Source organism: Pseudomonas sp. L-22-4S-12 (genome assembly GCF_009799935.1).
Classification (GTDB): domain Bacteria; phylum Pseudomonadota; class Gammaproteobacteria; order Pseudomonadales; family Pseudomonadaceae; genus Aquipseudomonas.
Window position 1 is genome coordinate 167,862 of record NZ_WELL01000006.1, and the last position, 110,063, is coordinate 277,924.

122 protein-coding genes and 3 pseudogenes (2 of these 125 cut by a window edge) are annotated in these 110,063 nt (G+C 64.3%); 73 read left to right on the plus strand and 52 right to left on the minus strand.

Going from position 1 to position 110,063, the window contains the following annotated elements; translation table 11 throughout:
* The 5 genes from nirB to F3I16_RS15635 form a co-directional block, all read right to left on the minus strand.
* Positions 1-417, minus strand: partial view of a nitrite reductase large subunit NirB gene (gene nirB, locus F3I16_RS15615; RefSeq protein ID WP_160494477.1) — the 5' end (the start) only. The gene continues 2,040 nt to the left of window position 1, outside the view; the window shows 417 of its 2,457 coding nt (coding positions 1-417); its start codon is at positions 415-417; its stop codon lies off the left edge, out of view.
* Positions 418-698: 281 nt separating this feature from the next.
* On the minus strand, positions 699-2,366 hold the full coding sequence (locus tag F3I16_RS15620; protein WP_160494478.1) for a bifunctional protein-serine/threonine kinase/phosphatase: 1,668 nt from the start codon (positions 2,364-2,366) through the stop codon (positions 699-701).
* 250 nt (positions 2,367-2,616) lie between these two features.
* Positions 2,617-3,828, minus strand: a complete 1,212-nt coding sequence (locus F3I16_RS15625; RefSeq protein WP_160494479.1) for a nitrate/nitrite transporter — start codon at positions 3,826-3,828, stop codon at positions 2,617-2,619.
* Between the two features lie 506 nt (positions 3,829-4,334).
* Entirely contained in the window at positions 4,335-4,811 is a 477-nt protein-coding gene (locus tag F3I16_RS15630; RefSeq protein WP_178116678.1) for a cytochrome C, read from the minus strand.
* 78 nt (positions 4,812-4,889) lie between these two features.
* Positions 4,890-5,333 (minus strand): thioesterase family protein, encoded by a 444-nt coding sequence (locus F3I16_RS15635; protein ID WP_160494480.1) that lies wholly within the window; start codon positions 5,331-5,333, stop codon positions 4,890-4,892.
* A 113-nt stretch (positions 5,334-5,446) separates the two neighbouring features.
* Between F3I16_RS15635 and F3I16_RS15640 the strand changes: the two genes are divergently transcribed.
* Complete coding sequence (locus tag F3I16_RS15640) at positions 5,447-6,181, plus strand: hypothetical protein (protein ID WP_160494481.1); 735 nt, start codon at positions 5,447-5,449, stop codon at positions 6,179-6,181.
* Positions 6,182-6,227: 46 nt separating this feature from the next.
* A complete protein-coding gene (pyrF, locus tag F3I16_RS15645; RefSeq protein WP_160494482.1) occupies positions 6,228-6,929 on the plus strand; it encodes an orotidine-5'-phosphate decarboxylase in 702 nt (233 codons plus the stop codon).
* Here pyrF and F3I16_RS15650 read toward each other — a convergent pair whose 3' ends face one another.
* The gene (locus tag F3I16_RS15650) at positions 6,930-7,361 is read right to left on the minus strand and encodes a GNAT family N-acetyltransferase (RefSeq protein ID WP_160494483.1); all 432 of its coding nucleotides are present in this window, start codon (positions 7,359-7,361) and stop codon (positions 6,930-6,932) included.
* A gap of 140 nt (positions 7,362-7,501) precedes the next feature.
* Here F3I16_RS15650 and F3I16_RS15655 point away from each other — a divergent pair, with 140 nt between their 5' ends.
* On the plus strand, positions 7,502-8,263 hold the full coding sequence (locus F3I16_RS15655; RefSeq protein WP_160494484.1) for an SDR family oxidoreductase: 762 nt from the start codon (positions 7,502-7,504) through the stop codon (positions 8,261-8,263).
* 390 nt (positions 8,264-8,653) lie between these two features.
* Complete coding sequence (locus tag F3I16_RS15660; protein WP_160494485.1) at positions 8,654-9,550, plus strand: bile acid:sodium symporter family protein; 897 nt, start codon at positions 8,654-8,656, stop codon at positions 9,548-9,550.
* 62 nt (positions 9,551-9,612) lie between these two features.
* Here F3I16_RS15660 and F3I16_RS15665 read toward each other — a convergent pair whose 3' ends face one another.
* A complete protein-coding gene (locus F3I16_RS15665; protein ID WP_178116684.1) occupies positions 9,613-10,800 on the minus strand; it encodes a benzoate/H(+) symporter BenE family transporter in 1,188 nt (395 codons plus the stop codon).
* 14 nt (positions 10,801-10,814) lie between these two features.
* Positions 10,815-11,429: a LysE family translocator gene (locus F3I16_RS15670; RefSeq protein ID WP_160494487.1), complete on the minus strand. Its 615-nt coding sequence runs from the start codon at positions 11,427-11,429 to the stop codon at positions 10,815-10,817.
* A gap of 136 nt (positions 11,430-11,565) precedes the next feature.
* Here F3I16_RS15670 and F3I16_RS15675 point away from each other — a divergent pair, with 136 nt between their 5' ends.
* A complete protein-coding gene (locus F3I16_RS15675) occupies positions 11,566-12,204 on the plus strand; it encodes a hypothetical protein (RefSeq protein WP_160494488.1) in 639 nt (212 codons plus the stop codon).
* A 180-nt stretch (positions 12,205-12,384) separates the two neighbouring features.
* Here F3I16_RS15675 and F3I16_RS15680 read toward each other — a convergent pair whose 3' ends face one another.
* Positions 12,385-12,837, minus strand: a complete 453-nt coding sequence (locus tag F3I16_RS15680) for a MarR family winged helix-turn-helix transcriptional regulator (protein ID WP_160494489.1) — start codon at positions 12,835-12,837, stop codon at positions 12,385-12,387.
* An 83-nt stretch (positions 12,838-12,920) separates the two neighbouring features.
* Here F3I16_RS15680 and F3I16_RS15685 point away from each other — a divergent pair, with 83 nt between their 5' ends.
* Both F3I16_RS15685 and F3I16_RS15690 read left to right on the plus strand, forming a co-directional pair.
* Positions 12,921-14,081, plus strand: a complete 1,161-nt coding sequence (locus F3I16_RS15685; RefSeq protein WP_160494490.1) for a PLP-dependent aminotransferase family protein — start codon at positions 12,921-12,923, stop codon at positions 14,079-14,081.
* A gap of 2 nt (positions 14,082-14,083) precedes the next feature.
* Positions 14,084-14,686 (plus strand): glutathione S-transferase family protein, encoded by a 603-nt coding sequence (locus F3I16_RS15690; protein WP_160494491.1) that lies wholly within the window; start codon positions 14,084-14,086, stop codon positions 14,684-14,686.
* A gap of 40 nt (positions 14,687-14,726) precedes the next feature.
* Here the strand turns inward: F3I16_RS15690 and F3I16_RS15695 are convergent, their stop codons facing one another.
* From F3I16_RS15695 to F3I16_RS15730, 9 genes and pseudogenes are all read right to left on the minus strand, one after another.
* The gene (locus tag F3I16_RS15695) at positions 14,727-15,098 is read right to left on the minus strand and encodes a glutathione S-transferase N-terminal domain-containing protein (protein ID WP_160494492.1); all 372 of its coding nucleotides are present in this window, start codon (positions 15,096-15,098) and stop codon (positions 14,727-14,729) included.
* A 143-nt stretch (positions 15,099-15,241) separates the two neighbouring features.
* Complete coding sequence (gene folE / locus F3I16_RS15700; protein WP_160494493.1) at positions 15,242-15,802, minus strand: GTP cyclohydrolase I FolE; 561 nt, start codon at positions 15,800-15,802, stop codon at positions 15,242-15,244.
* Between the two features lie 282 nt (positions 15,803-16,084).
* Positions 16,085-18,346 (minus strand): TonB-dependent receptor, encoded by a 2,262-nt coding sequence (locus F3I16_RS15705; RefSeq protein WP_160494494.1) that lies wholly within the window; start codon positions 18,344-18,346, stop codon positions 16,085-16,087.
* A gap of 147 nt (positions 18,347-18,493) precedes the next feature.
* Positions 18,494-19,195 carry a FecR family protein gene (locus F3I16_RS15710; RefSeq protein WP_372239640.1) on the minus strand — a complete coding sequence of 234 codons (702 nt, stop codon included), beginning with the start codon at positions 19,193-19,195 and terminating at the stop codon, positions 18,494-18,496.
* 126 nt (positions 19,196-19,321) lie between these two features.
* Positions 19,322-19,480: pseudogene (locus F3I16_RS21435) on the minus strand (FecR/PupR family sigma factor regulator); the annotation flags it as partial.
* Positions 19,477-20,013 carry a sigma-70 family RNA polymerase sigma factor gene (locus tag F3I16_RS15715; protein ID WP_160494496.1) on the minus strand — a complete coding sequence of 179 codons (537 nt, stop codon included), beginning with the start codon at positions 20,011-20,013 and terminating at the stop codon, positions 19,477-19,479. The gene F3I16_RS15715 and the pseudogene F3I16_RS21435, both read right to left, overlap by 4 nt.
* Before the next feature lie 149 nt (positions 20,014-20,162).
* Positions 20,163-20,720 carry a Smr/MutS family protein gene (locus F3I16_RS15720; RefSeq protein WP_160494497.1) on the minus strand — a complete coding sequence of 186 codons (558 nt, stop codon included), beginning with the start codon at positions 20,718-20,720 and terminating at the stop codon, positions 20,163-20,165.
* A gap of 214 nt (positions 20,721-20,934) precedes the next feature.
* The gene (locus tag F3I16_RS15725; RefSeq protein WP_160494498.1) at positions 20,935-21,261 is read right to left on the minus strand and encodes a hypothetical protein; all 327 of its coding nucleotides are present in this window, start codon (positions 21,259-21,261) and stop codon (positions 20,935-20,937) included.
* A gap of 74 nt (positions 21,262-21,335) precedes the next feature.
* A complete protein-coding gene (locus F3I16_RS15730) occupies positions 21,336-21,929 on the minus strand; it encodes a cysteine hydrolase family protein (protein ID WP_160494499.1) in 594 nt (197 codons plus the stop codon).
* A gap of 156 nt (positions 21,930-22,085) precedes the next feature.
* Here F3I16_RS15730 and prmB point away from each other — a divergent pair, with 156 nt between their 5' ends.
* Positions 22,086-23,000, plus strand: coding sequence for a 50S ribosomal protein L3 N(5)-glutamine methyltransferase (gene prmB / locus F3I16_RS15735; protein ID WP_160494500.1), 915 nt, complete (start codon positions 22,086-22,088; stop codon positions 22,998-23,000).
* Positions 23,001-23,143: 143 nt separating this feature from the next.
* Here prmB and F3I16_RS15740 read toward each other — a convergent pair whose 3' ends face one another.
* Positions 23,144-23,926 (minus strand): hypothetical protein, encoded by a 783-nt coding sequence (locus tag F3I16_RS15740; RefSeq protein ID WP_160494501.1) that lies wholly within the window; start codon positions 23,924-23,926, stop codon positions 23,144-23,146.
* A 167-nt stretch (positions 23,927-24,093) separates the two neighbouring features.
* Between F3I16_RS15740 and aroC the strand changes: the two genes are divergently transcribed.
* The 6 genes from aroC to F3I16_RS15770 all read left to right on the plus strand — a co-directional run bounded on the left by aroC (position 24,094) and on the right by F3I16_RS15770 (position 28,703).
* Positions 24,094-25,185: a chorismate synthase gene (aroC, locus tag F3I16_RS15745; protein ID WP_160494502.1), complete on the plus strand. Its 1,092-nt coding sequence runs from the start codon at positions 24,094-24,096 to the stop codon at positions 25,183-25,185.
* Positions 25,182-26,336 (plus strand): MFS transporter, encoded by a 1,155-nt coding sequence (locus F3I16_RS15750; RefSeq protein WP_160494503.1) that lies wholly within the window; start codon positions 25,182-25,184, stop codon positions 26,334-26,336. Before aroC ends, F3I16_RS15750 begins: the two co-directional genes overlap by 4 nt.
* The gene (locus F3I16_RS15755; RefSeq protein WP_160494504.1) at positions 26,333-26,944 is read left to right on the plus strand and encodes a methylthioribulose 1-phosphate dehydratase; all 612 of its coding nucleotides are present in this window, start codon (positions 26,333-26,335) and stop codon (positions 26,942-26,944) included. The genes F3I16_RS15750 and F3I16_RS15755 overlap by 4 nt, the downstream gene beginning before the upstream one ends.
* A 47-nt stretch (positions 26,945-26,991) precedes the next feature.
* Positions 26,992-27,537, plus strand: coding sequence for an acireductone dioxygenase (locus F3I16_RS15760; RefSeq protein ID WP_160494505.1), 546 nt, complete (start codon positions 26,992-26,994; stop codon positions 27,535-27,537).
* A gap of 4 nt (positions 27,538-27,541) precedes the next feature.
* A complete protein-coding gene (gene mtnC / locus F3I16_RS15765; RefSeq protein WP_160494506.1) occupies positions 27,542-28,225 on the plus strand; it encodes an acireductone synthase in 684 nt (227 codons plus the stop codon).
* A gap of 67 nt (positions 28,226-28,292) precedes the next feature.
* Entirely contained in the window at positions 28,293-28,703 is a 411-nt protein-coding gene (locus F3I16_RS15770) for a hypothetical protein (RefSeq protein WP_160494507.1), read from the plus strand.
* A 56-nt stretch (positions 28,704-28,759) separates the two neighbouring features.
* Here the strand turns inward: F3I16_RS15770 and F3I16_RS15775 are convergent, their stop codons facing one another.
* On the minus strand, positions 28,760-29,905 hold the full coding sequence (locus F3I16_RS15775) for a catalase family protein (protein WP_160494508.1): 1,146 nt from the start codon (positions 29,903-29,905) through the stop codon (positions 28,760-28,762).
* A 13-nt stretch (positions 29,906-29,918) separates the two neighbouring features.
* Positions 29,919-31,793: a di-heme-cytochrome C peroxidase gene (locus F3I16_RS15780; RefSeq protein ID WP_160494509.1), complete on the minus strand. Its 1,875-nt coding sequence runs from the start codon at positions 31,791-31,793 to the stop codon at positions 29,919-29,921.
* Positions 31,794-32,036: 243 nt separating this feature from the next.
* On the opposite strand from F3I16_RS15780, the gene F3I16_RS15785 reads away from it, so the two are divergent.
* Positions 32,037-32,504 (plus strand): DUF3429 domain-containing protein, encoded by a 468-nt coding sequence (locus tag F3I16_RS15785; protein ID WP_160494510.1) that lies wholly within the window; start codon positions 32,037-32,039, stop codon positions 32,502-32,504.
* 10 nt (positions 32,505-32,514) lie between these two features.
* Here F3I16_RS15785 and F3I16_RS15790 read toward each other — a convergent pair whose 3' ends face one another.
* On the minus strand, positions 32,515-33,129 hold the full coding sequence (locus F3I16_RS15790; protein ID WP_160494511.1) for a hypothetical protein: 615 nt from the start codon (positions 33,127-33,129) through the stop codon (positions 32,515-32,517).
* 7 nt (positions 33,130-33,136) lie between these two features.
* Complete coding sequence (locus F3I16_RS15795; protein ID WP_160494512.1) at positions 33,137-34,771, minus strand: methyl-accepting chemotaxis protein; 1,635 nt, start codon at positions 34,769-34,771, stop codon at positions 33,137-33,139.
* 198 nt (positions 34,772-34,969) lie between these two features.
* Here F3I16_RS15795 and F3I16_RS15800 point away from each other — a divergent pair, with 198 nt between their 5' ends.
* The 8 genes from F3I16_RS15800 to F3I16_RS15835 all read left to right on the plus strand — a co-directional run bounded on the left by F3I16_RS15800 (position 34,970) and on the right by F3I16_RS15835 (position 42,427).
* Positions 34,970-35,803 carry an undecaprenyl-diphosphate phosphatase gene (locus tag F3I16_RS15800; protein ID WP_160494513.1) on the plus strand — a complete coding sequence of 278 codons (834 nt, stop codon included), beginning with the start codon at positions 34,970-34,972 and terminating at the stop codon, positions 35,801-35,803.
* A gap of 4 nt (positions 35,804-35,807) precedes the next feature.
* Positions 35,808-36,512: a DUF1294 domain-containing protein gene (locus tag F3I16_RS15805; protein ID WP_160494514.1), complete on the plus strand. Its 705-nt coding sequence runs from the start codon at positions 35,808-35,810 to the stop codon at positions 36,510-36,512.
* A 78-nt stretch (positions 36,513-36,590) separates the two neighbouring features.
* A complete protein-coding gene (locus tag F3I16_RS15810) occupies positions 36,591-37,097 on the plus strand; it encodes a DUF1993 family protein (protein ID WP_160494515.1) in 507 nt (168 codons plus the stop codon).
* Between the two features lie 323 nt (positions 37,098-37,420).
* Positions 37,421-38,542 carry a branched-chain amino acid ABC transporter substrate-binding protein gene (locus tag F3I16_RS15815; RefSeq protein WP_160494516.1) on the plus strand — a complete coding sequence of 374 codons (1,122 nt, stop codon included), beginning with the start codon at positions 37,421-37,423 and terminating at the stop codon, positions 38,540-38,542.
* Between the two features lie 102 nt (positions 38,543-38,644).
* A complete protein-coding gene (locus F3I16_RS15820; RefSeq protein ID WP_160494517.1) occupies positions 38,645-39,559 on the plus strand; it encodes a branched-chain amino acid ABC transporter permease LivH in 915 nt (304 codons plus the stop codon).
* Between the two features lie 2 nt (positions 39,560-39,561).
* Positions 39,562-40,842, plus strand: coding sequence for a high-affinity branched-chain amino acid ABC transporter permease LivM (gene livM / locus F3I16_RS15825; RefSeq protein ID WP_160494518.1), 1,281 nt, complete (start codon positions 39,562-39,564; stop codon positions 40,840-40,842).
* Positions 40,839-41,714, plus strand: coding sequence for an ABC transporter ATP-binding protein (locus F3I16_RS15830; RefSeq protein WP_160494519.1), 876 nt, complete (start codon positions 40,839-40,841; stop codon positions 41,712-41,714). Before livM ends, F3I16_RS15830 begins: the two co-directional genes overlap by 4 nt.
* A complete protein-coding gene (locus tag F3I16_RS15835; RefSeq protein WP_160494520.1) occupies positions 41,711-42,427 on the plus strand; it encodes an ABC transporter ATP-binding protein in 717 nt (238 codons plus the stop codon). Before F3I16_RS15830 ends, F3I16_RS15835 begins: the two co-directional genes overlap by 4 nt.
* 149 nt (positions 42,428-42,576) lie before the next feature.
* Here F3I16_RS15835 and F3I16_RS15840 read toward each other — a convergent pair whose 3' ends face one another.
* The 4 genes from F3I16_RS15840 to F3I16_RS15855 all read right to left on the minus strand — a co-directional run bounded on the left by F3I16_RS15840 (position 42,577) and on the right by F3I16_RS15855 (position 46,174).
* Entirely contained in the window at positions 42,577-44,163 is a 1,587-nt protein-coding gene (locus tag F3I16_RS15840) for an ABC-F family ATPase (protein WP_160494521.1), read from the minus strand.
* A 34-nt stretch (positions 44,164-44,197) separates the two neighbouring features.
* Entirely contained in the window at positions 44,198-45,379 is a 1,182-nt protein-coding gene (locus tag F3I16_RS15845) for a tyrosine-type recombinase/integrase (RefSeq protein ID WP_160494522.1), read from the minus strand.
* Between the two features lie 347 nt (positions 45,380-45,726).
* Complete coding sequence (locus F3I16_RS15850) at positions 45,727-45,897, minus strand: hypothetical protein (RefSeq protein ID WP_160494523.1); 171 nt, start codon at positions 45,895-45,897, stop codon at positions 45,727-45,729.
* A 4-nt stretch (positions 45,898-45,901) separates the two neighbouring features.
* Entirely contained in the window at positions 45,902-46,174 is a 273-nt protein-coding gene (locus F3I16_RS15855) for a hypothetical protein (RefSeq protein ID WP_160494524.1), read from the minus strand.
* A 67-nt stretch (positions 46,175-46,241) separates the two neighbouring features.
* On the opposite strand from F3I16_RS15855, the gene F3I16_RS15860 reads away from it, so the two are divergent.
* Positions 46,242-47,006: a hypothetical protein gene (locus F3I16_RS15860; RefSeq protein ID WP_160494525.1), complete on the plus strand. Its 765-nt coding sequence runs from the start codon at positions 46,242-46,244 to the stop codon at positions 47,004-47,006.
* A gap of 79 nt (positions 47,007-47,085) precedes the next feature.
* Here F3I16_RS15860 and F3I16_RS15865 read toward each other — a convergent pair whose 3' ends face one another.
* Positions 47,086-47,874 carry a hypothetical protein gene (locus tag F3I16_RS15865; RefSeq protein ID WP_256670196.1) on the minus strand — a complete coding sequence of 263 codons (789 nt, stop codon included), beginning with the start codon at positions 47,872-47,874 and terminating at the stop codon, positions 47,086-47,088.
* Between the two features lie 100 nt (positions 47,875-47,974).
* On the opposite strand from F3I16_RS15865, the gene F3I16_RS15870 reads away from it, so the two are divergent.
* On the plus strand, positions 47,975-48,475 hold the full coding sequence (locus F3I16_RS15870) for a hypothetical protein (RefSeq protein WP_160494526.1): 501 nt from the start codon (positions 47,975-47,977) through the stop codon (positions 48,473-48,475).
* A 185-nt stretch (positions 48,476-48,660) separates the two neighbouring features.
* On the opposite strand, the gene F3I16_RS15875 is transcribed toward F3I16_RS15870, so the two are convergent.
* The 19 genes from F3I16_RS15875 to F3I16_RS15960 form a co-directional block, all read right to left on the minus strand.
* Positions 48,661-50,343: a DNA cytosine methyltransferase gene (locus F3I16_RS15875; protein ID WP_160494527.1), complete on the minus strand. Its 1,683-nt coding sequence runs from the start codon at positions 50,341-50,343 to the stop codon at positions 48,661-48,663.
* Entirely contained in the window at positions 50,340-51,182 is an 843-nt protein-coding gene (locus tag F3I16_RS15880; protein ID WP_178116679.1) for a hypothetical protein, read from the minus strand. Before F3I16_RS15880 ends, F3I16_RS15875 begins: the two co-directional genes overlap by 4 nt.
* A 7-nt stretch (positions 51,183-51,189) precedes the next feature.
* Positions 51,190-52,017 (minus strand): N-6 DNA methylase, encoded by an 828-nt coding sequence (locus F3I16_RS15885; RefSeq protein WP_160494528.1) that lies wholly within the window; start codon positions 52,015-52,017, stop codon positions 51,190-51,192.
* Positions 52,018-52,064: 47 nt separating this feature from the next.
* Positions 52,065-52,277: a LexA family transcriptional regulator gene (locus F3I16_RS15890; RefSeq protein ID WP_160494529.1), complete on the minus strand. Its 213-nt coding sequence runs from the start codon at positions 52,275-52,277 to the stop codon at positions 52,065-52,067.
* Between the two features lie 3 nt (positions 52,278-52,280).
* Positions 52,281-52,637 carry a hypothetical protein gene (locus F3I16_RS15895; RefSeq protein WP_160494530.1) on the minus strand — a complete coding sequence of 119 codons (357 nt, stop codon included), beginning with the start codon at positions 52,635-52,637 and terminating at the stop codon, positions 52,281-52,283.
* Position 52,638: 1 nt separating this feature from the next.
* Positions 52,639-53,646: a nucleoid-associated protein YejK gene (gene yejK / locus F3I16_RS15900; RefSeq protein ID WP_160494531.1), complete on the minus strand. Its 1,008-nt coding sequence runs from the start codon at positions 53,644-53,646 to the stop codon at positions 52,639-52,641.
* Between the two features lie 26 nt (positions 53,647-53,672).
* The gene (gene rdgC / locus F3I16_RS15905) at positions 53,673-54,593 is read right to left on the minus strand and encodes a recombination-associated protein RdgC (RefSeq protein WP_160494532.1); all 921 of its coding nucleotides are present in this window, start codon (positions 54,591-54,593) and stop codon (positions 53,673-53,675) included.
* A gap of 12 nt (positions 54,594-54,605) precedes the next feature.
* Complete coding sequence (locus F3I16_RS15910) at positions 54,606-54,935, minus strand: hypothetical protein (protein WP_160494533.1); 330 nt, start codon at positions 54,933-54,935, stop codon at positions 54,606-54,608.
* 9 nt (positions 54,936-54,944) lie between these two features.
* Entirely contained in the window at positions 54,945-55,406 is a 462-nt protein-coding gene (gene ssb / locus F3I16_RS15915) for a single-stranded DNA-binding protein (protein ID WP_160494534.1), read from the minus strand.
* Positions 55,407-55,409: 3 nt separating this feature from the next.
* On the minus strand, positions 55,410-56,012 hold the full coding sequence (locus F3I16_RS15920; RefSeq protein ID WP_160494535.1) for a 3'-5' exonuclease: 603 nt from the start codon (positions 56,010-56,012) through the stop codon (positions 55,410-55,412).
* A 71-nt stretch (positions 56,013-56,083) separates the two neighbouring features.
* Positions 56,084-57,082 carry a hypothetical protein gene (locus tag F3I16_RS15925; protein ID WP_160494536.1) on the minus strand — a complete coding sequence of 333 codons (999 nt, stop codon included), beginning with the start codon at positions 57,080-57,082 and terminating at the stop codon, positions 56,084-56,086.
* A 4-nt stretch (positions 57,083-57,086) separates the two neighbouring features.
* Positions 57,087-57,839, minus strand: a complete 753-nt coding sequence (locus F3I16_RS15930) for a hypothetical protein (RefSeq protein ID WP_160494537.1) — start codon at positions 57,837-57,839, stop codon at positions 57,087-57,089.
* A 10-nt stretch (positions 57,840-57,849) separates the two neighbouring features.
* A complete protein-coding gene (locus tag F3I16_RS15935; protein ID WP_160494538.1) occupies positions 57,850-57,996 on the minus strand; it encodes a hypothetical protein in 147 nt (48 codons plus the stop codon).
* Positions 57,993-58,115 carry a hypothetical protein gene (locus F3I16_RS21235; protein ID WP_256670199.1) on the minus strand — a complete coding sequence of 41 codons (123 nt, stop codon included), beginning with the start codon at positions 58,113-58,115 and terminating at the stop codon, positions 57,993-57,995. Before F3I16_RS21235 ends, F3I16_RS15935 begins: the two co-directional genes overlap by 4 nt.
* A 106-nt stretch (positions 58,116-58,221) precedes the next feature.
* On the minus strand, positions 58,222-58,530 hold the full coding sequence (locus F3I16_RS15940) for a hypothetical protein (protein ID WP_160494539.1): 309 nt from the start codon (positions 58,528-58,530) through the stop codon (positions 58,222-58,224).
* 370 nt (positions 58,531-58,900) lie between these two features.
* Complete coding sequence (gene csrA, locus F3I16_RS15945) at positions 58,901-59,086, minus strand: carbon storage regulator CsrA (RefSeq protein WP_160494540.1); 186 nt, start codon at positions 59,084-59,086, stop codon at positions 58,901-58,903.
* 453 nt (positions 59,087-59,539) lie between these two features.
* A complete protein-coding gene (locus F3I16_RS15950; RefSeq protein WP_160494541.1) occupies positions 59,540-59,788 on the minus strand; it encodes a DUF1654 domain-containing protein in 249 nt (82 codons plus the stop codon).
* Between the two features lie 71 nt (positions 59,789-59,859).
* The gene (locus tag F3I16_RS15955) at positions 59,860-60,384 is read right to left on the minus strand and encodes a thermonuclease family protein (protein WP_160494542.1); all 525 of its coding nucleotides are present in this window, start codon (positions 60,382-60,384) and stop codon (positions 59,860-59,862) included.
* 271 nt (positions 60,385-60,655) lie between these two features.
* A complete protein-coding gene (locus F3I16_RS15960) occupies positions 60,656-61,354 on the minus strand; it encodes a S24 family peptidase (RefSeq protein WP_160494543.1) in 699 nt (232 codons plus the stop codon).
* Between the two features lie 103 nt (positions 61,355-61,457).
* On the opposite strand from F3I16_RS15960, the gene F3I16_RS15965 reads away from it, so the two are divergent.
* The 40 genes from F3I16_RS15965 to F3I16_RS16160 all read left to right on the plus strand — a co-directional run bounded on the left by F3I16_RS15965 (position 61,458) and on the right by F3I16_RS16160 (position 98,248).
* Positions 61,458-61,715 (plus strand): hypothetical protein, encoded by a 258-nt coding sequence (locus tag F3I16_RS15965; RefSeq protein ID WP_160494544.1) that lies wholly within the window; start codon positions 61,458-61,460, stop codon positions 61,713-61,715.
* 53 nt (positions 61,716-61,768) lie between these two features.
* Complete coding sequence (locus tag F3I16_RS15970; RefSeq protein WP_160494545.1) at positions 61,769-62,122, plus strand: hypothetical protein; 354 nt, start codon at positions 61,769-61,771, stop codon at positions 62,120-62,122.
* A gap of 26 nt (positions 62,123-62,148) precedes the next feature.
* The gene (locus tag F3I16_RS15975) at positions 62,149-62,346 is read left to right on the plus strand and encodes a hypothetical protein (RefSeq protein ID WP_160494546.1); all 198 of its coding nucleotides are present in this window, start codon (positions 62,149-62,151) and stop codon (positions 62,344-62,346) included.
* Between the two features lie 178 nt (positions 62,347-62,524).
* Positions 62,525-63,436, plus strand: coding sequence for a hypothetical protein (locus tag F3I16_RS15980; protein WP_160494547.1), 912 nt, complete (start codon positions 62,525-62,527; stop codon positions 63,434-63,436).
* Positions 63,423-64,208, plus strand: coding sequence for an ATP-binding protein (locus tag F3I16_RS15985; protein ID WP_256670211.1), 786 nt, complete (start codon positions 63,423-63,425; stop codon positions 64,206-64,208). The genes F3I16_RS15980 and F3I16_RS15985 overlap by 14 nt, the downstream gene beginning before the upstream one ends.
* A 50-nt stretch (positions 64,209-64,258) precedes the next feature.
* On the plus strand, positions 64,259-64,816 hold the full coding sequence (locus tag F3I16_RS15990) for a hypothetical protein (RefSeq protein ID WP_160494549.1): 558 nt from the start codon (positions 64,259-64,261) through the stop codon (positions 64,814-64,816).
* Positions 64,816-65,136 carry a nuclease domain-containing protein gene (locus F3I16_RS15995; protein ID WP_160494550.1) on the plus strand — a complete coding sequence of 107 codons (321 nt, stop codon included), beginning with the start codon at positions 64,816-64,818 and terminating at the stop codon, positions 65,134-65,136. The genes F3I16_RS15990 and F3I16_RS15995 overlap by 1 nt, the downstream gene beginning before the upstream one ends.
* Positions 65,137-65,198: 62 nt before the next feature.
* On the plus strand, positions 65,199-65,606 hold the full coding sequence (locus F3I16_RS16000; RefSeq protein WP_256670200.1) for a hypothetical protein: 408 nt from the start codon (positions 65,199-65,201) through the stop codon (positions 65,604-65,606).
* Positions 65,603-65,851, plus strand: coding sequence for a hypothetical protein (locus tag F3I16_RS16005; protein ID WP_160494551.1), 249 nt, complete (start codon positions 65,603-65,605; stop codon positions 65,849-65,851). Before F3I16_RS16000 ends, F3I16_RS16005 begins: the two co-directional genes overlap by 4 nt.
* Before the next feature lie 129 nt (positions 65,852-65,980).
* The gene (locus F3I16_RS16010; protein ID WP_160494552.1) at positions 65,981-66,583 is read left to right on the plus strand and encodes a hypothetical protein; all 603 of its coding nucleotides are present in this window, start codon (positions 65,981-65,983) and stop codon (positions 66,581-66,583) included.
* A 57-nt stretch (positions 66,584-66,640) separates the two neighbouring features.
* The gene (locus F3I16_RS16015) at positions 66,641-67,225 is read left to right on the plus strand and encodes a hypothetical protein (protein ID WP_160494553.1); all 585 of its coding nucleotides are present in this window, start codon (positions 66,641-66,643) and stop codon (positions 67,223-67,225) included.
* A gap of 519 nt (positions 67,226-67,744) precedes the next feature.
* Positions 67,745-68,119, plus strand: coding sequence for a hypothetical protein (locus F3I16_RS16020; protein WP_160494554.1), 375 nt, complete (start codon positions 67,745-67,747; stop codon positions 68,117-68,119).
* Entirely contained in the window at positions 68,116-68,538 is a 423-nt protein-coding gene (locus F3I16_RS16025) for a M15 family metallopeptidase (RefSeq protein WP_160494555.1), read from the plus strand. Before F3I16_RS16020 ends, F3I16_RS16025 begins: the two co-directional genes overlap by 4 nt.
* Complete coding sequence (locus F3I16_RS16030) at positions 68,535-68,729, plus strand: hypothetical protein (protein ID WP_160494556.1); 195 nt, start codon at positions 68,535-68,537, stop codon at positions 68,727-68,729. The genes F3I16_RS16025 and F3I16_RS16030 overlap by 4 nt, the downstream gene beginning before the upstream one ends.
* Entirely contained in the window at positions 68,729-69,094 is a 366-nt protein-coding gene (locus F3I16_RS16035; protein ID WP_160494557.1) for a hypothetical protein, read from the plus strand. The genes F3I16_RS16030 and F3I16_RS16035 overlap by 1 nt, the downstream gene beginning before the upstream one ends.
* Complete coding sequence (locus F3I16_RS16040; RefSeq protein WP_160494558.1) at positions 69,094-69,471, plus strand: hypothetical protein; 378 nt, start codon at positions 69,094-69,096, stop codon at positions 69,469-69,471. The genes F3I16_RS16035 and F3I16_RS16040 overlap by 1 nt, the downstream gene beginning before the upstream one ends.
* 116 nt (positions 69,472-69,587) lie before the next feature.
* Positions 69,588-69,842 (plus strand): hypothetical protein, encoded by a 255-nt coding sequence (locus F3I16_RS16045; RefSeq protein WP_160494559.1) that lies wholly within the window; start codon positions 69,588-69,590, stop codon positions 69,840-69,842.
* Positions 69,843-70,077: 235 nt separating this feature from the next.
* Complete coding sequence (locus F3I16_RS16050) at positions 70,078-70,644, plus strand: hypothetical protein (RefSeq protein WP_160494560.1); 567 nt, start codon at positions 70,078-70,080, stop codon at positions 70,642-70,644.
* Positions 70,645-70,697: 53 nt separating this feature from the next.
* A complete protein-coding gene (locus tag F3I16_RS16055; protein ID WP_160494622.1) occupies positions 70,698-72,311 on the plus strand; it encodes a terminase in 1,614 nt (537 codons plus the stop codon).
* Positions 72,308-72,661 (plus strand): hypothetical protein, encoded by a 354-nt coding sequence (locus tag F3I16_RS16060; protein ID WP_160494561.1) that lies wholly within the window; start codon positions 72,308-72,310, stop codon positions 72,659-72,661. Before F3I16_RS16055 ends, F3I16_RS16060 begins: the two co-directional genes overlap by 4 nt.
* Position 72,662: 1 nt before the next feature.
* Positions 72,663-74,831 (plus strand): hypothetical protein, encoded by a 2,169-nt coding sequence (locus F3I16_RS16065; protein WP_160494562.1) that lies wholly within the window; start codon positions 72,663-72,665, stop codon positions 74,829-74,831.
* A 219-nt stretch (positions 74,832-75,050) separates the two neighbouring features.
* Positions 75,051-76,058 carry a hypothetical protein gene (locus F3I16_RS16070; RefSeq protein ID WP_218573273.1) on the plus strand — a complete coding sequence of 336 codons (1,008 nt, stop codon included), beginning with the start codon at positions 75,051-75,053 and terminating at the stop codon, positions 76,056-76,058.
* A gap of 44 nt (positions 76,059-76,102) precedes the next feature.
* A complete protein-coding gene (locus F3I16_RS16075) occupies positions 76,103-77,047 on the plus strand; it encodes a hypothetical protein (RefSeq protein ID WP_160494564.1) in 945 nt (314 codons plus the stop codon).
* 52 nt (positions 77,048-77,099) lie between these two features.
* Positions 77,100-77,630: a hypothetical protein gene (locus tag F3I16_RS16080; RefSeq protein WP_160494565.1), complete on the plus strand. Its 531-nt coding sequence runs from the start codon at positions 77,100-77,102 to the stop codon at positions 77,628-77,630.
* A 3-nt stretch (positions 77,631-77,633) separates the two neighbouring features.
* Positions 77,634-78,302: a DUF6682 family protein gene (locus F3I16_RS16085; protein ID WP_160494566.1), complete on the plus strand. Its 669-nt coding sequence runs from the start codon at positions 77,634-77,636 to the stop codon at positions 78,300-78,302.
* Complete coding sequence (locus tag F3I16_RS16090) at positions 78,302-78,862, plus strand: hypothetical protein (RefSeq protein ID WP_160494567.1); 561 nt, start codon at positions 78,302-78,304, stop codon at positions 78,860-78,862. The genes F3I16_RS16085 and F3I16_RS16090 overlap by 1 nt, the downstream gene beginning before the upstream one ends.
* A 42-nt stretch (positions 78,863-78,904) precedes the next feature.
* Positions 78,905-79,333 (plus strand): hypothetical protein, encoded by a 429-nt coding sequence (locus tag F3I16_RS16095; protein ID WP_160494568.1) that lies wholly within the window; start codon positions 78,905-78,907, stop codon positions 79,331-79,333.
* Between the two features lie 10 nt (positions 79,334-79,343).
* The gene (locus tag F3I16_RS16100; RefSeq protein ID WP_160494569.1) at positions 79,344-80,489 is read left to right on the plus strand and encodes a hypothetical protein; all 1,146 of its coding nucleotides are present in this window, start codon (positions 79,344-79,346) and stop codon (positions 80,487-80,489) included.
* Entirely contained in the window at positions 80,490-80,771 is a 282-nt protein-coding gene (locus F3I16_RS16105; protein ID WP_160494570.1) for a hypothetical protein, read from the plus strand.
* Positions 80,768-82,675: a hypothetical protein gene (locus F3I16_RS16110; protein ID WP_160494571.1), complete on the plus strand. Its 1,908-nt coding sequence runs from the start codon at positions 80,768-80,770 to the stop codon at positions 82,673-82,675. The genes F3I16_RS16105 and F3I16_RS16110 overlap by 4 nt, the downstream gene beginning before the upstream one ends.
* A gap of 67 nt (positions 82,676-82,742) precedes the next feature.
* Positions 82,743-84,365 carry a hypothetical protein gene (locus F3I16_RS16115; RefSeq protein WP_178116680.1) on the plus strand — a complete coding sequence of 541 codons (1,623 nt, stop codon included), beginning with the start codon at positions 82,743-82,745 and terminating at the stop codon, positions 84,363-84,365.
* Positions 84,366-84,463: 98 nt separating this feature from the next.
* Entirely contained in the window at positions 84,464-85,597 is a 1,134-nt protein-coding gene (locus F3I16_RS16120) for a DUF1983 domain-containing protein (RefSeq protein ID WP_160494572.1), read from the plus strand.
* On the plus strand, positions 85,594-85,956 hold the full coding sequence (locus F3I16_RS16125) for a hypothetical protein (RefSeq protein WP_160494573.1): 363 nt from the start codon (positions 85,594-85,596) through the stop codon (positions 85,954-85,956). Before F3I16_RS16120 ends, F3I16_RS16125 begins: the two co-directional genes overlap by 4 nt.
* On the plus strand, positions 85,953-86,825 hold the full coding sequence (locus F3I16_RS16130) for a hypothetical protein (RefSeq protein ID WP_160494574.1): 873 nt from the start codon (positions 85,953-85,955) through the stop codon (positions 86,823-86,825). The genes F3I16_RS16125 and F3I16_RS16130 overlap by 4 nt, the downstream gene beginning before the upstream one ends.
* Positions 86,826-86,865: 40 nt before the next feature.
* The gene (locus F3I16_RS16135; RefSeq protein WP_160494575.1) at positions 86,866-87,336 is read left to right on the plus strand and encodes a hypothetical protein; all 471 of its coding nucleotides are present in this window, start codon (positions 86,866-86,868) and stop codon (positions 87,334-87,336) included.
* Complete coding sequence (locus tag F3I16_RS16140; protein WP_160494576.1) at positions 87,333-87,995, plus strand: hypothetical protein; 663 nt, start codon at positions 87,333-87,335, stop codon at positions 87,993-87,995. Before F3I16_RS16135 ends, F3I16_RS16140 begins: the two co-directional genes overlap by 4 nt.
* The gene (locus F3I16_RS16145) at positions 87,995-88,429 is read left to right on the plus strand and encodes a hypothetical protein (RefSeq protein WP_160494577.1); all 435 of its coding nucleotides are present in this window, start codon (positions 87,995-87,997) and stop codon (positions 88,427-88,429) included. Before F3I16_RS16140 ends, F3I16_RS16145 begins: the two co-directional genes overlap by 1 nt.
* Positions 88,430-88,435: 6 nt before the next feature.
* Positions 88,436-88,687 (plus strand): hypothetical protein, encoded by a 252-nt coding sequence (locus tag F3I16_RS16150; RefSeq protein WP_218573274.1) that lies wholly within the window; start codon positions 88,436-88,438, stop codon positions 88,685-88,687.
* Positions 88,688-88,696: 9 nt separating this feature from the next.
* Positions 88,697-89,935 (plus strand): hypothetical protein, encoded by a 1,239-nt coding sequence (locus F3I16_RS16155; RefSeq protein ID WP_160494578.1) that lies wholly within the window; start codon positions 88,697-88,699, stop codon positions 89,933-89,935.
* A 36-nt stretch (positions 89,936-89,971) separates the two neighbouring features.
* Positions 89,972-98,248 (plus strand): LPD38 domain-containing protein, encoded by an 8,277-nt coding sequence (locus F3I16_RS16160; RefSeq protein ID WP_160494579.1) that lies wholly within the window; start codon positions 89,972-89,974, stop codon positions 98,246-98,248.
* Here the strand turns inward: F3I16_RS16160 and F3I16_RS16165 are convergent, their stop codons facing one another.
* The 4 genes and pseudogenes from F3I16_RS16165 to F3I16_RS16180 form a co-directional block, all read right to left on the minus strand.
* Positions 98,249-98,485 (minus strand): hypothetical protein, encoded by a 237-nt coding sequence (locus F3I16_RS16165; RefSeq protein WP_160494580.1) that lies wholly within the window; start codon positions 98,483-98,485, stop codon positions 98,249-98,251.
* Positions 98,486-98,836 carry a hypothetical protein gene (locus F3I16_RS16170; protein ID WP_160494581.1) on the minus strand — a complete coding sequence of 117 codons (351 nt, stop codon included), beginning with the start codon at positions 98,834-98,836 and terminating at the stop codon, positions 98,486-98,488. It lies immediately after the preceding gene.
* A gap of 69 nt (positions 98,837-98,905) precedes the next feature.
* On the minus strand, positions 98,906-99,754 hold the full coding sequence (locus F3I16_RS16175) for a hypothetical protein (protein WP_160494582.1): 849 nt from the start codon (positions 99,752-99,754) through the stop codon (positions 98,906-98,908).
* A 266-nt stretch (positions 99,755-100,020) separates the two neighbouring features.
* Positions 100,021-100,440, minus strand: a pseudogene (locus tag F3I16_RS16180) (site-specific integrase); the annotation flags it as partial.
* A gap of 182 nt (positions 100,441-100,622) precedes the next feature.
* Between F3I16_RS16180 and F3I16_RS16185 the strand changes: the two are divergent.
* The 3 genes from F3I16_RS16185 to F3I16_RS16195 all read left to right on the plus strand — a co-directional run bounded on the left by F3I16_RS16185 (position 100,623) and on the right by F3I16_RS16195 (position 105,512).
* Positions 100,623-101,240 carry a TetR/AcrR family transcriptional regulator gene (locus F3I16_RS16185; protein WP_160494583.1) on the plus strand — a complete coding sequence of 206 codons (618 nt, stop codon included), beginning with the start codon at positions 100,623-100,625 and terminating at the stop codon, positions 101,238-101,240.
* Positions 101,241-101,313: 73 nt separating this feature from the next.
* Positions 101,314-102,429 (plus strand): efflux RND transporter periplasmic adaptor subunit, encoded by a 1,116-nt coding sequence (locus F3I16_RS16190; RefSeq protein ID WP_160494584.1) that lies wholly within the window; start codon positions 101,314-101,316, stop codon positions 102,427-102,429.
* The gene (locus F3I16_RS16195) at positions 102,426-105,512 is read left to right on the plus strand and encodes an efflux RND transporter permease subunit (RefSeq protein ID WP_160494585.1); all 3,087 of its coding nucleotides are present in this window, start codon (positions 102,426-102,428) and stop codon (positions 105,510-105,512) included. The genes F3I16_RS16190 and F3I16_RS16195 overlap by 4 nt, the downstream gene beginning before the upstream one ends.
* Before the next feature lie 610 nt (positions 105,513-106,122).
* On the opposite strand, the gene F3I16_RS21240 is transcribed toward F3I16_RS16195, so the two are convergent.
* The gene (locus F3I16_RS21240; RefSeq protein ID WP_256670202.1) at positions 106,123-106,449 is read right to left on the minus strand and encodes a hypothetical protein; all 327 of its coding nucleotides are present in this window, start codon (positions 106,447-106,449) and stop codon (positions 106,123-106,125) included.
* Positions 106,450-106,822: 373 nt separating this feature from the next.
* Here F3I16_RS21240 and F3I16_RS16200 point away from each other — a divergent pair, with 373 nt between their 5' ends.
* From F3I16_RS16200 to F3I16_RS16220, 5 genes and pseudogenes are all read left to right on the plus strand, one after another.
* Positions 106,823-107,317 (plus strand): ProQ/FinO family protein, encoded by a 495-nt coding sequence (locus F3I16_RS16200; RefSeq protein ID WP_160494586.1) that lies wholly within the window; start codon positions 106,823-106,825, stop codon positions 107,315-107,317.
* Positions 107,313-107,762 (plus strand): annotated as a pseudogene (locus F3I16_RS16205) (coproporphyrinogen III oxidase); the annotation flags it as partial. The gene F3I16_RS16200 and the pseudogene F3I16_RS16205, both read left to right, overlap by 5 nt.
* 10 nt (positions 107,763-107,772) lie before the next feature.
* Positions 107,773-108,216 carry a hypothetical protein gene (locus F3I16_RS16210; protein WP_160494587.1) on the plus strand — a complete coding sequence of 148 codons (444 nt, stop codon included), beginning with the start codon at positions 107,773-107,775 and terminating at the stop codon, positions 108,214-108,216.
* A 427-nt stretch (positions 108,217-108,643) separates the two neighbouring features.
* Complete coding sequence (locus F3I16_RS16215; protein ID WP_160494625.1) at positions 108,644-109,432, plus strand: CbbQ/NirQ/NorQ/GpvN family protein; 789 nt, start codon at positions 108,644-108,646, stop codon at positions 109,430-109,432.
* Between the two features lie 109 nt (positions 109,433-109,541).
* Positions 109,542-110,063 carry the 5' portion of a cytochrome c oxidase subunit 3 gene (locus F3I16_RS16220; RefSeq protein ID WP_160494588.1) on the plus strand. The gene runs 3 nt beyond the window's last position, so 522 of the gene's 525 nt are visible here — the first part of the coding sequence; it begins with the start codon at positions 109,542-109,544; its stop codon lies beyond the right edge, outside the window.

Sequence of the window (110,063 nt, forward strand, 5' to 3'; positions counted from 1 at the left end):
CATCATCATTTCGGTGTCGGCGATATCGCGGTAGCCGATCACGCCCTGCAGCTTGTTGCCGGGAATCGGCAGGATGAACGGGTTGGAGCCGGTGGCGATGAGCAGGCGGTCGTATTCGGCGCTGGTGCCGTCGGAGGCCGTGACGATGCGCTTCTTGCGGTCGATATCGACCACCTTGCGGTTGAGCATCAGCTTGATGTTGTTCTCGGCGTACCAGTTGAGGTCGTTGAGGACGATTTCCTCGAAGGTCTGTTCGCCCGCCAGCACCGGCGACAGCAGGATGCGGTTGTAGTTGGGGTGCGGTTCGGCACCGAAGACGGTGATGTCATACAGGTCGGGGGCGAGCTTGAGCAGCTCTTCCAGGGTTCTGACCCCGGCCATGCCGTTGCCGACCATTACCAGTTTGAGTTTTTTCATGGTTCCTCTCCGTCACGGATACCGAAAATCGGAAAACAAAAAAGGCGTCCCGCCAGTCACCTAGCGAGGACGCCTTTGTCCTTGTCCCGATCTGTCGGGAGGCACTGCGCTCGTCGTTGAGGGCGATGCCTTTATGTAATGTCGATGTCTCTAAAGCAGGCAGCGTGCCAACTTTGCGAAAGCCTTGTCTCTAGGGGCTTGGCGCGGGTTGCTGGAGGTTTTTCACGGGCCGTCGACGCACCTGTTTAAGGCTTGTTGCGCCGTTGTGGTGCGCCGCGCCCCTACTTGAGCAGCAGCACCAGCAGGGCCAGGTTGAGCAGCAGGGAGACCAGGGCCACGCCGCGCCAGACTTTCAGCGGCTCGCGCTCCAGCAGCGGGCGCGGGCGCAGCACCAGGGCCTGGCGTTCGCCCTGTTCGAGGGACAGCAGCCATTCCTCGGCGGTTTCGAAGCGCTCGGCCGGGTTGACCGCCACCGCGCGCAGCAGGCAGTCGTCGAGCCAGCTGGGCAGGTCGGGGCGGTAGCGGCTGGGTGCGGTCGGCTTGCCGAAGCGCGGGTGCTGGAAGGCTTCGATCTCGCCGTAGGGGTAGTGCCCGGTGAGCAGGTGATAGAGGGTCACGCCGGCGGCGTAGAGGTCCTGCTGGGCGCTGGGCTTGCCGCCGCTGAAGGCCTCCGGGGCGATATAGCTGGGGGTGCCGGGCAGGGCATGGGCCTCGTCGCGGGACAGGCCGGGGCAGTAGGCCAGGCCGAAATCCAGCACGCGCAGTTCGCCGTCGTCGCACCACAGCAGGTTTTCCGGCTTGATGTCGCGGTGCAGCAGGTTGCGCCGGTGCAGCATGCCGAGGGCCTTGAGCAGGCGCGGCGCCAGCTCCAGCCACTCCGGCAGGCCCAGCGGGCCGGACAGGCGCAGGTGTTCGGCCAGCGTCTGGCCCTGGTGCTCGCGCTGCACGTAGTACAGGTGCTGGCGCTGCGGCAGCGGGTGGACTTCGGCGAAGTGGCGGCCGGCCACGCGGCGTAGGAACCATTCCTCGAGCAGCAGGGCCGGGCCGGCCTGTTCCTCGTCATGCCGGCTGGCCGGCAGGGTTTTCAGCAGCCAGCGCCGCGACTGGTTGTCGCGCACCCGGTAGACCAGCGACTGGCGCGACTCGGCGAGCAGGCGCTCGACCTGCCAGCCCTCGAAGCACTGGCCGTCGCGCAGCTTGGGCGGCAGCGGCCAGTGCTGGATCTGCGCCAGGGTGTCGGCCAGGTCGTTGTCCGGCAGGCTCTGCACCTGCACCAGCAGGGCGCTGGCATTGTCCTGGCTGCCGGCCAGGTGGGCGGCGCTGACCAGGGCGCGGCAGGCCGCCGCCGGGTCGCTCTCGTCCTTGAGCATGCTGTGCACGCCGTGGTCGCCGAGGGTCGACCATACGCCGTCGCTGACCAGCAGGAAGCTCTCGCCCTCGCGCAACTCGCCTTCCAGGTAGTCCACCACCAGGTGCTGATCCAGGCCCATGGCGCGCTTGAGCACGTGCTGCATGCCAGGCTGTTCCCACACGTGGTCTTCGCTGAGGCGCTCGATCTGCCCGTCCAGCCAGCGGTAGGCGCGGCAGTCGCCGACATGCGCGAGGGTGAAGCGCCGGCCGCGCAGGACCAGGGCGGTGAGGGTGGTCAGCAGCGGCTGGCCGCCGCCGTTGGCCTGCAGCCAGCGGTTGTGGGCGACCAGCAGGCGATCCAGCGATTGCGCCACGGCCCAGGTTTCCGGGGTGGCGTAGTAGTCGAGGGCCAGGGCCTGCAGGGTGGCGCGGGCGGCCAGGCCACCATCGGCGCACTGGCTGACGCCGTCGGCCAGGGCGAACAGGAAACCCTTGCTCGCCGCCAGGGCCGGCGTCGGGGTGACTACGCGGATGGCATCCTGGTTTTCCGCCCGGGGGCCGGTGGCGGTGGCTTCACCGAAGGTCAGTTGCAGGGCCATCTGGCGTTCTCGTGTGGGCGGACGTGCAAAAGGGCGATGGTGATCGCCCTCAAGGGTAGTGCGCAGGTCGGTTGAGACAAAGGCGAAGCCGGCGCGGCCTCCCTGGCAAGGCGCCGTGACCGGTGCCTCGCCACCTTTCCTGACCAGTGCGAGGAGGCTGGATCGGACCCGCCTTTGTCGCAACCGACCTGTTTCGTTGGTGCTGTTTCAACTGACTGTGGGGCGCCCTGCGGCGCCCACAGGACTGGCCTTAAACCCGCGCCGCGGTAACGGCAGCCGAGCCCCAGGTGGTGCGCCAGCGCTGCTTGACGCCGTACAGGCCGAACCAGGCGAGGATGCCCAGGCTGGCGAACAGCCACAGGCCGAGCTGGTAGGAGCCGGTGGACTGCTTGATCGCGCCGAGCCCGGCGGTCAGGCAGAAGCCGCCGATGCCGCCGGCCATGCCGATCAGCCCGGTCATCACGCCGATTTCCTTGCGAAAGCGCTGCGGTACCAGCTGGAACACCGCGCCGTTGCCGGCGCCCAGGCTGAGCATGGCGACCACGAACAGGGCCAGGGCGGCCAGCGAGCTGGGCAGGTTGAAGCCGACCACGGCGATGCAGATCGAGGCACAGGTGTACATCACCAGCAGCGAGCGGATGCCGCCGATGCGGTCGGCCAGGGCACCGCCCAGCGGGCGCATCAGGCTGCCGGCGAACACGCAGGCGGCGGTGTAGTAGCCGGCCTTGACCGGGTCGAAGCCATACTGGTCGTGGAAGTAGCCGGGCAGGGTGCTGGCCAGGCCGAGGAAGCCGCCGAAGGTCACGCTGTAGAAGAACATGAACCACCAGCTGTCGCGGTCGCCCAGGGCCTTGAGGTAGTCGGCCAGGGATTTCACCGGCGGACGTTCCGGGGCGTTGCGCGCCACCGTGGCGAAGATGACCAGCACCAGCACCAGGGGGATCAGCGCCAGGCCGAACACGTTGCTCCAGCCGAACAGGGCGGCCAGGCCGGGGGCGAACAGGGCGGCCAGTACGGTGCCGGAGTTGCCGGCGCCGGCAATGCCCATGGCCTTGCCCTGATGCTGCGGTGGGTACCACTGCGAGGCCAGCGGCAGGGCGACGGCGAAGGAGGCGCCGGCGAAACCGAGGAACAGGCCGAGCAGCAGCGCCTGTTCGTAGTTGTGCACGCCGTGCAGCCAGGCCACCGCGAGGGCGCCGATGACGATCACCTGGCCGATCAGGCCGGCGGCCTTCGGCGAGGTGCGGTCGGCCAGCAGGCCCATCAGAAAGCGCAGCACGGCGCCGGCCAGGATCGGCGTGGCGACCATCATCGCGCGCTGCTGGGTGGTCAGCCCCAGGTCGGTGGCGATCTGCACGCCCAGCGGGCCGAGCACGTACCAGACCATGAAGCTCAGGTCGAAATAGAGGAATGCGGCGAACAGCGTCGGTGCGTGGCCGGCTTTCCAGAAACTTGTATTCATCCAACACCTCGTCAGCAAATGAGAGTCCCGGTCGGCTGTCGGTCGATGTGATCGTGGGCACATCGCCGGCAGCCGCCGGGCGAAGCCGGGCGCTTGTGGCGCCCGGCCCTGAGGCCGAAGCCGCAGCCAGATTGAGAGAGTTACCGGTCGACGTCCGGATCGCGGCCCGTCGACCCACCCCAGGCATTGGGGCTGAAACGCAAAAGGCGCCGCACCACCTGATCGCCGGAAGCGGGGTGGTGCGACGCCTTTGTCGTAAGTAGGGCAGCCGCCGTTGGATGCCTATGGCAGTCCTACAGCAAGAGCTGGGCCAAACTGGTGAAACGCCCTGAAACAGGGGCTTGCGAGGGAGGGCGCGCTGTCGCCTGGCTCAATCCGGTGCGGATTGCCTGCGCGGCGCACCTTATTGAGGCGAGGGTCGGGTTCTTGCCACCTGCAATCTGGCACAAGCAGCTCTGGGCGGCGCGACTCCAGCCATGAGCAGCGCCGCCGAAGCCGCTTCCGGATTACTGCGCCGGTGGCATGGGGAACTGCACCACTGGGCCTTGGGCCGTCTGCCCGGGTGGCAGGGCGGCCGGTGCAGGTTGACCGGCTTCACCGAGCTGCTTGGCGAAGCGATGGATGCTGCGCAGATCGTCTTCCTCCATGATGCGTAGCGCGTGGCTGGGCATGGGCGGGCGGTAGTTGGCATTGCGTGCCAGTTGCAGCCACTGCTCCTCGCTCAGCTTGGGCAGCACCAGGCGCAGGTTGCTGGCGTAGGTGGTACCCCAGGGGCCGCTCCAGCCGAGGCTGTCACCGAGCAGCCAGGCGCTTTCCGGCACCTGATCAGGCGCCAGGATGTAGCCGGCGGTGTGGCAGTCATTGCAGCCGGCGACCTGAACCAGGTAGCGGCCGCGCTCGGCGGAGGGCTCGGCCTGGCTGGCCAGGGGCAGGCCGGCCAGGCAGCAGAGCAGCAGGGTACGGACTGGGGGAAGGTTGGGCACGGTCGGGCTCCTCGGTGAATGCCTCTAGGCGGGCAGTGCGGTTTTAACCCTAGAGCGTTCACCAAAGGTTCGCCAGCTTCAGTCCAGCCAGTTGACCGTGGGAAAGGTGGCGCGAAAATCCGCGGGCATCTCGACCACCTTACCCAGGCTGTAGTCGAAGAACACGAAGCCGGACTTGGCCAGGGCGATCAGCGTGCCGTCGGCCGGGCGGCTGATGCGGAAGATGATGTCGCCGCCGTAGCGGTTGAAATCCATCACGCCGACCTCGAACAGCAGCTGGTCGCGGGCATGGGCTTCGGCGCGGTACATGGTGGCCAGGTCGGTGACGATGATGCCGGGGCCGCTGGCGGAGGTTTCGCGGATGCCGAAGTCGAACAGGAAACGCGCCCGCGCCTCGGAAATCATCGAGATCATCGAGTCGTTGCTGAGGTGGTTGGCGGCGTTGATATCGGTGCTGCGCACGGTCATGTGGCTGCTGTAGCAGAAGCTCTGCCGGGAAAAATCGAGTGTGAGACGGGCCATGGGGCATGCTGCGCGGGAACGGGGCGCACAGTCTAACCCCGTACGGCTGATCTGGCGCAGTGCCAGGTGCAGCCGCCAGGGTTAAGCTGGTCGAGCAGCGAAGGGAGCAGGACGTGCCAACAACCATAACGATGCAAGCCGGCCTGTGGGGGCTGGTGGCGGCCAGCAGCCTGCTGCTCGGTGCCTGGCTCGGGGTTTACCTGAACCTGTCGAAGCGTCTGGTGGCCACCGTCATGGCCTATGGCAGCGGCGTGCTGATCGGCGCCATGTGCTTCGAGCAGATTCCCGAGGCGCGGCGCCTGGGTGGCCTGGCGGCAACCCTGCTGGGCCTGCTCTGCGGCGGCGCGCTGTTCGTGGTGATCAACGAGTGGCTGGACCGCATCGAGTACCAGCACCGCCGGCGGGTGGGCCGGCGCACCTCCATGCTCGGCCTGCTGATTGCCGCCGGGGCCTTTCTCGACGGCATTCCGGAATCCCTCGGCCTGGGCCTGGGCCTGCTCGATGGCGGTTCGGTGAGCCAGATGCTGCTGGTGGCGATCTTCCTCTCCAACCTGCCGGAAAGCCTGGCCAGCGCCAACGGCCTGCGCGCCGAAGGGCACAGCAGGGCCTACATCTTCGGCCTGTGGGGCGCCATCGTGCTGCTCTCCGGGCTGGCGGCCATGGCCGGCCCGGCGCTGTTCGCCGGGATGCCGCCGTTGTGGCTGGGGGTGGCCCTGAGTTTCTCCGCCGGCGCGGTCATGTGCATGCTGGTCGATACGCTGATTCCCGAGGCCTTTTCCAGCACCCATGCGCTGACCGGGTTGATCACCCTGGCCGGCTTCATGACCGCCCTGGCCCTGGATGGCTAGTCGTGCGCTACAATGCGCCGCGTTCCGATTTGCCAGCGAGCCCCTCATGTCCTGCCAGTCCCCGATTATCGTTGCCCTCGACTTCCCCTCCCGCGATGCCGCCCTGGCCCTGGCCGAGCGGCTCGACCCGGCGCAGTGCCGGCTCAAGGTGGGCAAGGAACTGTTCACCCGCAGCGGCCCGGCGGTGGTCGAGACTCTGCAGGCCAGGGGCTTCGAGGTGTTCCTCGACCTGAAATTCCACGACATCCCGAATACCACGGCCATGGCGGTCAAGGCCGCCGCCGAGCTGGGCGTGTGGATGGTCAACGTGCATTGCTCCGGTGGCCTGCGCATGATGGCGGCCTGCCGCAACGAGCTGGACAAGCTGAGCGGCGCCAAGCCGCTGCTGATCGGCGTGACCGTGCTGACCAGCATGGAGCGCGAGGACCTGGCCGGCATCGGCCTGGACATCGAGCCGCAGCAGCAGGTGCTGCGCCTGGCCGGTCTGGCGGCCCAGGCTGGGATGGACGGCCTGGTCTGCTCGGCCCAGGAAGCGCCGGCGCTGAAGGCCGCGCAGCCGGCCCTGCAGCTGGTCACCCCGGGCATCCGTCCGGCGGGCAGTGCGGCCGATGACCAGCGCCGCATCCTCACCCCGGCCGATGCCCTCAAGGCCGGCTCCGACTACCTGGTGATCGGCCGGCCGATCAGCCAGGCCAGCGATCCAGCCGCCGCGCTGGCTGCAGTAGTGGCCGAGCTGCAGGGCGCCTGATCAGGCTGGCAACAGGCGCTTCTTCAGGTAGAAGCGCTGGTGCCCCGGCGGACAATCCTCCAGTACGCCCATCTGCTCATAGCCCTGTTTCTGGTAGAAACCGGGCGCCTGGAAACTGTAGGTATAGAGGAATACGCCGGTGCAACCGCGCCGGCGCGCTTCGCCCTCGGCCAGGCCCAGCAGGTGGGCGCCCAGGCGATTGCCGCGCTGGCTGTCGGCCAGCCACAGGTAGTCGATGTACAGCCAGCCCATGCCGGAGTGGCCGAACAGGCCGCCAACCACCTGGTTCTCGCTGTCGCGGGCATAGAGTTCGAAGTCGCGATAGGCGTAGTCGCCGATCTGCGCCTGGTTGAAGGCTTCCAGGCCGGCACGCACCTGCGCCATCGCCGTTGCGTCGGGCCCCTGGGTGTATCGATAGTTCGCCAGTGTCATGTCGCCTCCTGAGATGAGCAGGCAGTCTAGCGCCATCATTTGCCTGCATGGCAGCCCCTACGGCTTTCTGATAGTGCTGCTCGGCGCCGCCCGGGCTGGCTAGACTCCGCTCAATTTCAACGCCTTGCGAGGACGCAGCAATGAGCATGAGTTTTTCCGGCAAAGTAGCCTTGGTCACCGGCGGTGCCGCCGGTATCGGTCGTGCCACCGCCCTGGCCTTCGCGGCCGAGGGCCTGCAGGTGGTGGTTTCCGATGTGGATGTGGCCGGCGGCGAAGGCACCGTTGCGCTGATCCGCGAGGCCGGCGGCGACGCCATCTTCGTGCGCTGCGACGTGGCCCGCGAGGCCGAGGTCAAGACGCTGGTGGAGCGTACCCTGGCCGCCTATGGTCGCCTGGACTACGCCTTCAACAACGCCGGCATCGAGATCGAGAAGGGCCGCCTGGCCGAGGGCAGCGAGGCCGAGTTCGACGCCATCATGGGCGTCAACGTCAAGGGCGTGTGGCTGTGCATGAAGCACCAGTTGCCGGTGATGCTGGCCCAGGGCGGCGGCGCGATCGTCAACACCGCCTCGGTGGCCGGCGTGCTGGCGGCGCCGAAGATGAGCATCTACGCCGCCTCCAAGCATGCGGTGATCGGCCTGACCAAATCCGCCGCGATCGAGTACGCGAAGAAGAAAATTCGCGTCAACGCGGTGTGCCCTGCGGTGATCGACACCGATATGTTCCGCCGCGCCGCCGAGGCCGACCCGAAGAAGGCCGAGTTCGTCGCCGCCATGCACCCGGTCGGGCGCATCGGCAAGGTCGAGGAAATCGCCGGCGCCGTGCTCTACCTGTGCAGCGATGCGGCCGGCTTCACCACGGGGCATTCCCTGGTGGTGGATGGCGGCGCCACCGTCATCTGATCCGCAACGCAAAGGCGCCGACGAGGCGCCTTTTTCATGGCTATGTACAGTTCCGTGTTGCCCAGGCCATCGAGTTTGAGTGGGAGCGGATTTATCCGCGATAAACCGGCAGCTCGGCATAGGCCCTGATCGCGAATGAATTCGCTCCCACGAACAGCCACCGCGAGCGCTTGAGCCAAGCAACAGCGCGGCGTAGCAACGCGGAACAGCTACATAGCTTTTTTCATGCCTGCCTGCTGCCACCCGCGCCTGGCCGGGTGGGCATCCGATCAGCGCAACTCGCCCGTTCATCTTCGGTTACAACACTGCAACAGTCTTGGCCCATAAAGCCAGTTACAACGCTGTTGCGCGTCGTGAAGAATCGGCGCCCCGTTTCGGAGAACAATAACAATGACCGCATCGCCCTTGCTGACCGCTTTCCTCCCCATCGCCCTGGGTATCATCATGCTCGGCCTGGGGCTGTCCCTGACCCTGGCCGACTTCGCCCGGGTGGCCAAGTTTCCCAAGCCGGTGCTGATCGGCCTGGGCTGCCAGATCGTCCTGCTGCCGCTGCTGTGCTTCCTCATCGCCAAGGGCTTCGGCCTGGCGCCGGCCCTGGCGGTGGGCCTGATGCTGCTGGCGGCCTCGCCCGGCGGCACCTCGGCCAACCTCTACAGCCACCTGGCGCACGGCGACGTGGCGCTGAACATCACCCTGACCGCGGTGAATTCGGTGATCGCGGTGCTGACCATGCCGTTCATCGTCAACCTGTCGCTGCAGTACTTCATGACCGCCGACCAGGCCCTGCCGCTGCAGTTCGGCAAGGTGGTGCAGGTGTTCGCCATCGTCCTCGGCCCGGTGGTTATCGGCATGTTCCTGCGCAGCCGCTTCCCCCGTTTCGCCGCGCGCATGGACAAGCCGGTGAAGATCGGCTCGGCCCTGTTCCTGGTGCTGGTGATCCTGTTGGCGTTCGTCAAGGACTGGCAGACCGTGGTCGACTACGCCCCGGTGGTGGGCATGGCGGCCCTGGTCTTCAACCTGGTCAGCCTCGGCGTCGGCTACTTCGTGCCGCGCCTGCTCAAGCTGCCGCTGCGCCAGGCGGTGGCGATCGGCATGGAAATCGGCATCCACAACGGCACCCTGGCGATTGCCCTGGCGCTCAGCCCGATGCTGCTGAACAACTCGACCATGGCCATCCCGGCGGCGATCTACAGCTTCATCATGTTCTTCACCGCAGCCGCATTCGGCTGGTGGGTCAACTTCGCCCACGGCAAGCAGCTGGCGGCGGAAGAAGTCCAGGCGGCCTGAGCCGTCGGCCCCCGATGAAGAAGCCCGGGCCTGCCCGGGTTTTTTCTGCCTGTGGATCGCTGCTAGCGGCCCTTGCGCCAGTTGAGGATGCCCAGGGTCAGGGCGCCGGCGATCAGCCCCCAGAAGGCCGAGCCGATGCCCAGCAGGGTCATGCCCGAGGCGGTGACCATGAAGGTGACCAGCGCCGCATCGCGCTGGCCGGGCTCGTGCATGGCCTGGGCCAGGCCGTTGCCGATCGAGCCGAGCAGGGCCAGGGCGGCGATCGACAGCACCAGCGCCGCCGGCAGGGCGGCGAACAGCGCGGCCAGGGTGGCGGCGAAGATCCCGGCGATGCCGTAGAACAGGCCGCACCAGAGTGCCGCGGTGTAGCGCTTGTGCCGGTCCTCGTGGGCCTCGGCGCCGGTGCAGATGGCGGCGCTGATGGCGGCCAGGTTGATGCCGTGGGAGCCGAACGGCGCCAGCAGCAGCGAGGCGAGGCCGGTGGTGGCGATCAGCGGCGAGGGCGGTACGTCATAACCATCGGCGCGCAGCACGGCGATGCCGGGAATGTTCTGCGAGGCCATGGCCACTACGAACAGCGGCAGGCCGATGCTGATGGCGGCGCCGAAGGAGAAGCTCGGCGTGGTCCAGACCGGCAGCGCCACCTGCAGCTCGAAGCCACGAAAATCCAGGAGGCCGAGCAGGGCGGCGAGCAGGCCGCCGACCAGCAGGGCGGCGAGCACCGCGTAGCGCGGTACGAAGCGCTTGCCGAGCAGAAAGCTGAAGAACATCGCCAGCACCAGCGCCGTGCTGTGCTGCGCGGCGATGAAGATCTCGCTGCCGATACGAAACAGGATGCCCGCCAGCAGGGCCGCGGCCAGCGAGGCCGGCAGATGGCGCATGACCCGCTCGAAGGCGCCGCTCAGGCCGAGCAGGCTGAGCAGCACGGCGCAGATGACGAAGGCGCCGATGGCCTCGGGGTAGCTCACCCCCGGCAGGCTGGTGATCAGCAGCGCGGCGCCGGGCGTCGACCAGGCCACCACGATCGGCGCGCGGTAGCGCAGCGACAGGCCGATGGTGCAGAGGGCCATGCCGATCGACAGGGCCCACAGCCAGGAAGAAATCTGCGCCGTGGACAGCCCGGCGGCCTGGCCGGCCTGGAACATCAGCACCAGCGAGCTGGTGTAGCCGGTGAGCATGGCGACGAAGCCCGCGGCCACGGCAGAGGGCGAGGAATCGGCGAGCGGGCGCAGGCGTGGGGCGGTGTCCATGGCTTCCAGGGTCATCACAGGCTTCCCTTGACGTCGATCAGAATAGGGTAGAGCGAGGCCACCAGCAGCAGGGCCATGCCGATATTGAAGGCGCGCAGCACGCGTGGCTCATCCAGCCAGCGGCGCAGCAGGCTGCCGGCCACGGTCCAGAGGCCGACGCTGGGGCAGTTGACCGCGGCGAACAGGGCGGCGATCAGCAGCACGTTGACCAGGAAGCCGTCCTGCGGGGTATAGGTGGTGATGGCGCCGATGGCCATGATCCAGGCCTTGGGGTTGACCCACTGGAAGGCCGCCGCCTGGATGAAGGTGAAGGGCTTGCCGTGCGCCCGGCCGCTGGTATCCGGCGCCCCGGAACCGGCGATCTTCCAGGCCAGGTACAGCAGGTAGGCGCCGCCGGCGTAGCGCAGCAGGCTGTACAGCGCCGGGTACAGCTCGAACAGCTGCCCCAGGCCGAGGCCAACGGCGATCACCAGGATCATGAAGCCCAGGCTGATGCCGAGCATGTGTGGCACGCTGCGGCGCACGCCGAAGTTCACCCCGGAAGCCAGCAGCATCATGTTGTTCGGGCCCGGGGTCACCGAGGTGACGAAGGCAAAGGCGATAAAGGCGATCAGCAGTTCGGCGGTCATGGCGGCTCTCCGGGGTTGCTGGCAGCCTATGCGCTGTTAGGCTGGGCGTCGCGGTACAGCGAAAGTGTCAAAGGGCGGTACAGTTTTCGCCTGGCCGTGGATCACTCGCCACTGTTCCATCTATCAAGGACGTCCCATGCAACCGGAAAACCCCTATGCCGCGCCGCAGGTGGCGCTGCTCGATACGCCGGCGCCCCGGCCGCTGAGCGGCTGGAGTGTCGGGCAACTGCAACTGCTCGGCTGGCTGTCGCTGGTTTCGCTGCTCGGCAGCCTGGTGGTCACCGTGCTGGTGCTGCTGGTCGACGAGCAGGCCGCTGTGGCGCTGCAGCGCGGCATGGATGCCCTGAGCCTGGCCACCGTGCTGCTCGGCAGCTACCTGTTGCTGCGCCTGAAGGCCTTTGCCGAGCAGCGCTTCCAGGCCCGCGGCCTGGCCTTTGCGGTGTGGGCCATGGTGCTGCTCGGCCTGCTGCTGGAAGGCCTGGACCTGCTCTGGGGCGACGGCCTGTTCAACCGGATCGACTGGAGAACCATCCTCTACTTCGCCGTGCTGGTGCTGCTCGGCATCGCCACCCTGTGGCTGGGCATCCGCCTGCTGCAGACGCCCGACACCTACCCGGTATTTCGCGTGATGGCCTGGATGGACATAGTCGGGGGCGGCATGCTGGCCTCGGTGCTGCTGATGGTGCTGGCCATCCTGCCGCTGCTCGGCGGCTCGCTGTGCATGATGCTGGTGTTCTTTCGCGCCGCCGCCGAGCTGCGCGGCCAGTCGACCTGAAACGCCGGCTCAGAACCTGTTTACGATTTTCTGAATTAGAGCCAGACAAGGCGCTACGCCAGTAACAGCCTCCGGCTGGTCAAAACGGCCGAGGAAGCGCAGTTTACGAGCTGTAAATGAGCATTCCGAGGCCGTTTTTAACGCGGTATGGCCGCGAGTCAGGAGATCGTAAACAGGTTCTCAGTCCTCGGCTCCGGCCTGGCGGGTCTTGCCGAGCAACTGGTTGACCGCCAGCCAGTTGTTCATGCTGGCTTCCCCGGCCTCATGCAAGACCCGCTCGAGCAGCCTGGTCTGCTCGCGGCGCAGGGCCTGCTCCAGCTTGGCGCCGTCGGCGGTCAGCGCCAGCAGGCGTTTGCGCTTGTCGTCCTGTGCCGCCACGCTCTCCACCAGGTGCATTTCCAGCAGCTGGCGCAGCGGCGTGTTGAGCGCCTGCTTGCTCACCCCGAGGTAGCCGAGCAGCTGCTTCACGCTCAACCCCGGATAGCGGGCGATGAAGAACAGGATGCGGTGGTGCACCCGCGACAGGCCGCGGCGGGCGAGGATTTCGTCCGGCTTGGCGGTGAAGGCCTGGTAGCCGAAGAAGAAGGCTTCCATGGCGGTCAGCTGGCCGGTCGGCTTTTTCAGGTCAAACATATTGACGTATCGATTCGAGGCGGCGTAGTTTCGGTCAACGAGTTTGACCCAATTTGTTCTGCCTTTGCTACTGGTGATTTGTCATGGCCTTCTCCGAACGTGTTGCCCGCCTGAAAAGCTCCCTGATCCGTGAAATCCTCGCTGCGGCGCAGCGTCCGGAGGTGATGTCCTTCGCCGGCGGCCTGCCGGCCGAGCCGATGCTGCCGAAGGTGGACTGGAGCGGGATGCCGGCCGGCATCAGCCAGTACGGCATGAGCGAAGGCGAGCCGGAACTGCGCGAGCGCATCGCCGCCGAAGCGCGCCTGCTCGGCGTGCCGTGCGAGGCCAGCCAGGTGCTGGTGGTCAGCGGTTCGCAGCAGACCCTCGACCTGGCCAGCAAGCTGTTCATCGATCCGGGCACCGAGATCCTGGTGGAAGCGCCGACCTACCTGGCCGCGCTGCAGTCCTTCCAGCTGTTCGGCGCCGACTGCATCACCGTGCCCCAGGAGGCCGACGGCCCGGACCTGGAGGCCCTGCGCGAGCGCCTGCAGCAGCACAAGCCGGCCTTCGCCTACCTCATTCCGACCTTCCAGAACCCTTCGGCGGTGCGCTACAGCGAGGCCAAGCGCGATGCGGTTGCGGCCCTGCTCGATGAGTTCAACGTCACCCTGATCGAGGACGAACCCTACCGCGACCTGGTGTTCGATGCCGGCAGCGCCACGCCGATCGTCAGCCGCCTCAAGCGCGCCAGCTGGATCTACACCGGGACCATGTCCAAGACCCTGCTGCCGGGCCTGCGTGTCGGCTACCTGATCGCCACGCCCGACCTGTTCCCGCACCTGCTGCGCCTGAAGCAGTCGGCCGACCTGCACACCAACCGCATCGGCCAGTGGCAGGCCCTGCAGTGGCTGGGCACCGAGCAGTACCATGCGCACCTGGCCGAGCTGCGCGATTTCTACCGCCAGCGCCGCGATGCCATGCAGGCGGCCCTGGAGGAGCACTTCAGCGACCTGGCCGACTGGCAGGTGCCGCAGGGCGGCCTGTTCTTCTGGCTGACCCTCAAGCAGCCGCTGGACACCCGCACCCTGCTGCAGCCGGCCATGGCGCAGAACGTGGCGTTCATGCCGGGCGAACCGTTCTTCACCGAGCCGGATGCCAACCCGGGCTACCTGCGCCTGAACTTCAGCCACGTCGAGCCGGCCCGCCTGGGCGAAGGCCTGCGCCGCCTGGCCGCGGTGGTGCGCGAGGCCCAGGGGAGTAAATAGACATGCTCAAGGTTTACGGCGATTACCGTTCCGGCAACTGCTACAAGGTCAAGCTGATGCTGCACCTGCTCGGCCGCGAGTACGAGTGGGTGGCGGTCGACATCCTCAAGGGCGAGACGCAGACGCCGGAGTTCCTGGCCAAGAACCCGAACGGCAAGATCCCGGTGCTGGAGCTGGAAGACGGCACCTGCCTGTGGGAGTCCAATGCCATCCTCAACTTCCTCGCCGAGGGCAGCGAGTTCCTCCCCGGCGAGCCGCGCCTGCGCACCCAGGTGCTGCAGTGGCAGTTCTTCGAGCAGTACAGCCATGAGCCGTACATTGCCGTGGCGCGCTTCATCCAGCTGTACCAGGGCCGCCCGGCCGAGCGCGAGGAAGAGTTCAAGGTCTGCCAGGTGCGCGGCTACAAGGCGCTCAAGGTGATGGAGCAGCAGCTCAGCCGCACGCCTTACCTGGTCGGCGAGCACTGTTCGATCGCCGACATCGCCCTGTATGCCTACACCCACGTGGCCGCCGAAGGCGGCTTCGACCTGTCCGGCTTCCCGGCGATCAACGCCTGGCTGGCGCGGGTGGCCAGCCAGGCGCGGCATGTCGGCATGCTCGACTGAGAGTGAGCAACCCGGGGCCAAAGCGGCCCTGGGCCACGCCTCACTGGGCGGCGAAGCGCTCGTTCAGGTAGGCGCTGATCGCCTTGGACTCGTACAGCCAGCGGCTCTCGCCCTGTTCCTCGATGCGCAGGCAGGGCACCTGCAGCTTGCCGCCTTGCTCCAGCAGGGCCTGGCGGTGGCTGCTGTCGTTCTTCGCATCGCGCAGCGCCAGCGGCAGATTCAGGCGGTGCAGGGTGCGCCGGGTCTTCACGCAGAACGGGCAGGCGTGGAACTGGTACAGCGCCAGGCCGGCGGCTTCCCGCTCGACTTGGGCTTGCGCCTCGGCGCTGCGCTTGAGCTGGCGCGGGCGGGTGAGGAAGTCGATGAGGATGATGAGCTGGCCGAGGCCGATTCGCAGCGCTTTGAGCAGCATCGCCGAAAATTCCTGAAGGGGTGACGGAAAGGGCCGGCAGGGTACCCGAGTTGACCGGGTTTGGCTGCAGCGGATAGCACCTCGGGCTGAAACACCGCCCATGAAAAACCGGCCCGCAGGCCGGTTTTTTGTTGCCGCGCCAATCAGCGGATCAGGCTGAGGAACTCGCTGCGGGTGGCGGCGTTCTCGCGGAATTCGCCGAGCATCACTGAGGTGACCATCGACGAGTTCTGCTTCTCCACGCCGCGCATCATCATGCACATGTGCTGGGCTTCGATGACCACGGCCACGCCGAGGGCGCCGGTGACCTGCTGGATTGCCTCGGCGATCTGCCGGCTGAGGTTCTCCTGGATCTGCAGGCGCCGCGCGTACATGTCGACGATGCGCGCCACCTTGGACAGGCCCAGCACCTTGCCGTTGGGAATGTAGGCCACATGGGCCTTGCCGATGAACGGCAGCAGGTGGTGTTCGCACAGCGAATACAGCTCGATGTTCTTCACCAGCACCATTTCGCTGTTGTCGGAGCTGAACAGCGCGTCGTTGGTGACTTCCTCCAACGTCTGCTGGTAGCCCTTGCAGAGGTACTGCATGGCCTTGGCCGCACGCTTGGGCGTGTCGAGCAGGCCTTCGCGGGAGGCGTCCTCGCCGAGCTGGCCGAGAATGGCGGTGTAATGTTGTTCCAGATTCTGCTTGCTAGAGTCCATGGGGCTTCCAGGGGCTGGTGAAATTTCAGCGAACCGACTTTCAGGCATGCTGTCTCCGGACGCAGGGGGTGTAACCGGCGATACGGAGCGAAAAGCCTGCCTGCGGAGGATAACCGGCCGATTGGCAATCGAGGTCGGCAGCATGCCAAGGGTTCACTGGGTGATGGCGGGCATTGTACTGCGGTCGCTGGCGGATACCGAGCGCAATCACGCCATCTTTCGCTGTCAGCCGGCCCCTGGAAGAGGAGCGCAGAGCGTTCAGGCGCTCTGCGCACTCGGCTCTTAGAAGGCGTAGGAGAGGCCCGCATACAGGCTGCGGCTCTGCAGGATATTGTCGGCATCACGTGCCACCGAGTCGCGACGGCTGTCGCCCAGGTTCTTCACGCCACCGCTGAGCGTCAGCTCCTTGCTGAGCTGGTACTGGGTGCCGAGGTTGAGGAGGTGGTAATCCGCGGCCTCGACATCGGTATTGCTGATGGTATTGCGCAATACCTGGCTGCCCACGTACTCGTAGCCCAGCTGGGTCTGCCAGCGCGGCGTGATGCTCCAGTTGAGGCTGAGGTTGCCGGTATGCCGGGGTACCTGGCGCAGTTCTTCGCCGGTATCGCGGTCGCGGGCATCGGTCAGGGTGTAGTTGGCGCTCAGCTCGAGGCTTTCGCTCAGCGGCAGGCTGGAGAACAGCTCGATACCACGGGTACGCGCGCTGTCGACGTTGTAGTAGGTCAACACGGCGGGGCGATGACCGGCGCGCCAGTTGTCGGCGAGGATCATGTCGTCGATGTCGTTGAGGAACAGATTGATCCCGGCCTCGAACTGCGGGCTCTGGTACAGCGTGCCGAGTTCGTAGGACAGGGCGGTTTCCGGCTTGAGCTCGGGGTTGCCTGCCACTACGCAGCGCCCACGGCAGGCGGTTACCGCATAGGAAGGGTCGGCCTGGGTGATGCTGGGCGCCTTGAAGGCCTTGCCGATGCCGCCCTTGAGCACCCAGCTCTCCGTCAGCGAGTAGACGGCATAGGCGCGCGGGCTGAACTCCGAGCCGAAGGCCTTGTGATCGTCCAGGCGTCCGCCGAGGGTCAGGCGCAAGTCGCCCAGGCCGATCTCGTCCTGCAGGAACACCGCCCGCTGATAGTCGGTGGTGGCGCCGGCACTGAGGTTCTGGTTGTGTTCCAGGTCCGTGTGGCGATACTCGGCCCCGGCGGTGAGCAGGTGAGCGCCCAGGGTGGTGTTGATCTGGCCATCGACCGTCTGGTTGCGCTGTTCCACTTTGCCGACCAGGCCACGCAGGGTGGTGGTCATCAGTTCCGAGTCGTCGCTCAGGTCGACTTCTTCGTAGTAGTAGCGCAGGCGGGTGCTGTAGGTGTCCCGGTGGGCGGAGTGGGTCAGGCCGAAGGTGAAACGGTCCATCTCCTGCTGGTTGGTGGGGAAGTTGACGTTGGAGTTGCTCCAGGTGCCATCACGCTGATCCTCACGGGCGCTGAGGTCGAGTTCCAGTTCCTGGGCTTCGTCGATCAGCCAGGTCAGGTTCGACATCAGGGCCCAGTTCTGCCGCTGCTCGCGGGCGTGGACGGTGTCGCTGGAGGTCATGCTCGACTTCCAGGCCGCGCGGTCGGTGCCTTCGACAATCACATTGCCGAGCAACCGGTCCTCGATCAGCGGGCCGCTGAGGTAGGTCGAGGAGGTGTGGCTGTCGCCTCCCTCGCCCGAGGTGATGTTCTCGTAGGCGTAGCTCAGCACGCCTTCGGCCTGGTTGCCGGGGCGCCGCAGGATGACGTTGATCACCCCGCCCAGGGCATCGGCACCATACAGCGAGGACATCGGCCCGCGGATGACCTCGATACGCTCGACCGCTTGCAGCGGGATGGCCGAGAGATCGAAGTCGTTGGCATAGGCACTGGTCAGCGCATCGCGCGAGTTAATGCGGCGGCCATTGACCAGTAGCAGGGTGTAGTCCGAATCCAGGCCGCGCATCTTGATCTTGCTGCGGCCATAGGTGGACGCGGCCACGACCGTGACTCCGGGCACCTTGGCCACGGCATCGGCCAGGTCGTAGGCCTGCATCTGATCGAGCTGGGTCCGGCTGATGACCGAGACGCTGGCCGGCGCGGTGAGTTCGCTGTGCTCGGTCTGGCTGGCGCTGACCACCACCGACTGCAGGTCCAGTGCGGTCTCCTGCATCGGGTAGAGGCCCCAGTAGCCATCCTCACCCTGGCGGGCCTGCAGGCCGCTGCCTTGCAGCAGATGCTGCAGTGCCTGGCCAGTCTGGTAGTCACCCTGCAGCGCGGGTGCCTGCTTGCCCTGCACCAGTTCCGGGGCGAAGGGCAGGGTGATGCCGGCTTGCTGGGCAAAGCGGCTCAGGGCCTCATCGAGTGGCGCTGCCGGCAAGTCATAGGTGCTTGCTCGCGCTTCGACGGCGAACGCGCCCGGGCTTGCAAGGCTGGCGCCAGCGCCGGCTGTTACCAGGAGTAGGCTGTGCAGGGCCAGGCTCAGGCGATTGCGTTTGAAGCGGGACAGCGCGAGCGGGGAATTGCATTGCGAGTACTGCATGGGGGACGAAGTTCCTTCGACAGGGGAGTTGGCGTTATTCCTGTTTGTCGAAGGGAACGTGCAAAACCCGCAAATGATTCTGAGAATATTTTTTATCTGACTTGTGCGGCTGGAGGCCGACATCGCTCGCTCGCACGGCCAGGGACTTCATGCCGGCAGGACATGGGTCCAGAAAGGAGTGGTGCGCTGGATGCGCACGGGCAGGGTTGCGCTCAGGGCGGTCAGGACCTGATCGATATCATCCAGCTGGAACACGCCGGAGACCCGCAGGCCGGCCACCACCGGGTCGCAACGCAGCCAGCCACGGCGATAGCGGCTCAGCTCCTGCAGCAGCTGGCCCAGGCGAATCTGCCGGACCACCAGTTGCCCACGGGCCCAGGCGCTGGCGTCCAGCGGGTTGTGCGCGATGCGTCGTGCGCCGTGCTTCTCGATTCGGAACTCCTGCCCGGCCTCGACCCGCACGGCGGATTGTCGGGGCTGCTGTATCACGACCTCTCCTGCGCTCACGCGCAGGCTGCTGTGGGCGGCGTTCTGGCGTACTGCGAACTGCGCGGCCGGGGCCAGCAGGAGGGCTTCGTGCGTGACCACCCAGAAGGGGCGCGGGTCTTGCGGCCTGTCGAATTGGCCTGCGCTGTCGATGTGGATCTGCCCCTGCTGCAGGCTCAGCAGGCGGCGCTGTTCATCGAACTGCACGTCCACGGCCGTGCCGGTATCGAGCTGCAGGCGGGTACCGTCGGCCAGCAGCAGGTTGCGGCGCTCGCCGATGGTGGTGGCGTAGTCGGCGCGCCAGCGTTGCCAGGGCAGTTGCTGCGCACCCAGCCAGCCAGCACCGCCGGCTATTGCGATCACACTCAGCAGTTTAAGGGCCTGGCGCCGATCGAGACGCTGCTGGCCGACCTGTTCGAGGACTGCCCGAGCGGCCCCCGGGTTGATTGGGGGCAGAGAACGAAAACAGGCCTCGGTGGTTTGCAGCGCTTGCCAGGCCGCTTCGTGCTGTGGGTCAGCGGCTCGCCACTGGGCACAGGCTATCTGCACGGGCGCCGTATCAGCCCCTGCATGCAACCGCACCAGCCAGTCGATGGCCTGATCCAGCGCTTGGGCTGAAATGGCGGGCAGGGGCGCAGCTGCAGTCATTGCATCCCCCGGTAGTGCTGCTGAGCCTGGTAACAGTGGCGGATGGCCGTGGCCATGTACTTTTCCACGGAGCTGAGACTCACCCCCAGGTGCTCGGCGATGCTCGCGTAGGGCATGCCTTCCAGGCGCGACAACAGGAAGGCGCTGCGCACCCTGGGTTGCAGGCCAGCGAGCAGGGCATCGAGCTGCAGCAGGGTTTCCAGCAGGATCAGCCGGGTTTCCGGTGACGGGACCTCGGGTTCCGGCAGGTTGGCGATGGCGGCGAGGTAGGCCTGCTCGACCTTGCGCCGGCGCAGCCGATCAATCAGCAGGCCCTTGGCGATGGTCGAGAGCCAGGCGCGTGGCTGGCGCAGCTCGCCGAGCCGTTCGGGGCGTCCCAGGACATAGAGAAAGGTGTCCTGGGTCAGGTCGGCGGCGTTATCGGCATGCCGCAGGCGCCTGTGCAGCCACCCCAAGAGCCACTGGTGGTGATCCGCGTAGAGGCTGTGGAGGTCGCGCTGGAGCGATGAGGTAGGTGATGAAGCTGGCTGCACCAGAAACTCCTTGGCGCCCTGGAATGATATTCAAATAGTAATGAATATCATTATGCTTGGCGTTGGAGTCACGAGCAATTTGTTATTGCCATGCCGTGCAGGAGGAGGTCGGCCGCTGCGCATAGGCAATGCAAAGCGGCTGTCGGCGCTTACTCGTCGCGGCCTTCCAGCATGGTGCGCTTGAGCAGCACATAAACCGCGCCGGTGCCGCCGTGCTTGGGCAGGCAGGAGGTGAAGCCGAGCACCTGCGGGTGCTGGCGCAGCCAGGTGTTGACGTGGCTCTTGATCAGCGGGCGCTTGCCGTCCAGGCGGGCGGCCTTGCCGTGGGTCACCCGCACGCAGCGCACTTCCATACGCGCGGCTTCGGCGAAAAAGTCCCAGAGGGTGTCGCGGGCCTTTTCCACGCTCATGCCGTGCAGGTCGAGGCTGCCTTCGAAGGGCACCTGGCCGGCCTTGAGCTTGCGCAGCTGGCCATCCTGCACGCCGTCGCGGGCCCAGTACAGCTCATCCTCGGCGCCAACATCGATGACGAACAGGTCGGACAGACCGTCGACCTTGACGCTATCGGTCTTCAGCGTGGCGGCCTGGCGCAGGGTGCTGATGCGCTGGCGGTCGGCCTTGGGTTTGCCGGTTTCGGCGCGGTCATGGCGGATCGGCTTGACGCCACGCACCGCGGATTGGAACAGGGAGAAATCGTCGTCTTGCATAGGGTCTGTTCCCGTTTCGTTCACGGCCGCGACGGAGCCCGTTTTTGCACGGAGCTAGGCGCGAGACGCGAGGTTTGGTCGTCCAAATGAGCCGTCGAGTAACGACGTTCCGCGCAAAAACGGGCCCGTCCCTGCGGGTTGCTCAGCAACGCGGTTCGCGAACGAAACGGGAACAGACCCTGGCGCCTCCACTCAGGAGGGCAGTTTACCGGGATCAGCCGCGTTTTTTCAGCAGGCGTGGCGACAGGCTCAGCGCGTCGCCTGTGCGGCGGCTCAGGCGTCGGCGGCAGCGGCGCCAGACGCTGATCCCGCCCCAGAGCAGGAACAGGCCGAGCAGCAGCAGGCTGATGGCCGCGCCGAGGCTTTCGTTCAACGGCCCCAGCGCCGGCGGGCGGCCGAGCAGGGAGGCGCTGCCGGCGAGGAACAGCAGCACGCCGAGGCTGGCAAACAGGGCGGCCAGTGCCGCGAGAAAACGCCAGCGCCAGCTCGCCGGGCCTCTAGGGCGCAGGCGGCGGGCATCAAAACCATCGGAATGCTTCATGCCGATTTCCTCATAAGGTATCGGCGCTATGACCGGTGGCGGGCGCCAGGGTTCCGGTCAATAGGCGGGGAGGCCTAAATCAGTGCCTGGGCCTGCGGCACGATAATCGCGTAGTTGTCGGCCAGGGCCGCCATCTCGATGCGGTGCAGCTGGCGGGCGTCGATCAACTCGCCGGCATAGGGCAGGTCGCGGGTGGCGCAGGCGCTGTCGACCAGGGTGCAGCGATAGCCGTAGTCCTTGGCGGCGCGCACGGTGGTGCTGATGCTCGAATGGGTCATGAAGCCGCAGACGATCAGGTCGAGGTGGCCGAGCTGCTGCAGGCCATCGTGCAGCGCGGTGCCGGCGAAGGCGTTGGGCAGGCGTTTCTCGATCACCAGCTCGCCGGCCTGCGGTTCCAGGCCGGCGATGAAGTGCCCGCGCGGGCCCTGCGGGTCGAGCAGGCCGCCAGGAATGCCGAGGTGGCGCACGTGTACCACCGGGGTGCCGAGGTTGCGCGCGGCGTGCAGCAGGGTGCCGATCTGGGTGCAGGTCGCGTCGACGTCCGGCAGCTGCAGGACGCCGCTGCGGTATTCCTCCTGGGCGTCGATGATCAGCAGGGTCGCCTTGCTCAAGGTGGCTGGGGCGTAACCACGGCCAGTCAGCTGGAACAAGGTCTTGGGATCGGACATGGCGCGGGCTCCTGATGCGGCTATCCCTCTATTCTCTGCCTGCCGGGTGCATCTGTGAACCTCCTGCGCGGTTTTCCTTGTGCGCCAAAGGGCGCCCGCCCGCTAAAATGCCGCACTTGCGGCTAGAATCGCGCACCCGTTCTGGAGGTCTGTCCCGTGTCCCAATCCCGCCTGCGCACCCTGCGCGACCATATTCGCTGGGCTGTCAGCCGTTTTCACGCCGAGCAGCTGTTCTTCGGCCATGGCACCGATAACGCCTGGGACGAGGCCCGCCAGCTGGTGCTCGGCGCCCTGCACCTGCCCTGGGAAGTCGCCGACAGCTACCTCGATTGCCGCCTGGAGGAGGACGAGCAGCAGCATCTGCTGGCGCTGCTCAAGCGGCGCATCGAGGAGCGCGTGCCGACCGCCTACCTGCTGGGCGAGGCCTGGTTCTGCGGCTTGCCTTTCATCGTCGACGAGCGCGTGCTGGTGCCGCGTTCGCCGATCGCCGAGCTGATCGGCCAGCACTTCGCGCCCTGGCTGAGCGGCGAGCCGGCGCGCATCCTTGACCTGTGCACCGGCTCCGGCTGCATCGGTATCGCTTGCGCCTATGCCTTCCCGCAGGCCGAAGTGGTGCTGGCCGACCTGTCCTTCGAGGCCCTGGAAGTGGCCAACCAGAACATCGAGCGGCATGCCCTGGAAGAGCGCGTGTACACCGTGCAGGGCGACGGCTTCGCCGGTCTGCCGGGGCAGCGCTTCGACCTGATCCTGTCCAACCCGCCCTATGTGGATGCCGAAGACTTCGCCGACATGCCGGCCGAATACCAGCACGAACCGGAGCTGGGCCTGGCCTGTGGCGACGATGGCCTGGACCTGGTGCGGCGCATGCTGGCCGAGGCGGCCGACCACCTGAACGAGCAGGGCATCCTGATCGTCGAGGTGGGCAACAGCCAGGTGCATGTCGAGGCGCTGTACCCGGAAGTCGACTTCACCTGGCTGGAGTTCGAGCAGGGCGGTCATGGCGTGTTCCTGCTGGCGGCCAAGCAGTGCCGCCAGCATCAGGCGCTGTTCCGTTCGCGACTGAAGGGCTGATCTGAACTCAGGCTTATCGATCTAGCGAGCTAGAGTCGGGCAAGGCGAAAGCGGGCGAGGGCGCGGTGTTTACTGAGTGTAAATGAGCAGCCCGAGCCCGCTTTCAACACAGCCCGGCCGACGCGCAGCAGATCACTGCACAATCAGCGGGTGGCGATCCAGATCAGCAGACCGGCCTGGAACAGGGCCAGCGCCACCAGGCACATGATGGTGAAGCGCAGGCTGCTGTCCTCGTGCCTGAGCAGCTTGTTCTTCTGCTCCAGCTTGCACAGCGCGACTTCCTGCTCGTGCAGCTTCTGGTCGGCCTGCTGCAGCATGGCGGCGGCCTCGATGATCTCCACCGGCTGCAGGCGTTCGCTGTTCCACTCGCCGAGCAGGGCGCTGACGCTTTGCGCCCCGTAGCTGGCTTTCATCTGCAGCAGGTCCTGGTATTCGACCTCGAAGCCCTGGGCGCGCAGGAAGTGGTCGCGGCGCTGGCGGGCCTCTTCGCTGGGAATGTCCTTGAGCGCCAGGGCGCCACCCTCGACCTGGTAATTGGCCCAGCGCTGGCGGGCCCATCGCACGCCCTGGGCGACCAGGAAACGGCCGATGCCGCGGTTGGCCGGTTCGATCTGCAAGCCCTGGTCGGTGCCGAAGCGCACCTCGCGGCTGCGGTGGTCGGCCCACACCTCCAGCACGTTCTGCTCGCGCCGCACGCGCTGGCCGGGCAGCTCGATGCTCAGGCGCAGCAGGCTCTGTTCCGGGCTGTGGCGTTCGACGCGGCCGAACTGGACGAAACGCAGCGGGCGGGCGCCGGTGTGCCGGTCGGTGGGCAGCGGGGCCAGGCGCAACAGGCGGAACTGCTCGGCCGGCAGGTCCTGCCAGGGGTGTGGTTGCGGGGCCGCGGCGGCTTCGTTTTCGGGTTGCTGGGCGTCGGTATCGGTCATCTCGGGCGTCCTTGAGCCAGGCTGACGGCGCACTGGCATCCGGATTATCGGCTGTTTTGCGCAATTCTGGAGGCTGGCAGTCTGCCAGCGGCGCTCCGCAGGTGAACTGGCCGGGCACCGCGGGTATACTGGCGCCCCCTCGTTCAGGCCCTCGCGGAGCTTTCTGCATGTCCGGCAATACCTACGGCAAGCTGTTCACCGTCACCACCGCAGGCGAAAGCCATGGTCCGGCGCTGGTCGCCATCGTCGACGGTTGCCCGCCGGGCATCGAGCTGTCCCTGGAGGACCTGCAGCGCGACCTGGACCGGCGCAAGCCCGGCACCAGCCGCCACACCACCCAGCGTCAGGAAGACGACATCGTCGAGATCCTCGCCGGCGTCTTCGAGGGCAAGACCACCGGTTGCGCCATCGGCCTGCTGATCCGCAACACCGACCAGAAGTCCAAGGACTACTCGGCGATCAAGGATCTGTTCCGCCCGGCCCACGCCGACTACACCTACCACCACAAGTACGGCATCCGCGACTACCGTGGCGGCGGCCGCAGCTCGGCGCGCGAGACCGCCATGCGGGTGGCCGCCGGGGCCGTCGCCAAGAAGGTGCTGGCCGTCTTCGGCATCCGCGTGCGCGGCTACATGAGCCAGCTCGGACCGATCGAGATCCCGTTCAAGACCTGGGACAGCGTCGAGCAGAACGCCTTTTTCAGCCCCGACCCGGAGAAAGTTCCTGAGTTGGAGGCCTATATGGACCAGCTGCGCCGCGATCAGGATTCGGTCGGGGCGAAGATCACCGTGGTCGCCGAAGGGGTGATGCCGGGCCTCGGCGAGCCGATCTTCGACCGCCTGGACGCCGAGCTGGCCCATGCGCTGATGAGCATCAACGCGGTCAAGGGCGTGGAGATCGGCGCCGGCTTCGCCTCGGTGGCCCAGCGCGGCACCGAGCACCGCGACGAGCTGACCCCGGAAGGCTTCCTCTCGAACAATGCCGGCGGCATCCTCGGCGGCATCTCCTCCGGCCAGCCGATCGTCGCCCACCTGGCGCTCAAGCCGACCTCCAGCATCACCACCCCGGGCCGCTCCATCGATGTCGACGGCAATCCGGTGGACGTGATCACCAAGGGCCGTCACGACCCCTGCGTGGGCATCCGCGCCACGCCGATCGCCGAGGCGATGATGGCCATCGTCCTGCTCGACCACCTGCTGCGCCACCGCGCGCAGAATGCAGGCGTGCAGGTCAACACGCCGGTACTCGGCCAGCTGTGACGACAGCCGCGCTGCCTTACTGGCGCCTGTCCGGCTTCTACCTGTTCTATTTCGCCCTGCTCGGCGCCACGGCGCCGTTCCTCGGCCTGTACTTCGCCCACCTGGGCTTCTCCCCGGCGCGCATCGGCGAGCTGGTGGCGATACCCATGCTGATGCGCTGCGTGGCCCCCAACCTGTGGGGCTGGCTGGGCGACCACACGGGCCGCCGCCTGCTGATCGTGCGCCTCGGCGCGCTGTGCACCCTGCTCAGCCTGAGCCTGATCTTCGTCAGCCAGAGCTACGCCTGGCTGGCCCTGGTGATGGCCCTGCATGCCTTCTTCTGGCATGCGGTGCTGCCGCAGTTCGAGGTGATCACCCTGGCTCACCTGCGCGAGCAGGCGGCGCGCTACACGCAGATCCGCCTGTGGGGCTCGATCGGCTTCATTCTCGCCGTGGTCGTCCTGGGCAAGCTGTTCGATCGGTACAGCCTGGATGCCTATCCCTGGGCGCTGCTGCTGATCATCGGCGCGATCGTCCTGAGCAGCTTCTGGGTGCCGGATGCCACGCCCCATGTGGCCAGTGCGGCAGCGCCCGGGGCGGGCTTCCTGTTCCAGCTGCGCCAACCGGGCGTGTTGGCCTTCTACCTGTGCGTGGGGCTGATGCAGCTGTCCCACGGGCCGTACTACACCTTTCTCAGCATCCACCTGGAGCACCTCGGCTATGCCCGCGGGGTGATCGGCGTGCTGTGGGCCCTGGGGGTGGTCGCCGAGGTGCTGCTGTTCATGCTCATGGCCCGCCTGCTGGAGCGCTTCAGCCTGCGCCAGGTGCTGCTGGCCAGTTTCCTGATCGCCGCCGGGCGCTGGCTGCTGCTCGGCTACCTGGCCGACAGCCTGGCCGTGCTGCTGTTCGCCCAGCTGCTGCATGCGGCCACCTTCGGCAGCTTCCATGCCGCCGCCATCCATTTCGTCCAGCGCAGTTTCGGCGCCCGCCAGCAAGGCCAGGGGCAGGCGCTGTATGCCGCCCTGGCCGGGGTTGGCGGCGCGCTGGGGGCGCTGTATGCCGGTTACAGCTGGAAGGCCCTGGGCCCCGGCTGGACTTTCGCCCTGGCCAGTCTGGCGGCGCTCGCCGCAGCCGTTATCATGGCCACCCACGTACACGAGGAGCGGCCATGAACCGCGAACAACTGGCCCGGCAGATCGTCGAAGCCGGGCAATTTCTCTACGGCCGTGGCTGGTCGCCGGCCACCAGCAGCAACTATTCCGTGCGCCTGAGCGCCGAGCAGGCGCTGCTCACCGTCTCCGGCAAGCACAAGGGCCAGCTGGGGCCGGACGACGTGCTGGCCACCGACCTCGACGGAAACAGCCTGGAAGCGGGCAAGAAACCCTCGGCCGAGACCCTGCTGCACACCCAGCTGTACCGTTGGCGGCCCGAAATCGGCGCGGTGCTGCATACCCATTCGGTCAACGCCACGGTGCTCTCGCGCCTGGCCCTGAGCGATTCGCTGGTGTTCGCCGACTACGAGCTGCAGAAGGCCTTCGCCGGCATCAGCACCCATGCATGCCAGGTCGAGGTGCCGATCTTCGACAACGACCAGGACATCGCCCGCCTGGCCGTGCGCATCCAGCCCTGGCTGGACGAGCATCCGGACTGCGTCGGCTACCTGATCCGCGGCCACGGCCTGTACACCTGGGGCGCGCAGATGAGCGACGCGCTGCGCCAGATCGAAGCCTTCGAGTTCCTCTTCGAGTGCGAGCTGAAGGTCCGCGCCCTGCAACGCTGAGGCGCACCCTACGCAACATGAGAGCCCGACGGGGCCGGAGATCGACCATGAGCAGCCTGACCGTCTACCACCAGTCCAGCCCGGACCTGCCGAACAAGCTACTGACCCATGCCGAGGACATCGCCAGTACCCTGGCCGCGGTCGGCGTACGCTTCGCGCGCTGGCAGGCCGGCGCGCCGATCCAGCCGGGCGCGACCCAGGAGCAGGTGATCGCCGCCTACCGGCCGCAGATCGACCAGCTGATGAGCGAGCAGGGCTATGTCACCGTCGATGTGGTCAGCCTGAACAAGGACCACCCGCAGAAGGACGAACTACGCGCCAAGTTCCTCGACGAGCACCGCCATGGCGAGGACGAGGTGCGCTTCTTCGTCGCCGGTCGCGGCCTGTTCTGCCTGCATATCGACGATTACGTGTATGCCGTGCTGTGCGAGAAGGGCGACCTGATCTCGGTGCCGGCCGGCACCCGCCACTGGTTCGACATGGGCGAGTTCCCGCACTTCGTGGCCATCCGCCTGTTCAACAACCCGGAGGGTTGGGTGGCCACTTTCACCGGCGACGAGATCGCCAGCCGATTCCCGCGCCTGGAAGACTGACGCCATGCCGATCAAAGCCATCCTCACCGATATCGAAGGCACCACCAGTTCGGTGAGCTTCGTCTTCGACGTGCTGTTCCCCTATGCCGCCCGGCATCTGCCGGACTTCGTGCTCAAGCATGCCGACGAGCCGCTGCTGATCAAGCAGCTGGACGCGGTGCGCGCCGAAAGCGGCGAGGCCGATGCCGACCCGGTCCGGGTCATCGAGATTCTCCTCGGCTGGATCGCCGAGGACCGCAAGGCCACGCCGCTCAAGGCCTTGCAGGGGATGATTTGGGCCGAGGGCTACCTGGCCGGGCAGCTCAAGGGGCATGTCTACCCGGATGCGGTGGAGGCCCTGCAACGCTGGAAGGCCGAGGGCTATGAGCTGTACGTCTACTCGTCCGGCTCGATCCAGGCGCAGAAGCTGATTTTCGGCTGCTCCGAGGCCGGCGACCTGACGCCGCTGTTCAGCGGCTATTTCGACACCACCAGCGGGCCCAAGCGCGAGGCGGACTCCTACCGGCGTATCGCCGAAAGCATCGGCCTGCCGGCAGACGAGATCCTGTTCCTCTCGGATATCGTCCAGGAGCTGGACGCCGCCCAGCAGGCCGGCCTGCAGACCATCGGCCTGGCCCGCGAGGGCGGCGACCTGCCGGGCCACGAAACGGTGGCCAGCTTCGCGGTGATCGATCTGGCTCGTCTTTAGCTTTTCGCACTGCCTGTGACAGGCTGCTACGCTGCGGCAGCCTTCTAGCCCACGACGAGGATCTGCAGTGCTCGTTGCCCGCCACCTGTTATGGATCGACTCCGCTGCCGCGGCAACGGCGGGCACGAGCGTGCTGCTGCTTGGCGCCTGGCTAAGCGAAGTCTATCGCCTGCCGCCCGGGCTGCTGCAGTTCATCGGCGCAGTGAACCTGCTCTACGCCAGCTATTCGTTCTCGCTGGCCATTCGCCGTGATCGACCAAGGTCGCTGCTTTACCTGCTTGTCCTTGGCAATGCGCTGTGGGCAGGGGCCTGTGTGGCGATGGCACTGCAGTTCGCGGGCGATTCGTCCCTGTTGGCACAGGCTCACCTCTTCGGCGAGGCCCTTTTCGTGGGGACGTTGGCCGCCTGCGAGTGGCGGCGGCGCGAGCAGATCTGCGGATTGCCTGCCAGGGCCGCGGCTCTCCGGTCCCCCGCCTGATAAGCTGAATCACCTGGGATCAAGCGCCAAGGCCGCCCGAAGGCGGCCTTGGCGTTTCAGTGCGCCTGTGGCGCATCGTTGCGCTGGTGCCGGTACACGCTGACCGCCTCGTACACCGCCTTGCGCAGGCGATTGATGCCGCCGATGGGGCGGTGTGCGGGCAGGGCGTGCCAGGGATTGAACGACAGGTTGTCGCAGAACAGGTTCTGCTCGCGGCTATCGAAGTCCTGGGCCGGCACCTTGATCGTCGCCACCGTCTCGAACGGGGCGATGTCCTCGCTCCACTCCACGCTGGTGTCCTCGATGGGCATGTAGTGCTCGGGATTCTGCCGCTGCACCTGCAGTGCGAAGCAGGCCGGCACCCGGTCCAGCGACAGCTGCTGGTACAGGGCGTTGCGCAGGAAGTTGGGCAGCGCGCTGTTCTGCTCGGGCAGCTGGTAGGGCGGGCAGCTGGCCGGGTCGGGGATGACCCGGTACTTGATGTTGTGCGGGCCGAGCTTGAACGGCGCGACCGAGCTGTAGGTGGTGGCCACCGGGCTGTCCGGCGCCGGCGCCAGGGTCTGCAGGGCGATGAACAGGTGACGGATCTCCCAGCTGCGCGGGTCCCAGCCGGGGAAGAAGGCCAGCACCTTCTGGCCGCTGGCCTGGGCGGCGAAGTTCTGCTGGTACTCGGCCACGTCGCGGACGAAGAACAGCGGATGGTTGAACATCACGAAGTCCTGGTTGCCGGCCGTGGCCGGGCTGCTGAGCAGCTTGTCGCCCGGCACGTCGAGCAGCTTGAGGCCCATGCCGCGGGCGTCGCGGACGCTGTCGAACTGCGGGTAGGCGTTGCCGTTGGACAGGCGCATCCAGGCTTGCCAGGTCTTGCCCGGTTGGCTGAGCACGCCATGGTGCAGGGCCGGGTCCAGCTCGGGCAGCACGCTGAACTGCGCCTTGACGCAGCCGTGGGCCTTGGCATGGGCATCGCGCAGCACCCGGGTGTTGTCGCGGTGCTGCTCGACGATGCGAATGGCGTCCTCGATGATGCCCTGGGTCAGGGCCGCCTCGTCGGCCGGGATTTCCTCCTCGGTCGATACCGGGCCGGAGAACTTCCAGGCGTAGTACGCCGTGCCGATGCCCCAGCCGAGCAGGCCGACGGTCGCCAGCAGCAGGAGCAGTTTGCCGAGCAGGCCGCCCAGCCACAGCCAGAATCGTTTGAGCATGGCTTCTTCCTTGTCAGAGCTGGCAGTTGGGGCCGGGCGTCCAGGCCTTGGCTTCGACGGGTTGCAGCTGGCTTTCCAGCGGCGCGTCACCCATCACCTTGAGGTACTCGATCAGCGCCCAGCGTTCTTCCGGGGCCAGGGCGCGGCCGATCACCCCGTCGACCCGGCAGCCGTCGCGGAACTCGTGACCGCGGTTGCCGTTGCCGGTGACCGCGGTATCGAACAGGAAACCGCCCTCGAACTGCTCGGTGAGGAAGCCGGCACGCTTGGGATCGTATTCGAAGCTGCCGACCCAGAACTGCTTGTCGCGCTCGGAAACCGGCGACAGCAACTGGAACAGGTTGGGCACCGAGCCATTGTGCAGGAACGGCGGGGTGGCCCAGATGCCGTGCAGCGGGCGCGCCTTGTAGCCACGTTTCTCCTGCACGCCGATGGCCAGGCCGTAGCCGTCCATGCGCCAGCGTTCACGCGGCTGGATGCCGGCGTCCTGGTAGGCGCGGTCTTCCACGTAGGCGGTGACATAGGCCAGGCCCTTGGCGCTGGAGATGCTGGCGAAGTCGACTTCGTCCAGGCTGGCACCGAACAGCTTGACGTCGAGCCTGCCCAGCTCACTCTTGTTCCAGCCCAGCTTGCGGATGTCGAAGCGGTGGTCGGCGATGTTGTCGGCGGTGGTCGGGTCGGTGCCGATGATCCGCGTCGGCACGATGCGCATGCGCCACTCCGGATCGCGCGCGGCGGCCAGGCGCTCGTCGCGCGGCTTGGGATCGGGGGCGTGGCAGTAGGCGCAGTTCTCGCTGAACAGGGCGCGGCCCTGGCTGGCCAGTTCGAGATCGACCTTGCCCAGCACCGCTTGCGGCCAGGTCGGCGGCTTGAGCTGCTTGAGGGTCTCCTCCAAGGTATGCAGATCGCGCAGGCGCACGCTGGACGGATAGCGCTCGGCCTCCGGCAGCGGGCCGCCATTCTCGTCGAACAGGTGCAAGGTGGCGCCGACGCCGAGGGCCTCGCCGATATTGCGCGCCATCGGTTGCATGGCCGAGCCGTTCCACTGCACCCAGTCGAACTTCCAGATGTCCCACACCTGCGGGTAGCTGACCGGGGCGTTGGCCACCCGGTAGTTGCTTGCGTCGATGGCGTCGCCGAACACGCTGTTGGCGATGCGGCCGAAGGCGTCGGTACGGCCGAAGCCTTCCTCGGTGGGGTAGAGGCCGCGGTGCCAGTCGTTCATTGCGGTGCCGAGCAGGCGGTCGAGCACGGCCTTGAAGTCCGCGCGCAGCTGTTCCTTGCCCTGCTCGTAGTTGTCGCCCAGTACCGTTTTGGCGAAACGGCGGAACTTGATCGGGTTGTAGTAGGTGAACGCCATGCTCATGCCCAGTGCCTGGCCGAAACTGCCGCCCTTGAGCGTGGGCACGGTGGAGGCCAGCGAGTGCAGGGCGGCGCCGCCATCGATGCGGATGGCCTGGCCCCGGTAGCGCAGCTCGCCGGTGTGGCAGGCGGCGCAGGTGATATCGAGAAATTGCGCGCCGCTTTCCACGTCCTGGTGGCGGGCGAAGCCGACCGGCAGGTTGCCCGGGTTGCGCGCGCTGGCCTGCTGTCGCGGGTCGGTGAGGAAACCAAAGCGCGCCAGGTAGTCCGGGGCGGCGAACTTGTCGGTGGAGAAGGGCAGTTCCAGGGCGGTGAACCAGTCGTAGCGCAGGCCTTTAACCTGGGTGCCCTGGGGGGTGAAGTAGTAGGTCTGGCGCGCCTGCTCGTCCCACTGGCCGAGGTAGTGCACCTGGCTGGGCTTGGCGAACGGCGGCAGATTAGGGTTGGCGATGTAGTAGAGCAGCACCGCGCCGGCGCCCAGGGCCAGCAGCACGATCAGGTACAGGGCGCGGCGCAGGATTCGCATGGCGGGAACTTCCGTGTGGCGGTGTTGTTATGGGGTACGTTTATGCCAATAGCCGAGGCCGACAGCAAGTGTTCATTCCAGACCCGAGTGGCTAGCGGTCGGTGCATGGTTTTTGCCCTGCCGAGCATGGCGCTGCCCGTCGAGGGTGCCATGCGTAGCAAAAAGCCGTAGATGGCTGGATGCGCCCGCGAATCTGCGACAAATCCTGCTAACGTGCCTGTGACTGCAGCAGAGGATCGCCCCATGCACGCTTTCGACTCGCCCCGGCCGCCGCGCCTTGCCAGCCTGCTCGGCTATGCCGGCTTGCTGCCCTTCGTCTGCGCCGCTCTCGGCGTCTGGCTGACGCCAGCGGGCTGGCGGCCGCAGGTGCTCGATGCGCTGCTCGACTATGCGGCGGTGATCCTGGCGTTCATGGGGGCGATCCACTGGGGCCTGGCCATGCGCGCGCAGGAAGGGGACGAGCAGGCCCTGCTGCAGCTGGGGCTGTCGGTCATTCCGGCGCTGCTGGGCTGGCTGGTGATTGCCGCCGACTTGCCCTATGCACTGGCCTTGCCGACCCTGCTCGGTTGCTTCGTCGGCCTCTATCTGGCCGATCTGCGGGCGGTGGCGCGGAGCCTGGCGCCGCGCTGGTACCCGGCATTGCGTCTGCCGCTGACCCTGGTGGTAGGCCTGAGCCTGCTGCTGGCCTGGTTCGGTGTGCTGCTCGCCTGAATCCGGCGCCTCAGCAGCCCAGGCTGTCCGCCTGGCGGTAGAGGGCGAGCAGCTTGCGGGTGATGGTTAGTTGGATGTCGTCGCGCTCGAAGCTCGACAGGCGGGTGAGCTTCTGCACCTGCAGGCGGTGCAGGTGGATGTAGGGCATCTGCTGGTCGAACTCGCGCAGGTCGCCCTTCATCATGATCGGCAGGAACACATCGCCGATCTTCTTCTGGTTGCTGATGATCTGCGCCAGGGCCTGCTTGAACGGCATGGTCTTGGGCGCCGGGCCGCCGTCCTTCATCTGCGTGGCCAGCAACAGCCCGGGCTTGCCCAGGACCACGCCAGGCAGCACGCACAGGCCGGTCTGGCGCACGGCGGCGATCTCGATGCCGTGCAGGGTGTCATGGAAGGCGTAGGGGTTGGGCAGCACCACCATCTTGCGGCCCTGGTCGCTGGGGAAGTGCAGGTTGTAGTTGGTGTACAGCTGGCGCACGGACTCGGAATAGACGCACAGGCGATTCTCGAACAGCTTGATGAAGCGTTCGGCCAGCTCGCGCCGGGCGATGCTGTTCATGTCCCAGATCAGGTCCTGGTTTTGCGGTCGATTCAGATCGACTTCCTGATGTTCCATGCTGCTCATTCAGCCCTCATACACGAAATTGCCCCAGCAACTGGCTCAGTTGTCCTGCCAGCTGGCCCAGATGCTGGCTGGCCTGGCTGGATTGATCGGCGGCCAGGGCATTTTCATGTGCCAGCGAGGCCGCCTGGGTGACATTGTGGTTGATATCTTCGACTACGTGCGATTGTTGCAGGGTGGCACTGGCGATCGAAGCATTCAAGCCCGTGAGGTTACGCAGTGAACTGGCGATCTGGCTGAGGCTCTCGCCGGCCTGCCGCGCCTGTTCGACCGTTTGCAGCGAGGCCTGGCTGCTGGCGTTGATCACCTTGACCGCGGCTTCCGAGTTGCCCTGCAGGCGCTCGATCATGCCCTGGATCTCGGCGGTGGACTGCTGGGTGCGCTGGGCCAGCAGGCGCACCTCGTCGGCGACCACGGCAAAACCGCGGCCCTGCTCGCCGGCGCGGGCGGCCTCGATGGCGGCGTTGAGGGCCAGCAGGTTGGTCTGCTCGGCAATCGAGCGGATGACCTCCAGCACGCTGCCGATCTGCGTGCTCTCGGCGGCGAGGGTGCTGATCACCTCGACCGCCTGGTCGATGGTGCTGGACAGCTGGTCGATCTGGCGCAGGCTGCTTGCGATATTCTGCTGGCCCTGCTGGGCCTGCTCCTCGGCCAGGCGCACCTCGCCGGCCGCGTGTTCGGCGTTCTTCGCCACGTCCTGCACGGCATAGGACACCTCGTTGATCGCGGTCGCCACCAGCTCCATCTGCTGCGACTGCTGCTGGCTGTGCTGCTGGGCGCTACTGGCCACTTCGCCCAGCGACTGCGAGGCCTGGTCGAGGGCGCCGGCGGCCTGCAGCGACTGGCTGATGACGCCGCGCAGCTTGCCGGTGAAGGCGTTGAAGTGGCTGCCCAGGGCGGTCAGCTCGTCGCCGCCGCTGTGGTCCATGCTGCGGGTCAGGTCGGCTTCGCCGCTGGCGATGTTGGCCATGGCGTCGACCGCTTCGTCCAGCGGTCGGGCGATGCTGCGCACGATGAGGATGACCAGGGCGCCGAGCAGCACGCTGATCAGCAGCAGCACGCCCAGGGCGCGCAGGGCCTGCTGGCGGAACTCGGCCTGCATGTCGTCGAGGTAGATGCCGGAGCCGATGATCCAGCCCCAGGGCTCGAACAGCTGGACATAGGACACCTTGGGCAGCGGTTCCGCGGCGCCCGGCTTGGGCCAGCGGTAGTCGACCAGGCCGGCGCCCTGGCGTTTCGCCACGGCGACCATGTCGTTGAACAGGAACTTGCCGTCCGGGTCCTTCATGTTCGCCAGGTTCTGCCCTTCGAGCTTGGGGTTGGCCGGGTGCATGATCATCTGCGGGGTCAGGTCGTTGATCCAGAAATAATCGTCCTGGTCATAGCGCAGGCCGCGCACCAGCTGCATGGCCTGTTGCTGCGCCTCGGCCCGCGGCAGGCTGCCGGCGCTTTCCAGGGCCTGGAAGTGGCGCAGGATGCCGCTGGCGGTTTCCACCACCTCGCGGGTTTTCAGGGCCTTGGCCGCGTACAGGTCGTCGTAGGTCTGCTTCAGCATCAGCGCCGTCAGGGCCAGCAGCATGAGGATGGAACTGAGCAGGATCAGCCACAGGCGACGATTGATCGGCAGGCGGCGCAGACTGTTCATGGGCAGGTGACTCCACTTCTTCTTAGGGCAGGCTTCGGGGCTCAGCAGACACTGAGTCTAGAAGCTGTTCAATTAGCTGTTGGCAAGGGCGGCACAGTCGGGGCGCCTCTGATAGGATGCGCTGCCTTTTTTTCGGCCGAATATTCGGCAACATTAATTTGTCTCGCCTGCCATGCCGGCGGGTATTGCGAGGATTTCATGGATTTGTGGGTCGCCTTTCAGGCACTGATTCTGGGTATCGTCGAAGGTTTGACCGAGTTCCTGCCGATTTCCAGCACCGGCCACCAGATCATCGTCGCCGATCTGATCGGCTTCGGCGGCGACCGGGCCAAGGCCTTCAACATCATCATCCAGCTCGGCGCCATCCTCGCAGTGGTCTGGGAGTACCGCCGCAAGATCCTCGAGGTGGTGTTCAATGTGCCCAAGCAGGCGCAGGCGCAGCGCTTCACCGCCAACCTGCTGATCGCCTTCATGCCGGCGGTGGTGCTTGGCGTGGCCTTTTCCGACCAGATCCACCACTACCTGTTCAACCCGATCACAGTGGCGGCGGCCCTGGTGGTCGGCGGGGTGATCATTCTCTGGGCCGAGCAGCGCCAGCATGAGGTGACAGTCGAGGAAGTCGACGACATGACCTGGAAGGAAGCCCTGAAGATCGGCTGCGCCCAGTGCCTGGCGATGATTCCCGGCACTTCGCGCTCTGCCTCGACGATCATCGGCGGCCTGCTGTTCGGCCTGTCGCGCCGCGCCGCCACCGAGTTTTCCTTCTTCCTGGCCATGCCGACCATGGTCGGCGCGGCGGTCTATTCCGGCTACAAGTACCGCGAGCTGTTCCAGCCCGGCGACCTGCCGGTGTTCGCCCTGGGCTTCGTGGTGTCGTTCGTCTTCGCCATGATCGCCGTGCGCGCGCTGCTCAAGTTCATCGCCAACCACAGCTATGCGGTGTTCGCCTGGTACCGCATCGGCTTCGGCCTGCTGATCCTGGCCACCTGGCTGTTCGGCCTGATCGACTGGTCCACGGTACAGGCCCACTGACGGCATGCTGGCGACGGAGCGACGCGGCACCCTGAAAAGCTGGAACGATGCCAAGGGCTTCGGCTTCATCCAGGCGGAGCAGGGCGGCGAACAGTGGTTCGTGCATATCTCGGCGCTGCGTGGCGAGCGCCGCCCGCAGCCGGGCGAGACGGTGCTGTTCGTGCCGGGCAAGGACTCCCAGGGGCGCTTGCGCGCCGAGCACATGCGCTTCGAGGGGCTCAGCCTGGATCGCCCGGCCATTCGCCGCAAGCCGCGCCAGCCGGCTGCCAGCCCGCGTCCTGCGGCGCGCAAGCACCAGCCAGCCATCCGCCAGCGGCCGCTCAAGCTGCTGCTGTTCGTGGCCCTGTGCGGCCTGCCGGCCATCGGCGCCCTGCAGCTGTTCCTCGGCTCCGGCGCCCTCTGGGCGCTGGGTGCCTATCCGCTGCTCAGCCTGATCAGCTTCGCCCAGTACTGGCACGACAAGCGCAGTGCGCAAGCGGGGCGCTGGCGCACCCCGGAGAACTACCTGCACGTCACCGAACTGCTCGGCGGCTGGCCGGGCGCCCTGCTGGCGCAGCAGCTGTTGCGCCACAAGACGCGCAAGCTCTCGTTCCAGCTGGTGTTCTGGGCGATCGTGCTGCTGCACCAGGCGTTCTGGTTCGACCAGCTGTTGCTGGACGGGCGTTTCCTGGCTGGCCACCTGCAGGCCTGGCTGCCGCTGCTGCGCTAGCCAGGCGACTGGCACGAGAGGCGAATCCACAGCTAACCTGGCAGGGCAGACCCAACCCTTGGCTCAGGAGCTCCCTCGATGTCTCTTTCCATGTATCAGGCTTCCATCCCGGTCTTCGTGCGCATGTTCGGCAATCTTGCAGCCATCCTCGACAAGGCGGCCGTGTATGCCGACGCGAAGAAGATCGACCCGGCGGTGCTGCTCAATGCCCGCCTGGCACCGGACATGCACCCGCTGACCCGCCAGGTGCAGATCGCCAGCGATGCGGCCAAGGGCTGCGCGGCGCGCCTGGCCGGGGCGGAGATTCCCAGCTTCGCCGATAGCGAGAGCAGCTTTGCCGAGCTGCAGGCGCGGATCCAGAAGACCCTGGACTTTATCCAGGGCTTCAGTCCCGCACAGATCGACGGCAGCGAGGAGCGCGAGGTGGTGATCCGCTTTCCCGGTGCCGAGCTGAAGTTCAGCGGCCAGGACTACCTGCTGCATTTCGTCCTGCCGAACTTCTATTTCCACCTCACCACCGCCTACGCCATCCTGCGCCACAATGGCTTGGAGATCGGCAAGATGGATTTCCTCGGGCGTACCTGACGGCCTGGCGACAGGCCGGCCCGCCTGCCGATCCGCTTCGGCGACTGTTGGTTGCTGGTGCGGCTGGGTGGATTCGCCGCACTGAATTTGGGCGGCCAAGCGCGGCGCCCGGCATCGTTACCGAAAGTAAAGCGCGGCCCCGGCGAAATGGCGGCTGCGCTTTCCCCGAAAGCGCAAGCCCTGAAAGTGCTGCGAAATTTTTTTCATAAAACCCTGCTTGTTTATTAACGTTTCTCCGAATTTTCTGCTTGGATTTTTGAGGGCGGCGCTGGCACAAGCCTTGCTGTCGCAGGTTGCCACTACCTAAAACCTCAGGAGTTACCATGTCGCAGAAGATTTTCAGAAAAGGCTTTCTGGCTCTCGCTGTCAGCACCGCGATGGGCGCTTCTTCCTTCACCCTGGCCGATGTGGTCATCGGCGTGGCGGGTCCGCACACCGGCCCCAACGCCTCGTTCGGCGAGCAGTACTGGCGGGGCGCCAGCCAGGCCGCCGAGGACATCAACGCCGCCGGCGGGGTGAACGGCGAGATGATCAAGCTGGTCAAGGCCGACGACGCCTGCGAGCCGAAGCAGGCCGTGGCGGTGGCCAACCGTCTGGTGGATTCGGACAAGGCGGCCGGCGTGATCGGCCACTTCTGTTCCTCCTCGACCATGCCGGCCTCCGAGGTGTACGACGAGGCGGGCGTCATCGCCATCACCCCGGCCTCGACCAACCCGCAGGTGACCGAGCGCGGCCTGCCCGGCATGTTCCGCATGTGCGGCCGCGACGACCAGCAGGGCGTAGTGGCCGCCGACTACCTGGTGGACAAGCTCAAGGCCAAGAAGATCGCGGTGATCCACGACAAGGACACCTACGGCCAGGGCCTGGCCGACGCGACCAAGGCGCACTTGGCCAAGCGCGGCATCGAGCCGGTGCTGTACGAGGGCCTGACCCGCGGCGAGAAGGACTTCAATGCCCTGGTCACCAAGATCCGCTCGGCGGGTGCCGAGGTGGTCTACTTCGGCGGTTGCCACCCGGAGGCCGGCCCGCTGGTGCGGCAGATGCGTGAGCAGGGCGTCACCGCCGCCTTCGTGTCTGGCGACTGCGTGGTGACCGACGAAATGGTCACCACCGCCGGCGGCCCGCAGTACACCAAGGGCGTGCTGATGACCTTCGGCGCCGACCCGCGCCAGCTGCCGGAAGGCAAGGCGGTGATCGAGAAGTTCCGCGCCAATGGCTTCGAGCCCGAGGGTTACACCCTGTATGCCTATGCCTCGGTTCAGGCCCTGGCGGCGGCCTTCAAGGGCGCCGGCGGCACCGAAGGCGGCAAGGCCAGCGAGTGGCTGAAGGCCAACCCTGTGGATACCGTGATGGGCAAGAAGTCCTGGGATGGCAAGGGCGACCTGCAGGTATCCGACTACGTGATGTACGAGTGGGACGACAAGGGCAAGTACCACCAGCAGTGATCGACTCGCACGCCCCGGCCCGCCTGACGGGCCGGGCGCTGTGCCTGCCCGACCGCGGCCTCGCGTGGCGGTCGTCCTTGTCCACGCCTATGAGACTTATTCATGGACGGCATCTTCCTGCAGCAAATGATCAACGGCCTGACCCTCGGCGCGGTCTATGGCCTGATCGCCATCGGCTACACCATGGTCTACGGCATCATCGGCATGATCAACTTCGCCCACGGCGAGGTGTACATGATCTCCGCCTACCTGTCGGCCATCACCCTGGCCCTGCTGGCCTTCTTCGGCCTGGAATCCTTTCCGCTGCTGATCCTCGGCACGCTGCTGTTCACCATCTTCGTCACCGGCATGTACGGCTGGGTGATCGAACGCATCGCCTACAAGCCGCTGCGCAACTCCACGCGCCTGGCGCCGCTGATCAGCGCCATCGGCATGTCGCTGATCCTGCAGAACTACGTGCAGATCAGCCAGGGCGCGCGCCAGCAGGGGGTTCCGACCTTGCTCGACGGGGCGTTCCGCTTCCCTATCGGTGAGGGCTTCGTCCAGCTCACCTACACCAAGGTGTTCATCCTGATCGCCGCCTTCGTCGGCATGGGCGTGCTCACCTATGTGATCCAGCACACCAGGCTCGGCCGCATGTGCCGCGCCACCCAGCAGGATCGCAAGATGGCCTCGATCCTCGGCATCAACACCGACCGGGTGATCTCCTACGTGTTCGTCATCGGTGCGGCCATGGCCGCGCTGGCCGGCGTGCTGATCACCATGAACTACGGCACCTTCGACTTCTATGCCGGCTTCGTCATCGGTATCAAGGCGTTCACCGCGGCGGTGCTCGGCGGCATCGGCTCGCTGCCGGGGGCAATGCTCGGCGGGCTGATTCTCGGCGTGGCCGAGGCGCAGTTCTCCGGCATGGTCAACACCGACTACAAGGACGTGTTCAGCTTCGCGCTGCTGGTGCTGATCCTGATTTTCCGACCGCAAGGACTCCTGGGGCGCCCCCAGGTGGCGAAGGTGTGAGCATGGCTGCAGTCAAACAAGGCCTGGATTTCCGCAAGAGCCTGCTGGATGCCGTGCTGGCCGGGCTGATCGCCCTGATCGTGTTCGGCCCCATAGTCGGGGTGGTGCTCGACGGCTACAGCTTCAACCTGCAACCCCAGCGCCTCGGCGCGGTGATCGGCGTGGTCATGCTCGGCCGCCTGCTGCTCAGCCTGTACCTGCAGAGCAGTCGCGGGGTGGCGCTGCTGGCGCGCTTCGAGAGCAACGCCTCGGGCGTGCACGTGCGGCCGCCGGACTACCAGTCTCGGCTGCGCTGGATCATCCCGCTGCTGCTGGTGGTGGCGCTGATCTTCCCGTTCTTCGCCAGCAAGTACCTGCTCACCGTGGTCATCCTCGGCCTGATCTACGTGCTGCTGGGCCTGGGCCTGAACATCGTGGTCGGCCTGGCCGGGCTGCTCGACCTCGGCTACGTGGCGTTCTACGCCATCGGCGCCTACGGCCTGGCGCTGGGCTACCAGTACCTCGGCCTGGGCTTCTGGACGGTGCTGCCGCTGGCGGCGCTGCTGGCCGCGCTGGCCGGGGCGCTGCTGGGCTTCCCGGTGCTGCGCATGCACGGCGATTACCTGGCCATCGTCACCCTCGGCTTCGGCGAGATCATCCGCCTGGTGCTCAACAACTGGCTGAGCTTCACCGGCGGGCCGAACGGCATGTCGGTGCCGGCGCCGACCTTGTTCGGCCTGGAGTTCGGTCGCCGCGCCAAGGATGGCGGGGTGCCGTTCCACGAGTTCTTCGGCGTGGCCTACAACCCCAACCTGAAGTTCCTGTTCATCTACGCGGTGCTGTTCTTGGTGGTGATGCTGGTGCTCTACATCAAACACCGCCTCACCCGCATGCCGGTCGGCCGCGCCTGGGAAGCGCTGCGCGAGGACGAGATCGCCTGCCGCGCCATGGGCCTCAACCACGTGCTGGTGAAGCTCTCGGCGTTCATGATCGGCGCATCGACCGCCGGCCTGGCCGGGGTGTTCTTCGCCAGCTATCAGGGCTTCGTCAATCCGTCGTCCTTCACCTTCTTCGAGTCGGCGCTGATCCTCGCCATCGTCGTGCTCGGCGGCATGGGTTCGACGGTGGGGGTGGTGATCGCCGCCTTCGTGTTGACCGTGGCGCCGGAGCTGCTGCGCAGCTTCGCCGACTACCGGGTGCTGCTGTTCGGCATGCTCATGGTGCTGATGATGATCTGGCGCCCGCGCGGGCTGATCCGCATAAGCCGTACTGGTGTCACGCCGCGCAAGGGGGTGGCGCCATGAGCGACGAGATGATCCTCAGGGTCGACCACCTGATGATGCACTTCGGCGGCATCAAGGCGCTAAACGACGTCAGCCTGCAGGTCAGGCGCCACTCCATCTCGGCGCTGATCGGCCCCAACGGCGCCGGCAAGACCACGGTGTTCAACTGCCTGACCGGCTTCTACCAGGCCACCGGCGGCAGCATCCGCCTGCATGCTCGCGGCACCGTCACCGACGTGATCCAGGTGCTCGGCGAGCCGTTCCAGCCCAGCGACTTCGTGGCCCCGGCCAAGTTGGCCAGCCGCCTCTGGTACAAGATGTTCGGCGGCACCCACCTGGTCAACCGCGCCGGTCTGGCGCGCACCTTCCAGAACATCCGCCTGTTCAAGGAAATGTCGGTGGTGGAGAACCTGCTGGTGGCCCAGCACATGTGGGTCAACCGCAGCCTGCTGGCCGGCGTGTTCAACACCCGCGCCTATCGCCAGGCTGAAGAGAACGCGCTCAACCATGCCTTCTACTGGTTGGAGGTGGTGGACCTGGTGGACTGCGCCAACCGCCTGGCCGGCGAGCTGTCCTACGGCCAGCAGCGCCGCCTGGAGATCGCCCGGGCCATGTGCACTCGGCCGCAGCTGATCTGCCTGGACGAACCGGCCGCCGGCCTCAACCCGGCGGAAACCGAGGCGCTCAGCCGGATCATCCGCAAGCTGCGCGACGAGCACGAGATGACCGTACTGCTGATCGAACACGACATGGGCATGGTGATGAGCATTTCCGACCACATCGTCGTGCTCGACCACGGCGTGGTGATCGCCGAGGGCGGACCGGCGCAGATCCGCCACGACCCGAAAGTGATCGCCGCCTACCTAGGCGCGGACGAGGAGGAGCTGGCATGAGCGAGCCGATCCTCGAACTGAAGGAAGTCGACGTCCATTACGGGGTGATCCAGGCGCTGAAGAAGGTCAGCCTGCATATCGACGAAGGCGAGACGGTGAGCCTGATCGGCTCCAACGGCGCCGGCAAGTCCACCCTGCTGATGTCGATCTTCGGCCAGCCGCGGGCCTCGGCCGGGCAGATCCTGTTCCGTGGCACCGACATCACCCACAAGTCCTCGCACTACGTCGCCTCCAACGGCGTGGCACAGGCGCCGGAAGGGCGCCGGGTGTTCCCCGACATGAGCGTGGAAGAAAACCTGCTGATGGGCACCATCCCGATCGGCATGCAGCATGCCCAGGAAGACATGCAGCGCATGTTCGAGCTGTTCCCGGTGCTCAAGGAACGGCGCAACCAGCGCGCCATGACCATGTCCGGCGGCGAGCAGCAGATGCTCGCCATCGCCCGCGCGCTGATGAGCCGGCCCAAGCTGCTGCTGCTCGACGAGCCGTCGCTGGGCCTGGCGCCGATCGTGGTCAAGCAGATTTTCCAGACCCTGCGCGAGCTGGCCAGCACCGGCATGACCATCTTCCTGGTGGAGCAGAATGCCAACCACGCGCTGCGCCTGTCGGATCGCGCCTACGTGATGGTCACCGGCGAAATCCGCCTGAGCGGCACCGGCGAGGAACTGCTGGGCAACCAGGAGGTGCGCAACGCCTATCTGGGCGGGCACTGAGTCATCGCGACAAACAAAAAGGGCATCCCGTGGGATGCCCTTTTGGTTTTTCATGATCGGCGTAGGTTGTGCTTGAGCGCAGCGAAGTCCAACGTAGCCAGCGCCTGGCCCTGATTGTTGGGCTTCGGCGCTGCGCGCCTCAACCCAACCTACACAATCACGCCCTGGCTGCGCAGGTAGTCATCGTAGGTTCCGCTGAAGTCGGTCACGCCGTTGTCGCTCAGCTCGATGATGCGGGTGGCCAGGGAGCCGACGAACTCGCGGTCGTGGCTGACGAAGATCAGCGTGCCCGGGTAGTTTTCCAGCGCCAGGTTGAGCGCCTCGATGGATTCCATGTCCAGGTGGTTAGTCGGTTCGTCCATCACCAGCACGTTGGGCTTCTGCAGGATCAGCTTGCCGAACAGCATGCGGCCCTGTTCACCACCGGAAATTACCTTCACCGACTTCTGGATCTCGTCGTTGGAGAACAGCATGCGCCCGAGGGTGCCGCGGATGGTCTGCTCGCCCTGGGTCCACTGGCCCATCCAGTCGAACAGGCTGACGTCGTCTTCGAAGTCATGGGCATGGTCCTGGGCGTAGTAGCCCACCTCGGCACTCTCGGTCCACTTCACCGAGCCGGCATCCGGGGCCAGTTCGCCGACCAGAGTGCGCAGCAGGGTGGTCTTGCCGATGCCGTTGGGGCCGATGATGGCCACGCGCTCGCCGGCTTCGACGGTGAAGCTGAAGTTCTTGAACAGCACCTTGTCGTCGAAGGCCTTGGACAGCTTCTCGATGGTTACGGCCTGGCGGTGCAGCTTCTTGTTCTGCTCGAAGCGGATGAACGGGCTGACGCGGCTGGACGGCTTGACCTCGGCCAGCTGGATCTTGTCGATCTGCTTGGCGCGGCTGGTGGCCTGCTTGGCCTTGGAGGCGTTGGCCGAGAAGCGGCTGACGAAGGTCTGCAGTTCGGCGATCTGCGCCTTCTTCTTGGCGTTGTCCGACAGCAGTTGCTCGCGTGACTGGGTCGCGGCGGTCATGTACTCGTCGTAGTTGCCCGGGAACAGGCGCAGTTCGCCGTAGTCCAGGTCGGCCATATGGGTACAGACCGAGTTGAGGAAGTGGCGGTCGTGGGAAATGATGATCATGGTGCTGTTACGCGCCGTGAGGATGTTTTCCAGCCAGCGGATGGTATTGATGTCCAGGTGGTTGGTCGGCTCGTCCAGCAGCAGTACGTCCGGGTCGGAGAACAGCGCCTGGGCCAGCAGCACGCGCAGCTTCCAGCCGGGAGCGACTTCGCTCATCGGGCCGAAGTGCTGCTCCAGCGGAATGCCCAGGCCCAGCAGCAGTTCGCCGGCGCGGGATTCGGCGGTGTAGCCGTCCATTTCGGCGAACTCGCCTTCCAGCTCGCCCACCTTCATGCCGTCTTCTTCGCTCATTTCCGCCAGCGAGTAGATGCGGTCGCGCTCGGCCTTGACCTTCCACAGCTCCTCGTGGCCCATGATCACGGTGTCGATCACGTTGAATTCTTCGTAGGCGAACTGGTCCTGGCGCAGCTTGCCCAGGCGCACGTTCGGTTCCAGCATCACCTGGCCGCCGGAGGGTTCCAGATCGCCGCCGAGAATCTTCATGAAGGTCGACTTGCCGCAGCCGTTGGCGCCGATCAGGCCGTAGCGGTTGCCGTTGCCGAACTTGACGGAAACGTTCTCGAACAGCGGCTTGGCGCCGAACTGCATGGTGATGTTGGCTGTGGAAATCAAGAGGCTCTATCTCGCGGGTTTCAAAGGTATGCGGTTACGCTTGGGGCACTTTTGGGGCAAAAGTTAGTTTTTCCATCTCTGCCCAGTCACTCGCGCCATCCAGCCAACGGGCGTACCGAGTCAGTAGGATCTGAATCGAATGGCCGAGCTGCTTGGCGATGAATGCGGGCTTCATGCCAGCCATCAAGCACATGGTTGCGTAAGTGTGGCGCGCATTGTACGGGGGTCGGTAGCGAATACCCAGTGCCTTTAGGGTCGGTCGCCACTGATGATGCAGGTCACTCGTCTGTTGGATGTACTCTGCGTTCTTGCTCGGGGGGAAGCAGTAGGGGAAATCGGTAATCCTGCCTTTGCCCTTGGATCGTCGCTCGGAATACGCCTTGGCGACCTGTAAAGCATGAAGGGCGCGGTCATTGAGCAGCACGTACCGATTCTTCTTGGTCTTGGTGCGCTCGGCGATCTGCTTTTTCACGACCGTGCGGCAGACATGGGCCATCCGCTTATCGAAATTGACCTCTTCCCATCGGAGAGCTGCTATTTCGCCCGGGCGCATGCCGGAGTAGAAGGAAAATTCGAAGAAGGCGGCGTATATCTGGCTTGGCCAGTGATCGGTGGCGTACAGCTTCGCGATGATCCGGTCAGCTTCCTCCTGGGTGAAGGGGTCGATCTTGGCATCCTTGCGCTCGGGTATATCCAGCTCCTCCATGGGGTTCAGCGTGATCAGCTTGTCGCTGACTGCTGACGCCAGAATGGTGCCCAGCTTCGACATCGCATTGGCCTTCACGCCGTCGGACGTCCAGGGGATCTGCACCACCAGCTCACGCATGAGCGCGGTGGTTAGGTTCTGCAGGGGAGTGGTTGCCAGGTAGGGCATCCACCACACGTTGAGCACCGACTTGTAGTTGTCGCGGGTGCCTTCGGTGATGGAGCGGCTATCCAGCCAGACCTGGGCGTACTGACCGAATCCACGGGAGACGCTCGATATAGCGTTGGGGGAGTTGGGGAAAAGCTCGGAGTACTTCAGTTCGTCGAAGACCCCGAGCTTGAGCAGCTGCGCTACTTGATCGCGTAGACGGGATGCAGCTGCGATACCCGCCTGCGTGGCGGGGTACGGGAGGGATTCAGAGCAGCGCTTACCGTTCCATTTGAATCGGATGCGGAGGGTTTCGCCCCGTAACTCAACGCCTCTGGGGAGACCCACAGACTTTCTTGCCATTCGTCGTATCTCCTGACGCTATACCAAATGCGGCTGCCGATTTTTTTCCATACCCCCTCGGGGATCTGCCCGCGGGCGCGGCGAGCTTCCAGGGATCTGGCGGTTGTGCCGAGGCGCTCGGCCATTTGTTTCTCGGACAGCTTGTCCAGGGGCTGCGCGATTTCTGCTGCAGACATGGGGCTACCTCAGCCGGCCAGCGGCCGGCATTGAATGTTGGCGGTGGGGAAGGTGGACTGCGAGGCCCGGCTAGGGCCCAGCAGGTGGGGTGGGTGGTGTTGGCGGCGTGCACCGTAGGCAGGTGCAGCGCCCGATACGGTCGCCGGTAGTCCGGCAGATCGTGGGTCGGTTCATAGGTTTTCTCGTTGCGGGTAGTTCAGCCAGGCCGAGACGTAAGCGGCTCTGGCCCACATGGGCCAGCTCCGGCGGCGGTGGCGTGCGAAGAAGAGCGCGCGCCCGGCCTGGGCGTCCATCCAGCCCAGCCAGGCGAAGTAGCGTTTGCCGGTGAAGGGTCTTTTCATGGGCCTATTCCCACCCGTGCAGGTAGGCAGGCTCGGTCAGAGCGGCCAGTTCCTGGCGCAGTGTCTGCTCCAAGGTGATGACCTTGCCCTCGTCCTGATCGAAGGCCTCGGTATTGTCGAGCACCTCATCGCTGACCAGTTCTACGTCGCGCTCGTCGAACTCGTCGTGCTGGTATCCGGAGTACTCGCACAGCACAACGATGGCGCCGGCTGGGGTGTAGGCGGCCACGATGTCGTTGTCGCCTACCTGGTAGGCCTTGAGGGTTTCAGTGGGCATGGGGATACCTCGGCAGATATATTTGGGGCTTCGTCTAAGCGAGGAAGTCAGAGTGAAGAGGTCAGGGATGTCAGAGGAGCAGAAGATAGAAGCGCTTAAAAAAGTTCTTGGTGAACCTATTGGCTTCGATATTTCGGATGCAGCATTAAAGGTGAAGCGAAACTTAATGCTGGTTTCTTTGGTGGTTATTGTTCTGGTGCTTGGAGAGCTTAAAACCTCTAGCAAGATTTCAATATTTGGAGTTTCTCTTGACGGAGTGACACCAGATAAGATGATGCTCGGTCTGGCTGTGGTTTTAATTTATTCCCTTATTCATTACCTCTGGTATTGCTTCGAGCTAGCGGGCGAATGGTCGCTACGAGTCACAGGCGCCAGGCTCGGCTTCGTTACTGGCGCTCAGTGGGCAGAGGAAGGGATCGACTACCCAGCGGATCCTAAGCAGTCCACCTTGTACACATGGTGGTTGCAAGAAATTAAATCGTTCGCATATTACAAAGATCTTATTGCGAAGGTAGAGGAACATAAGGAGGAAATTGATAAGCGCATTGAAGATATTGTAAAGAATAACAATCCAGGCTCTAACGGGGCGATGGCTTCAAATGCAATAACACAACTAAAGGGGGCTCTTGAACAGGCTAGGTCAAGCGTTTCTAAAGCTGAGTCAATAATTGCTAACCAGAGGATAAATGTATCTCTTGAGCGATTTGATAAGAGATTCGGTTTGGTACTTCGCTCGCAGAACTTGCGAGTTTTGCTGGCCGAGATTCTGTTACCAATCTTCATGGCCGGGTATGCGGGCTTGCTGCTGGCCACTTTCTTCGAGCTGGCTTGATCCTATCTAGCGAGAATTCAGCGCTCACCCGCTGGCCGCGCGTCTGACAAGGATGACGGCCGGGCAGGGTGGCACAATGTCAGCCGTAGATTCCGTAGCTGAAGTCGTCCTGGTCGCAGTCGATCACCAGGCGGGCCTGTCCGAAGTACAGGGCGGCGACCAGGCGCTCAAACGGAGAGTGGTAACGCAGCTCTTTGTTGATCGGGGTTTCGTCCAGCTTGGCAGAATACACCCGACCCACTTCGACTTTGCCAATGTGAGCGCGCCCGCTATCACGCTTCTCTTCAATGCAGATGTGAAGTGCGTTGGCCAGCGCATAGTTTTCACGGCGGCCCCGGCCATGCGAGCTGCGCGTTTCGCGGGACTCCTCCGGCTCCTTGTCGAAGTAGATGTGCAGGTACTCACCATGGGAGGTATCGCCTTCCTCGAAACGGATCTCGGGGGCCTCCCAGTGCTCCTCGGCCGCAGATTCCTTGTGCTCGTCGACGAAGGCGTTGAGTAGCTTGGTGAGGCTGACCTCACCTTCCAGCGGTGCATCCTCCAGAATCTCGGTGATGGCTGCGTTGGCCTTGGCCAGCATGACTTCGCTGACAGCCGTCTCAGCCCAACGAGCCTTCAGGGCTTCGGCTACGAGGGTGTTGTATTTGGCGAGCTCCAGCATGTCGCCGACGTTGGCCGGCAAGGCCGCCTTGAAGGCCTCCTTGAACTCCTTGGTGAAGTCGCCATAGCCGCGGAAGGCATCGGTCACCACTTCCTTGAACATGGCATCCAGGCCGGCGTCGATCAGTTCTTTCGGGCGATCGCTGACAACGTAGGCAGCGACTCGCTCGTTCAGCAGTTGTTGCAGGGTTTTGTTTTCTGTGGACATGACTTCTCCCTCGCCAGTGGCGTGAAAGGTGGGTTGTGGGGTAGTGTGAAGCGAGGCGGTAGAACTGATTGCGCAGGTCGCAACCATTAAGGAGAGTGGGTTGTATCAGCACCAATATTGGATTGAGCTTCAAACGTTGAAGGCTCATGTTTTGTATCTGGAGCTTTATCAACTGAGCTCAGAGGGCTGGGAGCGCCGGATTAATATTTTCCTCGCTGTAATGTCATCAGCGAGCATCGGTGGTTGGGCGATATGGAAGCAGTGGTCATTTGTTTGGGGGCTTCTGATAGCAGTCTCACAAGTTGCCTCTGTTGTGTACAAGTATTTGCCATTCAAGTCCCGGATAAAGCCTATCAGTAAAGCTGCGCTGGAGCTGTCAGCGTTAGCTGATGCCGCCGAGAAAGTGTGGTTTGACGTTGCAGGTGGGCATTTAACTGAGCGCCAGATTCATGAGAAGCGGTTTGCAGTGCGCAAGGCAAAAAATAGAATTATGCGGGCTAACTTCGGAGGGGTGGTGCTACCAGAAAACAAGCGTCTAATGAATAAGGCTGAACAGCAAATGCGTACTTACTTTATTAATGTTTTCCCGGAGCTAAATTAATGAGCGACAAACCTACTAGTCAGCGTCCACAACAGGACAGCACTCGCGTTCAAAACAATGACCGTCAACTACCGCCAGTAAGCAATACCCTTCCGATGCCGAAGGTTACTCCGCCCAAAAAGGGCTAGCCTATACAGAACCCGCCGGCCGCGCATCGGGCAAGGATGACGGCCGGGCAGGGTGGTTTACTGTTGCGCCTGCTCTGCCACGCTCAGGGCCACCGCCACCGGGCGCACCCAGATCGGCATGCTGTTGAGCATGAAGGTCTCGCCGGCCCGGGCCAGCAGCAGGGTGGTGCCCATGACATCGGCGATGGCCTCGGCAGCGTGTGGCGGCACAGCATTGCCGATCTGCTCGCTCCACTCTTTGTCGCTCATGCCGTCGAGGACCAGCTGCTCCTCCGGCTCCACCAGGCTCTGCAGTGCAGCCTTCTCCAGTGTCGTGAACGGGCGGTGCCAGGTGCCGTCGAGGCTGCGGATGATGCAGGTCAGGCGCTCATTGGCTGCCGGGATGCGAGGGTCGGCGACACTGAATCGTCCACTGTCGTAGCGCGAGCTGGCGGCGATAGCGCCAGAGTGCTGGTCGAAAGGGATGACGCCGTAGTGGCCGCCGGTCAGGTAGTTGTCTCCCTTGCCGCGATGCAGGATGCGCGGGTCTGCTACCGATTGCTGACCACCCTGGACGCCCTTGCCTCCGGCGATGATGGTGCCGGCCGGCCGGTCGAACGGGACCACCCGGTAGTTGCCGCTGTGGCGATTCCAGTTCGGCCGCGGGTCAGCAACGCTGAAGGTGCCTTGTCCTGGCATGGTCTGCCCGGGGATGGTCGGCGCTGATTCGTCCCACTGGATGACGCCGAATTGCTGGCCATGATTCCAGTTTGCGGCCTGGCGGTAGCGCGGATCGGCAACCGAAAACGCGCCGTTGGTGGGGCCGCTGCGTCCGGCGATGGTCCCGGTAGTGTCTTCCCAGCCATGCACGCCCAGGTAACCACTGTGGTACTCCGGCACGATGATCAGGTCGCGTAGATAGCCATCCTCGATCGCCAGTTCGTTGAGGCTGCGCCAGTCGCTACCTTTGCGCACCAGGGCCAGGCGCACCCAGGTCTGCCAGTGCAGGGACGGCACGCGGTGCATTGGGCCGCCGAGATCGGTGTCGCCAGGCAGAGGCATGCGGCCGAGGATGTCGCCGACGGCGCGGAGGGTCTTCTTCTCTGGCTCGTACAGGAACGGCGGGACTTGCTCGACGTGACGGGCTACCAGCAGGAAGCGCTTGCGCGACTGTGCCAGGCCGCCCAGCTCGCCGCAGTCGTGGGTGGTCTCGGCGACGGCATAGCCGTAGTGGCTGAGCAAGCTGCCGATCTGGTCCAGCAGGTGCCGGCCACGGGTGGCCAGCCGCGGGACGTTCTCGAAGGCGATCAGCGGTACCGGATCATCGGCCCAGGCCTCGCCCATCAGCCAGACACAGCGCAGAGTCAGTTCATTCAGGGCCTGGTACTTGGCTGTTTTCGCCCGCTCCTCGGAGAGCAGGCCGCTTGCGCCCTTGCAAGGGCTGCTGATGAACACGCAATCCGGGCGCTTGCCGCCAGCGGCGCGGCGCACGTCCTCGGGTGTTGCTTCGCGCCAGTCCGCCGGTGGCTCCTTGCCGTGGAAGCGGATGTACTGGTCGCGGGTGAACAGGTCGATTTGGGACCCAGGCACGCCGGCCAGCTTGGCGAAGTTGCGCAGGGCGCCCGGGACGACATCGATACCGCCAAGGCACTGCCACTCGGCCTGGACGTTGCCAACGCGAGGGCGAGAACGATTGAAGCCTTTGGCGCCGCCGCCCAGGCCGCAGCAGAAGTGAAAGTGGTAAAGGGTTTCCTTGATCATGCAGCTGGTTCCTGTTCGTCAGCATCCAGCGAGCGGCCGTCGTAGCAGCCGCCGCACTGTGGGGGATTGGGGAAGTCCTGCTGGCGCAGGAAGAAGGCGGCGGGGTCGTTAGCTTCTGCTTCGTCGACAAGCTCGATGAAGTCGCCCCAGTTCAGCTTCCGGCCGAGGCCGTTGATCGACTTCAGGTTGCCGGCGTCCTTTGCCGTGGTTTCGATGTTCAGGGCGCGGATCAGCAGCTCTGGATGTTCCATGCGGAGCTGCAGGATCTCGGGCTTGGTCATCGACGGGCAGAAGAAGCACGACGATTTGCCCGGTTGCGGCAAGCCGGCGGTGGTAATGGCGGCAACACACTCCTCGCGCCCCCAGCCCCATTCCAGTAATGGGTAGCGATAGCTGTACTTGTCATCCTCGGGGATAGCGGCGCGGTGAGGCTCGTCAAGGTCGTAGCCAATCAGCTTCACCACCTTCTGGCTGTCCGCCCAGGCCGCCTTCGCCGGAGGCCAGTTATTCACCCACTGGTTCTGCGGCTCGATCTTGTATTTGTGAGAGCAGCCCTTGAAGCCGTAGGACAGGCTGGGGAGCATCGCCTTGCGCAGGCAGTCCTCTTCCAGCGTCTCTTGGCGGCCACCTTTCTTGACGGTGACGATGGCTGGATAGCCTTGCTCGACCAGCCACGCGGAAAACATGGCAACGTAGGCATAGGTTCCTGGGCGCTCGCCGCCAGTGTCAGCAAAGAGGATGGCGTCGACGGGTTCGCCGAGCCTGACCATTTCCACCAGCAGGGCGGTGCTGTTTGTGCCGGCGCCGTAGGCGACAACGATGGGGGCGCGGGGTGTCATGCGTACCTCAGAACAGGGCCATCTGCTCGCCCAGGGCGGCTGATAGCGGGGGAATGAAGATCGGGGGTGGTTCCGGCGCCGGCGGCGCGTCGGCCGGGCGCTCGTCCATGGCGCTGCCCAGGGCATAGCCGCGGCGCAGCTTGGGGCCCCAGAGACCGATGACATGGGCCGGGGTGTACCAGTGCTCGCGCTCTTCCAGGGCGAGGGTGTTGCCGAGGATCACCACGGCGGGGATGTGCAGCAGGGAGAGCTGCAGGTAGGCCATGTGCACGGCGCGGGAATCCACGTCCTGGGCCACGACGTGCAGGTGCTTCTGGTAGTTGATCTGCTGGTCTTGCATGGCCTCGGCCAGGGCGATCACCTGGGCGCCGGCGCCTGCCGCGGGCTCGTTCATCCGGATGAAGCCGCGCTGCTCGATGCGCTCGCGCACTTCGGATCCGTCGCCGATGTTCAGCCGGGCCATGAGCTTGCAGAGTTCGTAGGGAGTGAAGAACTGGCCCCGGGCGCTGTTGCCCAGATCCAGCTCGCCGAACACCTTGCCCAGCACGTCGTCGGGGCCGTACTCCAGCGCCAGGACCAGCTCGCCGAGCATCTTGGGAAATAGCTGCTGCTCGTCCGGCTCGTAGCGCTTGATCAGCGCCATGTAGCGGGCCTCGCGTGGCTCGCGCTGGGCCAGGTCCACGCTGTTGGCCATGGCCAAGGCGGCCATCTCGATAAAGTCGCCGAACACCTCCCAGAGGTGGCGGCGCCGGCTGGCCTGATCGAGCAGCTTGATCAGGTTTTTGCGGTGCGCACCCGGATCAATACCGGGCAGCCGTTTGGTTGCTGCGGTCATGGTGTGATCCAGGCAGGGGAATGGTGGCCGCCAGTGGGCGGCGGGTGTTACGCGGGGCGGATGCTGCGGGCGATACGGGCGGTCCGGGTTATGAGCTTCTTCCGCTCCAGGCCTTCGATGCGGTTCTGCATCGCGAAGCCGCGGATGCCGGCCAGCTTGGCCAGCTCCGCGATAGTGGGCGAATAGCCCTTGGTGTTGATGAAGTCACGGATGTGGCCGAGCGTCTCGGCCTGTGGTGTGGTCGGCTCTGTGTTTGCCATCGTTCATCCTTTCGATTTCAACGGGCGCGGGGCGATGCCGTGGCGCGCGACGAACTGCTCGAAGCCGACAGGGCCCAGCCCCAGCTTCCTCCGGAGGCGCTCACCGGATATGCCGGAGTTGGCCAGCGCCTTGGCGCGCTTAGCCAGCTCCTGGTCGCGCTCCTGCAGCTCGCGACGGCTGCCAGGGTGCACGCGGGTAGCAGACGTAGCGCGCTGGCGCAGGTTTCCTTTCGGCTCCGGCTTGCGATCTGTGATTGTCAGCTGCTCGATTTCGCCGCCTTTAGCCAGGTACTCCTCGCTGGCCTTGGCGAGCTGGGCGCGCAGTTGGTCAAGGTGTCGGACCAGGTTCTGCTCGAGCATGTCAGCCTCGCTTCAGTTGTTGCTTGAGCGGAGCTGGCACCTCGCGGATCAGCAGTGTGCTCCGCGCCTCGTCGTACTCGATCTTCGAGCCCAGCAGGTGCGCCTCGAAGCTGATCGATAGGCCCTCGGCGCGGCCGGTGAATCGGCGAAACTGGTTGAGGGTGCGCTTGTCCGCCGGAAATTCCGGCGCCATGCCGTAGTCCAGGTTGCGGATGTGCTCGTAGAAGGCGCGCGGTCGGTCTTCGTCGATCAGGCTGGAGAGTTCCTCCAGGGTGATCGGCTCGCCCAACTTGGCCTGGCTGGTGGCGTAGTCGAGCAGGGCACCGGTCTTGGTCCGCGCCTGGTCTTCTGGTAGGTCTTCGCTCTCGACGAAATCGCTGAAGGCCTTGAGCAGGGTGCGCGTCTCACTCGGCGCGTCGACGCCTTCCTGGCAGCCAATGAAGTCGCGGAAGTAGTCCGATACCCGTTTGCCGTTCTTGCCGCGGATGAACGAGACGTACTGCTTCGACTTCGGGTTGCTCTTCCATTCGCTCAGGTTGATGCGGCTGGCCAGGTGCAACTGCGACAGATCGATATGCTTCGAGGTGGCCATGGCTAGGCCGGTGGTGATGGCCGCCGACTCGGCCTCATGCAGCAGGGCCAGCACCAGGTAGTCGGTCATGCCCTGCTGGTAGTGGGCGATCAGCAGGTGGCCACCGACCGAAAGGTTCGACTCCTCCATCAGCTTCTGCAGGTGTTCAACGGCGTCGTGGCTGAAACAGATGAAAGCCTCGTCGGTATTGTCGGCCAGGTATTTCGATAGCCATCCGCTGAAGGGATAGGCGCCAGACTCTTCGTGGAACAGGCCCCAGGCCTTGCCCTGCTTGGCGTTGTACGCCTCGTTGAAGTCGGCCAGCAGGTTGTCGCGTGCACTGCTCTCGTCCAGGCAGGCATTGGCGACGGTCAGGATGGCAGGGGTGCCATCGGGCTTTTTATGGATTTGATGGATGATGCTGCGGCGGATAGGCATGGCTGCCTCCTGTATGGGTAAGGTGGTCAGATGCCTGCGGGAATTTCTTCACCGCCCAGCGCTTCGATCAGGGCCGGGGTGAAGTCGCGGAAGGTCAGCATCATCAGGGTGAAACTGGCGTCGAGCTGGCTGAGCGTGTCGTCGCCGCCATCTTTCGACGCCTGGTCTTGCAGCAGGCTCTCGAACTTCAGGCGCTTGATCACCAGCTTGTCGTCCAGCACGAACGACAGCTTGTCCTGCCAGGCCAGCGACAGCTCGGTGACCAACTTGCCGGCGGACAGGTGCAATTTCATCTCTTCGGCGGCCAGCTCCTGGCGCTTGGCGCGGATCATGCCGCCGTCTTCGCTGGTGTCGCGCAGTTCGCACTCGTCCAGGAGGAAGAAGTCGGGCGCGGCCTGCTCGGTCCGCATCCAGTCGGTGAAGGTGGCTGTCGGCGCGATCTTCACACTGAGCGGGCGCACCGGCAGCGAGCCGATTACCTCGCGCAGGGTGGACAGCAGGTCTTCGGCCTTCTTCGGGCTGGCGGCGTCCACGAAGATCAGGCCGCGCGCGAGGTCGATCGCGGCAAAGGTGCTGCTCCTGCGGGTGAACGCCCGGGGTAGCAACTCCAGTACGATCTCGTCCTTCAGTTGATCGCGTTCCTTCTTGAACACCTTGCGCTGCTGGTCGGCCTCGATCGCGTCGACCTTTTCTTTCAGCGCGTCGCGCACCACGCTGCCAGGCAGCATGCGCTCCTCGCGGCGGGCGCAGATCAGCAAGCAGCCCGAGCTTTCGTGCACCAGGGGAGCGTCCGGCCCTTTGCCGAACGGGGCGGTAAAGCCGTAGGTGGACAGCTCCTGGCTGGCGCAGGCGCGGGCGAGCTTGTTCGCCAGCGCCACTGCTAGGGCCTGGCAGTCCAGGGCAATTTCTTGGGTAAGGCGGTAGACCAACAGATTGCGGAACCACATGGGCAATATTTCCTAGGGTTTGTTGAGGCGGGACAGCTCGCGCTTGCTCAGCGCGAAGATCTGCCACTCGTAGTCGGCGACGTGTCCGGCGTGCTGCTTTAGCACCCGATCCAGTTCGGTCACGGTTGCAGCTTTCACCTGGCTGTAGCTCATGCGGACATGGCGCCCACGCTCGTCGCGGGGCACCAGGTCGTAGGGATGGGCAGTGCCGTCCTTGGTGATGACGGCGAACCAGATGCGCCAGCGTTGAGGCGCGTTGCAGATGGTGCGAGGGCCAACGATTACCGGCCTGGGGTTGTCGCCGCCGTGCTTGCTATCGAGGTAACGGGCGATCAGCGGCATGGTCAGGCTCTAAAATGGGATGTCGTCGAATTCATCGTCAGGAAGCGGCTGTTGGCCAGTGGTCGGCCGGGCTGCGTTGCGTGCTGGCGCGGGGCTCGACTTGGCCCGGTCGGGCCGGGCGCCGTCAGGTGTGGTGAGCAGAAGCAGTTCGCCTTTCGCGCCGTCCACGATGATTTCGGTGACATAGCGCTTCACCCCATCTTTCTCGTAGTCGCGAGTTTGCAGGCGTCCGACGATGCGGCACTGACTGCCCTGGCGCAGATACTCGCCGGCGATCTCCGCGAGCTTCCCGAAGAAGACCACGCGGTGCCATTCGGTGCGCTCCTGCTGCTGGCCGGTCTGCTTGTCCTTCCAGTAGTCCGTGGTGGCCAGGCGAATGGTGGTTACCGCCGTACCGTTGGGCAGGTAGCGGGTTTCTGGGTCCTGGCCCAGGTTGCCGATCAGTTCGACACGGTTAACTCCGCGAGCCATAAATCAGGACTCCACAGCAGCGTCGAGCGCTTCAGCTTCTGGCATTTCCACGCCCTGCAGGGCGAAGTAGATACGTGCGCATGCCTGGGCATCTGGCATGGCGCGGTGGGCATTCACAAGGTCTTCGCCGGTGAAGTGCTTGTAGGCTTCAGCCAGTGTTGGCAGCTTGCCGAGGCCTACCGGGCCGCGCGACTTGTTGCAGGTGCAGAACTTCTCGGAGCCGTCGCGGAAGGCGTTGGCGCGCTCCTCGTCGAAGTAGCGCATCAGGCCAATACGAACGATCCGGTCATCGAAGGTCGCGTTGTGGGCGACACGAATACCGGCGCGATCGTGGAGGGCCAGAAAGCCCTTGAGGGCGTCGATTTCGCTGATGCCGACTTCCATGGCCATCTCTTGGGTGATGCCGTGGATCTCGGCCAGCTCGTCGGGGATCACCCGGCCGTCTGGTTTTACGATGGCCTGGAAGCTGTCGATCACGGCGCCCTGGGCGCTGTACAAGGTGGCGGCAATTTCAACGATATGCGGTTGATGCTCGGCTTCGCTGGGGTTCTTCCAGTCGGGGATGCCGGTAGTTTCAGTGTCGAATACGACGGCCAATTGGCTCATTTCTCTTTCCTCGGGCAAGCGCTGTCCATCCCGCGCCGACTGGCGCGAGGGTGGTTGGTTTGTTGGAGTGGTTAAGCGGCGGCAGGCACCGGCTCTGCGCGCACGCCTGGTAGTTGCAGGCCCTGGCGTTCGCCATTGGCCAGGCTGTCCAGAGCGGCCTGGTCGATGATCAGCAGATCCTCGGTGCCGTAGCCGGCGGCGATGGCGGCGATCAACGCGCTCTTGTCGGTGACAACGGCATGCCATTGGCGGGTGTCGACCCGTGGCTTGCGGGCAGCGGCTGGCGCGCTGGCGACCGGTGCAGCAGGCTCAACGGCAGCAGGTACAGTCGGAGTAGGCTGTTGACGGGCGGCGCGCTCGCGGGCCATGGCCTCGCGCTCTTCCTGCATCTCCCGCAGCTGGCGGTCCAGCTCTTCCTGTTTGCGGCGCAGCTCAGCTTGCTGTTCTTCCTGCTGGCGAAGCAGCTCAGCGTTCCGCGCTTCCAACGCCTTGCGCTCTTCCTCGGTGGCCTCGAATGCCAGGCGGTCGGTCAGCATCTGTGTCAGCTCGTCGAGGGCTTCCGCACGGGCTGCTACCGCTTCTTTGGTCAGGTCGAAGAAATCGTGCGTCGCATCGATTTCGCCGACGTGATCGAGCATGTGGCTGATCTCGATGCTGCTTCCGCCGCGAACGCGAGCCGGCATTGCCTTGATGGCGTCGACCTTCTGCTGCAGGCGTGCGATGCGCTCCTGGCGCTCGCGCTCTACGCGATCGTCGACCACCTTCTTGGCCGCCTTCATCGGATCTTCCAAGGCCACCAGCTCGGCGGTGATGCGCTTGGCCTCGGCGTCGATGATGGCGCCGGCCTTGAGGTACGGGTCTTTCTCGCGCTTGCGGGCGGCCTCCAGGCTTGTGCGCAGCCCGGTCAGCTCCTTGATGCCGGCCTTGGCCAGCTCGTAGCCGGCCGGCGTTTCGACATCGGGCACAACTGCGTATTTCTGCTTCAGCAGGGCCAGTGCGGCATTTGTGGCGCTGTATTCGGCAACCTCGACGGTGCCTTTTTCCAGGTTGACGTTTTTCAGATTGGTCATGGCGTTATTCCTCGGGGTTGGTAAGTGCGGTCAGGCGGGCGGCGCTGGCTTCGTTGATGCGCGCTTCGATGTTGTCCGGGTTGATCTTCACGACCATGGCTTTGGCGCGTGCCGTCTCCACGATCTTCTTGCGCATCAGCTCCAGAGCTTGAGGAGTAGGGCAGCGATCGAGGGCGCTAATCTGGCGGTTCAGCCAGTCCTTGAATTCGCCTTTCGCCTCGTCCATCACGGTGTCGGTGTCGCCGGCTTCGTCCAGGCGCTTCTTCAGGGCCAGGCCTTCGAGGTAGATCGCGTCCTCGAACATGCCCAGGTACACGTCAGCGCTGAAGCCGAGCAGTGACAGGCATTTCTTGATGGCATCGGTCAGGGACTTCTTCACTGCGTCGAAGTCGGTGCTGATGCCCCACTTGGTCTTCTGCACGTAGGGCGTGTGACCGAACTGAGTGATGCTGCGGCGGGCGCCGCCGTGCAGGTACCAGAGCTTGATCTGCATGGTGTGCATCTGTTCGTGACCGATGACCACCTGGCCGGACTTGTCGAGGATGGGCGCGCCCTGGTCGAAGCGGTCGACCAGAACGTCAAAGCCCCAGCCCTTACCGAGCGGGCCGAACATTTCCGTAGCTCGCTGAATCATGTACATGCCGTTGATCGACGTTACGTCGCGGCCGTCGAAGTGAGCGGTACGGGTGAAATCCTTGTCGGTGGTCTTCACCTGATCCCACAGGGCCAGGTTCTGCTCAGCTTTTGCTTTCGCCATTGCAATGTCCTTACCGCTGGAGCGGTGTTGTAGTTGGTTGTTCGGCGGTGATGTGGCCGGCGATCGCGGCCGGGATGATCAGGGCCGCCAGCCAGAGCAGGGCGCCAGCGGCGGAACCTATCCAGATGCAGCGGCGGCGCTGTTGTGTTCGGGTCATGGCTTGCACTCCGCGGTCAGGTGCGCGGCAGTGGCCGGCACCAGGTTCGGCTTGTTGTCGGGCAGCGCTAGCGCCAGAACGAGGAGGGCCAGCAGGGCGACATCGGTGGTGGTCAGCATGCCGGCACCTCCTTGGCGCGCTGCAGGTGTGCCAGCAGCTCGCGGTTGGTATGGATGCCTTGGGCGGCAAGATGCTGGATTCGGGCGTACAGCTCGTTGAGGTTGCTCATGCAGCACCCCGGAAATCGGCGTCCAGATCGGCCCGCAACATCTCGTCCTCGTCGGCCAGGCGAGACCGGCGCAGCGCCTCCATTTCCATGAACTCGGCGCGCTGGCGGTCGATGCGGCCACCGATCTTCGTCAGCGCCAGGAGCTGGCCGGCGCTGTCGTTCTTGATCAGGGCCAGGGCCAGCTCGCTCAGGTGAGCGGGGTTCAGGTTGTCGGCTGCGTGCTCTGCGTACTGCTCGAGCGTTGCCTGGTCCAGTTCGTCGAGCGCGGCGTGTACCTGCTGCTCGTAGTCGTGCAGGGTTTTCATGACGATTTCCTCGCTGTGCGCGTGCATAGGTCGCGCACCTACCGCCCCCAGACCTTCCGCAAGGTGGGACAGCAAGTGCGCGGCGTATGTAGGCGGGGAAGGGGAGAAAAAGGCCCCGGTGTGAGCGGGGCAATGCCTGATGAGGCTGGATGCGGGGAAACGCATCGGGGAGTGATCGGTTGGCCGGGCAATCCACCGCATACGCGCATGGAGGTGGCCACCCCGCTGTTTGCATCGGCGATCAGCCGATCACTCTCCGATACGCCCTGGCGGGTTTCTCGGGACCGTTTGTGCCGGGGTGGTCAGCCCTGCGAATACCGGATCGGCGTCATGCGTTACCGGGTGGCACCCCCGTGTTAGCGGGCGGGGTTCAGCTGACCGCTTTCAGCGCGCGCTCTGCATCAATGCGCTTCTTGATCTCTTCGCGGTGTACTTCGACGTGTTTCGGCGCGTTGATGCCGATGCGCACCTGGTTGCCTTTCACTTCCAGCACCGTGACGGTGATGTCGTCGCCAACGCAGAGGGTTTCGCCGGTTTTTCGGGTAAGAATCAACATGGTCCTGCTCCTTGGGTGGTTGTCATCCCGCTGCACCCGGTCGCCCAGGTGCAGAAGTGATGCTTTCCGTGCCGGCGTTACACGCCACACCGGCTGGGCGATTACTTGTCAGCTCTCTCGACTGGTTGCAGTAGCGGCCGTTCTTAGGCCCTGCGAGTCCTGGCGGGAGCGCCGCAACCCTCAACCCGTGTCGCGCTTTCTGTGAGGGAGCGCGGGTCACATGGTATCGAGCTGGCCGGTGTCCAGAGCCGGCATGGGCAGTCGTGTTTAACCACCGTCGCTCAGTACGCCAGGAGGCGACTGTCGGGACTGCGGTGGGGTCGGAGTTGTTAAAGAGCGGCGTTGCTGGATAAACAATACCTGCGGGTAATTTTAATGGTCAATACCTATGGGTAAATATATTTCGAGAGAGCACAAAAAAGCCCGCGTTTGCGGGCTTCTGCTTGCGGTGACTCAGTGGGGCCGAAGGCCTGGCCACGCCAGATGCACGGAGCCATCTGCTCGACGGGTCATCGTGACGCTTTCCTCTTCACTGATCTGCTCGAGGAGGCTTTGCCAGTCATTCTCGGATTCATCCTCGCGCTTGGCGATATTGACCTGCCGCTCAAGCTGGGCTCGTGTTGAGGTGATTGCTTGCTGGATACGGCGAGCCAGCAGCTCGAAGGTAGTAAGTTGGTGTGGTACTGCTGCCTTTCTGGCCATGTGGCCCTCCTTTGCTGTATGGATATACAGTATCCATGCAAAGGTAAGGGGATTTCAATATGCAGACCAGTTCACTGCCTGGCTGTAGGAGGGGGCTTTTTCCGCCAAGCCCAAGGAGCCACCGGCTCTGGATCGCGCCAGAGGCCTGTACGCCTGGCCTTCGCCTCACCCTCTTCGAACTCGTAGGCGCCTCGCTCTTCGCGCGGCTGCTCATTTGCATAGCGGCGGAACCACCAGGCCATGCCCGAGGCGAGCTGGGCCCGGCCAGCATCCAGGGTATGACCGCAGCTCGGACAGTCTGCCGGTGCGGCCCAGACAGTACCGATGATGCGCCCCCAGCGGTCACGCTTATCCCACTTCACGGTTACCGGCTTTCCGTAGACCAGATCGGACAGGTTCTGTTTGCTGCGCTGGCCGAATGGCTGCTTCTTCTCCGGCGCATCGATCCCGCGAAGCCGGATCTTTTCGACCTTGCGGCGCTCCGGGTCAAAGCAGGCGAGGGTGTCGCCGTCGGTGATAGCGGTCACTCGGCACTGGAGTGGAGCTGCATTGGCCACCAGCGGCAGGAGGAGCAAGCAGAGCAGGGGGATTCTCACGGGCGCCACCTTGCGGCTCAGTGACCGATTACTCGCTCTTTTGATTAGGCAAGACCTGAGAGCGGCAGAAACTCGCGAGGACCTGGCTTGATCCCTTGGTTTTCGCGTCTGCCATCCGATCTACATAGCACTCTTCCCAGGTGGCTGGGCGGCTGTGGTTCGCAACCATAACGCCGGCAACGAAGGCAAGCAGGGCTGCACCGATGGCAGCTGCAATACCAATGGGCCGTGGAGTCTGCGCAGTCATATCAATCCTTTGGTTGCGAACTTCTTAGAGAACGCCTTTCGGCGCTTTCACGTCGATCACTCGGCCGATGACATCCCACTCATGGTCCATCTCAACCTGGCGGAAATCCTTGTTCAGTGGGACCAGGTATTCCCGCCCGCTGTCGTAGATGTACTGCTTGAAAGTCGTTTCGCCGTCACGGTGCCGGGCGATGTAGAACTTGCCGCTGACCAGATCGAAACCCTCCGGTCGGATCAGGATCGGGGTTCCGTCGGGAAAGCTCGGCGGAGTCTGCGAGGTCATAGACGGACCTTTCACGATCAGCCAATAGCCATGCGGCCCCGCATTCTCGGTAGATGCAAGCCACTCCTCGGCGACACCAGGTGAGTAGACGTCAGGGGAGTGGGCGCGCTCGCCGGCAGCAACCCAGCTGATTACGGGGTACTCGCGGGAGCTGCGAGTAGGCTGCAGGGCAGGGGCGATATTGCTTGGCTCAGACTCGGCCGGTAGCGGCGAGTCGAGCGAGTAGGTGCCCAGCTTGAACGCGACCTCTATCTCGCGCGCGAAGTCTTCGCCGATGTTCTTTCGGCCTTCTTTACCTGGTGGGTAGAGGCATCTGGAGATGTAGTCAGCCTGCTTGCCGAGGCGCTTGGCGAGTTTGGCTTTAGCCCCACGCTGGGCGACGCCGTACTCCCTGTCCATCAGGGCTTGAAGGTTGGTGCGACGAATTTCGTTCTTATCCATTCGTCAATATTCGCCATTCGTTACTTATGGGTAAATGCTCTGCGGGTATTGCTTAAATGCTTACCTGTGGGTAATCATGTCGGGGATTAGCAGGAGAACCGACATGCGAAACAAGATCACGAATCTCCTTGAGTGGTTGAAGACGGCTGATGACGAGGCTGTCGAGCGCACGGGAACGACGCGCGGATACCTCAAGCAGATTGCCTACGGCAACAAGACCGCGACGCCGCAAACCGCCGTCGCACTCGAGCAGCTGGGAGTTGCCACGCGCAAAGAGTTGCGCCCCGAAGACTGGCGACTGATCTGGCCCGAGCTTGAGCGCGCCGAGCACGAGCAACTTGAAATCCGCCAGGCGAGCTAACTGCGCGTCTGGTGCTACTGCATTCCCCATCCATAACCCCCGAGGAATCCCCAATGGTGAAACTCCGTGAAGACCGCCGGCGGAAGGCCGATGGCACCCATCTGACCGAGACGATCAAGGTTCGCGTGTGCGAATCCGACCACGAGGAGCTGATCGAGTCGGCCAGGCTGAGCCACGCCGAGAACCTGACCGGCTATGCCCGCGACTGCATGTTCATTGGCCACCGCCTGCAGCAGGGCGGACAGCAGGCACAGATTCTCGCCGCGGTCCTGCTCCAGCAGCGCGCCCATGTACTGACCGCGCTGTTCCGTGGTGAGCAGATAGCCCCCGAGCAGCTCAGCAACCTGCTGGCCGGCTTGGCGCAGCAGTCCCTGGCCGAGAGTGTCGGCGAACTGAAAACGGCCTGAAAGGGCCTCGTAGAGGAGGGGACGCGATGCTGTTCTCGAACCAAGTGTGTGATGCGGCTCTGGGCCAGCTCAGCGACAGCGAGCACCAGGCTCTGCAGCAAGAGGCCTTGCGACGTGGCTGCACCGTTGGGCAGGCACTGATGGCCGTTGCCATGGAAAACCTGCAGCAGCAGCTGTACGCGCTGGCCCAGGGTGGGCGGCGTTTGGAGTTGGTGAAGGGGTAACTCGCCAGCCTAGCACAGCGGTTGGGGGCAAATCTTTTTGCCTCGTCCAAAAGACATTGCTGCTCCCAACTGCGAATTTCAGGGCACTTGCCCGGGGGGAATCATGGATCACATCGACAACGCGCTGATTCGTTACGTGCCTGTGGGTGCGTGCGGGCCAGACCTGGGCTGGTGACGCATGCCGCCACCGTTCCAGATCAACGATGACGAGTGGTCGCTGCTGGCCGAGGAGCCTGCCGAGGTATTCAAGCTGTATTGCGTGCTGCGTCGAGCGATGAACTTCGCCACCGGCGTCGCAGGCGGTGAGAAACGACGGTTCAACGAGCAGGGCCTGCGGGAGGCGCTGTATGTCGCGCCCATTCGTGGCCGGCATGAGTCTGGCTCGCCGACTCGGCAGAAAGTGCGATCGCTGATCGACAGGCTGGTGGTGCTGGGAGCGCTGCAGTCAATTGGGCCGCTGGTTTTCCAGCTGCCGCTGGCGACCAGGGACAGTCCGGCCAAAGGATCAGCAACCAATCAGCAACCAGTACAGCAACCGCATCAGCAACCAGAACAGCAACCGATCAACAACCAAACAGAGCCCAGTAACGACGGGGCTTTGGCTGGAGTGGCAGGCGGATCAACAACCAATTCACCAGCCGCATCACCAGTGCCGGAAATCCTGATCAGCAACCTACCTCCGGTTTCCGGTAAGAGCCAAAGCAAGAGCAAAAGCCTATTGCCCCCTTCGGGTGACGGGGATGGGTACACCGAGGAGTTCGAGCGCTTCTGGTCGGCTTACCCGAAGCGACTGGGCACCAACTCGAAGAAGGCCGCGTTCAAGTGCTGGAAGGCACGGCTCAGGGAAGGGGCGAGCGTTGACGACCTGATCAAGGCCGCCAGCTGCTACGCCACGGCATGCAATACGGCGGGCAAGACCGGTACCGAGTACGTGAAACAGGCCGCGACGTTCCTGGGCCCAGATGAGCACTGGCGCGAAGCGCTGAAACTACAAGGGCCTGGTAGTGGCTGGCCGCAAGCAAACAAAAAACACGGGGGTTTCGATGACCGCAATTACACAACAGGCATCGGTGCAGATGGCCGGTTCTGAGCCGCGTGCTGAAGTCTGCCCGAAGCATGGCGAGTACACGTCGACAGCGTTCAACATTCGCCGGCCGCGCCCCGCGCGGAGCCATCTGCAGGGCTGGACTGGGTGCCCGGCATGCGCCCGGGAAAGCGCAGAGCAAGCGAGCAACGCCGAGCAGGCACGGCTGGCCGGTGAGCGTCGAGTGTCTGCACGGCGCTCGATGGAGCAGCGCCTGGCTGGGGCGATGATTCCGCCGCGATTTATCGGCAAGACTTTCGAGAACTACCTGGTCGAGAGCGAAGGGCAGCAGCGCGCGCTGGCTGACCTGCAGGCCTATGCGACCGACTTCGAGCAGGTGTTGTTCGATGGCCGCTGCCTGCTGCTGGTCGGCCGCACCGGTACTGGCAAGACCCATCTGTCGTGCGCTGCGGCCAACGTGATCATGGGGCAGGGCTATACGGCGCTGTTCCGCACCGTGCAGGAGGTGATTCGCCATGTTCGTGGCTCCTGGCGCCAGGGCGGGAATGGCGGGCGTTCCGAAGACGAGGCGATCGCCGAGCTGGTGGCGCCGGATCTGCTGATCCTCGATGAGGTCGGTGTGCAGTATGGGAAGGACGCCGAACTGGTGACCCTGTTCGACGTGATGAACGCCCGCTACAGCGCCTGCAAGCCGAGCATCGTGCTGAGCAACCTTCCTCTGGACGAGGTGAAACAGTTCCTCGGCGAGCGGGTATTCGATCGCCTGCGCGAGAACGGCGGCAAGGCGATCCCGTTTGAATGGGAGTCCAGCCGATGAGCAACGACCAACTGGCTCCACGCCGCAAAAGGCGCGACCCGAAGCACGTCATGTTGCGCGTTGAGCGCGTGATCGTGCAGGCCACCGGTGAGGTGATCGGCGCCCTGGTTCCGCGCTTCGCCACTGACCAACGGCTGATGCGTGAGCGTGGCTACCGGGTGGGTACTGACCTGCGCGCGGAGCTGACCAAGCCTCGCAACCTGAGCCAGCACCGCAAAGCTCACCTGCTGGGCGGCCTGGTGGTGGCCCAGATCGATGGCTTCGAAAGCCTGGACAACCACGCCGCGATCAAGCGCCTGCAGCGCGAGGCAGGCGTGTGCTGTGACGTGGAGCAGATCGAGGCTTCGCCGGTGATCGACGCCATCTTGGCGGCCGCCGAAGGACTGCTAGGGACTGCTGCTGCCCGGATGCTGCGGTCGGTGCTGCCGGAGATCCGCACCATCGACGTACTGGTGCCGCGCTCCCTGGCCTTCGATCGCATGGAGCAGGGCGAATTCGAATTGTTCTACCGAGGCATCTGCCAGCACGTCTGCGCCCGTTACTGGCCGCAGTGCACGCCTGAGCAGGTGGAAGACATGGCCGAGTTAATGGATAGGGTGGCTGCCTGATGGGATCGATCGTATCGAATGCTGTGCGCGACTCTGCGCGCGACGAGAATTGCACCCTGAACATTGCCGGGGTGTGCAACTACCAGCCGGAAACGACCGTCTTCGCGCACCTGCCGGACGAGAGCAAGGGCATGGGCACCAAATCGGACGACCTGAGCGGCTGCTACGCCTGCCATGCCTGCCACGACGCCATCGACAGCCGCAGCAAGTCTGGCCTGAGCGCCGAAGACCGCGAGTGGTACATGCGCCGGGCAATGGTGCGCACCTGGCGCCGCATGCATGACAAGGGGCTGCTGGTGATCAAGGGGGTGCGCTCGTGATCGTAGGTATCGACCCTGGCATGTCGGGTTGCCTGGTACTGCTAGGCCCTAGCAATGCCTACGTGCGCCATCTGCACATGCCGACCATGAAGCAGGGCACCAAGAACCGCGTGAACGGCGCCGCCCTGGCTGCATTCCTCCGTGAGCAGCCAGTGAGCCACGCATTCCTCGAGCAGGTAGGCGCTATGCCAGGGGGAGGCGAGCGGAAGATGGGCGCCGCCTCTGCCTTCAGCTTCGGCCATGGCGCCGGCGTCGTTGAAGGCCTGCTGCAGGGGCTGGGCATCCCTTACACCCTAGTGCCGCCGCAGACGTGGAAGAAGCGCGCCGGCCTGCAGGGGCAGGACAAGGACGCCGCGCGCACTCGTGCGATCCAGCTCTACCCAGGTATCCGCGACCTGGACTTGAAGGGAAAGGGGCAGGCACTGGCCGACGCCATGCTGATAGCTCGGTATGGGGAGCAGTGCGCATGAGCGCGTTGAGCGAGCGCCTTGAGCTGCGGTACGCGGACATCAAGAGGCGCGTCCTCCAGCAGCGCAGCGACCTCGTGGCAAGGGATATGGAGAAAGGGGCAACCCTGTATGTCGGCCAGGAGGAATGGAGCCACATCAGGCACGGCAGCCCGAATGGGGTGCTGGCTTACATGGACGAAGGCATTACGTGGAGTGGGCTAGCTCTCGTGCTGGTGTGCAAGCAGAGCTACCTGCGAGTGGCGTAGGCCGAGTGCGCACAGTGCGCACCAGAGCAGTACGCACCCGCAAACACAGAGAAACAGGGATGGGAGTAGGCGGGCAGAGTGGTTACGAATTTCAGTTGCTGCGCGAATTGCGCGCGGTTTGGGGGATGAATGAGATTGATCAGTGCGCGACAGGCCTGGCATGACTGCATGTACCAGGGCGGCTCGACCATGCTGGAGAACCTGGTGGACCGCTCTGTCTGGGGGCAGGTGCAGTTCAGCGAGATCGACAACAGCCTGCACTGCATCGCGCACCAGGCGCTGTCGGGGCGGTTCCAGCACGCCATCGCCAGCCTGCCGGTCGAGCTGCAGTGTTTCGGGCACAACCTCTACGCGCCGGAGATCAGCACGCGGCAATCCAACCAGTGGTTCGAGATTGCCCATGCCATGGCCTGGGAGAGCTGGCCGAAGCGCGACGAGCTGGCCGAGGAGAAGCGGCGCCAGGCGCAGTGGGTCGCCGCCGGCGTGCTCTACCGGTACCGGTTCATGGTGCAGGGCGGCATGGGTAACCCGGACCCGCTGGAGCAACCGCGGCTGTTCCGCGCCTGGCTGCAGGATCGCCATGGCGTGATCCTCGATCGCCGCAACTGGTCGCGCGAGTGGGGCTGGATCGTGCAGGAGCTGTTCAGGGTGTGCGACAGGCTGGACCGGAAGGCTCTGATGCCTCTAGCGCTAGTGCTCACCGAGGAGCGTGGTTTGGCTACAGCTGCATAGCTGTGGCATCGTTTGCGCTGATAACCCTTTGGAGAAGTTGTAGTGGCAGGATGGGTAGTGATTGTTGGTGGTTGCGTCCTGCTAATGGTCGCAGGGTTGTCGTTCGTACTTGGTGCCGCTGCTGGGACAGGCATCTCCTTTGAGCAGTTCAAGACGCTCCTGGTGCCACTGCTTGATGCCGCGGGCGGTTGGGTTTCCGGAATTGGTGCTCTTGCTGCAGTTGTAACTTCCCTCTGGCTGGCAGACCGGCAGCGCCGAGAGGACGTAGAGCATCTCGACGTTCTCCCACAGCTATCGATCATCCCGGGTCTGGGGTGGATGATATCGATCCATGTGGTCTCTGATGGTAGAAGACCCGCAACGGTGACATCGATCGTTATCGGCTCAAAGCACGCCACTGTTGAGTTGCACCTGCTTAGTTTCTATCACAAGAACAAAGACTTGCCTGCATCACTGCAGTACGGAGAGTCGCTGGATCTAATTGGCGCGATTAGTTTGAGGGCTGAACTAGTCGATTACGTTGCGAAGTACTGTGGGGGTAAGTTCGATGGGCTTGTGGTTCGAGTAAGAACCACCACTAGCCATTTCTCAGGAGAGATCGAGGGGAACGTCCTGCCTTATCTTAGGGGTGAGTACGACTGATTGATCTGGAATACTTGACCAACTTGTGCCACTTCCGGCACGATATTTCCAAGGTGTGAAGTTGCGACTGAACACCACCCCATTAAACCCGGCCATCGCGCCGGGTTTTTTATTGACTGTCGTTCCGCAGCCAGCGCGGCCCTATGGGAAGGCCTGGACGCTCCCAGCCAGGTGGTGGGGCGGTCATAGAAAACCACTGCTGGCAGCCCGCGCAGGCCTCACCACGGAGTAACTCCGGGCCGGGCGCGAAGCAGATCAGGCGAGACCGGTGCAGTTGGGTGCCGGCGCAGGAGACGCCTTTGGCGGACAGCCGGAGAGACGGCACTGGATTGAAAGGGCCTCGCAGTCATGCGGGGCCTTCGCGTTTTTGGCCCCGTCGGGAGACGCGCCAAGGCATCGTCGGGAGACGACGCCACACCCGCCCGGTTCGCCGGGCATCCTTTCCCTGAAGCTCGCCATGCGCGGGCTCATCACCAGGGCCGAGCTGGCCCAGGAGATGCCCCTATGAGGTTTCCCACCATGACCGAGCCAGCCTCGACTGCTGCCGGCGGCATTGCCCTGTACAAGCTGGGCCTGCTCGGGCTGTTCGGCGCGCTGCTCACTGCCATCGTTGTCATGGCGATGACCATTCCGAAAACCGTCCGCGAATTCACCGTGGCGTTGATCAGCACGCTGATGTTCAGCCTCGGTGGCGGCGCTGCAGTGATCCGCTGGTTCGAGCTGATGGCCTGGGCCAATGATCTGTTCGGCCTGATCGCGCTACTGGGCCTGGTGTTCGTGTGCGGCCTGCCTGGCTGGGTTCTGGTGCGCGCCTGGTTCGTGTTCGCCGAGAAACGCCGCAGCGCCTCGCTGCCGGAGATCGTGCGCGAGCTCAAGGAGACCGCCGGTCTATGAGCCAGTTCCAACTGAGCAAGCGTAGCCACCAGCGCCTGGATGGCGTGCACCCCGACCTGCAGAGCGTTGTTCGTCTGGCCATCACCCTGACCGACGTAGATTTCTGCGTCACCGAAGGTGCGCGCACCGCCGAGCGTCAGCTCGAGCTGGTCGCCAAGGGGGCCAGCACGACCACGAACAGCCGCCACATCCCCAAGAAAGCCGTAGCCCGGCCAGAGCTTGGCCCTGTCTCGCACGCTGTCGACCTGGCCGCCATGATCGGCGCCGAGGTGCGCTGGGACTGGCCGCTCTACCACAAGCTCGCCGACGCCATGAAGGCTGCCGCCGCCAAGCTGAAGGTGTCCATCGTGTGGGGTGGTGACTGGAAAACCTTCAAGGATGGTCCCCACTTCGAACTCGACCGCCAGGCCTACCCGTGACTGATCCCCGACGCGCCGCCACCCTCGACGAGGCCTGCGCCAACGGCGACGGCACCTACAACGGCGTGCGCATGCTGTCGTGGCTGTCCGAGGTGCTGATTCCCGGGCGTGGGATGAGCGTTGCAGAGGTGCGCCAGATCGCCGCCGAGGTACAGGCCAAGGCACAAACCAACCAGCAGGAGCATCCGTAATGAGCACCATCCGTCCTACCGTAGGCCGCATTCTCTGGTACTGGCCTACCGCCTACGACATCACGCAGGGCATGTTCGCCTACCCGGGCAGCGACCAGCCGATGGCCGCCACCGTGGCATTCGTGCACAGCGATCGCATGGTCAACCTCGCGGTGGCGGACCACAACGGCAAGCAGTTCGAGAAGCGCAGCGTCACGCTGCTGCAGGAAGGCGACCAAGTGCGCGACCGCTCCGGCTATGCCGAGTGGATGCCGTACCAGAAAGGCCAGGCAGCTACGGTTGAGCGCACCTGCACCTGTGGCCCGAAGGATGGCTGCACCCGCTGCGGTGGCCCGGTTGTCGGTGACGGCGTGAGCGGCGACTGATGCAGGTCGAAGCGCTGCGCGCCCTGGTGCTGATCGGCCTGGCCGCGCTCTGCAGCGCGTTCGGCTGGCAGATGCACGCTTGGAAGGTCGGTTACGACGAGGCGGCGCAGCTCAAGGCCCAGCAGGACCAGGAGAAGCTGGCGCGCCAACTCGTTGCCCAGGTGGCCGAGAAGACCGTCGAGGCTATCGCCGGCATCAAGGTCACCAACGCCACCATTTACCAGCGCACCCGCCAGGAGATCGTCCGTGAACCGATGGACCCTGATTGCCGCATTCCTGCTAGCTGGATGCGCCAAGTCAATGCCGCCCGCGCCGGCGAGCTACGACCAGAGCCTGCTGGAGCGGTGCCCGGACCTGCAGCAGGTGCCAGTCGCTGACGACGGCACAGGCGATCCGGCCGAGTTGGCCCTGGCAGACGTGACGGCATCCGGGCAGTACCTGGAATGCAGTCGCCGCCACCAGGGCCTGGTCGAGGCAGTGAAAGGGCGCGCCAATGTCGGGCAGTGACGGGAAGGTCACCCGACTTGAAGTGCCGGCGGTCGAGGTCAGCGAGGGAATGCTGGTGGCCGCGAAGGATCTTCGCGCGCTTGCCGATGCGATTGACGCAGGCAAGGTGCGAGCGGTCGGCTTCTGCTACGTGGAAGCCGGGCCCGACATGTACGTGACCCGCCAGTGGGCGAGCATGTCGGGCCAGACCACCCTGGCTGGCGGTCTTTACCGCCTGCTGCAGACGGTTGCGGCTGACTAGAACAGCTGAGCCAGGCCGCCAAGAATGCCCCAACAGATCACCCAGGACCGCCAGTCGAGCGGGTCAAGGTGAAAGTAGGCGGCGATAATTATGGTGAGGATCAGTTTTTCCATGGGTTGCTCCAAAGGGCATGTTGGGGAGCAACCCATTTTTCACATTGCAAGCCGGATAGGTGGCCAGTTCGGCCCCTTTTACGGCCTGAACTATCCGCGCGCCGGGAGGCGCCACGAAAGCCATGGCCAACAACGACCGCCAGCGCTACGACTGGGCCGCGGTCGAGCGCGACTACCGCACCGGTGCATACAGCAACCGCGAGCTGAGCCGCACGCACGGGCCGTCTGAGGCTGCCATCCGCAAGCGCGCCGCCGACGGCAAATGGTCGCGCGACCTGTCGGAGCAGATCCGCCAGCGCGTCCGCGAGAAGACCAACCGTGCCGCCGCGGCCGAGATCGTGCAGTCGATCACCGACGCCGAGATCGTCGAGAACGCGGCCGAGGTCGGCGCCGCGGTGGTGAAGAGCCACCAGCGCCTGATCCGGCGCGCCAAGGACCTGACCGAAAAGCTCCTCGACCTGCTCGAAGGACAGATGGAGGCCGGCAAGATCAAGGTGAAGGTGGCCGGCGGCGCCGTGGTCGAGATCGACCTGCCTCTGGACTACGTGGGCAAGACGCTTGGCAACGCCACCACCTCCATGGATCGCGCCATCCGCCTGGAGCGTCAGGCTTACGGGCTGGATGAAGAGGGCGGCAAGGACGCTGGCAAGACCCTGGACGAGCTGCTGGCCGAGGTGGCGCCGAAATGATGACCCGCGCGGAGCGGGTAGAGCTTGTCCGCAAGGGCGACGGACTGCTGGAGATGCACCGTGCCGGCACGCTGAAGGGTAAGCCCCTGCTGGTAAGCGCCTTGGCCAACAAGTGGTACCGGCTCAACGCGCTGTACCAGATCAAGGACAAGGACGGTAAGGTCCGCCGGTTCAGGCCGAACGCACAGCAGCGGCAGCGCTTCATTGACGGTCACTGCCGCGACATCATCCTCAAGGCGCGCCAGCTGGGATTCACGACGTTCGAGATGATCGACTCGCTGGATGATTGCCTGTTCATCGCCGACTACAGCGCCGGCTGTATCGCCGACACGCTGCCGAACGCCAAGGACATCTACCGGAACAAGATCCGGTACGCCTACGAGAAACTGGTGCAGGACACAGCCTGGCAGTCGATCTTCCAGCTGATCGGCCTTCGCCTGCCGAAGCCGAAGAGCGACAAGGATCAGGGCTACATCTTCGACAACGGTTCGAGCATTCAGGTATCGACCAGCTACCGCGGCGGCACCCTGCAGCGCCTGCATGTGTCCGAGTTCGGGAAGATCTGCCGCAAGTACCCGGACAAGGCCAAGGAGATCGTCACTGGTGCCTTCGAGGCGGTCGGCATAGGCAACCAGCTGACCCTGGAAAGCACTGCAGAGGGCCGCGAGGGTTACTTCTTCGACTACTGCCAGGTTGCCCTGCGCCTGCTGGCCAGCGGCAAGATGCCAACCCTGATGGACTGGCAGTTCCACTTCTTCCCGTGGTGGCAGGCGCCGGAATACGAGCTGGACCCGACCGGCATAGTGGTGCCGCAGTGGCTGCGCGTGTACTTCACCGAGCTGGAAACCAAGCACGGTATCCGTACCAGACCTGCCCAGCAGGCCTGGTACGCCAAGAAGGCCGAGACGCTGCACGACGACATGAAGCGGGAGTACCCGTCCACGCCGGCCGAGGCCTTTGCGCAGAGCGTCGAGGGCGCCTACTACATGCAGCAGATGATCTGGCTGCGGAAGAACGGCCGGATCACTACGAAGTGCAAGCACACGCCAGCGCTGCCAGTGCACACCGCCTGGGACCTGGGTATGAACGACGCCATGTCGATCGTGTTCTTCCAGGTAGTCGGCCGCGAGGTCCATATCATCGACTACCTGGAGGACAGCGGCGAGGGCATCGAGTACTACGCCGGCGAGCTGAAGAAGAAGGGTTACAGCTACGGCAAGCACTTCGGCCCGCATGACCTGGCAGTTCGCGAGATTGGCACCGGCAAGTCCCGCTACGAGGTCGCCGCACAGCACGGCATCCGCTTCGAGGACCCGGTGCCGCGCATCAGCAGCCATGCCGAAGGCATCCAGGCCGTCCGCTCGTTCCTGCCGTTCTGCTGGTTCTCCGAGACCACGCTGGACGACAACGCGCCGGACGATGTCGCGAGCACCGGTGTCGACCGGCTGATCGACTGCCTCGACAACTACCGCAAGGAATGGGACGCCAAGCTCGGCTGCCACAAGGACTACCCGCGACACGACTGGGCCAGCCACGGCGCCAAGGCTTTCGAGACGATGGCGCGCTGCGGCGCGTTCGAGCTGGTCGGCATCGCCGGCACACCGCTGCCGAGCAGCAGCATCCCAACCACACACCAGGGCCAGGGCAACTGGAGCGCATACACATGAGCCAGATTTACGTCGACGCCAACCAGGTCGCCGCCTTCATCGCTACCAAGGTCTCCGGTTTCGCCGTGCCCTCGGCGCGCCTGCGCGCTGACGTTGGTGCGGTGCAGATCGACAAGGTGCTGGTGCGCGAGGTCACCGGCCAGGAGCCGGCCGTGCGCCTGTCCTTCGACATGCCGGAGGCCTTCGGCGTGGAGGTGCTGGTGAAGCTGCGCGAGTTCGCCGCCAGTCCAGCCGGCTACATGGCTGACCTGTTCGACAACCTGCAGGGCATCCGTCACGCGGCATGGATGCGCCGCCAGGGCCGCCAGGCCGAAGTCGCCGCCGTCTACGAGGCTATGCAGCATGCGTGATATGGGATTGCTGGGATTCACCCCGGCCAGCACGCTGATTGCCCAGGAGCAGGCGCGCCAGGATGCACAGCGTCAGCGCGCGGCTCTCGAAAGCTCGCTGGCCAGCCACATTCGCCGCTGTTTCGAGGCAGCGAAGACGGCCAAGCAGGAGATCGAGCGCCGCCTGATCGACTGCGCGCAGCGGCAGAAAGGCATCTACCCGGCGGACAAGCTGGCAGCCATCCGCGCCCAGGGTGGCAGCGAGATGTATCCGAAGCTGACCACCACCAAGTGCCGCGCTGCTGCTGCGTGGATTCGCGACATCTTGATGCCGGCCACTGGTCGCCCTTGGGGCCTGGATCCAACGCCGGTGTCGGACATCCCGCCGGAAGTGCTGCAGGCGTTCAAGCAGACGCTGATGGGGCGCCTGCAGCAGGACCCGCAGGCCGCCCAGTCGCTCACCCGCGAGACGCTGGAGCAGATGCTCCTCGAAGAGATCGATAAGCGAGCCCGAGCCGCGGCGGATGCACACGAGAACCTGATCGCTGACCAACTGGCTGAAGGTGGCTGGGAAGAAGCGCTTGAGATGTTCATCGACGATTTCTCGACCTATCCAACTGCCATCCTCAAGGGGCCGTTTCTGCAGAACACGCCGGACCTGGTGTGGGGGCAGGGCTGGGCGCTGATCGAAACCGAGACCATCAAGTCGCACTTCAAGCGAGTCAGCCCGTACGACATCTACCCGTCGGCTGACTCTGCCGATGTCGACGATGGCGCCTACCTGATCGAGCGCGAACGCTTCACCCGGCGCGGGCTGAACAAGCTCCGCGGGGTGCCTGGTTACTCCGAAGACGCCATCCGGCAGGTGCTGCTGGAGCACGGCCGCGGGGGCCTGCGGAATTGGCTGGCCGTGGATGGCCAGCGCGCGGTAATCGAGGACCGCAGCGGTGACTGGCTCAACAACCACGGCGAGACCATTGAGGGCCTGCTCTATTGGGGCAGCGCCCAGGGGCTGATGCTGCTGCAGTGGGGCATGCCGGCCGAGCAGGTGCCGGACCCGCTGGCCGAGTACGAGATCGACGCCATCCTGATCGGCCAGCATGTCATTCGCTGCGTGATCAACCGCAACCCGCTGGGCGCCAGGCCTTACAACGTGGCCAGCTTCCAAGCTGTGCCAGGCTCGTTCTGGGGCATGGGCATTCCCGAGCTGATGAACGACGTGCAGGACATGTGCTGCGCGACCGCCCGGGCCCAGGCCAACAACATGGCTTTCTCGTCGGGCCCGCAGGTCGAGATCGATGAGACGCGCCTTATGCCTGGCGAGAACCCGAACGTCATGTTCCCGCTCAAGCGCTGGCGTACCAAGTCGACGATGGGGCAGACCACGCCGTCGCCGGCAATCCGATTCTTCCAACCGGCCAGCATGGCGGGCGAGCTGATGGGCGTGTACGGCGAGTGGGAGCGCCGCGCGGACGACGCCACCAACATCCCGCGCTACATCTACGGCAGCGAGAAGGTCGGCGGCGCCGGCAACACCGCCAGCGGCCTGTCGATGCTGATGGAGTCGGCCAACAAGGGTATCAAGGACGCGATCCGCCACATCGACCGCGGCCTGGTGCGCCGGGTCATCCATGCGCTCTGGCTGTTCAACATGCGCTACTCGAACAACCAGGCCATCAAGGGTGACTGCCGAGTGGTGGCGCGTGGCTCCAGTGCCATGCTGCAACGCGAGCAGACCCAGATGCTGCGGCAGCAGTTCCTGCAGGGCACCGCCAACCCGGTGGACATGCAGATCCTCGGCGTCGAGGGCCGGGCGAAGCTGCTACGCGCAGTGGCCGAGATCCTCGACATGCCAGGCCTTGTGCCCAGCGACGAGGAAATCAGCGCCCGCATCGCCCAAGAGAACGCCCAGCAGGGCCAGCAGCTGGAGCAAGCCACCCAACTGGAGCAGCAGCGCGTCGCCGCCGACGTGGACAACACACAGGCCGCCGCCGAGAAGACCAGGGCGGAGACCAAGGAAATTCTGTTCGAGTTGGGCGCGCAGGCCGCGCTCCTGAGAGGACCACGCAATGCAACTGACAGAGCAACAGATCAAGGCGCTGGCGCGCCTGCAGTCGGACGCCATTCCGGATTGGCAGACGTTCCTCCAGCTGATCCGCGAACGCAGGGAGTCGGCACGTTCGGACCTTGAGGTCGCCGCCGGCATCGAAGGCATCGCTCGGCTCCAGGGCCAGGCGCAGGCCTACGCCGAACTGCTGCAAGACATCGAGCAGGCCCGCGAGAACGCCCAGCGTCTCGCCTGACCCACCAGCCCTCACAACAAAGCCCCTTGGATTCGTCCCGGGGGCTTTTTTGTGGGCGCGCTCCCAGCCCTGGCCATGGCTGGAGAACCCGCAACACCCCACGACCTGTGAACCCCGGCAAGGGCCGGCTCACCACAACGGAGAAACGCATGACCAGCAACACGCTACCCCGCAGCATCCAGGCCCAAGCCGAAGCCGCAGACGCCGCCATCGCCGCACTCAATCAGCCTGAGCCGGATGGGAACCCCGCAACCGCGGCTCCCGTAGAGCCCGCCGCAGCTGATCCGGCTCAGGCAGATGCAGCCTCGGTACCGCAAGAGCCTGCCCAGCAGCCGACTGAAACCCGGGACGCCGCCTACTGGCAGCACCGCTTCAACGTCGTCAGCGGCAAGTACAACGCGGAAGTGCCACCGCTCCAGCGCCAGGTCACCGAGCTGACACGCCAACTGCAGGAGGCCAAGCAGGCGACGTCTGCTGCAAGCGCTCCGCAGCGTGCGCAAGACGCCATCGCCGACCTGAGCAAGGACGAACTGGAGCAGTTCGGCCCCGAGCTGATCGCCGTCATCCAGCGCATCGCCAGCAAGGCAGCAGCCCCGGCCCCCATGGCCGACTCCGCCGAGATGGAGACCCTGCGCCAGGAAGTCGGCCAGCTCCGAGATGAGCGGCAGCAAGACGCTACCGCGCGCTTCTGGACCGACCTGGAGCAAGCAGTCCCGAACTTCCGGCAGATCAACGACGACCAGCAGTTCCATGCCTGGCTCGGCGAGATCGACCCGTTCAGTGGAGTGCCGCGGCAGCAGCTGCTGATCAGCGCGCAGAAGGAGCTGAGTGCATTCCGCGTGGCCGCGCTCTTCAGCGCCTACACGCAAGCCAAACCCGTCGCCGCTAATCCGGCCGGTGCCCAACCGCCCCAAATCCCCCCAGAGCAGGTACAGCCGGCAGCCAGCCGCGTTGGTTTCGAGGCCTTACCCGCCTCGCAGCAGCGCATCTGGAGTTCTTCCGACATCAGCCAGTTCTACAAGGACAAGGCCGCGGGCAAGTACCTGCCGGCGGACGCGGCGGCTCTCGAAGCCGACATCTTCGCCGCCCAATCGCAGGGCCGCATCACCCAATAACCGCGGCTCAGTAACGCCGGGAGGCGTAACACAGGAGATTTACCATGGCCGGTCCTACCCGTGCTGCAGGTCACCCCAACGTAAGTTCCACCAGCTCCGCTGGCTTCATCCCGGCCATCTGGTCCGGCAAGCTGGTCGAGAAGCTGTATGCCGCCACCGTGTTCGGCGAGATCGCCAACACCGACTACGAGGGCGAGATCAAACAGAAGGGCGATACCGTCGAGATTCGCACGGTGCCCAGCATGACCATCCGCGACTATCAGATCGGCGGCGGCCTCACCTACGAGAAGCCGATCTCCGACAAGGTGTCGCTGCAGATCGACCAGGCGAAGTACTTCGCCTTCGAGGTCAACGACGTCGACGCCTACCAGGCCGACATCAAACTCATGGACGAGTTTTCCAACGACGGCGGCGAGCAGATGAAGATCGCCATCGACACCAGCCTGCTGGCCAAGCACTACGCCGACGCGCATGCCGAGAACTCGGGTGCGACCGCTGGCGCCAAGAGCGCCGGCTTCAACCTGGGCGTCGCCGGCGCGCCGGTCACCGTCACCAAGACTACCGTGCTGGACCTGCTGGTGGACTGCGCGACCGTGCTGGACGAACAGAACGTGCCGGAGACCGGTCGCTGGATCATCCTGCCGGCCTGGATGTCGGGCATGTTGAAGAAGTCCGACCTGCGCGACGCGGGCATCATGGGCGATGCCCAGTCGGTGATCCGCAACGGCAAGCTGGGCGTGCTGGACCGCTTCACGGTCTACAACAGCAACAACCTGTCGGTGGTCACCGACGTTGCCGCCGGCAACAAGAAGTGCACCCACATCCAGTTCGGCCACAAGAAGGCTCTGACCTTCGCCAGCCAGATGACCCAGATGGAAACGCTCAAGAACCCGAACGACTTCGGGAATCTGGTGCGCGGCCTGAACGTCTACGGCTCGAAGTGCATCGATCCGAAGGCCATCGGTCACCTCTACGCCACCAAGGGCTAAGCCGCCTCGAGAGCCGCTCTCCGGGCGGCTCTCGTTCAACTGGAGAGATTCCATGAACGAGCAAGAACTGATCGCCGCGGTGAAGGCTGCGAAGACCAAGGACGAGCTGGAAATCCTGGTGAAGGAAGAGCTGGGCATCGACTTGGACAAGCGCCGCAAGCTGGAGGATCTGCGGAGCGACATCCTCGCCGGCCTGGGCGCTGGCTCGGAAAGCGAGCAGCAGGAGCAGGACGGCGCCGAGCATCAGGAGCAAGGTGACCGCCAGGAAGAACAACAGCAGGAAGAGCAGGGCGCTGAGCAACAGCATGATGCCCCGCAAGACCAGACCGAACCGGCGCCCCAGGAGCAAGCCGTTCCGGTGGTGATCGTCGACAGCATCCAGCTGCCCGCAGAGCCTCCGGTGAGTGTCGGCCTGGACCTGGCTGCCGTGCATGACGTGCAGCTGCCAGAGATCGAGGGTGACGACGAGGACGAGCAGGAGGAGCCCGTGCCGCGCAATCGCATGCTGCGTAACCGCGAGAACGGCCGCGAGTTCGTCTGGACGGCTGAGCTGGCCAAGCTGGCCCACATGGAAGAGGTCTAAAGGATGGCTGCCACCGTGGGCGACGTGCTGCGGCGCGCACGAACCATCCTTCAGGAGCGCACCACGGACGGTACGCGCTGGACCAACAAGGAGCTGCTGGATTGGCTGAACGAGGCCTACGGCATTGTCCTGGGCATTCGTCCGGGGGCGAACGCTGTCACCAGCGAGGTCGCGTGCATCGCTGGTGCCCGCCAGGCGATTCCCGCTGGTTGTGAGAGGCTGCTTTCAGTGATCGCCAATACTGCCGCCAAGGCCAATGGTCTGGCTGTGACGCTGATTCGACGAGCAGAACTCAACGCCATGCGGCCGCGCTGGATGGGTGAACAGCAGACTGTTGCGATCGAGCACTTCATGTACGACGAGGACGACCCCAAGGCCTTCTTCGTCTACCCGCCGGCGGCTGTCGGGGCAAAGCTGCAGGTGTTGTGCTCGGCCGTTCCTGCTCCGCACGCCGAGGCACAGGCCAAGGCCAACTCGACCGAGGCAATCCGCCTGCCGGATACCTATGCGCCGATTCTGGTCGACCTGGTGCTGGCGCGCGCCTTCGCCAAGGACGCTGAGGGTGGCATCAACCAGGCCAGGGCCAGCGCTCACCAGCAGGCGGCACAGGCGGCCCTCGGACTGAATATCCAGGGGGACGGCTTGGCCAGCCCCAACGCTGAGGGCGCGTAATGACCATCACTGACCTGATCGAGCAACTGCAGCCCGATGTACCTGGCTGCCCCAGTGCCACCCTGCGGGACATGCTTCGCTGGGCGCAGCGGATGCTGTGCACTGAGGGGGCGGCCTGGGTGCATCGAGAGGGGCCTGTCGTTGTCGGGGCCAAAACGGATGCCCCAGAAATTGAGACGCCGCCCGGCGCCGAGGTGCTGCGCATCTTCACGCTGCTCGATGCAGGGCGCGATCTGAGCCCAGGGTCTGACTATTGGCAGCCTACGGCAGCCACCGTCGAGTTTCTGCGCGAGCCGTCCGCAGATGAGCTGGATGGCTCTCTGGTCTGCCGCCCAGCAGTTGGTCGCGATATGCCGGCCGATCTGCTGAGCCGCTGGGACCAGGCGCTGATTCACGGCGCCAAGTCCCGACTGTTCGCGCTGCCGCAACCCTGGAGGGACATGGCGCTGAGCGATTACCACAGCCAGCACTTCCAGAGCGCCCAGGTCGAGTCGAAGCATTTGGCCTCGGCCGGTCACCAGCAAGGCAGCCTGCGTATGCAGGTTCCGAGATTCGTTTAACCGTACCACCCCTTATCCATATCCAGCCCGGGAGGGCCGATCATGTCTGCTGCATCTAACTTCCTTGAGTCCGCACTGCTCGAACACTTCCGCGGCACCCAGCTGCCGCTCCCGTCCAACTTCTTCGTCGCGCTGCACACGGCGGACCCGACCGACGCTGCCAATGCGACAGAAATCGCTCTGGCATCCTGGCCCGCCTATGCACGCCAGACCGTGGGCTCGCCGCTGTCCTCTGCCTGGACTGCCTCCGCCGACGAGGCTGGCGGTGGTAAGCAGATCACCAACGCCAACACCCTGAACTTCCCCGCCAACAATGGCGCTTCTTCCGTGCAGGTGACCCACTTCTCGATCTGGGACTCCGGCAACGGCGGGAACATGTGGGCCCACGCTCCTCTGACTGCGCCGAAGACCATCGACCCAACCGACATTTTCTCGGCGATTCCCGGCGCCCTGCGCCTGATCTCCCGCTAAGGGGTAGACCGTGCGCCTGAACGGTTCAACGCTCAATCGACGGCAGCTCAACGGTGGCAGGCGCTTGCCTGTCTACGGAGCTGGCCAGGCCGTGGCCACGGTCACTGCCGATCTCGCGGCGACCCGAATCGTCCATGGCGCAGGCGATGCAGTGCAGCACCTGGTCGGCGACTTCCTCGCGAGCGCTATCCGTAAGGCTGGCGGGGTCTGGTTGTGGGCGATGGATGCCAAGCTGACCCAGACCGTTTCACGAAACGGAACAGGTCAGGCTGTCCTCGAGGTGGCGGCCGACCTGTACTACACACGGAAGGTGCTGGGCTTCGGCACGGCCAATCTCGGGCTGGAGTTGCAGGGCCATGTCGGCGTGGTCTTCATCGACGGGCAGGCGACCATCCACCCCATGCTGGTCGAACTTGGTCCGATGAAGCGGGTGATGGGGCAGGGAGTTGCCGCAGTGAGCCTGGCTGGGGAGCTCATGCCATCGGCTATTCGCCGGGTTGCTGCCGAGTTTGTTCCGATGGCGATGGCTGGCTCGCTTGAGGCGTCCCACATTGATGCTGGCGGTGTCCGGCATATCGGTTTCTCGGGTGCTGCGCCATTGCGGTTGGAGGCCCATGACGCCGGAATGCTGCGCCAGGCCTTCATTGGCTCGCTGGACTTCGATCTGCAGGGGGCCGGCAGCGGCACGTTGATCAAGCCCACGCTCGCTGGCGAGGCGGTGATAGGCCTAAGCCTGTCTGGTGGCTTCCACACCGTCCGGAAGATTCAGGGCAGCGTGGTGCTCCAGACGCGTGCTGTAGCTGAAGGGACTGTAATCGTCCGAGGTGAGGGCAAGGCGGTCCTGTCGCTGCTTGCCCAGGCCACAGGCTACAAGCGTACTTACCCTGGGATGGAAGCGACGATCGTCAGCATCGACAGCGAGTTGCGTGGGGGGCGCGTGGCTCGTGGTGCGGGATCAGTCGTGATTGCTCTGGCGGCGGCATGCACAGGTCAGCGGCACCATCTTGGCAAGGGTGTCGCCGTTATCGATGTGATCGGCGAGTCCGACAGCTACCTCAACCCCAATGCCGAAGACCCAACCGAAGAAACCTTCTCTCGGCTGAGCGTGCTGCGCGAATTCTCGCGCTCAGCCACAGCCCGCGAATGGAGACGATGAATGAAGCTGGGGACCTTTCCCAAACAGCCCTCTGAGCGGCTGAGCAAGTCGATCACCTACGCCGATGCGCTGGACGACGGCGATGAGATCGCCACGGTGATGTCCTGCGCGGTTGCCCCGGCCGGCCTGACGGCGGTGCCGACGCTTGTCGATGGTAATCGCGTCCGCCTTTGGGTCAGCGCCGGCGTCGATGGCGTGGCCTACAAGATTACCGTCAAGGTGCAGACCTCTGGCGGTGAAATTTTCGAAGATGAACTGACCTGCCGGGTGCGCGAAGTATGAAGCAGCTCTTTGTGAACAATTTCGCCACCGCATTGGTAGGCGGGGTCGCGGCCGGCGACGGCATTCTGGTCGTGGCCAGCGTCGCTGGACTACCTACTCCAACTGCCGGGGAGTACTTCCTGCTGACCTTGATCGGCCTGGATGCCAACGGCAACGAGGTGCTCTGGGAAGTCGTCAAGGTGACCACCAGGGCTGGCAGCACACTGACGGTTTCGCGCGATCAAGAGGGCACCGGCTCCCGAGATTGGCCGGACGGCACCCTGGTTGAGGCGCGGCTGACCGCCGGCAGCATGGGCGGGAAGCAGGATGTTGCGGTCAACTTGACTGCACTGGCGGAACTTACAGGCGCCCCGAACAGATCAGTGTATTTCACTGCAGCCGGCGCCATGTCGGTGTACGACCTGACGGTGTTCGGGCGACAAGTCAGTGGATGTGCAAACGATGCTGCATTGCGAACGCTGCTGGCCTTGGGCAGTGCAGCAACGCGCAATGCCACCACCTCGGCAACCGATACCACCAGTGAACGCCTGTGGCGAACCAATGACCTGGTGAAGCAAACCGGTCCCAAGGACACCACGGCAGGCAGTGTATTGCTGCAGGGTGCCGGTGGCTGGATGGGCACTGCCCCTGTTCTGACTTCCAACGACTTCGACAACGATTCCACATACAACGGCCTGGTACGAAGCGACAACTCCATTGCGGCCCTCAATGGTCCTCCCGTGCTGGGAGCGAACATGGTCTATACCGCATTGAATGCACGTTTTAACGCTTCTTATGGCTGGCAACTAGGGGTATCCACTTCAGGTGCATCCCCGACTGACGCAGGGGTGCGTGCATTCTTGCGAAATGAGGTGAATAACCTCTGGAGTAACTACGCCGAACTGTGGCACTCGCTGAACTTCAACCCAGCACTGAAAGCCAACACACTTGACGCTTCTTTCTCTGGTACTGCGAACTTCGGTAATGCCCTGCAGGTGAGTACGACCAGCGGTGGTATTGAAGTTGGGCGTCGTGATGGAGTAGCTGGTACTGCTTATATTGATATGCACGCTGGCGCTACCGTCACTGACTATGATGCACGCTTGCAATGCACTACTGGCAACGGCACCGCTGGCCAGGGCACTGTTTTCCTGAACTGTGGCACGCTGGATCTGAACCCGGTAGTTGGTGCGGTACAACTGCGTTATGCCGGAACCCAGAAGCTCGCCACCACGGCTTTTGGTGTCACGGTATCGGGGGGGATTACTGCCAAGCAGCAGGGTGAGACCATGGCCCTGCAAGGCACTGTTAGTGGTGTTGGTTCTACCACCTATATCTCCTTTGAGCAGGATAACGGCACCCGTGACGGTTATATGGGCGTGGCCAGTGCCACCACTACCGACATGTATGTGGCAGCCGATACCGGTGATGTACTCATTCGACCCATCCTGGGAAGTAGCGTGCTGCATGAAGCAGGTGCAGCCAAGCTGACTACCACGCCAACCGGCATCAGTGTGACTGGTCAAGTTGAGTCGTCGTTGCCGACTTACACCAACTTGACCTTGCTGGCTCCGTTCACCTGGGATTCTGCAGGTGATTCGGCCGACTACCACCGTCCGTCCTATACCAAGGTTGATAACGTGGTACGGCTGCGAGGCAAGGTTACGGTCAGTGGCACCCACGCCAATGCCGATACCTTTGGCCTGCGTAACATTGCCGTGCTTCCGGTTGGCTATCGGCCTACCAAACGCAAAGCGTTCACTATCTTCTGGGATTCGGATAGCCCGTTGTACTTTGGTTTTTGCTGGGTGTTCGTTAACACCGATGGCGGCATTTACATAATTGGCCCGAACCAAGGACAACCATACCCATTTACTGAGGGGCATTTCCCTCTAGATCAAATCTGGTTCGACCTGGCCAACTGATCGAAAAAGCCCTGGCTATTGGTGCTCGAATTCCAAGCCAGAGTGTTTTTGCACTTGGAGATACCGAATGAAATTGGCCCTGGCTGCATTCCGTGGCGAAATGCCGATCATCGACGAGCGCCTGCTGCCGGAGCAGAACGCTCAGGTCGCGCGCAATGTGTTCCTGCGCCGCGGCACCCTGAAGCCGGCACGCGCGCCGGCGCCGCTGACTGGGATCCCCTTCGTGGTGGCACCCTCGACCATCTACCGCTATCCGCATGGCAACAACGGCGCTGGCTACTGGATGGTCTGGGGCAGCAGCAAACAGGTGGATGTGGTGAAGTCGCTCCTGGCTAATGATGCCTGGAGCCGCGTCTACTGGACGGGCGACGGCTATCCAAGGATGGGCGGGATCGCCCAGATCACAGCAGGAGCTCAGCCGTACCCGAGCAGCAGCTACCGTCTGGGCATTCCAGCGCCGGCCAGTGCTCCGGTGGCGACTGTGCCTGGGGATCGTGTTGGCGTTGATGATCAGCCGATTACTGCTGTGCAGGCGACCTATGTGGTTACCCTGATCAGCAACTTCGGCGAGGAGGGCCCGCCGAGCCCGCCGAGTACTGCGATGCTGCGCTGGGACATGGTCGATGACGCCCCGGCCGGTGGAAACCTGGTGCTGGCGCTGCCGCCAGTACCGAGCGGGCCGCACAACATCGTCAGCAAGCGGATCTACCGGGCAGAGGCTGCCGGAGTATTCCAAGAGGTGGCCACGGTGCCGGCCGCGACTGGTGCCCATATCGACAACGTGGCAAGCGAGTCGATGGGCGTTTCATTGCCCTCGCTGGAATGGGACATGCCGGACGCGCGCATGGTGGGCCTGACGGCGCTGCCGGGCGGCTTCATGGCGGGTTTCTTCGACAACACCCTGTGCTTCAGTGAGGCCTTCCGACCACACGCCTGGCCGGTTTCCTACCAGATCGCCATCCCCGAGAAGGTGGTCGGCATCGCAGCCATCGCCGGAGGCCTGGTGGTGGCCACCAATGGGCGACCGCACATGATCACCGGCTCTTCGCCGGCGGGTATGGCCGACTCCCTGCTGGACGAGCTGCAGCCCTGCGTCTCGCGCCGATCCTTGGTCGACATGGGCGAGTACGCTGTTTATGCGTCACCGAGTGGCCTGGTGGCCGTGGGCGGTGGCGAGGCCAAGCTGCTGACCGAGCAGTCCATCTCAAAAGAGCAGTGGCAGGCGCTGCGCCCTGAGACCATCCACGCTTACCGCTACGACGGCCGCTACCTGGCCTTCTATCAGGGCGGCTGCTTTTCCTTCACCCCAGGGGATGGCTTCGAGTTCTACGACATCAGCGCTTCGGGTGGCTGGTTCGATCTCGACAAGGACACGCTGTGCTTGATCCAGGGCAACAGCATCGTCAGCTGGGAGAGGGGGGCGGCCATGCCGATGCGCTGGCGCTCCAAGGTCTACGAGGTGCCGCCCGGGGCCGGCAACTTCTCCTGCGCCAAGGTGATCGCTCGGGAGTATCCGGTGATCCTGCGACTGATCGCCGACGGCGAGGTCTGCGAGATGAGCGTCGAGAGTCGCGACATTTTCCGGTTGCCGGATGGGTATGCTGATAGTCGTGACTGGGAGATCGAAGTGCAGGGCACCCGAGAAGTCCAGTCGATTCAGATCGCGACCTCGCCCAGCGAGATTGTGTAACCGCTTGCCGTGAGGCACCGATGACAACGAAGAGAATTACGCTCCCGGCGCTTTCGGCGAAGGCGCCGAGTGAGCTGCGTCCGCTGATGCAGGCGATGATGGAAATCATCGAAACGGGCGAGGGTGTTCGTGGCAATAAGCTGGATCGAAAACTGACCTTTCGTGATCTGCTTGACGGAGGCGTGGCTGGCCTGCGTGTGCCGGGCAATCCAGATGGCGGCCTGGTCCCTATCACTCCAAACCCCGACATGTCGGTGCCGCCGGCGCCGACCGGGTTCCTCGCCGATGGCAGTTTCTTCGGCCTGATTCACCTGAGCTGGGACCCACCCCACGAGGCCTACAACAACCACGCCTACACGAACCTCTATCGCGCCGAGGTGGATGACTTCGGCAAAGCCCTGTTGATCGGGCGCGAGGCCGGCATGTTTTACAGCGACAAGGTGCGTGACGACGCGGCCAGTGTCGAAAACCCTCTGGAGATGCCGGGCTTCTACTACTGGGTCACCTTCACCAGTACCTCTGCGATCGAGGGCCCCCCAAACTCGCCAAACGGCACTTTCGCCAGGCCGCTGCCGGATGCGGCCTACTTGCTGGGGCAGCTTTCCGGACAGCTCGGCGAGTCTGAGCTGGAGGAAGCGCTGCGCGAACGCCTCGACGGCTTCGGCACGAGTATCCAGCAGCAGTCCCAGGTGGTGCAGGGGCTCTCGGCGCAGTTCACCCTCAAGCTAGACGTGAACGGCTATGTCTCCGGCTTCGGCGCCTACAACGACGGGAAGACCGCCGACTTCGCCGTGCTCGCCGACCGCTTCTGGATCGCACGGCCCGGGGCTACCAAGTCGGCCGTGAAGCCGTTCATGGTGGTGGACGGCAAGGTCTACATCGACAGCGCATTCATTCGCCAGGCCTCGATTCAGGAAGGCCACCTTGGCCCGATCACCTTCGGCAAGCTGATTGACGGTGAAGGGCAGCCCGTCACCACGCTCGCCGGCCTGCTGCGCGCCGACATGCTCGATGTCGACAGCCTGCGGGTAAGCGATGCCAACATCGCCGGGATATTGCGATCCAGCCAGACAGGCGGCAACGGGCGGCCGCGCTGGATGCTCGACAAGGCCGGCGGGCTTGAGCTCAACAGCGCCGGCAGCAGCGGTGGTATGGAGGTGCGAGACAACGTCATCAAGATCAAGGACGAGTCAGGCCGCCTGATGGTCCAGCTGGGGAACCTTGAGGCATGACCTTCGGACTACTGATCAAAGACAGCCGAGGCCGCGTGGTTCTTGATCCGGACACTTTCACCGTTCGGCTGATTGCGACCTTCGAGGTTCCATCTGGTGCCTGGAAGGTGCCCGTCCGCTTCAACGTGCCACTGGCTGCCGCTGGCATGTTCGCGACGGCGAGCCCCAAGGGACAGTTTCGATACCAGCCAAATCCCCTGCAGTACGTCAGCAACTCTCCCAGTGGGCCTGGCCCAGTCGGCACACGAATGCCTGGGTTTCTGGTCGGTGATGGCTTCGTTGAGCTGTTCCCGCCGATGCCTGGATCTGGTGCCGGGTTCGATGGCAATTTATCGGTCTACGTGTTCGCCTACATATGAGCAACTTCGGTCTATTCGTCCGCGGCAACCGCGGCAACCTGATTCTGGATGGCACCAACCCGGTGCTGGTCCAGCGTGAGACGGGAAACATCCACGTCACCTGGACGTCAGCAAAGGGCATGGGGTTGTACTATCAGGGGTATGGGGCATGTGAAGTTGTTTACCAGACCCCCGTTCCGACTCAAGAGCCGCCGCTGGTCTTCGGCACGCCGGATAGCATTTCTGCCGGTGGTATCGGGCATTTCACCCACCGAGGTGGTCCGGGCAATTGGACTGGCTTCTGCATGACCTTCATCGACTCGCTTCGCTATCGGGTGCGCCGCATCAGCAGCAGTAACCCAGTTGGCCCGCGGGTAGGCCAGTTCACCGGCTGGCAATATCGGGTCTGCTCTTTCGGGCAGCTACCGCAAAGCACGGCGAAGTGGGGCATGCGCCTCTGGAGCAAGACGCTTCGCAGCGATCATGAGCTGATTTTCGATAGCGGCTGGCCGCTGGTCCCATTCCGAGGGCTGCTGCAGGACTGGGTGCAGAACGGATCCGGCGGCTACTATGAGCCCGAGTCGTACTGGGGCAACTCATTCTGGAACTCGACCCAGATCGATGATGCCAACCGATACGGGGAATACCGGCATACCTGGGGCGAGGGAAGCGATCTGGGCATCTTGCTGTCTTCGCTATGCGCGATGGACGTGGTGGCCGACGCGGGGAACAACATCAGAATCAAGACGCTGCCCATGATCGGCTTCCATGATTCAAGTCGGCAGAACCTGTATTGCACACTGGCTTACGGGACGATTCAGCATGCCGGCACAGCAGGCCCAGCGCTCAACAACTTCGGCCTGCTGACTGCTGATTTCAGCCGCACCTGAGCCTTGCTATCCTTCGCTCATTCATTGTCGGGAGACAACGATGCCACGCTCAAACGAGCGCGAGTTTCTGCAGCATGTGCTGCAGGGGCAGCACGCGCCAATCCTGTTTTGCGAGACCCTGTTTCGCATTTCCCAAGCCCTTGACGACTTGATCGACAAGGACCGTCCAATCTCTGACGACGCGATCTATGAGGCCTTCTGGGAGGCGCTGATCGAGTTGCCGGCGAATCCTTTCTACCGTGCACACGAGCCCTATCTGCGCCCGCTCATGGCGGCAGCGCTGCAGGATTGGCGTGACAGCGTGCGCCTTGAGCGCAGCGGCAAACACCACAGCAGGACCCTGGCATTTGTACTGCGCGACCAGTTGACCAGCGTGGTGGTGCAGTGCGCCTACCTGGTCGGTGGCCGTGACTGGATGCAGAAGGTGTCCGAGGAAGTGCGCCTGCACTTCCACGAGGATGCACTGCAGGACTACCTCAACGAATTAGACACCGGGAGGGCCACGGTATGAGTGGGGGCGGAAAAAAGGGTGGCGATAACACCATCAAGGACACGCCAGAGCAGCGCTATGCGGCCCAGATCGCGGCTGAGAAGTGGAATTACGCGCAGGAAGTGCTGGCGCCGCTCGAGGACGAGTACATGCAGCGGGTCGACCAGTTCGACTCGGCCGGGCGCATGAGCTATCTGCGCGGCGTAACCAATCAGTCCTCGCAGGCGCAACTGAGCCAGGGCCTCGCCGACGTTGGTGGCCAGCTCGGCCAGGCCGGCATCAACCCGAACAGCGGGCGCTGGGGCGGAACGATGACCGACTTCGCCGGCGAAAGCGCGCTGCAGGGTGGGGAGACCATGGGGCGTGCCCAGTTCCAGCAGACCGCGGAGAAAACCCGTGGCCTGCAGAACGTGGTGGCGATCGGTTCAGGACAGGCGGGCCAGGCACAGACTGGTCTCAGCGATATTGCATCTCAGTCGGCTATCGACGCACGGCATGAATCGGCGAATGCCTTCAACCGCCGATCGGCAAATCTGCAGCTGCTTGGTGGTATCGCTGGCGCAGGTGCGAATTTCGCTATGGGCAAGCTGGGTACGAGTGGCAACGGGAGTGCAGGGCTCAACCTGCAGGGGCAATCGCAGCCGCTGACCAATAATCCGGCCTACGTGAGGAACATGTGATGGCAGGCATCTATCTCGACCCGAAGGCCTCCTTCCAGGGCGACCAGGGGGCCTCGAAAGTCTTGGGGCAGCTGTACCGGGCCCAATGGGATGACTGGAAAAGCCGGTTCCGCCCATACATCGATCAGTTGGCTGGGATGGCCAACTCTACGACTTTCGCTGGTGAGCAGGGCGGTGTCGCTGCAGCAGCGGTGAACACCAGCTATGCCAACGCCGGCGAAGCGCTGCAACAGCAGCGCGCAGGGCTCGGGATCCAGCAGACTCCCGCGCAGCAGGCGGCTGAGCAGCGGAAGCTATCGCTCGGCCAGGCTGCCGACTCCGTTGGCGCCTACAACCAGGCGCGCATCTCTGCCCGCGACCTGCAGGACCAGATCCTGGCGGGGGGCATGGGCCTTTCCAACATCCCGAATACCGGGCAAGTACAGCAGGGGTAACACGTCATGGGATACGGACTACTCGGCCTGAAGAACCAGATGGAAGGCGAGGCAATGCAGGGGCTCAAGGACTTGAGCCAGCAACAGCAGCAGAGCAAGGCTTTCGAGGATCAGCAGAAGCAGGCTCAGGAATCCCAGACCCGTCAGTCCCAGGTTGGCATGGCCACCACTGGGGCAATGATGGGGGCTCAGGTTGGCGGCCCCTGGGGCGCTGCAATCGGCGGCGCAGTCGGCCTGCTGGCCGGCTCGTTCATGTGAGGAGATGAGATGAGCGGACTTGATACCCGCGGCGCCTGGGATGGCTTCCGCGAAGGCTTCCAGCTGATGGACAACTACCAGGCGCGGCAGGCAGCGCAGCAGAACGCAGACGAGCAGATCGCCATGCAGCAGCGCGGTCTGGAAATGCGCGATCGCGAGATGGTGGAAAACCGTGATCTGGCCAATCGTCGCTTTGGGCTGGACGAGAAGCAGATGGGGCAGCAGCAACAGCAGTTCGAGCAGCGGCAGGCTCTGGACGAGCGCCGCCTGGGGATTGCCGACAAACAGTTCGAGCGGCAGATGCGCGCGGATGACCGTCGCTTTGGCCTGCAGGAGCGTGAGTTTGGCATGCGCATGCAGGAGCAGAACCGAGAGCAGGACATGCAGATCCTGCGCGCGGCCTACGGCAAGATCGCCGAGGGTCAGGAGCTGGGCGATGATGAAACCGAGGCGTTCAAGCGTTACCCCTGGCTGGCGCCCTCGCATGTGGCCGACCCGCGCATGGAAGCTGCGGTGAAGCGTGCCGCCCAGGTGTTGGACCCGAACGACCCTGCCGATGCCAACGACCCTGAGTCGCTGGAGGCCATCAACTACATGTTCGGCCCGAACATCCAGCGCGGCGACGGCGGCAAGAAGCGCATTGTGGGTGTTTACCCGGGCCAGAAGCCTGGCACGCTGGCTTTTGAGGTGGGTGTTACGCGCGAGGATGGCTCGACGTACAACGCGCCGATGACCAAGAACCGCGGCACTGCCGATGATGACGAGGTGATGCAGGTCCCGATTGAGGACGTGATGAATCGCGTGGCCGGCTATAAATCCCTGCAGGGTGTGCTGCAGTCCTCTGGCGGGCGCGAGCGTGCCGTGGCTTTCGGTCAGCGCCTGGGCCTGGTCAATCAGTTCGACAACAAGGACGCCCCGGCCGACGTGCAGACTGCGAAGTGGCTGGTCGGCTCTGGTGCTGCGCCTGATGTCCAATCCGCCTGGTCCATGGTGCGCGGTGCCCGGGGCAAGAGCCGCCAGGACTTCGCGCTGGACTATGCGAAGATGATCACCAGCGGACAGGACCCAATGGCTGAAACCCAGATTTCGGCCGACCAGGCTTTCCAGACAGGTCTCGACATGTTCGACCGCCTCAACGGCGGCCAGCAGCAGGTGGCGCCGAAACAGGCCGGCCAGCGGCCTGGTGCAGCCAGCGGCCAAGAGCCGCAGGACGCTGACGGAGAAATCCGCGCTATGGGGCTCTGGTAAGAGCCCACGACATACCATCACTGCCGGGAGGCATCGATGCAGAACGAGAACAGCCAACCTCGCCGTTGGGCTGATGTGGCCGCCAGCGAGCAATTCCGCACGCTGGAGCCCGAGCGCCAAGAGCGCGCCCGCCAACTCTACTTCGAAGACGTGGTACTGCCGCGCGTGCCGACCGGCATGGAACAGCGTGCTCGCGAGCTGTTCGACCAAGACTCGCTTGGCGCTATCGGGCAGCCGGCCAAGCAGGACCAGGGCGAAATTGGCGCCATGGATTTTGCCAAGGAGACCGGAGCCGGCCTGCTGAAAGGCACTGGTGCAATCGTCAGCGGCCTGGGCGACATGATTCGTCCCGACGACAACGGGCTGTCCAACAAGCTGCCCGATGGTACCGAGCTGCCGGAGATTCCGACGCTGCGCGGTGCGATTGCCGATGCTATTGATCCAGCCGCGCGCGCGGCCGGTAGCTGGCTGGGCGAGAAGGGCCAGGCTGTCGCTGATAGCAAGAGCCAGGCGGCCAAGGAAGCTCTCGCGAAGAGCACCCCTACCGGCGACATTCTGGCCCCCGACACTTGGGACATGGGCCAAGACCCGAGCCTGGCAGGCTACGGCCTGCAGATGTCCGGGCTGGTAGGCCAGTTTGCCCCTGCCGCGGCGACTGTCGTTGCGACTCGCGGTAAGGCAGGGCTGCAGATGCCGGCAATGGCCGCGGTCGGTGGCCTGCAAGCTGGCGGCGCTGCCGGTGACGAGGTTGAACGGCGCATTGCCGGCACTTCCGATCAGGAGCTGGCCGCGCAATCGCCTGTATACCGCGAACTGCGCGAGAAAGGCCTGGACGAGAAAGCGGCCCGGCAGGAACTCACGATCCTGGCGCGCGACGGTGCATTCGAGGGAGCTGCGCCGGTCGGCGCCCTGGGCGGTGCTGCCACGCAATTCGCGCTCGGCCCACTGCAGCGCATCATCGGTGGCGGCATTGGCCGTCGCCTGGCTGGTGGCCTGCTTATTGACGCACCTGTCGAGGGCATGCAGGAAGTCGCGGAGACGGTGGCCGCCCGCGCAGGCGTGAACGACGCCACTGGCGAAGATCGCAGCCTTACCGAAGGAACTTTCGGCGATGCGCTGCTGGGTACGCTCGGCGGTGCTGGCCATGCCAGCCTCGGCGCCGTGATGGGCGAGGGCAAGGCCGAGGGCCGCCAGCGTGGCGCCCAGGCCGATGCTGACTTCGACAACACCCCAGAGCCCGCTGCATTGCCTGCGCCAGACCGCGCCGCGCTACCAGCGCCAGAACAGGTGTTCTACGCCGACCAGCAGGGCAACGTGCAGGACACTGGCCCAGTGCGCAACGTGGACGGCCAGCAGCAGCCAGACCAGCAGGCTCGCAGCTGGGTGAACCCGCAGAACGATCCGGCCCGCGCCGCCGGCGGCCCAGGCATGGAGCAGCAGGTACCGCGCGGCGAGCCGGCCCCGCTGGAAGGGCAACTGCAGCTTGGCGCTCGCCAGCAGCAGGCTGAGCCGCAGCGCGATCCGCTGACCATCGACGCCGAGCCGGGGCGGGCTGCTCTGCCGCCGCCGGAGACCATCGTGGTCGACGCCCAGGGCAATGCCCAACGCGGCGCCGTTGCTCCGCAGATCCCGGCCGAGCAGGTGCAGGGCGGGCGAGGCATGGACCAGCAGGCGCCGACCGCGCAGTTCCGCGACCGTAGCCAGGTCGAGATGCTGCACAAGCCCAACGGCAAGCCGTTCGATGCTCCCAAGGGCGCCGAGGCCAGCAAGGTATTCCGCGATGCGCGCGCCGCCGGCCGCTCGCCGCGCGTGGTTCCGGTGAAAGGTGGCTATGCCATCCAGATCCAGCAGGAGCCGGTGCGCCATGAGATGCGCCCGCTGGACATCAAGGCCAACGAGGCCGCCACTTCGCCGACCAATGATCTGTCCGCGCCGACTGCCGCCCAGATCGAGGCTGGCAACTACAAGAAAGGCAAGGTGCGGGTGCACGGCCTGGAGCTGTCCATCGAGAACCCGCGCGGCTCCGAGCGCAGCGGCCAGCGCCCGGACGGTAGCGAATGGCGCCACACCATGAGCGATCACTACGGCTATATCCGGCGCACCACCGGCGCCGACGGCGAGCAGGTCGACGTGTACCTGGGGCCGCAGGAGGAGAGCGACCAGGTGTTTGTGGTCGACCAGCTCAACCAGCAAGACGGCAGTTTCGACGAGCACAAGGTAATGCTCGGCTATCCCGACGAGGAGTCGGCAGTGGCCGCGTACCGCAGCAACTTCGACGCCGACTGGCAGGTGGGCAAGGTATCGGCCATGCCGGTGACTGAGTTCAAGGGCTGGTTGAAGGGCGGCGACCTGGCCAAGCCGGCGGCCGATATCGGCGGCGAAGTCGAGCTGGAGACTGACCAGCAGCCAGCCGTAGAGCAGGAAACCGAACTGCAGCTCCAGGCCGAGCAGAAGGCGAAGATTCAGGACTTCGGCGAGAAGATCGGCGGCGCCCGCAAGGACCGCGCCGTATCCACCGGGCCGCGTCCTGCCCGCGCGAGCGACAACGACACTCGGCCGGCCTGGGCGCGCCGCTTCGATATTTCGGAGGTGGTCAGCAGCACCAACCCGGGAGAGGTCGGCCGCTGGGAAGTGCGCGACAACCGCCTCAAGGACTGGATGAAGCAGCCCAAGAAGGTCGGCAGCTACGCCTCCCGCGAGGAGGCAGAGCAGGCCGTGCCGCTGATCGCGGTTGCCCAGAAGCACCGCGTTGTGTCGCAGCGCCAGGGCGACGGTGATGGTTTCGAGATCTGGCGGACCATCAACGACCGTAAGCGCGTGAAGGTCGTCGACCAGGTGTTCCCGACTCGTGAGGCGGCCATGGAGTACATGGCGACCAACGCGCAGCAGATCGTCGAGACCAACACCACCTTCGGCGAGGCCGACCTGCCACGGCCGGAGAACGGCCAGCGCATCGGCGCTACCCGTCGTGAGGGCCCGGTCAAGGACAGTGCCTTTATCGACACCTTCGGTTTCCGCGGCGTCGAGTTCGGCAACTGGAACAACCAGGAGGAGCGACAGCAACTGCTCGACGATGCCTACGACGGCCTGCTCGACCTCGCTGAGGTGATGGACATCCCGCCGAAGGCGATCAGCCTGAACGGCGAGCTGGCCCTGGCCTTCGGTGCTCGTGGCCACGGCTTGAGCGGCGCCCGCGCGCACTACGAGCCGGCTAAGGCTGCGATCAACCTGACCAAGATGAACGGCGCCGGCTCCCTGGCGCACGAGTGGTTCCACGCCCTGGACCACTATTTCGGTCGTCAGGATGGGAAGGCCTCGGCCGAGTGGGTGATCGACGAGGACGGCACCCGCTCGCTGAAGACCTCCGGAACTTTCGAGCGCGAGGCGGTGAGTTCCGGCTTCCGCCGGTCTGGCTCCGGCGTGCGCCTGGAAGTGCGCCAGGCCTACACCTCATTGATGGACACCATGCAGCGCAAGGCCGAGCAGTACGTCGAGGACACCGCGCGCGCCGATGCCTTCGTGGCCCGCTCCCGCAAGGAGGTAGCCGACCGGCTGGATCGCCTGCGCTCTGACATGGCCGAGCAGAAGGACCCGAAATACTGGAAGCGCCACAACAAGCCGGCGAGCGCCGAGCAGTTGGCCGCATTCGACACCGTGGCCCAGCAGATCCTCGACGGCGTGCAGTTGGAGACCGAACTGCGCTCGACCAAGCCAGACGCCCCCGTGAGGCGCCGCAACGCCTTCAGCGGCATGCGCTGGACCAACGATGCCCTGGAGCAGATCAGTGCGATCTACAAGGCCGTGCGCGGCCGCAGCGGCTTCAACGCCGACAACAACGGCGAGCTGGACCGCCTGCGGGGCGTCATGTCCGGATACTCGTCGCGGCTGAAGATGCTGGCCGATGCGCAGGAGGGCGGCGAGAAGACCAAGCAGGTGCCGACCCAGTTTGCTATGGATGCCAAGGAGCTGGACCAGGGCCGCGGCACTGACTACTGGACCACCCCGCACGAGATGGCGGCGCGTGCCTTCCAGGGCTACGTGGAAGACAAGATCGCCGAGCAGGGCGGCGGCAGCCCGTTCCTGAACTACGGTCCCGAGCATGCGGCCATCCCCACGCCCTGGGGCTGGAAGCGACCATTCCCGACGGGCGCAGAGCGCAAGGCGATCAACCAGGCCTTCGGCAAGCTGGTGGATGCCATCGAGACCCGCGAGACCGAGGCCGGCGTCCAGCTGTACCGCCAGGGCGCCGAGCAGCAGGAAGCGCCGGAGTCTGGTGTGCAGGTGTCGGCCGATCAGCTGCGCGAGGCCCTGAAGGCTGCGCCGGAGCTGGCCGGCGTCGAGGTGGTGCAGGATTTCGAGGACCTGCCACTGTCGACCCGCACCCGCGCCAAGCGTGACGGCGTGGCCCCCGAGGATCTGCGCGGCGTGCGCAGCTCTGGGAAAACCTACGTCGTCGCCAGCAACCACAGCAGCCTGGCCGACGCGATCTACACCGCAGTGCATGAGGAGGTCGGGCACCGCGGCATTCGCGGGCTGCTGGGTGAGGAGCTGGACGCCACCATGGAACGGCTCTATTCCAGCCAGCAAGCCACGGCGAAGGGCCGGCAGCGTATCGGCCAGATCCGCGACGCCTATGCCTCCGTGCTGGAGAACCTGGACGCCAAGCAGCAGCGCGTGCTGGTCGCTCAGGAGATGGTCGCCCACCTCCTCGAGGACGGCGATCGGCCGACCATGTTGCAGCGCGTGCTGTCGAAGATCCGCGAGCTGCTGCGCCAGATGTTCCCTCAGGTGGCCTGGACCTATACCGACATCCTGGCCCTGGGCGAGCAGTCGCGCGCATGGTTGCGCCGGCAGAACGGCCAGCAGGACGCCGACAAGGCGGTGCTGTACTCCCGCCGCGGCTGGTCCGAAGAGTTCCCGGATACCGTGCTGGCGCACCCACTCAGCTTCATGAACAACCACCCGGACTACGAGGCGGCCAAGGCCGGCGACGATGCCGCCGCGCTGCGCCTGGCCCGTGATGCCGTGAGCCCGGAGTTCGTGGAGCAGGTGCGGGCGCTGATCCCGAAAGGCAGCAAGCCGCGCATTGTGCCGGTGCTGGCCGTCGAGGGTGCAGGAAAGAACCGCATTCCGCTTGCCGCAGCGAAAGTGCTGGCCAAGCAGCTCGGCCTGCAGGTGGATGACAACCCGGTTCAGGCAGAGAAGGTCGGCCGCACCCAGGCCAACGCCTTGGAGCGCATCGCCAATCAACCGACCTTCGCCGGCGACGTGGCCGAGGGCGACTACCTGATTCTCGACGACACCCTGACCCAGGGCGGGACCCTGGCCCAGTTGAAGACCCACATTGAGGACAACGGCGGTCGGGTACTGGGGGCGATCGCCTTGACCGGCAAGAACTACTCGCGGAAACTTGCCGTAGATCCCAACACCCTGGCTGAAATCCGTGGCAAGTACGGCGAAATTGAACCCTGGTGGCGTGACTCCTTCGGCTACGGCTTCGAAGGCCTCACCCAGTCTGAAGCTCGAACACTCCTCACGTTCGACAAGGGACAGCTATCGCCTGAGCAAATCCGAGATCGAATCGCTGCGGCGCGAGATGAAAGCCTCAGCACGGTGGATGGACGAGCAGCTGGAAATCGATCCGGAACTGAAGCACCTGTAGACCCCGACGAGAACCTCTACTCGTTGGCCGGCGCCCGCCGGCCGCATGTCGCTGATGCCCACCCCGACCTGAATGCCGACGAGCAGGATGCACTGCGCAAGATCGCGCCGCGCACCGTTCGGCAGCGCGCCATCGACTGGTACCGCGAGCACACCGACCGCCTGATGACCAAACTCCGCCGGGGCCTGGTCGACAAGTACGCGGCGCTCAAGGAGATGGACGAGGCGCTGAACGGCACCGACTTCCTGGAGTCCTCGATCACGTCCAGCGCCTGGGTACTGGCCCGCATGGCGCCGGCCGCCGCCGGCGCGCTCAACGCCATGATGCACAACGGCCGCATCGTGCTGGACCAGCAGCAGAAAGTGATCGGCATGCGCGACGACGGCAGCATGGGCCTGGGCGAGGTGTTCTCGCGCCTGGGCGACGCCGCCGAGATCGAGCGTTTCATGGGCTGGATCGCCGGCAACCGCGCCGCCAAGCTGGCCGCAGAGGGCAGGGAAAACCTGTTCGACGCCAAGGACATCGCCGCGCTGAAGGGCATCAATCGCGGCACCACCGCCGACGGTCGCGCCCGCGCCAAGGTCTACGACGAGGTGTTCCGCGAGTTCCAGCAGTACCGGGACGACGTGCTGGCCATCGCCGAGCAGACCGGCATCATCAGCCCGGAGAGCCGCGCCATGTGGCGGGACGAGTTCTATGTCCCGTTCTACCGGGTGATGGACGAGGAGGCCAAGGCAGGCGGCCCGCGTGCGGCCAAGGGCCTAAGCCGGCAGGAGGCGTACAAGAAGCTGAAGGGCGGCAAGCAGAACCTTAACGATCTGCTGGAAAACACCCTGATGAACTTCCACCACCTGCTGACCTCCAGCCTGAAGAACCAGGCCGCTGTGCAGGCTGTCACCAATGCTGAGCAACTGGGGATCGCCAAGGTGGTGCCGGAGGTAGCGCGCGACCCGAAGACCTCGACCTTCGTGCTCAAGGCTGGGGAGCGGGTTTTCTACCAGGTGGACGATGCGCTGGTATTCGAAGCGCTCACCTCGCTGGCAGATCCAGGCCTCAACAACCTCGCGGTGCGGGCGATGGCCATGTTCAAGCGGGTCTTCACCAACATGACCACAATTACCCCGCAGTTCATCCTGGCCAACTTCCTGCGCGACTCTATGCAGGCCGCAGCCACCACGCCGGTCAGCAAGAACATCCCGGCCAACATGTTCCAGGGGATGAAGGCTTTCCGTGACGAGAAGACGCGCGCCCAGATGCTGGCCAGTGGCGGGGCATTCAGCTTCGGCCATATCTATGGCGCTGATCCGGAGGAGGTGAAGGCCGGGCTTCGTCGTGGCCTGCGTGGCGCCAAGCTGGTGGACGGGCCGAAGCTGGTACCGAAGCTGTTGGTTGCGGGCTGGGATGCCTACAACGCCTTCGCCAACACTGCCGAGAACGCCAACCGGGCGGCGGCCTTCCTGCAGAACCAGGACAAGGGGCAGCTGCGGGCAGCATACGAGGCTCGCGACCTGATGGACTTCAGCCAGGAAGGCGCCTGGCCGGCGGTGCGCTTCCTGATCCGCGTTGTGCCGTTCCTCAATGCGCGCCTGCAGGGTCTGGACAAGCTGTACCGCGCGGGCGCGAAACCGGCCGTGCTGGTGGCATTCGGCAAAGGGACCGCCAGCGACCGCCAGGCCGCTGCCCGCTTCGGCGTGGTCACCGGTGCCCTGGCGATGGCGAGCATGCTGCTGTACCTGTCGAACCACGACGACGAGGAATACCGGAAGCTCGAGGATTGGCAGAAGGACAGCTACTGGTTCTTCCGCATCGGCGATCAGGCGTTTTTCATCCCGAAGCCTTTCGAGGTTGGTGCCGTGTCGACCTTGGCCGAGCGCCTGGCCGAACAGGCCATTGACGACAAAGCCAGCGGAAAGCTGTTCCGCGACCGGCTCTGGGCGATGGTGACGCAGACTTTCGCATTCTCACCGGTGCCGCAGGCCTTCCAGCCGGCGCTCGACGTGTACTCGAACAAGGACGCCTTCACCGGTCGCCCCATTGAGAGTGCCGGCATGGACAAGATCAGCCCGACGCTGCGTGCCAGGGCCAGCACCACGGCGCCGGCACACCTGATTTCAGAGGCCACGTCGGTGCTGGGTGACGACCTCACCCTGTCGCCGCTGCAGGCCGACCACCTGATCCAGGGCTACCTCGGCCAGGTCGGCGCCTGGGGCGCCGGCATGATCGACACGATCTGGCGCACGGCCAACGGCGAGGAAGAGCCGGCCAAGCGCTGGCATGAGTACCAGCCGATCCGCCGCTTCTACAAGGACCTGGGCGCGCCGGCACCTTATGACCGCTACAGCACGCTGTTCTATGAGGGGCTGAAGGAGTCCGGCCGGGTCTATGCCGACGTGAAGCGCCTGCAGGAGCTGGGCCGCATGGACGAGGCGCGCGAGCTGGTAGGCGAGAAGCGCGACATGCTGGCGCTGCGCAAGCCCCTAAGCCAGGTGCAGCGGCAGCTGAGCACGATCAATGCGCGAATGGACATCGTGCGGCTGGGGAATTGGGACGGCGAGCGCAAGCGCGCGGAGCTGGATCGGCTGACGGTGATCAAGAACCGGATCACCGAGATCGCAGGGAAGCGGATCGAGACGGTACGCGCTGACGAGTAATCAGCGCCGCCAGCGAGGGTTGCGGCCAGCATGGAAGCAGGCCCAGCCCATGACGCCGAACAGCAGCATGGGCACTTTCACCATGATGGCGATGGCCATGCAGAAGAGGGGGATTCCGGCCAGGCTGACCAGCAGCCAGCCGCTGGTCGTCTGCCAGTGCTTGGGCATCTGGGTCATCACTAGGCCGCCCAGGAAGAGGAGGCCGGTTACCCCGGCCCCGAAGTCGATCAGCGTCATTCAGTAGCAGCCGTATTGGTTGCAGCTCGACTGGTAGGCATTGCCGTCTGAGTCGGTGCCGCTGTTGTAGGTGGTCCCGCCGATTCTGGTGCTGGTGCCGTTCCAGCTACCGCCGTCTGCAGCGTTGCCGTTGTGGTAGGTGGTGTTGCCGATCGAGGTGCTGGTCTGGTTCCAGTTCGACCCGTTGGCGCCGTAGCCCTGCACGTTGGTGGTGTTGCCGATGCGCTGGACGTCATAGGTGTTGCCGTTGTCGTCGGTGCAGGTGCTGTAGCTGTCGGTGCCGACGCAACTGGCAAAGGCTGGAGATGCTGCGGCGATGGCCAGGGCCAGGCCGGCGAGGATTCGTTTCATCTGGTCGCTCCTTGCGGGTAGTGGTGCTGTCGAGGATAGGGGCGGTTATGGCCAAGTGCCAGGGCCTAGTTAATCAAGGAAAGTTCTCACCCAAGACTTTCTTCGCAGAGTGTCTGATTTCGACGCTAATGCAAAAACGAAGAACTCGTACATGTGCGGAATTACCTGAAGGCTGATGTTGTTTCTTTCTTCGTAACTCCCTGCTTCATAGGTTATTGATCTCAGCGTGTCATACAGCGGCTCAATAAATTGAATGAGTCGCCAGACCATGTGCGGCGCTATCATCTTTATCTTGTGCAATCTCCACGCATAATCAAACCAAGTCATCGGGTGGCCGTCAAAATCTAACGTTGGCGAGTAGCCAGCTATTCCCAATTGATCCATTTGATACATGGTCTGTTCGGCGCATTTGTTGAGCCTAGTTATTCCAATATCGAGATCGGCCGCCTCACAGCAGATGGAATACCATTTCCCCAGCGGGCCTGGGTCTGGTGTCGAGTTGCTTAGCTCGCTCAGATTGTAATAGCGTGCGTGGCCTGCAAATTCCTGCAGGAAATCTAGAATCAAATCATCAATGCTTCCGCTCAAAGGTGGCGATAGTTTCTCGACAGCCCACTTATTGTGAATATCAAGGGCGCGGATATACGCCTCCTTTATGTGGTGCCCGTACTTTCTTAGTAGCTTGTCGGATGGTGGGGTATAGCTGTTTTCAAGAAGATAGTTTGTAGTTATGACGAGCTTTAATATGCGCTCCATTCCAATGGTTAGCTGGAAAAACGCAGCATAGAACTTCCCAATATTCTTTTCGTCGAGATTTGCCTTCAACAGCAAATCAATTCCAGACAGTAGAGAAGTTCTGGCTAGGTGCCCTTCTTGTTGCAGCAGGGAAAAGGTACGGCTGAATCGCAAGTCGCGCATGGGGCCATCCTGGGCGGCGGTGAGTGCTGCTGCAGAGTAGCTTTTTGTGAGGTGGAATGGGGAGCGTAGGACGTTGCCCAGAACGGGCGAGGAGGGGTCAGCAGCTTGGGGCATTTTTTGGGGCAAAGCTGGGTTTTGCGGGGTGTTTCTGGTGGGTCTAGTGGGCTGGAGGCCTTATAAATCCACGCATGAGCCACCAAGGCACACCATGAAAAATTGCATGGTGATATTTGCGGTGGAGATCAAAGGGCTTACCTATCAATAACTTATGGCTGGCTGGATTTTGCTGATAGCGATTTGATACCAATATTCAGCTTTTCCAGTTCGCTCCAGTCGGAGCTTGAATTGATCCAGCGGGCGTACGTCGACAACAACATCTGGACGCTGTGGCCCAATTGCTGAGAGATGAATGCGGGGTTCATACCGGACATTAGGCGTATTGTCGCATAGGTGTGACGACAGTTATATGGCGGCCGGTAGCGGATGCGGAGGGCTGCAAGGGTAGGGCGTCACTGGTGATGCACATCAGACGTCTGTTTCACGAACTCGTTGTTCTTTGATGGCGGGATGAAAAACGGGGTGCTGGTGACTTTCCCCGCACCTTTTTTGCGGAGCTCCGCATACTCTTTGGCATAGGCCAGGGCATGCATCGCGCGGTTGTTCAGCAGCACGAACCGGTCGTTGTTGCGCGTGCCCTTGGTAATCTCCCGGCTATCCAGCCAGAGCTGAGCATATTCGCCGAAAGCAAGCATGCCTGAGGTGCCGGGGCATCTTCTTCCGGGGAAAGGAAGGAATAGAATTTTGTGTGACCATGGTCTATTTCAGTCACTTGTTGTCTGTATCCGGACTGATCTGTAGGCTATGCCCCATGAACAAGACACTCTCTCCCATAGTTACAGTTCGTGGTCCGGTCGATCACGAAGTGCGCAACCAGATCGTGGCCGCGGCCAAAGAGCACTTCAGTCTCTATGGTTACGAAAAGACCACGGTCTCCGATCTGGCCAAGGCCATCGGCTTTTCCAAGGCCTATATCTATAAGTTCTTCGAGTCCAAGCAGGCCATTGGCGAGGCGATCTGCGCCAATTGTCTGCGCCAGATCGAGACCGAGGTCAGGGCCGCCGTCGATGAGGCCGAGCGTCCGCCGGAGAAGTTGCGGCGGATGTTCAAGGCACTGGTCGAGTCGAGCCTGCGCCTGTTTTTTCAGGACCGTAAGCTCTTCGAAATCGCCGCTTCGGCGGCGACCGAGAACTGGCAGGCGGCGCGCGCCTATGACGGGCGTATCCAAGAACTACTCAAGGATATCCTGCAGCAAGGCCGGCAAAGCGGAGACTTTGAGCGCAAGACGCCCCTCGATGAAGCAGTGATGGCGATCCATCTGGTTATTCGTCCCTACCTCAACCCTCTACTCCTGCAGCACGGCCTCGATTACACCGACGAGGCACCGCTCCTGCTGTCCAGTCTGATACTGCGTAGTTTATCGCCATAGCGGTTGTGACTATTGACTAAATTGGTCACTAGATACAAAGTGAGGTTCCCTATGACTTTGCGACGGGTTCCTCATGTCTCGGTGCAGCCTCCTTCTGTCCACCCTCATCGGCGTGATGCCGTTTGCGCTGGTCGCTTGCGGCGAAAAAGCGCCATCCGATCCACGCACTGACGCACCGCTGGTGCGGGTTGCCACCGTCCAAGGGGCGGTCTCTGCGTCGCGTTCCTTCACCGGCATCGTCGCGGCTCGCGTCCAGAGCGACCTGGGCTTTCGGGTGTCTGGCAAGGTTTTGCAGCGGCACGTGGATACCGGTCAAACGGTCAAGCGCGGCCAGGTACTGCTGAGCCTCGATCCCGTCGATCTGAAGCTCGCCGCCCATGCGCAGCGCGAAGCGGTTGCCGCTGCGCGAGCGCGAGCGCAGCAGGCCAGTGATGATGAAGCCCGTTATCGCGCCCTGCGCGGAACCGGCGCGGTATCGGCGTCTGCCTACGATCAGTTCAAGGCTGCGGCGGATACGGCCCGAGCGCAGCTCAGCGCGACCGAGGCCCAGGCCGAAGTGGCTCGCAATGCGACGCGCTATGCCGAGCTGCTGGCCGATGCCGATGGCATCGTCATGGAAACGCTGGTCGAGCCCGGCCAGGTCGTCAATGCCGGGCAGCCCGTGGTGCGGTTGGCGCATGCCGGGCCACGGGAGGCGGTCGTGCAGTTGCCGGAAACCCTGCGCCCTGCGGTCGGTTCCGCCGCCCAGGCGACGCTCTTCGGCAAAGAGGACATCAGCGTTGCAACCAGTCTGCGACAACTCTCGGATGTTGCCGACCGCCTGACCCGTACCTTCGAAGCACGCTACGTACTGGAAGGCGAGCTGGCCAACGCGCCGCTGGGCACCACCATCACCTTGCAGATAGCCAATGGGCAGGCGCATGGGTCAAACGACCTGCAGGTGCCGATCGGTGCCCTGTACGACGCGGGCAAGGGGCCGGGAGTGTGGGTCATTCAGGGCGAACCGGCACAGGTGGCCTGGCGGCCGGTCATGGTGCAGCACCTGGATGACGAACACGCACGCATCACTGGCCCGCTCCAGCAAGGCGAGCAGATCGTTGCGCTCGGCGTGCACCTGCTGCGCGAAGGTCAGCAGGTGCGGGTGGCTGGCCAACCTGCTGTCGCGGCAGTCGAGGGTGTCCGCCCATGAGCGAGAGTCCTTTCAACCTCTCGGCGCTCGCCGTACGCGAGCGCTCCATCACCCTGTTTATGGTCTGCCTGATCACCCTGGCGGGGCTCGTCGCGTTCTTCAAGTTGGGGCGGGCGGAAGATCCGGCCTTTACGGTCAAGGTGATGACCGTCGTGACTGCCTGGCCGGGTGCCACCGCCCAGGAGATGCAGGATCAGGTCGCCGAGAAGATCGACAAACGCCTGCAGGAACTGCGCTGGTACGACCGCAGTGAGACCTACACCAGACCCGGGCTGGCCTTCACGACGTTGAGCCTGCTCGACACCACTCCGCCTGCGCAGGTGCCGGAGGAGTTTTATCAAGCGCGCAAGAAGATCAACGACGAGGCGAAGACGCTGCCGGCTGGCGTGATCGGCCCGATGGTCAACGATGAATACTCCGACGTCACCTTCGCCCTGTTCGCGCTCAAGGCCAAGGGCGAGCCGCAGCGCCGGCTGGTGCGCGACGCGGAGACATTGCGCCAGCGGCTGCTGCATGTGCCGGGGGTGAAGAAGGTCAATATCATCGGCGAGCAGGCCGAGCGCATCTTTGTCGAGTTCTCCCACGAGCGCCTGGCAACCCTGGGCATCGGCCCGCAGGAGGTGTTCGCCGCGCTCAATGGCCAGAATGCCCTGACACCGGCAGGTTCGGTGGAAACCAAGGGGCCGCAGGTGTTCCTGCGTCTGGACGGTGCTTTCGATGAACTGCAGAAAATCCGCGACACGCCGGTGGTGGCGCAGGGGCGGACGCTGAAGCTGTCGGATGTCGCCACGGTCACGCGCGGTTATGAAGATCCGGCGACCTTCCTGATCCGCAATGGCGGCGAACCGGCCTTGTTGCTGGGCATCGTCATGCGCGAAGGCTGGAACGGCCTCGACCTGGGCAAAGCCCTGAACGACGAGGTGAGTGCGATCAACACCGAGCTGCCGCTGGGTATGAGCCTGAGCAAGGTCACGGATCAGTCCGTCAATATCAGCGCGTCGGTCGACGAGTTCATGATCAAGTTCTTCGTCGCGCTGCTGGTGGTGATGCTGGTGAGCTTTATCAGCATGGGCTGGCGGGTGGGCGTGGTGGTGGCGGTGGCCGTGCCGCTGACCCTGGCGATGGTTTTCGTGGTCATGGCCGCGAGCGGCAAGAACTTCGACCGCATCACCCTGGGCTCGCTGATTCTGGCATTGGGTCTGCTGGTGGACGACGCCATCATCGCCATTGAGATGATGGTGGTGAAGATGGAGGAGGGCTACAGCCGCATTCAAGCCTCCGCCTACGCCTGGAGCCACACCGCGGCGCCGATGCTGTCCGGCACCCTGGTCACCGCCGTCGGCTTTATGCCCAATGGCTTCGCCCGTTCCACGGCGGGCGAGTACACCAGCAACATGTTCTGGATCGTCGGCATCGCGCTGATCGCCTCCTGGCTGGTCGCTGTGCTGTTCACCCCTTACTTCGGGGTCAAGTTGCTGCCCAACATCAAAAAGGTCGAGGGTGGGCATGACGCGATCTACAACACTCAGCGCTACAACCGCTTTCGCCAACTGCTGAGCCGGGTCATCGCGCACAAGTGGCTGGTTGCCGGCTCGGTGGTCGGGCTTTTCGTCGCGGCCGTGCTCGGTATGGGCCTGGTCAAGAAGCAGTTCTTTCCGATCTCCGACCGACCCGAAGTGCTGGTCGAGGTGCAGATGCCCTATGGCACCTCGATCGCCCAGACCAGCGCCGCCACGGAGAAGGTCGAGGCCTGGCTGGCCGCGCAGGAAGAAGCGCGGATCGTCACGGCCTATATCGGCCAGGGTGCGCCGCGCTTCTTTATGTCCATGGGGCCGGAGTTGCCGGATCCTTCGTTCGCCAAGATCGTGGTGCGTACCGACAACCAGGACGAGCGCGAGGCGTTGAAACATCGGCTGCGTCAGGCGATTGCCGAGGGCCTGGCCAGCGAGGCGCGGGTGCGCGTCAGCCAACTGGTGTTCGGCCCGTACTCGCCGTTCCCGGTTGCCTACCGGGTCACCGGCCCGAACCCGGACAAGCTGCGTGAAATCGCCGCCGAGGTACAGCAGGTGATGGATGCCAGCCCGCTGATGCGCACGGTCAACACCGACTGGGGCACGCGCGTGCCGACGCTGCACTTCAGCCTGCAACAGGACCGCCTGCAAGCCGTGGGGCTGACCTCCAGTGCCGTCGCCCAGCAACTGCAGTTTCTGCTCAGTGGCGTGCCCATCACCGCCGTGCGTGAGGACATCCGTACGGTCCAGGTGATGGCCCGTGCGGCCGGGGATATCCGCTTCGACCCAACCCGGGTCATGGACTTCACCCTGGCCGGTGCTGATGGGCAACGCATCCCGCTGTCGCAAATCGGCGAGGTGGAGGTGCGCACGGAAGAGCCGATCATGCGCTGGCGCGACCGCACGCCGACCATCACCGTGCGCGGCGACATCGCCGAGGGTCTGCAGCCGCCGGATGTATCCACGGCCATTACCCGGCAGCTGCAGCCCATCATGGAGCAACTGCCAAGCGGCTATCGCATCGAGCAGGCGGGCTCTATCGAGGAGTCGGGCAAGGCGATGGTGGCGATGTTGCCGCTGTTCCCGATCATGTTGGCGGCCACCCTGATCATCATCATTCTGCAGGTGCGTTCGATCTCCGCAATGGTCATGGTCTTCCTGACCAGCCCGCTGGGGCTGATCGGTGTGGTGCCCACGCTGATCCTGTTTCAGCAGCCATTCGGCATCAACGCGCTGGTCGGCCTGATCGCGCTGTCGGGCATCCTGATGCGCAACACGCTGATTCTGATCGGGCAGATCCGCCACAACGTACAGGCCGGCCTGGATCCCTTTAGCGCGGTGGTCGAGGCCACTGTACAGCGCGCCCGGCCGGTGATTCTCACTGCGTTGGCCGCGATTTTGGCGTTCATCCCACTTACCCATTCAGTGTTTTGGGGCACGCTCGCCTACACCCTGATTGGCGGCACCCTGGCCGGCACCGTGCTGACGCTAGTGTTTCTGCCTGTCATGTATGCCATCTGGTTCAAGATCAAGCCCGGAAGTTGCCGAGTCCAAGAAGCACAGCCGGCATAAATGCACAGCGCGCGAGCGGGGCCGGTTGATGCAGCCTCAGAAAGACATTCGGGTTGCTCTGAACGTGTTGCGCGCTCGCCGTGCAATATGCCGGAGCAGTTGGATTACGGATGGCGATACAGCCGTAAAGCGAGGTAGCTCATGAGTGCAGACCCCGGCGCCGCGGCTCATATTGATGAGGCGCGCATCGCGGCGGCGGTAGAGCTAATTAGCCTGGCGTACGAGTGAGTGTTCGATTCCGCGCCACGACTTTTTCGTGGGGGAGGTCTTTGGCCGACATGAAAAACGCCATCAGCGCATCACGGTTCAGCGGCGCGCACGCGATGTCGGCCGGCGCCAGCGCCGACCTGAGTTCATCTATGCGTAACTTGGAACAGAAAGCCGGTGTACCTGGCTGCTGGTGCCAAGAGGCGATAAGCAATTACTACGGTGAGCCGCGTAACTTCGCCGTCACTCTGCGATACGAAAACAGACTTGCTCTGGGCTCGCCGTAGAACAGTGGTTTTGCGGCGAGACAGCAAGGTATGCACCGAGCGTCGACCAGGCGGCTCTTTTCTCCCCAACCGGCCTGTCGCGACAGGCCGCTTCTGGCCGAATGGACCCACAGCGGCTAGATGAACGATTGCCGAGATACGCCGCGCGGAAGGCGGTTTCGACCTGGCAATTGCTCTAGGTGTTGCTGCCATTCGGCACGAGGTGACATAGCAGGGGACGGCTTCGCAACTTCAGCAGCTGCTACTGCAGCTTTCTCTGCCTTCGCGGCGGCTCTCAGTTCGGCAAGGCTTGGCGTCTTGCGAACCGGTTCGTTAACCAGTTTTTCGACAGAGCGAAGGCAGAGCTTGCATGAAACCTGGGCCACATTCTGGGTGCTTTTCAGAGCCGATCCAGTGCGTCCGCATGCAGCGTTCTCCGGGGACGCTAAGAAATGAATGACCAACGTATTGTCTCCTGCATTTTGGGGCGCGGGATTCTACACAGTCACTCTGCGAGGGCAACATAAAATCCCAACGCAAAAGCCGAGGCTGCCGGACAGCCTCATAGACGACGAATGCAAACGGTCAAAATAGGCAGCTAGCGGCCCTGCCTGCTGGGCGCGCAAACCGTGCTTTCTCGATTCATCAGCTCAGCCTCGTGAAGTATCAACCCCATGCCGAATGCATGAGAAAAGTTACGCCTCTGGCTGATAGCAGACAGCGACTGAGTGTCGAGATTGCTTGACTTGGTTGTGCCGGCACCTTTTTCGGCTGCTCCATAAGCCTGCATGAGATAACCTTGCGCCACGAATCAACCATGAAGCTGTGAACTGAACGATGGGTTTTGAGCAACTAGCTGAGCTACGTGACCGCCTGCGGGCTGAAAAACAACAAGTGCAGAATGATCGCCCAAAGCAGCGCAAGCGGGACTCCACCCCGCAGGCCAAGCCTCGTGAGCAGGACCCTGCAATGGAAGCGATCTGGCGATTGCAGAAGCACTTTCCATTGACCTTCCCGGTCAACCCAGCCCCCAAGGTTCCGCTCAAAGAGGGCATCCTCAAGGATGCCGAGCAACACCTGGAGCTGCTCGGACTGACCAGCGAACAGCTCAAGCAGGGCATCGCTACTTGGTGCAGGGGCAGTCGCTACTGGGCAAGCATGACGGAGAACGCGCCTCGTCTGGACCTAAACGGTCAGGCCGTTGGTACGGTGACGGCCGCGCAGGCGTTGCATGCCAAGCAGCAGGCTTCGCGGCAGCGTGGGCAAGCGCGACGTAATCAGTCGAAGCCGAAGGACCGCCCCCAGGACCCCACCGCCGATACCGTTGCGTAACTTCCAGGGTTACTCGACCTTTGCCGACTGTGACCTGATCGGCCTCGGCGTGTCCTCGATCGGCAAGGTCGGCGACAGCTACAGCCAGAGCGTCAAGGAGCTTTCCCAGTACTACGCGCGGCTCGATCAGGGCCTGCTGCCGGTGCACCGCGGCTATCGCCTGAACGCCGACGACCAGTTGCGCCGCGACGTGATCAGCGACCTGATGTGCCATGGCCGCATCGACTTCGCCAGCATCGAGGCGCGCCACAATATCCACTTCAAGGAGTACTTCGCCGAGGCCCTGGGCCGGCTCGACGAGCACGTGGCCGATCAGTTGGTGGCGATCGACGACGAGGCGCTGGTGCTGTTGCCCCAGGGCCAGTTGATGATGCGCAGCGTGGCCATGGCCTTCGATGCCTATATCGGCGGGGCGCAGAAGGGCAGCTTCTCGCGCACGGTATGAGGAGATCGGGGTGAGTAGTTACGGCTTGTTGCATGTCTTGCATTTGCTCGGCGCCATCGGCTTTATCGGCACGCTGTTCTATGAGGTGGCGATTCTCGCCAGGGTCAAGCCGCAGCTCGATCCTCAGCAGTTGGGCACCTTGGAGCGCGCCCTCGGCGCCCGCACCCGCACGGTGCTGCATGGCGTCGTGGTGCTGGTGTATGGCGCCGGGCTGGGCCTGGCCTGGCAGCATCGGCAGGCCCTGAGCGCGCCGTTGGCCAGCAGTTTTGCCACTTTGCTGACGCTGAAGATTGCCCTGGCGCTGAGTGTGTTTTTCAGCTTCGGCGCGGTGGCCGTGCTGCTGCGCAGCGGGCGCATGACGCCGGCGCTGTATCGCCAGCTGCACTGGGCGGTGCTGGCGCAGATGGTGCTCATCGTGTTGTTGGCCAAGGCGATGTTTTACCTGCACTGGTAGGGTCTGTTGCCGTTTCGGCACAGCCGCGACGGAGCCGTTTTTTGCGCACGGCAAGGCGCGAGATGCGAAGTTTAGCGGGCTAAATGAGCCATCGAGCAACACCGCTGTGCGCAAAAACGGCCCGTCCCTTCGGGTTGCGCGGCAAATGGCGCCAAGCGTCGTTGCAGGACTTGGCAAGGGAATGACCATTGCCGGCGTCCCGCGCCTAGCCTGGCGCCATTTGACGCAGCAACGCGGTTTGCGCCGAAACGGCAACAGACCCTAGTCCTGGGCTCACTGCGACCAGGCTGATTGCGCCGCGGCTTGACCGCAATCAAGTGGCGCCCGCGGGTGACTTGAGGGCCGTGCCTGCCGGCGGGTAGCGTGTAGGCCTGAACAGTCCCGTGGTGAGGTAGCAGTCGTGAAGGTGCCGGAAAACACAGTGGTGATCGATGCCGAGCGGGCTGCGCCGTTCTATCAGGCGCTGGGCAATGAAGAGGAGTTGTTCCAGCAGGCCTGGCAGCACGGCATGCCGGTGTTGATCAAGGGGCCGACCGGCTGCGGCAAGACCCGCTTCGTCCAGCACATGGCCCATCGCCTGAATCTGCCGCTGTTCACCGTGGCCTGCCACGACGATCTGAGCGCCGCCGACCTGGTCGGGCGCCATCTGATCGGCGCCCAGGGTACCTGGTGGCAGGACGGCCCGCTGACCCGTGCGGTGCGCGAGGGCGGTATCTGCTACCTGGATGAAGTGGTCGAGGCGCGCCAGGACACCGCCGTGGTCCTCCACCCCCTGGCCGACGACCGCCGCGAGCTTTATCTGGAGCGCACCGGCGAAGCGCTGCGTGCGCCGCCCGGTTTTATGCTGGTGGTGTCGTACAACCCCGGCTACCAGAACCTGCTCAAGGGCATGAAGCCGAGCACCCGCCAGCGTTTTGTGGCCATGCGCTTTGACTACCCGGCAGCCGCCGAGGAGGAGCGCATCGTCGCCAACGAGGCCCAGGTGGATGCGCCGTTGGCGGCCCAGGTGGTCAAGCTCGGCCAGGCATTGCGCCGTCTGGAACAGCATGATTTGGAAGAAGTGGCCTCGACCCGCCTGCTGATTTTCACCGCGCGGATGATCCGCTCCGGCATGAGCCCGCGCGAGGCCTGCCTGGCCTGCCTGGCCGAGCCGCTGTCGGATGACCCGCAAACGGTGGCGGCGTTGATGGACGTGGTCGATGTCCACTTCGCCTGAGGTACTGGCAACGCACGGCTGCTGGGATGCAGGAGGTAGGGAGACGCAGGAGGCCAAAGCCGAGGTGGTTTTTCCGCGGCCTGCCAGGCGTCTGCCGGGCGATCTGGCCATGTGGTTTTTCATCCTCGCCGAGCTGACGGTCTTTGCCCTGCTGATTATCACCTTCGCGGTGACCCAGGCTCTGCAACCGGCCTTGTTCCACAGCAGCCGCGCGGCGCTGGACAGTTCCATCGGCCTGGCTCTGACCTTGAGTTTGCTCACCGCCGGCCTGCTTGCCGCTCTGGCCCAGGTCCAGGTGGGACGCGGGCGGGCGCGGCGCGGTGCCTGGTTGTTGCTCGCTGCGTTGCTGTCGGCCAGCGTGTATGTCGGGCTCAAGCTCAGCGAATACGCCCATCTGGTCGGCCAGGGGCTGGGGATAGAGCACAACAGCTTCTACACCCTGTACTGGCTGCTCACCGGCTTTCACTTCCTGCATGTGCTGCTGGGCATGGTCATCCTGGCCTGGCTGGTGGTGCGCTGCTGGCGTCGCCAGCAGGTCGGCGACGATGCGGTGCTGGAGTCGGGCGTGCTCTATTGGCACATGGTCGACTTGATCTGGGTGCTGCTGTTTCCCCTGGTATACGTGCTCAAT

Coding starts and splice junctions, on each gene's coding strand:
- F3I16_RS15910 (WP_160494533.1), bottom strand. CDS start 54,935: ATGCCGCTGATCGCCCGTTACCTCGATAGCAAGCACGGCGGCGACAAC.
- F3I16_RS15795 (WP_160494512.1), bottom strand. CDS start 34,771: ATGAACAGTCTGCGCCGCCTGCCGATCAATCGTCGCCTGTGGCTGATC.
- F3I16_RS16050 (WP_160494560.1), top strand. CDS start 70,078: ATGGCCAACAACGACCGCCAGCGCTACGACTGGGCCGCGGTCGAGCGC.
- csrA (WP_160494540.1), bottom strand. CDS start 59,086: ATGTTGATTCTTACCCGAAAAACCGGCGAAACCCTCTGCGTTGGCGAC.
- F3I16_RS15835 (WP_160494520.1), top strand. CDS start 41,711: ATGAGCGAGCCGATCCTCGAACTGAAGGAAGTCGACGTCCATTACGGG.
- F3I16_RS16155 (WP_160494578.1), top strand. CDS start 88,697: ATGAGCGGACTTGATACCCGCGGCGCCTGGGATGGCTTCCGCGAAGGC.
- F3I16_RS15845 (WP_160494522.1), bottom strand. CDS start 45,379: ATGGCAAGAAAGTCTGTGGGTCTCCCCAGAGGCGTTGAGTTACGGGGC.
- F3I16_RS16020 (WP_160494554.1), top strand. CDS start 67,745: ATGACCGAGCCAGCCTCGACTGCTGCCGGCGGCATTGCCCTGTACAAG.
- F3I16_RS16175 (WP_160494582.1), bottom strand. CDS start 99,754: ATGCGCGACTTGCGATTCAGCCGTACCTTTTCCCTGCTGCAACAAGAA.
- mtnC (WP_160494506.1), top strand. CDS start 27,542: ATGCCGATCAAAGCCATCCTCACCGATATCGAAGGCACCACCAGTTCG.
- F3I16_RS15635 (WP_160494480.1), bottom strand. CDS start 5,333: ATGGCCCGTCTCACACTCGATTTTTCCCGGCAGAGCTTCTGCTACAGC.
- F3I16_RS15980 (WP_160494547.1), top strand. CDS start 62,525: ATGCCGCCACCGTTCCAGATCAACGATGACGAGTGGTCGCTGCTGGCC.
- F3I16_RS15930 (WP_160494537.1), bottom strand. CDS start 57,839: ATGGCGAAAGCAAAAGCTGAGCAGAACCTGGCCCTGTGGGATCAGGTG.
- F3I16_RS15820 (WP_160494517.1), top strand. CDS start 38,645: ATGGACGGCATCTTCCTGCAGCAAATGATCAACGGCCTGACCCTCGGC.
- F3I16_RS16120 (WP_160494572.1), top strand. CDS start 84,464: ATGGAAATCATCGAAACGGGCGAGGGTGTTCGTGGCAATAAGCTGGAT.
- F3I16_RS15755 (WP_160494504.1), top strand. CDS start 26,333: ATGAACCGCGAACAACTGGCCCGGCAGATCGTCGAAGCCGGGCAATTT.
- F3I16_RS21235 (WP_256670199.1), bottom strand. CDS start 58,115: ATGCTGACCACCACCGATGTCGCCCTGCTGGCCCTCCTCGTTCTGGCG.
- F3I16_RS16140 (WP_160494576.1), top strand. CDS start 87,333: ATGAGTGGGGGCGGAAAAAAGGGTGGCGATAACACCATCAAGGACACG.
- F3I16_RS15950 (WP_160494541.1), bottom strand. CDS start 59,788: ATGGCCAGAAAGGCAGCAGTACCACACCAACTTACTACCTTCGAGCTG.
- F3I16_RS15695 (WP_160494492.1), bottom strand. CDS start 15,098: ATGCTGCTCAAAGCGCTGCGAATCGGCCTCGGCCAGCTCATCATCCTC.
- F3I16_RS16055 (WP_160494622.1), top strand. CDS start 70,698: ATGCACCGTGCCGGCACGCTGAAGGGTAAGCCCCTGCTGGTAAGCGCC.
- F3I16_RS16135 (WP_160494575.1), top strand. CDS start 86,866: ATGCCACGCTCAAACGAGCGCGAGTTTCTGCAGCATGTGCTGCAGGGG.
- F3I16_RS15865 (WP_256670196.1), bottom strand. CDS start 47,874: ATGTCCACAGAAAACAAAACCCTGCAACAACTGCTGAACGAGCGAGTC.
- F3I16_RS16005 (WP_160494551.1), top strand. CDS start 65,603: ATGAGCGCGTTGAGCGAGCGCCTTGAGCTGCGGTACGCGGACATCAAG.
- F3I16_RS16195 (WP_160494585.1), top strand. CDS start 102,426: ATGAGCGAGAGTCCTTTCAACCTCTCGGCGCTCGCCGTACGCGAGCGC.
- F3I16_RS15815 (WP_160494516.1), top strand. CDS start 37,421: ATGTCGCAGAAGATTTTCAGAAAAGGCTTTCTGGCTCTCGCTGTCAGC.
- F3I16_RS16160 (WP_160494579.1), top strand. CDS start 89,972: ATGCAGAACGAGAACAGCCAACCTCGCCGTTGGGCTGATGTGGCCGCC.
- F3I16_RS15685 (WP_160494490.1), top strand. CDS start 12,921: ATGGCCTTCTCCGAACGTGTTGCCCGCCTGAAAAGCTCCCTGATCCGT.
- F3I16_RS15990 (WP_160494549.1), top strand. CDS start 64,259: ATGTTGCGCGTTGAGCGCGTGATCGTGCAGGCCACCGGTGAGGTGATC.
- F3I16_RS16010 (WP_160494552.1), top strand. CDS start 65,981: ATGAGATTGATCAGTGCGCGACAGGCCTGGCATGACTGCATGTACCAG.
- F3I16_RS15655 (WP_160494484.1), top strand. CDS start 7,502: ATGAGCATGAGTTTTTCCGGCAAAGTAGCCTTGGTCACCGGCGGTGCC.
- F3I16_RS15885 (WP_160494528.1), bottom strand. CDS start 52,017: ATGACCGCAGCAACCAAACGGCTGCCCGGTATTGATCCGGGTGCGCAC.
- F3I16_RS15625 (WP_160494479.1), bottom strand. CDS start 3,828: ATGAATACAAGTTTCTGGAAAGCCGGCCACGCACCGACGCTGTTCGCC.
- F3I16_RS16025 (WP_160494555.1), top strand. CDS start 68,116: ATGAGCCAGTTCCAACTGAGCAAGCGTAGCCACCAGCGCCTGGATGGC.
- F3I16_RS15620 (WP_160494478.1), bottom strand. CDS start 2,366: ATGGCCCTGCAACTGACCTTCGGTGAAGCCACCGCCACCGGCCCCCGG.
- F3I16_RS15790 (WP_160494511.1), bottom strand. CDS start 33,129: ATGAGCAGCATGGAACATCAGGAAGTCGATCTGAATCGACCGCAAAAC.
- F3I16_RS15830 (WP_160494519.1), top strand. CDS start 40,839: ATGAGCGACGAGATGATCCTCAGGGTCGACCACCTGATGATGCACTTC.
- F3I16_RS16190 (WP_160494584.1), top strand. CDS start 101,314: ATGTCTCGGTGCAGCCTCCTTCTGTCCACCCTCATCGGCGTGATGCCG.
- F3I16_RS16170 (WP_160494581.1), bottom strand. CDS start 98,836: ATGAAACGAATCCTCGCCGGCCTGGCCCTGGCCATCGCCGCAGCATCT.
- F3I16_RS16130 (WP_160494574.1), top strand. CDS start 85,953: ATGAGCAACTTCGGTCTATTCGTCCGCGGCAACCGCGGCAACCTGATT.
- F3I16_RS15725 (WP_160494498.1), bottom strand. CDS start 21,261: ATGAAGCATTCCGATGGTTTTGATGCCCGCCGCCTGCGCCCTAGAGGC.
- F3I16_RS16035 (WP_160494557.1), top strand. CDS start 68,729: ATGAGCACCATCCGTCCTACCGTAGGCCGCATTCTCTGGTACTGGCCT.
- F3I16_RS16080 (WP_160494565.1), top strand. CDS start 77,100: ATGAACGAGCAAGAACTGATCGCCGCGGTGAAGGCTGCGAAGACCAAG.
- F3I16_RS15780 (WP_160494509.1), bottom strand. CDS start 31,793: ATGCGAATCCTGCGCCGCGCCCTGTACCTGATCGTGCTGCTGGCCCTG.
- F3I16_RS15660 (WP_160494485.1), top strand. CDS start 8,654: ATGACCGCATCGCCCTTGCTGACCGCTTTCCTCCCCATCGCCCTGGGT.
- livM (WP_160494518.1), top strand. CDS start 39,562: ATGGCTGCAGTCAAACAAGGCCTGGATTTCCGCAAGAGCCTGCTGGAT.
- F3I16_RS15895 (WP_160494530.1), bottom strand. CDS start 52,637: ATGCTCGAGCAGAACCTGGTCCGACACCTTGACCAACTGCGCGCCCAG.
- F3I16_RS16110 (WP_160494571.1), top strand. CDS start 80,768: ATGAAGCAGCTCTTTGTGAACAATTTCGCCACCGCATTGGTAGGCGGG.
- F3I16_RS15965 (WP_160494544.1), top strand. CDS start 61,458: ATGCGAAACAAGATCACGAATCTCCTTGAGTGGTTGAAGACGGCTGAT.
- F3I16_RS16095 (WP_160494568.1), top strand. CDS start 78,905: ATGTCTGCTGCATCTAACTTCCTTGAGTCCGCACTGCTCGAACACTTC.
- F3I16_RS16145 (WP_160494577.1), top strand. CDS start 87,995: ATGGCAGGCATCTATCTCGACCCGAAGGCCTCCTTCCAGGGCGACCAG.
- folE (WP_160494493.1), bottom strand. CDS start 15,802: ATGGACTCTAGCAAGCAGAATCTGGAACAACATTACACCGCCATTCTC.
- F3I16_RS15705 (WP_160494494.1), bottom strand. CDS start 18,346: ATGCAGTACTCGCAATGCAATTCCCCGCTCGCGCTGTCCCGCTTCAAA.
- F3I16_RS16200 (WP_160494586.1), top strand. CDS start 106,823: ATGGGTTTTGAGCAACTAGCTGAGCTACGTGACCGCCTGCGGGCTGAA.
- F3I16_RS15805 (WP_160494514.1), top strand. CDS start 35,808: ATGCTGGCGACGGAGCGACGCGGCACCCTGAAAAGCTGGAACGATGCC.
- F3I16_RS15920 (WP_160494535.1), bottom strand. CDS start 56,012: ATGAGCCAATTGGCCGTCGTATTCGACACTGAAACTACCGGCATCCCC.
- F3I16_RS15650 (WP_160494483.1), bottom strand. CDS start 7,361: ATGACACTGGCGAACTATCGATACACCCAGGGGCCCGACGCAACGGCG.
- F3I16_RS16105 (WP_160494570.1), top strand. CDS start 80,490: ATGAAGCTGGGGACCTTTCCCAAACAGCCCTCTGAGCGGCTGAGCAAG.
- F3I16_RS15730 (WP_160494499.1), bottom strand. CDS start 21,929: ATGTCCGATCCCAAGACCTTGTTCCAGCTGACTGGCCGTGGTTACGCC.
- F3I16_RS16045 (WP_160494559.1), top strand. CDS start 69,588: ATGTCGGGCAGTGACGGGAAGGTCACCCGACTTGAAGTGCCGGCGGTC.
- F3I16_RS15890 (WP_160494529.1), bottom strand. CDS start 52,277: ATGGCAAACACAGAGCCGACCACACCACAGGCCGAGACGCTCGGCCAC.
- F3I16_RS16125 (WP_160494573.1), top strand. CDS start 85,594: ATGACCTTCGGACTACTGATCAAAGACAGCCGAGGCCGCGTGGTTCTT.
- F3I16_RS15995 (WP_160494550.1), top strand. CDS start 64,816: ATGGGATCGATCGTATCGAATGCTGTGCGCGACTCTGCGCGCGACGAG.
- F3I16_RS16060 (WP_160494561.1), top strand. CDS start 72,308: ATGAGCCAGATTTACGTCGACGCCAACCAGGTCGCCGCCTTCATCGCT.
- F3I16_RS15940 (WP_160494539.1), bottom strand. CDS start 58,530: ATGAAAACCCTGCACGACTACGAGCAGCAGGTACACGCCGCGCTCGAC.
- F3I16_RS16065 (WP_160494562.1), top strand. CDS start 72,663: ATGGGATTGCTGGGATTCACCCCGGCCAGCACGCTGATTGCCCAGGAG.
- F3I16_RS16165 (WP_160494580.1), bottom strand. CDS start 98,485: ATGACGCTGATCGACTTCGGGGCCGGGGTAACCGGCCTCCTCTTCCTG.
- F3I16_RS16090 (WP_160494567.1), top strand. CDS start 78,302: ATGACCATCACTGACCTGATCGAGCAACTGCAGCCCGATGTACCTGGC.
- F3I16_RS15670 (WP_160494487.1), bottom strand. CDS start 11,429: ATGACCGCCGAACTGCTGATCGCCTTTATCGCCTTTGCCTTCGTCACC.
- F3I16_RS15875 (WP_160494527.1), bottom strand. CDS start 50,343: ATGATCAAGGAAACCCTTTACCACTTTCACTTCTGCTGCGGCCTGGGC.
- F3I16_RS15785 (WP_160494510.1), top strand. CDS start 32,037: ATGCACGCTTTCGACTCGCCCCGGCCGCCGCGCCTTGCCAGCCTGCTC.
- F3I16_RS15720 (WP_160494497.1), bottom strand. CDS start 20,720: ATGCAAGACGACGATTTCTCCCTGTTCCAATCCGCGGTGCGTGGCGTC.
- ssb (WP_160494534.1), bottom strand. CDS start 55,406: ATGGCTCGCGGAGTTAACCGTGTCGAACTGATCGGCAACCTGGGCCAG.
- F3I16_RS15985 (WP_256670211.1), top strand. CDS start 63,423: ATGGCCGGTTCTGAGCCGCGTGCTGAAGTCTGCCCGAAGCATGGCGAG.
- pyrF (WP_160494482.1), top strand. CDS start 6,228: ATGTCCTGCCAGTCCCCGATTATCGTTGCCCTCGACTTCCCCTCCCGC.
- F3I16_RS15760 (WP_160494505.1), top strand. CDS start 26,992: ATGAGCAGCCTGACCGTCTACCACCAGTCCAGCCCGGACCTGCCGAAC.
- F3I16_RS16150 (WP_218573274.1), top strand. CDS start 88,436: ATGGGATACGGACTACTCGGCCTGAAGAACCAGATGGAAGGCGAGGCA.
- F3I16_RS15665 (WP_178116684.1), bottom strand. CDS start 10,800: ATGGACACCGCCCCACGCCTGCGCCCGCTCGCCGATTCCTCGCCCTCT.
- F3I16_RS16040 (WP_160494558.1), top strand. CDS start 69,094: ATGCAGGTCGAAGCGCTGCGCGCCCTGGTGCTGATCGGCCTGGCCGCG.
- F3I16_RS15880 (WP_178116679.1), bottom strand. CDS start 51,182: ATGACACCCCGCGCCCCCATCGTTGTCGCCTACGGCGCCGGCACAAAC.
- F3I16_RS15775 (WP_160494508.1), bottom strand. CDS start 29,905: ATGCTCAAACGATTCTGGCTGTGGCTGGGCGGCCTGCTCGGCAAACTG.
- F3I16_RS15740 (WP_160494501.1), bottom strand. CDS start 23,926: ATGACCGATACCGACGCCCAGCAACCCGAAAACGAAGCCGCCGCGGCC.
- F3I16_RS15925 (WP_160494536.1), bottom strand. CDS start 57,082: ATGACCAATCTGAAAAACGTCAACCTGGAAAAAGGCACCGTCGAGGTT.
- F3I16_RS15800 (WP_160494513.1), top strand. CDS start 34,970: ATGGATTTGTGGGTCGCCTTTCAGGCACTGATTCTGGGTATCGTCGAA.
- F3I16_RS16185 (WP_160494583.1), top strand. CDS start 100,623: ATGAACAAGACACTCTCTCCCATAGTTACAGTTCGTGGTCCGGTCGAT.
- F3I16_RS15960 (WP_160494543.1), bottom strand. CDS start 61,354: ATGGATAAGAACGAAATTCGTCGCACCAACCTTCAAGCCCTGATGGAC.
- F3I16_RS15855 (WP_160494524.1), bottom strand. CDS start 46,174: ATGCCCACTGAAACCCTCAAGGCCTACCAGGTAGGCGACAACGACATC.
- F3I16_RS16115 (WP_178116680.1), top strand. CDS start 82,743: ATGAAATTGGCCCTGGCTGCATTCCGTGGCGAAATGCCGATCATCGAC.
- F3I16_RS15850 (WP_160494523.1), bottom strand. CDS start 45,897: ATGAAAAGACCCTTCACCGGCAAACGCTACTTCGCCTGGCTGGGCTGG.
- F3I16_RS15970 (WP_160494545.1), top strand. CDS start 61,769: ATGGTGAAACTCCGTGAAGACCGCCGGCGGAAGGCCGATGGCACCCAT.
- F3I16_RS15680 (WP_160494489.1), bottom strand. CDS start 12,837: ATGTTTGACCTGAAAAAGCCGACCGGCCAGCTGACCGCCATGGAAGCC.
- rdgC (WP_160494532.1), bottom strand. CDS start 54,593: ATGTGGTTCCGCAATCTGTTGGTCTACCGCCTTACCCAAGAAATTGCC.
- F3I16_RS16075 (WP_160494564.1), top strand. CDS start 76,103: ATGGCCGGTCCTACCCGTGCTGCAGGTCACCCCAACGTAAGTTCCACC.
- F3I16_RS16085 (WP_160494566.1), top strand. CDS start 77,634: ATGGCTGCCACCGTGGGCGACGTGCTGCGGCGCGCACGAACCATCCTT.
- F3I16_RS15675 (WP_160494488.1), top strand. CDS start 11,566: ATGCAACCGGAAAACCCCTATGCCGCGCCGCAGGTGGCGCTGCTCGAT.
- yejK (WP_160494531.1), bottom strand. CDS start 53,646: ATGCCTATCCGCCGCAGCATCATCCATCAAATCCATAAAAAGCCCGAT.
- F3I16_RS15860 (WP_160494525.1), top strand. CDS start 46,242: ATGTCAGAGGAGCAGAAGATAGAAGCGCTTAAAAAAGTTCTTGGTGAA.
- aroC (WP_160494502.1), top strand. CDS start 24,094: ATGTCCGGCAATACCTACGGCAAGCTGTTCACCGTCACCACCGCAGGC.
- F3I16_RS15810 (WP_160494515.1), top strand. CDS start 36,591: ATGTCTCTTTCCATGTATCAGGCTTCCATCCCGGTCTTCGTGCGCATG.
- F3I16_RS15690 (WP_160494491.1), top strand. CDS start 14,084: ATGCTCAAGGTTTACGGCGATTACCGTTCCGGCAACTGCTACAAGGTC.
- F3I16_RS15935 (WP_160494538.1), bottom strand. CDS start 57,996: ATGACCCGAACACAACAGCGCCGCCGCTGCATCTGGATAGGTTCCGCC.
- F3I16_RS15975 (WP_160494546.1), top strand. CDS start 62,149: ATGCTGTTCTCGAACCAAGTGTGTGATGCGGCTCTGGGCCAGCTCAGC.